The 112,348-nt window shown below is 62.1% G+C and carries 112 protein-coding genes and 2 tRNA genes (2 of these 114 cut by a window edge); 59 read left to right on the forward strand and 55 right to left on the reverse strand.

Annotated features, from left to right (window positions below; all coding sequences use genetic code 11):
• The 3 genes from zapE to HMPREF9695_RS22550 form a co-directional block, all read right to left on the reverse strand.
• Nucleotides 1–438, reverse strand: the 5' end (the start) of a protein-coding gene (zapE, locus tag HMPREF9695_RS22540) for a cell division protein ZapE (RefSeq protein WP_006023227.1). It extends 747 nt beyond the left edge of the window; 438 of the gene's 1,185 nt are visible here — the first part of the coding sequence; the start codon lies at nt 436–438; its stop codon lies beyond the left edge, outside the window.
• A gap of 60 nt (nt 439–498) precedes the next feature.
• A complete protein-coding gene (thpR, locus tag HMPREF9695_RS22545) occupies nt 499–1,035 on the reverse strand; it encodes an RNA 2',3'-cyclic phosphodiesterase (protein ID WP_006023228.1) in 537 nt (178 codons plus the stop codon).
• A 106-nt stretch (nt 1,036–1,141) separates the two neighbouring features.
• On the reverse strand, nt 1,142–1,861 hold the full coding sequence (locus HMPREF9695_RS22550; protein WP_085947414.1) for an arylesterase: 720 nt from the start codon (nt 1,859–1,861) through the stop codon (nt 1,142–1,144).
• On the opposite strand from HMPREF9695_RS22550, the gene HMPREF9695_RS22555 reads away from it, so the two are divergent.
• The 4 genes from HMPREF9695_RS22555 to HMPREF9695_RS22570 all read left to right on the forward strand — a co-directional run bounded on the left by HMPREF9695_RS22555 (nt 1,860) and on the right by HMPREF9695_RS22570 (nt 6,829).
• Nucleotides 1,860–2,606: an ABC transporter ATP-binding protein gene (locus HMPREF9695_RS22555; protein ID WP_006023230.1), complete on the forward strand. Its 747-nt coding sequence runs from the start codon at nt 1,860–1,862 to the stop codon at nt 2,604–2,606. The genes HMPREF9695_RS22550 and HMPREF9695_RS22555 overlap by 2 nt on opposite strands.
• A complete protein-coding gene (locus HMPREF9695_RS22560) occupies nt 2,603–5,173 on the forward strand; it encodes an ABC transporter permease (RefSeq protein WP_006023231.1) in 2,571 nt (856 codons plus the stop codon). The genes HMPREF9695_RS22555 and HMPREF9695_RS22560 overlap by 4 nt, the downstream gene beginning before the upstream one ends.
• Nucleotides 5,174–5,381: 208 nt before the next feature.
• Entirely contained in the window at nt 5,382–6,173 is a 792-nt protein-coding gene (locus HMPREF9695_RS22565) for a Bax inhibitor-1/YccA family protein (protein ID WP_006023232.1), read from the forward strand.
• A 125-nt stretch (nt 6,174–6,298) separates the two neighbouring features.
• The gene (locus HMPREF9695_RS22570) at nt 6,299–6,829 is read left to right on the forward strand and encodes a GNAT family N-acetyltransferase (RefSeq protein ID WP_006023233.1); all 531 of its coding nucleotides are present in this window, start codon (nt 6,299–6,301) and stop codon (nt 6,827–6,829) included.
• On the opposite strand, the gene HMPREF9695_RS22575 is transcribed toward HMPREF9695_RS22570, so the two are convergent.
• The 3 genes from HMPREF9695_RS22575 to acnA form a co-directional block, all read right to left on the reverse strand.
• On the reverse strand, nt 6,830–7,198 hold the full coding sequence (locus HMPREF9695_RS22575; RefSeq protein ID WP_006023234.1) for a DUF2794 domain-containing protein: 369 nt from the start codon (nt 7,196–7,198) through the stop codon (nt 6,830–6,832).
• Between the two features lie 390 nt (nt 7,199–7,588).
• Nucleotides 7,589–8,359: a DUF1223 domain-containing protein gene (locus HMPREF9695_RS22580; RefSeq protein ID WP_006023235.1), complete on the reverse strand. Its 771-nt coding sequence runs from the start codon at nt 8,357–8,359 to the stop codon at nt 7,589–7,591.
• A gap of 126 nt (nt 8,360–8,485) precedes the next feature.
• Nucleotides 8,486–11,206, reverse strand: coding sequence for an aconitate hydratase AcnA (acnA, locus tag HMPREF9695_RS22585; protein WP_006023236.1), 2,721 nt, complete (start codon nt 11,204–11,206; stop codon nt 8,486–8,488).
• A gap of 240 nt (nt 11,207–11,446) precedes the next feature.
• On the opposite strand from acnA, the gene ccmA reads away from it, so the two are divergent.
• The 6 genes from ccmA to HMPREF9695_RS22615 all read left to right on the forward strand — a co-directional run bounded on the left by ccmA (nt 11,447) and on the right by HMPREF9695_RS22615 (nt 15,069).
• A complete protein-coding gene (gene ccmA / locus HMPREF9695_RS22590) occupies nt 11,447–12,049 on the forward strand; it encodes a heme ABC exporter ATP-binding protein CcmA (protein WP_006023237.1) in 603 nt (200 codons plus the stop codon).
• 235 nt (nt 12,050–12,284) lie between these two features.
• Complete coding sequence (ccmB, locus tag HMPREF9695_RS22595) at nt 12,285–12,953, forward strand: heme exporter protein CcmB (protein WP_006023238.1); 669 nt, start codon at nt 12,285–12,287, stop codon at nt 12,951–12,953.
• Between the two features lie 94 nt (nt 12,954–13,047).
• Nucleotides 13,048–13,779 carry a heme ABC transporter permease gene (locus HMPREF9695_RS22600; protein WP_006023239.1) on the forward strand — a complete coding sequence of 244 codons (732 nt, stop codon included), beginning with the start codon at nt 13,048–13,050 and terminating at the stop codon, nt 13,777–13,779.
• Between the two features lie 5 nt (nt 13,780–13,784).
• The gene (gene ccmD, locus HMPREF9695_RS22605) at nt 13,785–13,976 is read left to right on the forward strand and encodes a heme exporter protein CcmD (protein WP_006023240.1); all 192 of its coding nucleotides are present in this window, start codon (nt 13,785–13,787) and stop codon (nt 13,974–13,976) included.
• Nucleotides 13,973–14,563, forward strand: coding sequence for a DsbE family thiol:disulfide interchange protein (locus HMPREF9695_RS22610; RefSeq protein ID WP_006023241.1), 591 nt, complete (start codon nt 13,973–13,975; stop codon nt 14,561–14,563). Before ccmD ends, HMPREF9695_RS22610 begins: the two co-directional genes overlap by 4 nt.
• A 125-nt stretch (nt 14,564–14,688) precedes the next feature.
• Nucleotides 14,689–15,069 carry a ComEA family DNA-binding protein gene (locus HMPREF9695_RS22615; RefSeq protein WP_006023242.1) on the forward strand — a complete coding sequence of 127 codons (381 nt, stop codon included), beginning with the start codon at nt 14,689–14,691 and terminating at the stop codon, nt 15,067–15,069.
• A 153-nt stretch (nt 15,070–15,222) separates the two neighbouring features.
• Here the strand turns inward: HMPREF9695_RS22615 and HMPREF9695_RS22620 are convergent, their stop codons facing one another.
• Nucleotides 15,223–15,834: a septation protein A gene (locus HMPREF9695_RS22620; protein ID WP_006023243.1), complete on the reverse strand. Its 612-nt coding sequence runs from the start codon at nt 15,832–15,834 to the stop codon at nt 15,223–15,225.
• Nucleotides 15,835–15,836: 2 nt separating this feature from the next.
• Entirely contained in the window at nt 15,837–16,784 is a 948-nt protein-coding gene (ftsY, locus tag HMPREF9695_RS22625) for a signal recognition particle-docking protein FtsY (RefSeq protein ID WP_006023244.1), read from the reverse strand.
• Between the two features lie 52 nt (nt 16,785–16,836).
• Here ftsY and HMPREF9695_RS22630 point away from each other — a divergent pair, with 52 nt between their 5' ends.
• Nucleotides 16,837–17,568: an RluA family pseudouridine synthase gene (locus HMPREF9695_RS22630; protein WP_006023245.1), complete on the forward strand. Its 732-nt coding sequence runs from the start codon at nt 16,837–16,839 to the stop codon at nt 17,566–17,568.
• A gap of 72 nt (nt 17,569–17,640) precedes the next feature.
• Here HMPREF9695_RS22630 and rpsA read toward each other — a convergent pair whose 3' ends face one another.
• From rpsA to aroA, 3 genes are all read right to left on the reverse strand, one after another.
• Nucleotides 17,641–19,341: a 30S ribosomal protein S1 gene (rpsA, locus tag HMPREF9695_RS22635; protein ID WP_006023246.1), complete on the reverse strand. Its 1,701-nt coding sequence runs from the start codon at nt 19,339–19,341 to the stop codon at nt 17,641–17,643.
• Between the two features lie 266 nt (nt 19,342–19,607).
• Complete coding sequence (cmk, locus tag HMPREF9695_RS22640; RefSeq protein WP_006023247.1) at nt 19,608–20,246, reverse strand: (d)CMP kinase; 639 nt, start codon at nt 20,244–20,246, stop codon at nt 19,608–19,610.
• The gene (gene aroA, locus HMPREF9695_RS22645; RefSeq protein WP_006023248.1) at nt 20,243–21,580 is read right to left on the reverse strand and encodes a 3-phosphoshikimate 1-carboxyvinyltransferase; all 1,338 of its coding nucleotides are present in this window, start codon (nt 21,578–21,580) and stop codon (nt 20,243–20,245) included. The genes cmk and aroA overlap by 4 nt, the downstream gene beginning before the upstream one ends.
• A gap of 152 nt (nt 21,581–21,732) precedes the next feature.
• Here aroA and HMPREF9695_RS22650 point away from each other — a divergent pair, with 152 nt between their 5' ends.
• From HMPREF9695_RS22650 to HMPREF9695_RS22690, 9 genes are all read left to right on the forward strand, one after another.
• Entirely contained in the window at nt 21,733–22,149 is a 417-nt protein-coding gene (locus HMPREF9695_RS22650) for a TIGR02300 family protein (protein ID WP_006023249.1), read from the forward strand.
• 120 nt (nt 22,150–22,269) lie between these two features.
• Nucleotides 22,270–22,345: transfer RNA gene (locus HMPREF9695_RS22655), tRNA-Ala, on the forward strand.
• A 201-nt stretch (nt 22,346–22,546) separates the two neighbouring features.
• The gene (locus tag HMPREF9695_RS22660) at nt 22,547–23,749 is read left to right on the forward strand and encodes a CaiB/BaiF CoA transferase family protein (RefSeq protein WP_006023250.1); all 1,203 of its coding nucleotides are present in this window, start codon (nt 22,547–22,549) and stop codon (nt 23,747–23,749) included.
• Between the two features lie 202 nt (nt 23,750–23,951).
• Nucleotides 23,952–25,265, forward strand: a complete 1,314-nt coding sequence (gene ugpB, locus HMPREF9695_RS22665; protein WP_006023251.1) for a sn-glycerol-3-phosphate ABC transporter substrate-binding protein UgpB — start codon at nt 23,952–23,954, stop codon at nt 25,263–25,265.
• A gap of 75 nt (nt 25,266–25,340) precedes the next feature.
• Nucleotides 25,341–26,222 (forward strand): sn-glycerol-3-phosphate ABC transporter permease UgpA, encoded by an 882-nt coding sequence (ugpA, locus tag HMPREF9695_RS22670; RefSeq protein WP_006023252.1) that lies wholly within the window; start codon nt 25,341–25,343, stop codon nt 26,220–26,222.
• Entirely contained in the window at nt 26,222–27,070 is an 849-nt protein-coding gene (ugpE, locus tag HMPREF9695_RS22675) for a sn-glycerol-3-phosphate ABC transporter permease UgpE (RefSeq protein ID WP_006023253.1), read from the forward strand. The genes ugpA and ugpE overlap by 1 nt, the downstream gene beginning before the upstream one ends.
• An 8-nt stretch (nt 27,071–27,078) precedes the next feature.
• Nucleotides 27,079–28,176, forward strand: a complete 1,098-nt coding sequence (locus tag HMPREF9695_RS22680) for a sn-glycerol-3-phosphate import ATP-binding protein UgpC (protein ID WP_006023254.1) — start codon at nt 27,079–27,081, stop codon at nt 28,174–28,176.
• 157 nt (nt 28,177–28,333) lie between these two features.
• On the forward strand, nt 28,334–28,759 hold the full coding sequence (locus HMPREF9695_RS22685; RefSeq protein WP_006023255.1) for an Hsp20 family protein: 426 nt from the start codon (nt 28,334–28,336) through the stop codon (nt 28,757–28,759).
• Nucleotides 28,760–28,809: 50 nt separating this feature from the next.
• Nucleotides 28,810–29,073 (forward strand): BQ00720 family protein, encoded by a 264-nt coding sequence (locus HMPREF9695_RS22690; RefSeq protein ID WP_006023256.1) that lies wholly within the window; start codon nt 28,810–28,812, stop codon nt 29,071–29,073.
• 703 nt (nt 29,074–29,776) lie between these two features.
• Here the strand turns inward: HMPREF9695_RS22690 and HMPREF9695_RS22705 are convergent.
• From HMPREF9695_RS22705 to HMPREF9695_RS22755, 12 genes are all read right to left on the reverse strand, one after another.
• Nucleotides 29,777–30,229, reverse strand: coding sequence for an Hsp20 family protein (locus tag HMPREF9695_RS22705; RefSeq protein ID WP_006023257.1), 453 nt, complete (start codon nt 30,227–30,229; stop codon nt 29,777–29,779).
• Between the two features lie 620 nt (nt 30,230–30,849).
• Complete coding sequence (gene ptsN / locus HMPREF9695_RS22710; protein ID WP_006023259.1) at nt 30,850–31,311, reverse strand: PTS IIA-like nitrogen regulatory protein PtsN; 462 nt, start codon at nt 31,309–31,311, stop codon at nt 30,850–30,852.
• Nucleotides 31,312–31,450: 139 nt separating this feature from the next.
• Nucleotides 31,451–32,074, reverse strand: coding sequence for a ribosome hibernation-promoting factor, HPF/YfiA family (gene hpf / locus HMPREF9695_RS22715; RefSeq protein ID WP_006023260.1), 624 nt, complete (start codon nt 32,072–32,074; stop codon nt 31,451–31,453).
• Between the two features lie 64 nt (nt 32,075–32,138).
• Nucleotides 32,139–33,779 carry an RNA polymerase factor sigma-54 gene (gene rpoN / locus HMPREF9695_RS22720; RefSeq protein ID WP_006023261.1) on the reverse strand — a complete coding sequence of 547 codons (1,641 nt, stop codon included), beginning with the start codon at nt 33,777–33,779 and terminating at the stop codon, nt 32,139–32,141.
• Between the two features lie 130 nt (nt 33,780–33,909).
• Nucleotides 33,910–34,986, reverse strand: a complete 1,077-nt coding sequence (lptB, locus tag HMPREF9695_RS22725) for an LPS export ABC transporter ATP-binding protein (protein WP_006023262.1) — start codon at nt 34,984–34,986, stop codon at nt 33,910–33,912.
• Nucleotides 34,987–35,095: 109 nt separating this feature from the next.
• Nucleotides 35,096–35,836 carry an LptA/OstA family protein gene (locus HMPREF9695_RS22730; protein ID WP_006023263.1) on the reverse strand — a complete coding sequence of 247 codons (741 nt, stop codon included), beginning with the start codon at nt 35,834–35,836 and terminating at the stop codon, nt 35,096–35,098.
• Nucleotides 35,833–36,522: an LPS export ABC transporter periplasmic protein LptC gene (gene lptC / locus HMPREF9695_RS22735; RefSeq protein WP_208856414.1), complete on the reverse strand. Its 690-nt coding sequence runs from the start codon at nt 36,520–36,522 to the stop codon at nt 35,833–35,835. Before lptC ends, HMPREF9695_RS22730 begins: the two co-directional genes overlap by 4 nt.
• 164 nt (nt 36,523–36,686) lie before the next feature.
• Complete coding sequence (locus HMPREF9695_RS22740; RefSeq protein ID WP_006023265.1) at nt 36,687–37,301, reverse strand: ribonuclease D; 615 nt, start codon at nt 37,299–37,301, stop codon at nt 36,687–36,689.
• A 365-nt stretch (nt 37,302–37,666) separates the two neighbouring features.
• Nucleotides 37,667–37,843 (reverse strand): hypothetical protein, encoded by a 177-nt coding sequence (locus HMPREF9695_RS26495; RefSeq protein ID WP_157224012.1) that lies wholly within the window; start codon nt 37,841–37,843, stop codon nt 37,667–37,669.
• A 143-nt stretch (nt 37,844–37,986) separates the two neighbouring features.
• Entirely contained in the window at nt 37,987–39,000 is a 1,014-nt protein-coding gene (locus HMPREF9695_RS22745) for a zinc-binding alcohol dehydrogenase family protein (protein WP_006023267.1), read from the reverse strand.
• A 212-nt stretch (nt 39,001–39,212) separates the two neighbouring features.
• Nucleotides 39,213–39,698, reverse strand: a complete 486-nt coding sequence (locus tag HMPREF9695_RS22750) for a DUF1931 family protein (RefSeq protein ID WP_006023268.1) — start codon at nt 39,696–39,698, stop codon at nt 39,213–39,215.
• 315 nt (nt 39,699–40,013) lie between these two features.
• A tRNA-Leu gene (locus HMPREF9695_RS22755) sits at nt 40,014–40,100 on the reverse strand.
• A gap of 204 nt (nt 40,101–40,304) precedes the next feature.
• Here HMPREF9695_RS22755 and HMPREF9695_RS22760 point away from each other — a divergent pair.
• Entirely contained in the window at nt 40,305–41,273 is a 969-nt protein-coding gene (locus HMPREF9695_RS22760) for a complex I NDUFA9 subunit family protein (protein ID WP_006023269.1), read from the forward strand.
• A 14-nt stretch (nt 41,274–41,287) separates the two neighbouring features.
• Here the strand turns inward: HMPREF9695_RS22760 and HMPREF9695_RS22765 are convergent, their stop codons facing one another.
• A complete protein-coding gene (locus HMPREF9695_RS22765) occupies nt 41,288–42,094 on the reverse strand; it encodes an undecaprenyl-diphosphate phosphatase (RefSeq protein ID WP_006023270.1) in 807 nt (268 codons plus the stop codon).
• Nucleotides 42,095–42,333: 239 nt separating this feature from the next.
• Here HMPREF9695_RS22765 and HMPREF9695_RS26500 point away from each other — a divergent pair, with 239 nt between their 5' ends.
• Both HMPREF9695_RS26500 and queG read left to right on the forward strand, forming a co-directional pair.
• Nucleotides 42,334–43,026: a glutathione S-transferase family protein gene (locus HMPREF9695_RS26500; RefSeq protein ID WP_006023271.1), complete on the forward strand. Its 693-nt coding sequence runs from the start codon at nt 42,334–42,336 to the stop codon at nt 43,024–43,026.
• Complete coding sequence (gene queG / locus HMPREF9695_RS22775) at nt 42,975–44,159, forward strand: tRNA epoxyqueuosine(34) reductase QueG (protein WP_041713086.1); 1,185 nt, start codon at nt 42,975–42,977, stop codon at nt 44,157–44,159. Before HMPREF9695_RS26500 ends, queG begins: the two co-directional genes overlap by 52 nt.
• Nucleotides 44,160–44,167: 8 nt before the next feature.
• On the opposite strand, the gene HMPREF9695_RS22780 is transcribed toward queG, so the two are convergent.
• Complete coding sequence (locus HMPREF9695_RS22780) at nt 44,168–44,974, reverse strand: alpha/beta hydrolase (RefSeq protein WP_006023273.1); 807 nt, start codon at nt 44,972–44,974, stop codon at nt 44,168–44,170.
• A gap of 444 nt (nt 44,975–45,418) precedes the next feature.
• Between HMPREF9695_RS22780 and infC the strand changes: the two genes are divergently transcribed.
• From infC to HMPREF9695_RS22795, 3 genes are all read left to right on the forward strand, one after another.
• The gene (infC, locus tag HMPREF9695_RS22785) at nt 45,419–45,958 is read left to right on the forward strand and encodes a translation initiation factor IF-3 (protein ID WP_041713089.1); all 540 of its coding nucleotides are present in this window, start codon (nt 45,419–45,421) and stop codon (nt 45,956–45,958) included.
• A 146-nt stretch (nt 45,959–46,104) separates the two neighbouring features.
• Entirely contained in the window at nt 46,105–46,305 is a 201-nt protein-coding gene (locus HMPREF9695_RS22790; protein WP_006023276.1) for a Trm112 family protein, read from the forward strand.
• Nucleotides 46,306–46,378: 73 nt separating this feature from the next.
• Nucleotides 46,379–46,777, forward strand: a complete 399-nt coding sequence (locus HMPREF9695_RS22795; protein ID WP_006023277.1) for a nuclear transport factor 2 family protein — start codon at nt 46,379–46,381, stop codon at nt 46,775–46,777.
• A 94-nt stretch (nt 46,778–46,871) separates the two neighbouring features.
• Here HMPREF9695_RS22795 and HMPREF9695_RS22800 read toward each other — a convergent pair whose 3' ends face one another.
• On the reverse strand, nt 46,872–48,092 hold the full coding sequence (locus HMPREF9695_RS22800; protein WP_041713091.1) for a ubiquinone biosynthesis hydroxylase: 1,221 nt from the start codon (nt 48,090–48,092) through the stop codon (nt 46,872–46,874).
• A 163-nt stretch (nt 48,093–48,255) separates the two neighbouring features.
• Between HMPREF9695_RS22800 and tesB the strand changes: the two genes are divergently transcribed.
• Complete coding sequence (gene tesB, locus HMPREF9695_RS22805; RefSeq protein ID WP_006023280.1) at nt 48,256–49,143, forward strand: acyl-CoA thioesterase II; 888 nt, start codon at nt 48,256–48,258, stop codon at nt 49,141–49,143.
• Nucleotides 49,144–49,227: 84 nt separating this feature from the next.
• Here the strand turns inward: tesB and HMPREF9695_RS22810 are convergent, their stop codons facing one another.
• Nucleotides 49,228–50,106: a DUF4339 domain-containing protein gene (locus HMPREF9695_RS22810; protein WP_006023281.1), complete on the reverse strand. Its 879-nt coding sequence runs from the start codon at nt 50,104–50,106 to the stop codon at nt 49,228–49,230.
• A gap of 254 nt (nt 50,107–50,360) precedes the next feature.
• On the opposite strand from HMPREF9695_RS22810, the gene HMPREF9695_RS22815 reads away from it, so the two are divergent.
• The 8 genes from HMPREF9695_RS22815 to HMPREF9695_RS22850 all read left to right on the forward strand — a co-directional run bounded on the left by HMPREF9695_RS22815 (nt 50,361) and on the right by HMPREF9695_RS22850 (nt 60,152).
• Nucleotides 50,361–50,699 carry a P-II family nitrogen regulator gene (locus HMPREF9695_RS22815; RefSeq protein WP_006023282.1) on the forward strand — a complete coding sequence of 113 codons (339 nt, stop codon included), beginning with the start codon at nt 50,361–50,363 and terminating at the stop codon, nt 50,697–50,699.
• 158 nt (nt 50,700–50,857) lie between these two features.
• Nucleotides 50,858–52,168: an ammonium transporter gene (locus HMPREF9695_RS22820; RefSeq protein WP_006023283.1), complete on the forward strand. Its 1,311-nt coding sequence runs from the start codon at nt 50,858–50,860 to the stop codon at nt 52,166–52,168.
• A gap of 328 nt (nt 52,169–52,496) precedes the next feature.
• Nucleotides 52,497–52,835 (forward strand): P-II family nitrogen regulator, encoded by a 339-nt coding sequence (locus tag HMPREF9695_RS22825; protein ID WP_002713927.1) that lies wholly within the window; start codon nt 52,497–52,499, stop codon nt 52,833–52,835.
• A 37-nt stretch (nt 52,836–52,872) separates the two neighbouring features.
• Entirely contained in the window at nt 52,873–54,315 is a 1,443-nt protein-coding gene (locus HMPREF9695_RS22830) for an ammonium transporter (protein WP_006023284.1), read from the forward strand.
• A 284-nt stretch (nt 54,316–54,599) separates the two neighbouring features.
• Nucleotides 54,600–55,832 carry an aminotransferase class I/II-fold pyridoxal phosphate-dependent enzyme gene (locus HMPREF9695_RS22835; RefSeq protein ID WP_006023285.1) on the forward strand — a complete coding sequence of 411 codons (1,233 nt, stop codon included), beginning with the start codon at nt 54,600–54,602 and terminating at the stop codon, nt 55,830–55,832.
• A 4-nt stretch (nt 55,833–55,836) separates the two neighbouring features.
• Complete coding sequence (locus HMPREF9695_RS22840; RefSeq protein ID WP_006023286.1) at nt 55,837–58,299, forward strand: DNA translocase FtsK; 2,463 nt, start codon at nt 55,837–55,839, stop codon at nt 58,297–58,299.
• An 85-nt stretch (nt 58,300–58,384) separates the two neighbouring features.
• On the forward strand, nt 58,385–59,233 hold the full coding sequence (locus HMPREF9695_RS22845; RefSeq protein ID WP_006023287.1) for an outer membrane lipoprotein carrier protein LolA: 849 nt from the start codon (nt 58,385–58,387) through the stop codon (nt 59,231–59,233).
• Between the two features lie 103 nt (nt 59,234–59,336).
• Nucleotides 59,337–60,152 carry an exodeoxyribonuclease III gene (locus HMPREF9695_RS22850; protein WP_006023288.1) on the forward strand — a complete coding sequence of 272 codons (816 nt, stop codon included), beginning with the start codon at nt 59,337–59,339 and terminating at the stop codon, nt 60,150–60,152.
• 22 nt (nt 60,153–60,174) lie between these two features.
• Here HMPREF9695_RS22850 and HMPREF9695_RS22855 read toward each other — a convergent pair whose 3' ends face one another.
• Together HMPREF9695_RS22855 and HMPREF9695_RS22860 are read right to left on the reverse strand one after the other, a co-directional pair.
• A complete protein-coding gene (locus tag HMPREF9695_RS22855; RefSeq protein WP_006023289.1) occupies nt 60,175–60,615 on the reverse strand; it encodes a Crp/Fnr family transcriptional regulator in 441 nt (146 codons plus the stop codon).
• A gap of 33 nt (nt 60,616–60,648) precedes the next feature.
• Nucleotides 60,649–61,335, reverse strand: a complete 687-nt coding sequence (locus HMPREF9695_RS22860; protein ID WP_006023290.1) for a response regulator transcription factor — start codon at nt 61,333–61,335, stop codon at nt 60,649–60,651.
• A 130-nt stretch (nt 61,336–61,465) separates the two neighbouring features.
• Here HMPREF9695_RS22860 and HMPREF9695_RS22865 point away from each other — a divergent pair, with 130 nt between their 5' ends.
• Nucleotides 61,466–62,083, forward strand: coding sequence for a L,D-transpeptidase family protein (locus tag HMPREF9695_RS22865; RefSeq protein ID WP_006023291.1), 618 nt, complete (start codon nt 61,466–61,468; stop codon nt 62,081–62,083).
• A 65-nt stretch (nt 62,084–62,148) separates the two neighbouring features.
• Here HMPREF9695_RS22865 and HMPREF9695_RS22870 read toward each other — a convergent pair whose 3' ends face one another.
• Entirely contained in the window at nt 62,149–62,838 is a 690-nt protein-coding gene (locus tag HMPREF9695_RS22870; RefSeq protein WP_006023292.1) for a YggS family pyridoxal phosphate-dependent enzyme, read from the reverse strand.
• 106 nt (nt 62,839–62,944) lie between these two features.
• Between HMPREF9695_RS22870 and HMPREF9695_RS22875 the strand changes: the two genes are divergently transcribed.
• From HMPREF9695_RS22875 to holA, 4 genes are all read left to right on the forward strand, one after another.
• Nucleotides 62,945–64,636 carry a sensor domain-containing diguanylate cyclase gene (locus tag HMPREF9695_RS22875; RefSeq protein WP_006023293.1) on the forward strand — a complete coding sequence of 564 codons (1,692 nt, stop codon included), beginning with the start codon at nt 62,945–62,947 and terminating at the stop codon, nt 64,634–64,636.
• A gap of 102 nt (nt 64,637–64,738) precedes the next feature.
• Nucleotides 64,739–67,369, forward strand: coding sequence for a leucine--tRNA ligase (leuS, locus tag HMPREF9695_RS22880; RefSeq protein WP_006023294.1), 2,631 nt, complete (start codon nt 64,739–64,741; stop codon nt 67,367–67,369).
• Nucleotides 67,356–67,910, forward strand: a complete 555-nt coding sequence (locus HMPREF9695_RS22885; protein WP_006023295.1) for an LPS assembly lipoprotein LptE — start codon at nt 67,356–67,358, stop codon at nt 67,908–67,910. Before leuS ends, HMPREF9695_RS22885 begins: the two co-directional genes overlap by 14 nt.
• A 24-nt stretch (nt 67,911–67,934) precedes the next feature.
• Complete coding sequence (holA, locus tag HMPREF9695_RS22890) at nt 67,935–68,963, forward strand: DNA polymerase III subunit delta (RefSeq protein WP_006023296.1); 1,029 nt, start codon at nt 67,935–67,937, stop codon at nt 68,961–68,963.
• Between the two features lie 147 nt (nt 68,964–69,110).
• Here holA and HMPREF9695_RS22895 read toward each other — a convergent pair whose 3' ends face one another.
• From HMPREF9695_RS22895 to hemJ, 8 genes are all read right to left on the reverse strand, one after another.
• Nucleotides 69,111–69,998 (reverse strand): ParB/RepB/Spo0J family partition protein, encoded by an 888-nt coding sequence (locus tag HMPREF9695_RS22895; RefSeq protein ID WP_006023297.1) that lies wholly within the window; start codon nt 69,996–69,998, stop codon nt 69,111–69,113.
• Between the two features lie 92 nt (nt 69,999–70,090).
• Nucleotides 70,091–70,948 carry a ParA family protein gene (locus HMPREF9695_RS22900; RefSeq protein ID WP_006023298.1) on the reverse strand — a complete coding sequence of 286 codons (858 nt, stop codon included), beginning with the start codon at nt 70,946–70,948 and terminating at the stop codon, nt 70,091–70,093.
• 36 nt (nt 70,949–70,984) lie between these two features.
• Nucleotides 70,985–71,641: a 16S rRNA (guanine(527)-N(7))-methyltransferase RsmG gene (gene rsmG, locus HMPREF9695_RS22905; RefSeq protein WP_006023299.1), complete on the reverse strand. Its 657-nt coding sequence runs from the start codon at nt 71,639–71,641 to the stop codon at nt 70,985–70,987.
• Nucleotides 71,642–71,649: 8 nt separating this feature from the next.
• Entirely contained in the window at nt 71,650–73,518 is a 1,869-nt protein-coding gene (gene mnmG, locus HMPREF9695_RS22910; protein WP_006023300.1) for a tRNA uridine-5-carboxymethylaminomethyl(34) synthesis enzyme MnmG, read from the reverse strand.
• A 143-nt stretch (nt 73,519–73,661) separates the two neighbouring features.
• Complete coding sequence (gene mnmE / locus HMPREF9695_RS22915; RefSeq protein WP_006023301.1) at nt 73,662–74,996, reverse strand: tRNA uridine-5-carboxymethylaminomethyl(34) synthesis GTPase MnmE; 1,335 nt, start codon at nt 74,994–74,996, stop codon at nt 73,662–73,664.
• Nucleotides 74,997–75,127: 131 nt separating this feature from the next.
• Nucleotides 75,128–75,835 (reverse strand): GNAT family N-acetyltransferase, encoded by a 708-nt coding sequence (locus tag HMPREF9695_RS22920; RefSeq protein WP_006023302.1) that lies wholly within the window; start codon nt 75,833–75,835, stop codon nt 75,128–75,130.
• Between the two features lie 168 nt (nt 75,836–76,003).
• Entirely contained in the window at nt 76,004–77,269 is a 1,266-nt protein-coding gene (rho, locus tag HMPREF9695_RS22925) for a transcription termination factor Rho (protein WP_006023303.1), read from the reverse strand.
• A 276-nt stretch (nt 77,270–77,545) separates the two neighbouring features.
• Nucleotides 77,546–77,968 (reverse strand): protoporphyrinogen oxidase HemJ, encoded by a 423-nt coding sequence (hemJ, locus tag HMPREF9695_RS22930; RefSeq protein WP_006023304.1) that lies wholly within the window; start codon nt 77,966–77,968, stop codon nt 77,546–77,548.
• A 522-nt stretch (nt 77,969–78,490) separates the two neighbouring features.
• On the opposite strand from hemJ, the gene HMPREF9695_RS22935 reads away from it, so the two are divergent.
• Genes HMPREF9695_RS22935 through dnaQ form a run of 4 tightly spaced genes read left to right on the forward strand, consistent with a single transcriptional unit; the run spans nt 78,491 to nt 81,278 of the window.
• The gene (locus HMPREF9695_RS22935) at nt 78,491–79,333 is read left to right on the forward strand and encodes a pyruvate, water dikinase regulatory protein (RefSeq protein ID WP_006023305.1); all 843 of its coding nucleotides are present in this window, start codon (nt 78,491–78,493) and stop codon (nt 79,331–79,333) included.
• Complete coding sequence (locus tag HMPREF9695_RS22940; protein WP_006023306.1) at nt 79,330–79,938, forward strand: Maf family protein; 609 nt, start codon at nt 79,330–79,332, stop codon at nt 79,936–79,938. Before HMPREF9695_RS22935 ends, HMPREF9695_RS22940 begins: the two co-directional genes overlap by 4 nt.
• A 14-nt stretch (nt 79,939–79,952) precedes the next feature.
• Complete coding sequence (coaE, locus tag HMPREF9695_RS22945; protein ID WP_041713388.1) at nt 79,953–80,552, forward strand: dephospho-CoA kinase; 600 nt, start codon at nt 79,953–79,955, stop codon at nt 80,550–80,552.
• 30 nt (nt 80,553–80,582) lie between these two features.
• Nucleotides 80,583–81,278: a DNA polymerase III subunit epsilon gene (gene dnaQ / locus HMPREF9695_RS22950; RefSeq protein WP_006023308.1), complete on the forward strand. Its 696-nt coding sequence runs from the start codon at nt 80,583–80,585 to the stop codon at nt 81,276–81,278.
• A gap of 45 nt (nt 81,279–81,323) precedes the next feature.
• Here the strand turns inward: dnaQ and secB are convergent, their stop codons facing one another.
• Entirely contained in the window at nt 81,324–81,809 is a 486-nt protein-coding gene (gene secB / locus HMPREF9695_RS22955; protein WP_006023309.1) for a protein-export chaperone SecB, read from the reverse strand.
• Nucleotides 81,810–82,208: 399 nt separating this feature from the next.
• Between secB and HMPREF9695_RS22960 the strand changes: the two genes are divergently transcribed.
• The 3 genes from HMPREF9695_RS22960 to HMPREF9695_RS22970 are packed head-to-tail and all read left to right on the forward strand — an operon-like array spanning nt 82,209 to nt 85,190.
• On the forward strand, nt 82,209–82,907 hold the full coding sequence (locus tag HMPREF9695_RS22960) for a Tim44/TimA family putative adaptor protein (RefSeq protein ID WP_006023310.1): 699 nt from the start codon (nt 82,209–82,211) through the stop codon (nt 82,905–82,907).
• A complete protein-coding gene (locus tag HMPREF9695_RS22965) occupies nt 82,885–84,609 on the forward strand; it encodes an MltA domain-containing protein (protein ID WP_006023311.1) in 1,725 nt (574 codons plus the stop codon). The genes HMPREF9695_RS22960 and HMPREF9695_RS22965 overlap by 23 nt, the downstream gene beginning before the upstream one ends.
• Nucleotides 84,606–85,190 carry a Smr/MutS family protein gene (locus HMPREF9695_RS22970; RefSeq protein ID WP_006023312.1) on the forward strand — a complete coding sequence of 195 codons (585 nt, stop codon included), beginning with the start codon at nt 84,606–84,608 and terminating at the stop codon, nt 85,188–85,190. The genes HMPREF9695_RS22965 and HMPREF9695_RS22970 overlap by 4 nt, the downstream gene beginning before the upstream one ends.
• Nucleotides 85,191–85,195: 5 nt before the next feature.
• Here HMPREF9695_RS22970 and hslU read toward each other — a convergent pair whose 3' ends face one another.
• Genes hslU through hslV form a run of 3 tightly spaced genes read right to left on the reverse strand, consistent with a single transcriptional unit; the run spans nt 85,196 to nt 87,704 of the window.
• Entirely contained in the window at nt 85,196–86,497 is a 1,302-nt protein-coding gene (gene hslU, locus HMPREF9695_RS22975; protein ID WP_006023313.1) for an ATP-dependent protease ATPase subunit HslU, read from the reverse strand.
• A 47-nt stretch (nt 86,498–86,544) separates the two neighbouring features.
• Entirely contained in the window at nt 86,545–87,156 is a 612-nt protein-coding gene (locus tag HMPREF9695_RS22980; RefSeq protein ID WP_006023314.1) for a DUF2585 domain-containing protein, read from the reverse strand.
• Nucleotides 87,153–87,704: an ATP-dependent protease subunit HslV gene (gene hslV / locus HMPREF9695_RS22985; RefSeq protein ID WP_006023315.1), complete on the reverse strand. Its 552-nt coding sequence runs from the start codon at nt 87,702–87,704 to the stop codon at nt 87,153–87,155. The genes HMPREF9695_RS22980 and hslV overlap by 4 nt, the downstream gene beginning before the upstream one ends.
• A gap of 182 nt (nt 87,705–87,886) precedes the next feature.
• Here hslV and hisB point away from each other — a divergent pair, with 182 nt between their 5' ends.
• The 7 genes from hisB to coaA all read left to right on the forward strand — a co-directional run bounded on the left by hisB (nt 87,887) and on the right by coaA (nt 92,672).
• Entirely contained in the window at nt 87,887–88,480 is a 594-nt protein-coding gene (gene hisB, locus HMPREF9695_RS22990; RefSeq protein ID WP_006023316.1) for an imidazoleglycerol-phosphate dehydratase HisB, read from the forward strand.
• Between the two features lie 106 nt (nt 88,481–88,586).
• Nucleotides 88,587–89,075, forward strand: coding sequence for a DUF2628 domain-containing protein (locus HMPREF9695_RS22995; protein ID WP_006023317.1), 489 nt, complete (start codon nt 88,587–88,589; stop codon nt 89,073–89,075).
• Entirely contained in the window at nt 89,072–89,722 is a 651-nt protein-coding gene (gene hisH, locus HMPREF9695_RS23000) for an imidazole glycerol phosphate synthase subunit HisH (RefSeq protein ID WP_006023318.1), read from the forward strand. The genes HMPREF9695_RS22995 and hisH overlap by 4 nt, the downstream gene beginning before the upstream one ends.
• Nucleotides 89,719–90,459, forward strand: coding sequence for a 1-(5-phosphoribosyl)-5-[(5-phosphoribosylamino)methylideneamino]imidazole-4-carboxamide isomerase (gene hisA / locus HMPREF9695_RS23005; RefSeq protein WP_006023319.1), 741 nt, complete (start codon nt 89,719–89,721; stop codon nt 90,457–90,459). Before hisH ends, hisA begins: the two co-directional genes overlap by 4 nt.
• Nucleotides 90,460–90,472: 13 nt before the next feature.
• Nucleotides 90,473–91,237: an imidazole glycerol phosphate synthase subunit HisF gene (gene hisF, locus HMPREF9695_RS23010; protein ID WP_006023320.1), complete on the forward strand. Its 765-nt coding sequence runs from the start codon at nt 90,473–90,475 to the stop codon at nt 91,235–91,237.
• 99 nt (nt 91,238–91,336) lie between these two features.
• Complete coding sequence (locus HMPREF9695_RS23015; protein ID WP_006023321.1) at nt 91,337–91,660, forward strand: phosphoribosyl-ATP diphosphatase; 324 nt, start codon at nt 91,337–91,339, stop codon at nt 91,658–91,660.
• A gap of 55 nt (nt 91,661–91,715) precedes the next feature.
• Nucleotides 91,716–92,672 (forward strand): type I pantothenate kinase, encoded by a 957-nt coding sequence (coaA, locus tag HMPREF9695_RS23020; RefSeq protein ID WP_006023322.1) that lies wholly within the window; start codon nt 91,716–91,718, stop codon nt 92,670–92,672.
• Nucleotides 92,673–92,773: 101 nt separating this feature from the next.
• Here the strand turns inward: coaA and olsB are convergent, their stop codons facing one another.
• From olsB to rsmI, 9 genes are all read right to left on the reverse strand, one after another.
• Entirely contained in the window at nt 92,774–93,802 is a 1,029-nt protein-coding gene (gene olsB / locus HMPREF9695_RS23025) for a l-ornithine N(alpha)-acyltransferase (protein ID WP_006023323.1), read from the reverse strand.
• Between the two features lie 110 nt (nt 93,803–93,912).
• Nucleotides 93,913–96,168: an ATP-binding protein gene (locus HMPREF9695_RS23030; RefSeq protein ID WP_006023324.1), complete on the reverse strand. Its 2,256-nt coding sequence runs from the start codon at nt 96,166–96,168 to the stop codon at nt 93,913–93,915.
• A 134-nt stretch (nt 96,169–96,302) separates the two neighbouring features.
• Nucleotides 96,303–96,767 (reverse strand): hypothetical protein, encoded by a 465-nt coding sequence (locus HMPREF9695_RS23035; protein ID WP_006023325.1) that lies wholly within the window; start codon nt 96,765–96,767, stop codon nt 96,303–96,305.
• A 114-nt stretch (nt 96,768–96,881) separates the two neighbouring features.
• Entirely contained in the window at nt 96,882–98,420 is a 1,539-nt protein-coding gene (locus HMPREF9695_RS23040; RefSeq protein ID WP_006023326.1) for a YifB family Mg chelatase-like AAA ATPase, read from the reverse strand.
• A 129-nt stretch (nt 98,421–98,549) separates the two neighbouring features.
• Entirely contained in the window at nt 98,550–99,542 is a 993-nt protein-coding gene (locus HMPREF9695_RS23045) for an MBL fold metallo-hydrolase (protein WP_006023327.1), read from the reverse strand.
• A 152-nt stretch (nt 99,543–99,694) separates the two neighbouring features.
• A complete protein-coding gene (locus tag HMPREF9695_RS23050) occupies nt 99,695–100,528 on the reverse strand; it encodes a hypothetical protein (RefSeq protein ID WP_006023328.1) in 834 nt (277 codons plus the stop codon).
• Nucleotides 100,529–100,638: 110 nt separating this feature from the next.
• Nucleotides 100,639–101,580, reverse strand: a complete 942-nt coding sequence (gene gshB / locus HMPREF9695_RS23055) for a glutathione synthase (protein ID WP_006023329.1) — start codon at nt 101,578–101,580, stop codon at nt 100,639–100,641.
• 87 nt (nt 101,581–101,667) lie between these two features.
• A complete protein-coding gene (locus HMPREF9695_RS23060) occupies nt 101,668–102,090 on the reverse strand; it encodes a YraN family protein (RefSeq protein WP_245258814.1) in 423 nt (140 codons plus the stop codon).
• 25 nt (nt 102,091–102,115) lie between these two features.
• A complete protein-coding gene (gene rsmI / locus HMPREF9695_RS23065) occupies nt 102,116–103,054 on the reverse strand; it encodes a 16S rRNA (cytidine(1402)-2'-O)-methyltransferase (RefSeq protein WP_006023331.1) in 939 nt (312 codons plus the stop codon).
• A 172-nt stretch (nt 103,055–103,226) separates the two neighbouring features.
• On the opposite strand from rsmI, the gene HMPREF9695_RS23070 reads away from it, so the two are divergent.
• Complete coding sequence (locus tag HMPREF9695_RS23070) at nt 103,227–104,429, forward strand: penicillin-binding protein activator (RefSeq protein WP_006023332.1); 1,203 nt, start codon at nt 103,227–103,229, stop codon at nt 104,427–104,429.
• A 140-nt stretch (nt 104,430–104,569) separates the two neighbouring features.
• Here HMPREF9695_RS23070 and hemW read toward each other — a convergent pair whose 3' ends face one another.
• Genes hemW through rph form a run of 3 tightly spaced genes read right to left on the reverse strand, consistent with a single transcriptional unit; the run spans nt 104,570 to nt 107,119 of the window.
• A complete protein-coding gene (hemW, locus tag HMPREF9695_RS23075; RefSeq protein WP_006023333.1) occupies nt 104,570–105,727 on the reverse strand; it encodes a radical SAM family heme chaperone HemW in 1,158 nt (385 codons plus the stop codon).
• Complete coding sequence (rdgB, locus tag HMPREF9695_RS23080) at nt 105,724–106,359, reverse strand: RdgB/HAM1 family non-canonical purine NTP pyrophosphatase (protein WP_006023334.1); 636 nt, start codon at nt 106,357–106,359, stop codon at nt 105,724–105,726. The genes hemW and rdgB overlap by 4 nt, the downstream gene beginning before the upstream one ends.
• Before the next feature lie 43 nt (nt 106,360–106,402).
• The gene (gene rph, locus HMPREF9695_RS23085; RefSeq protein ID WP_006023335.1) at nt 106,403–107,119 is read right to left on the reverse strand and encodes a ribonuclease PH; all 717 of its coding nucleotides are present in this window, start codon (nt 107,117–107,119) and stop codon (nt 106,403–106,405) included.
• A gap of 160 nt (nt 107,120–107,279) precedes the next feature.
• On the opposite strand from rph, the gene hrcA reads away from it, so the two are divergent.
• The gene (gene hrcA / locus HMPREF9695_RS23090; protein ID WP_006023336.1) at nt 107,280–108,371 is read left to right on the forward strand and encodes a heat-inducible transcriptional repressor HrcA; all 1,092 of its coding nucleotides are present in this window, start codon (nt 107,280–107,282) and stop codon (nt 108,369–108,371) included.
• A gap of 90 nt (nt 108,372–108,461) precedes the next feature.
• Complete coding sequence (gene grpE / locus HMPREF9695_RS23095; RefSeq protein ID WP_006023337.1) at nt 108,462–109,055, forward strand: nucleotide exchange factor GrpE; 594 nt, start codon at nt 108,462–108,464, stop codon at nt 109,053–109,055.
• A gap of 6 nt (nt 109,056–109,061) precedes the next feature.
• On the opposite strand, the gene HMPREF9695_RS23100 is transcribed toward grpE, so the two are convergent.
• Complete coding sequence (locus HMPREF9695_RS23100; protein ID WP_006023338.1) at nt 109,062–109,994, reverse strand: hypothetical protein; 933 nt, start codon at nt 109,992–109,994, stop codon at nt 109,062–109,064.
• Between the two features lie 343 nt (nt 109,995–110,337).
• Between HMPREF9695_RS23100 and dnaK the strand changes: the two genes are divergently transcribed.
• Together dnaK and dnaJ are read left to right on the forward strand one after the other, a co-directional pair.
• Nucleotides 110,338–112,239: a molecular chaperone DnaK gene (gene dnaK, locus HMPREF9695_RS23105; protein ID WP_006023339.1), complete on the forward strand. Its 1,902-nt coding sequence runs from the start codon at nt 110,338–110,340 to the stop codon at nt 112,237–112,239.
• A gap of 90 nt (nt 112,240–112,329) precedes the next feature.
• Nucleotides 112,330–112,348: the start of a molecular chaperone DnaJ gene (gene dnaJ / locus HMPREF9695_RS23110; RefSeq protein ID WP_006023340.1), read on the forward strand. 1,118 nt of this gene lie beyond the right edge of the window; only the first 19 of its 1,137 coding nucleotides appear in the window; the start codon lies at nt 112,330–112,332; its stop codon lies off the right edge, out of view.

Consider the following 112,348-nt stretch of genomic DNA (forward strand, 5'->3'; position numbering starts at 1 on the left):
GTCGAAGCATAGCAGCCACGCTTCCTCGAAAATCGATTGCGCGGTCAGCCGCACCGGATCGGTGTCGGCAATTTCCTGGCGCGAGATCTTCTGGCGGAAGCCGTGTATCCGCTCATGAACATCGGCCATGAATTCGTGAAAGTGCGCGCGGCGCTTGTGCGCGACCGGACTGTCGTTAAAGAACAGGTCCATCAGCATGGTCTTGCCGCGCCCGACCTCGCCATGGATGTAGAGACCGCGCAACGGGACCGCATCCTTGTCGGCGAACAGGCGCTGCAGCAGCCCTCCGCCACGGCCCGGACGGTAGCCCGCCAGTCTCGCTTCGAGCGCGGAGAAGGCCTCCACAGCCTGTGCCTGCGCCGGATCGGCTTCGATGGTGCCAGCGGCAACCAGAGCCTGATAGTGCCGGCGGAACGTGGCGGGAGTCGGAGCGTTCATGGCCCGCTACCGGCCAGAACGACACGGAAAATGCAAGACTACAAAGGTGCCGAAAGCTCTCTATGCGCTCAGCGCATAGGCATCCTCGACGACATATGGCCCACCGCCCACCGACGCCCGTGACGAGAACAGCACGAACCGGGAGGCCATGAAACTGCGGGTCGGGAAATAGCCGCGCACCGAAAGATAGTCCGCCACGTCCTGATTGGAGGCGTCGCGCAGCCGCGCGAGCGTGACATGGGGGATGAATTTGCGGCCCTCGGGGTCGAAACCGAACCGCTGCATCAGCCGCTCCAGTTCCGCCTGCAACTCCATCAGGGGGCGGCTTGGTACAACCGATGCCACGACCGCCCGCGGTTTCTTGCCGCCGAAGCTGGACAGGCCCTGCAACGCGACCTCGAACGGCTTGCGGTTGATCCGCTCAAGCGTCGAAGCGATCTCGTTGGCCGCGGGGCCATCGATATCGCCGATGAAGCGTAGCGTGACGTGATAATTTTCGGGATCGATCCAGCGGGCGCCTGGCAGACCCCCGCGTAAGCTCGAGAGCGTCTGGCCGATATCCGGGGGGATTTCCAGCCCGGTGAACAAGCGCGGCATCACGAATCTCCTCGATGCAAAAGAGGATCACGAATCACCTGAGGTCTTTTTTACCGCAGCACGATGACAGTGCGAAGCGACCATCGCGTGATCGAACGATAATTCCTCAGGGCTTGCCCAGTTGCGACGCACGGTCCTTCAGAAAAGCCTCCACCGTCGGCAAAATCCGCTCCACCACCACGTCGACACCCGCCGCTGTCGGGTGCAGTCCGTCCGGCTGCGTCAGCTTCGCCTCGGTGGCCACACCATCGAGAAAGAACGGATACAGCGGGACTTTGTGGCTCTCGGCGAGTTCGGGATAAATGCTGTTGAACTTTGCTGTGTACTCCGCGCCGTAGTTTGGCGGCGCATACATTCCGCACAACAAGACGGCAATGTTGCGCGCCTTGAGTTTCGTCAGGATGTCGTCGAGCGCACCGCGCGCCACTTTGGGATCGACGCCGCGCAGCGCGTCGTTGGCGCCGAGCTCCACGATCACAGCTTCCGTGCCGGGCGGGATCGACCAGTCGAGCCGGGCGAGCCCGCCGGTCGTGGTGTCGCCGGACACGCCCGCGTTATGGACGTCGGTGGCGATGCCCTTCTCGCTCAGGGCTTTCTGCAACCGCACCGGAAACGCCGCCGAGGCCGGAAGGCCAAAGCCCGCGGTCAGGGAATCGCCCAGAACGGCAAGCTTGATCGGCTTCACATCTTTGACATCTGGTTGGACAGAAGCCGTTTGAGCCGAGGCCGGCCCCGACATCGCCATCATTGCCCCCGTTGCTGCGACGATGAACACACGCAAGAGCCTCTCGACCGCGCCGCCGAAACCCCCATATGAATGATCCATGGACAGTCTCATTGAACCCTCAAAGCGCGCCGGTCTCGAACCGGACACCATTTCCATTTCCAACGTCAATCTCTCATTAGGCAGCGGGGCCGCACGCGTTCACATCCTCAAGGATGTCGACCTACGGGTCGCGCCCGGTGAAGCCGTCGGGCTGATCGGACCGTCGGGATCGGGCAAGTCCACACTCCTGATGGTGATGGCGGGGCTTGAACGTCCTGACAGCGGAGAGGTGGTGGTCAACGGCGTCTCGTTCAATGCCCTCGACGAAGACGGCCTCGCACGATTCCGTGGCCGCCATGTCGGCATTGTGTTCCAGTCGTTTCATCTGATCCCGACCATGACCGCGCTTGAGAATGTCGCGGTGCCGCTTGAACTCGCAGGCCGCGCCGACGCGAATGCGCGTGCCGCGCAGGAACTTGCCGGCGTCGGTCTCGGCGAGAGACTGCACCACTATCCCTCGCAGCTCTCGGGTGGCGAACAGCAGCGTGTCGCACTGGCGCGCGCGATGGCGCCCGATCCCGCCATCCTGGTGGCCGACGAACCCACCGGCAATCTCGACGAGTCCACCGGCAAACAGATCGTCGATCTTCTGTTCGCCAAGCATCTCGAGCGCGGCATGACCCTCGTTCTGGTGACACACGACGCCGCGCTGGCGCAGCGCTGCGACCGTGTAGTGCGATTGCGCTCGGGCCGCATCGACGGACCAGCCACAGACCGGCACTGGATCGAGACGGCATCGCGATGAGCGAAATTGCGGACACCGCACCGCGCAGCGGCTCCCTGGCACTGGCGATCCGTTACGCGCTGCGCGAATTGCGAAGCGGCCTGCGCGGCTTTTACGTTTTCGTGGCCTGCATTGCGCTCGGCGTGATGGCGATTGCCGGCGTTGGATCGGTGGCCGGAAGCCTCAGCGAAGGACTGGACCATCAGGGCCGCACGCTGCTCGGCGGCGACGTGTCCTTCGCACTCATTCAGCGCGAGGCCTCCAGGGAGGAACGCGCCTTCCTTGATGCGCGCGGCAAGATTTCGGTCGCGGCGATCATGCGCGGGATGGCGCGCTCGGCCAAAGGCGAGTTCACACTGGTCGATCTGAAAACAGTCGATGCGAACTATCCGATGCTCGGCGACGTGACCCTCGCGCCGAACATGCCGATGAGCGAGTTGCTGGCGCAGCGTGACGGCGCATTCGGTGCAGGCGCCGACGCTATCATGCTGGCGCGGCTGGGCCTGAAGGTCGGCGACCGGGTGACTGTCGGCAACGCCACGTTCGACATTCGCAGCGTCGTGGAAGCCGAGCCGGACAAGCTCTCGGGCGGCGTCGGCCTCGGTCCCCGATTCCTGATCAGCGAAGACGCGCTGCGCGCCACCGGTCTGTTGCAACCCGGCACGCTGGTGCGCTGGACCTATCGCGTGAAGCTCCCGGATACCTCGGTCGACGATCGTGCAACGCAATCCCTGATCGACGAAGCGCAGAAAGTCCTCCCGGAAGCCGGCTGGGAGGTCCGCAGCCGCGGCAATGCCTCGCCGCAGCTCGAGCGCAGCATCACCCGTTTCACACAGTTCCTCACCCTGGTCGGACTCGCGGCTCTGCTGGTCGGCGGCGTCGGCGTCGCCAATGCCATCAAGAGCCATCTCGATGAGCGGCGCGATGTGATCGCGACTTTCAAGGCCCTCGGCGCCACCGGCCGCGAGGTGTTCACGATTTACCTGACGCAGGTGATGGTGCTGGCGATCCTTGGATCGCTGATCGGCCTCGCCATCGGTGCGGCGCTTCCCTTCATCATCGTCGGCGTGTTCGGAAAGATCCTGCCGCTTCCGGTGGAAGCGACATTCCATATCGGCGAACTGGCATTGTCGTTTCTCTACGGCCTCCTGACCGCGCTCGCATTCGGATTATGGCCGCTCGGCCGTGTCCATGACGTGCCGGTCGCCGCGCTGTTCCGCGAAGGCGTGACATCGGAATTCCATTGGCCGCGGCGGCGCTATCTCGTGCTGATGGCTGCCGTCATCGCGACACTGGTCTCGGTTGCGATCGGCCTCGCCTACGACAAGCGTGTTGCCACCGTGTTCGTCGTCTCGTCGGTCGCCGTGTTCGCCGTGCTGCGCGTCATCGCGTCGTTGCTGATGACGCTGGCAAAAAATCTGCCGCGTCCGCGCTTGACGATGCTGCGGCTTGCCATCGCCAACATTCATCGCCCCGGCGCTCTGACGCCCTCGGTCGTGATGTCGCTCGGACTCGGCCTCGCTGTGCTGGTCACAATCACCCAGATCGACGGCAACCTGCGGCGGCAGTTCATGGCGGCGCTGCCCGAGCACGCGCCCTCGTTCTATTTCATCGATATTCCCACCGCGGAGGCCACCCGGTTTGGCGACTTCCTGAAACAGAGAGCCCCGCAAGCCAACGTGGAAACCGTGCCGATGCTGCGCGGACGCATCGTCGCCGCCAAGGGGATCAAGGCCGAAGACCTCAAGCCCTCGAACGATGCCGCATGGGTGCTGCAAAGCGACCGCGGCCTGACCTACACCGGCGAAGTGCCACGCGGCTCGAAAGTCGTCGAAGGCACCTGGTGGGACGAAAACTACAGCGGCCCGCCGCTGGTTTCGCTGGAAAAGAAGATCGCCGACGGTCTCGGCATCAAGGTCGGCGACGACATCACCGTAAACGTGCTCGGCCGCGACATCACCGCGAAGATCAGCAATCTCCGGACAGTGGACTGGCAAAGTCTCGGCATCAATTTCGTCTTGGTCTATTCGCCGAAAGCCTTCGCCGGCGCACCCCATACCGATATCGCGACCCTGACGGAGGCCACCTCCACACCCGCAAGCGATGCGAAGCTCATCAAGGAGGTCGCTGCCGCGTTTCCGATGGTGACCAGCGTCCGGGTGCGCGAGGCACTCGATTCAATTGGAAAGGTCGTGACCAATCTCGTGCTGGCAATCCGGGGCGCCAGTTCGGTAACCCTCGTGTCGGCCATCCTCGTGCTGGGCGGCGCGCTCGCCGCGGGGCATCGGCACCGGGTCTACGACGCAGTGATTCTCAAGACGCTCGGCGCCACCCGGGCGCGGCTGCTGGGGGCCTATGCGCTGGAATATCTGCTGATCGGACTGGCCACGGCGGTGTTCGGAGTAGCGGCCGGATCGATCGCAGCCTGGCAGATCGTAACCCGGCTGATGACCCTGAGCTTCGTCTGGCAGGCGGGCAGTGCCGCCCTTGTGGTGCTGGCAGCGCTTGCCGTTACAGTGGGGCTCGGGCTGGCCGGAACATTACTGGCGCTTAACCAAAAGCCCGCTACCGTGCTGCGAAACTTATGACAATTTGTAGCAGCGAAATAGCAGGTTTTGCGACATTCAGCCGCGCGCCCATGCTTGCGTCGAGTGTGTTAGTTTCCCACATACCGAGCGGGTTCAGAATCCGAATTGATACCATCCAGGGATGGGCTCATAATCGGGGTTCTGGGACAAACTTATAGCTGGCGGCGCAGACCCTTCGCTTTCGCCAGACAACCACGGGGTTTCGACCATGTCGGACTTGGACCGCAACTATACGTCACCTTTCGGCCGGGCCGCCGGGCGCGTTGACGCCGCGACCGTCGATGCCGGTCTGCGCTCGTACATGCTTAAGATCTACAACTACATGGCGATCGGCCTGGCCATCACTGGCCTTGCCGCTCTCGGCGTGTACATGGGCGCCGTCACGCCCGACGCTTCCGCAGCCGCCGGCCGGATCGGCAAGCAGTACCTGACGTCATTCGGCGTCGCGATGTTTGTCAGCCCGTTGAAGTGGGTGTTCATCCTCGCGCCGCTCGTGATGGTGTTCGCCATTTCGTTCGGCATCAACCGCCTGAAGCCCGCAACCGCTCAGCTTCTGTTCTGGGTATTCGCGGCGCTGATGGGCATCTCGCTGTCGTCTATTTTCCTGGTCTACACGCACACCTCGATCGTGCGGGTGTTCTTCATCACGGCGGCCTCGTTCGGTGCGCTGAGCCTCTACGGCTACACCACCAAACGTGACCTGACCGGGATGGGATCGTTCCTGATGATGGGCCTGTTCGGCATCATCCTCGCCAGCCTGGTGAACCTGTTCATCGCCAGCACGATGTTGCAGTTCATCGTCTCGGTGATCGGCGTGCTGGTGTTCGCCGGCCTCACCGCCTGGGACACCCAGCGCCTGAAGAACGATTACATCTACGGCTACGCCAGCCAGGGTGGCGACGTGGCGGAGCGCGCGGCAATCACCGGCGCACTGTCGCTCTACCTCAACTTCATCAACCTGTTCACGCTGCTGCTGCAGCTCCTTGGACAGCGCGACTAGATCTGATCGTGGCTGATCAGTGAACTCTTGAAAGCCCCGGCCAAAAGCCGGGGCTTTTGTTTTGCGGTCCTTCGCTGATAGGACTGCGGGGCTTCACCGCTCCGGCACCATTCTCTGCGATCGACATGCCCCAGCTTCATATCCGGCCCGCTGCCGTCACCGACCTCCCCGCGATCACGGCGATCTATCGGCATGCGGTTCTCCACGGCACCGCGACTTTCGAACTCGACCCGCCTGATCTTGCCGAAATGACACGACGCTACGAAGCACTGGCGGCGGCCGGCTTCCCGTATCTGGTGGCGGTCATGGAAGACATCGTCGTCGGCTATGCCTATGCCGGACCCTACCGGCCCCGTCCGGCCTATCGGTTCACAGTCGAAAACTCCGTGTATCTCGATCCTGCGGCGCAGGGACGGCGCATCGGGACGCGGCTGATGCAGGACCTGATTGCCGCTTGCGAAGATCGCGGCTACCGGCAGATGATCGCCGTGATCGGTGATTCCGCCAACGCCGCCTCGATTGGCGTCCATGCCCGCGCCGGATTCGAAATGATCGGCACGCACCCCAGCGTCGGGTTCAAGTTCGGCCGCTGGCTCGACACGGTGATGATGCAGCGCGCCCTGGGCGAGGGCGGCGAGACGACGCCAAAAGATTAATCAAACCAGCGCGAGCTTGCGATCGATCACCAGCAGAACGCGATCAAGCTCATGGCCGCGGCGCAGAATCTGTCCGCTGGCGGCAATCACGCTGTACGCACCCTGCTTGCGGGCGAGCCGCGGGTCCTTTTCGATCCGGTAGATCGGGACCTCCGACGCGCGGCGAAAAATCGAAAACACCGCGCGGTCTTTCAGAAAATCAATCGCATAGTCGCGCCACTCACCGTCGGCGACCATGCGTCCGTAGAGATTGAGAATGCGATTAAGTTCGACGCGATTGAACGTTACGGTCTGGGGCGGGAGCGGCGCAGTGCTGCGCTCCAGCCCCCTGCTCTCGCTCGGATCGATATCGCCCGACATTGAACTCATCGGCGCCTCCTGTCACGCAGGTGACATGATCGCCCCGTCTGGCCACGCCTGCAAGTCTGATTTCAGGCGTATCCGCTGTCCGTTTCAGGAGCAAAGGCATCACGCGGACGTCAGGCAAAATCATAATGCCGCCCGAATTCGGCCCATCCCCCGCCGTGCTGGGCTGCGATCAAAAGGAAACTGCGTTGACCCGGTCCTTTCGGCACCGGATTCCTCAGCCCCCAGCCCCCCGGGGTCGTCAGGATCGGGTCTAACTCTTCGCAGTAAACTGGATCCCCAATCCTTCGGCCGGCGCAAGCTGGCCGTTTTTGTTTTGGCGATCTCGTTGAGAGACGACCGTGCAGCCGCGAGCAATCGCTGCCGGCACCGCATCATCCAAAATTTTTTGAATCAGTTCAGCGACGTAAAGGCCGCACCGAGCATCGGGCCGGGCTTGTCGCGATTGCCGTCCTGAATGTAGACCGCTGCGGCATCGACGCCATCGCGCGTGATGTTTTCGAGCGGTACGGACCAACTGCCCGCCTTGCCGTTCCAGTCACCGACCTTCAGCACGTTACGCACCACGTTGTGATACGTGATCTGCTGTCCGCGATTCTCACCGCGTGAGATGGTGATCGGAACCGCTTTCGACACGGCGCAAATCCAGATCTCACCGCTCCTGCCGCTACCTTCCGCCACCGATACCTTGATCTGCCCGCCAGACTGCGTCATCGTCACAGGGACCGACATCACGCCGTCGTTGTTCTGCGTCCTCTTCGTGGCGTTCTCGATTGCCGCGCGATCGCTGCCAAGAACATTTGTCGTGCCGTTGACGACGGCCTGTGGCGTGTAGACGCCGCGGTCGCCGCGTGCATGCGAGTAGGCTTTCTGACGCGCACTGAACCGCGAATCCGCCAGCGTGTCCTTCCAGCCGAGATAATCCCAATAATCGATCGGCAAACTGAGCGCGATCACAGAGGGATCCTGCGCCAGCTCACCGAGCACCTTGTCCGCGGGCGGACAAGACGAACATCCCTGAGAGGTGAAGAGTTCAACGACTGCGCGCGGATCTGCGCATACCGGTGTGATGACGGTAAAGATCGCGCAAACGCCCAGCGTGCGCGACAGCCGCGAGGCGATTGCACCGGCCCTTGTCGGTATCGAAACTGGCAAATCAGACATCCCGTCTGCCCCCACGATGCATGATGCCTCCTCACCAAGAAGGCGGCCCCTTGATAGGCCGCCCCCTGGTAGCTCGCTACTCACTTCGCGGTGAGGCTGTTCACGGATGCGTTTCCAGACCGCATGTTACGCGGCCAGATTGCGCAGCACGTACTGGAGAATGCCGCCATTCCGGTAGTATTCAAGCTCATCGAGCGTATCGATACGGCAAAGCAGCGACACTTGCTTCTGCGAGCCGTCCGAAGACACGATCTCCGCCGTTAACTTCTGACGCGGCTTGAGATCACCCTGAAGGCCGCGAATCGTGACCTTCTCGTCGCCCTTCAAACCGATCGACTGCCACGACTCGCCCTGCTCGAACGTCAGCGGGAGCACGCCCATACCGACGAGGTTGGAGCGATGGATGCGCTCGAAGCTCTGGGTGATCACGGCGCGCACGCCAAGCAGGCGCGTGCCCTTGGCGGCCCAGTCGCGCGACGAGCCGTTGCCGTATTCGGCGCCGGCGAACACCACGAGCGGCACCTGCTCGGCCTGATACTTCATCGCGGCATCGTAGATCGACATCTGCTCGCCGTCGGGCCAGTGCTTGGTCAGACCGCCTTCGGGAACGTTGCCGTCGGCCCCCTTCAACATGAAGTTCTTGATACGGATGTTGGCGAACGTGCCGCGCATCATCACTTCGTGGTTGCCGCGGCGCGTACCGTACTGGTTGAAGTCGGCGGGCCGCACCTGATGCTCGGACAGATACTTGCCGGCGGGCGAGGTCAGCTTGATCGAACCGGCCGGAGAGATGTGGTCGGTGGTGATCTTGTCGCCGAACATCGCAAGGATGCGCGCATCGAGCACGTCCTTGATAGGCTCGGGCTCCATCTTCATGCCCTCGAAGTACGGCGGGTTCTGCACATAGGTCGAGCTCATGTTCCAGGCATAGGTGTCGCTGGTCACGGTCTTGATCTTGCGCCAGTTGGTGTCGCCCTTGAACACGTCGGCATACTTCTTCTTGAAGATCGTCGAAGTGACGTACTTCTTGATGAAGGCATTGATCTCCTTCGTGGTGGGCCAGATGTCTTTCAGATAAACGGGCTTGCCGTCCTTGCCGGTGCCGATCGGCTCGACATCGAGATTCTTCGTCACCGTACCGGCCAGTGCATGGGCGACAACCAGCGGCGGCGAGGCGAGATAGTTCGCCTGCACGTCGGGCGAGACGCGGCCTTCGAAGTTGCGGTTACCCGAGAGCACGGCGGCGGCAACGATGCCGTTGTCGTTGATAGCCTTCGATATCTCTTCCGGCAGCGGGCCGGAATTGCCGATGCAGGTGGTGCAGCCGAAACCGACAAGGTTGAAGCCGACCTTGTCGAGATCCTTTTGCAGACCGGAATCCGCGAGATACCCGGCAACCACCTGGCTGCCCGGTGCAAGCGAGGTCTTCACCCATGGCTTCGCCTTGAGACCCTTTGCAGCGGCCTTACGGGCCAGAAGACCCGCAGCGATCAGCACGCTGGGGTTGGAGGTGTTGGTGCAGGAGGTGATAGCGGCAATCACCACATCGCCGTGGCCCAGATCTTCCTTGCGGCCCTCGACCGGGAAGCGCGCATTGTGATCCGTCGGCTTCTTGTATTCGTTGGTCAGTGCATCGTCGAAAAGGCTGGCAACCGTCGGCAGCGCGACACGGCCTTCCGGACGCTTCGGACCGGCAAGCGAGGGCACCACATCGGCGAGATTGAGAGTCAGCAGCTCGGTGAACACTGGATCCGGCGACTTCGATGTGCGGAACAGGCCCTGCGCCTTGGCATACTTTTCAACCAGGGCGACGCGCGCCGAAGCACGGCCCGAGGTCTTGAGATAATCGAGCGCGGCCTTGTCGACCGGGAAGAAGCCGCAGGTCGCGCCATATTCCGGCGCCATGTTCGCGATGGTGGCCTTGTCGGCAACCGAGAGATGATCGAGGCCGGCGCCGAAAAACTCGACGAACTTGCCGACCACGCCGAGCTTGCGCAGCATCTGGGTGACGGTGAGAACGAGGTCGGTCGCGGTGACGCCTTCCTTAAGCTGGCCTTCGAGCTTGAAGCCGACCACATCCGGCAGCAGCATGGAGAGCGGCTGGCCGAGCATGCAGGCTTCGGCTTCAATGCCGCCGACGCCCCAGCCGAGAACCGCAAGACCGTTGACCATGGTGGTGTGCGAGTCGGTGCCGACCAGCGAATCCGGATAGGCAACTTCAAAGGTGGCGGTCTTCTTGCCGACGGTCATCTTCTCTTTCTTGGTCCAGACCGTCTGGGCCAGATATTCGAGATTGACCTGATGGCAAATGCCGGTGCCGGGCGGCACCACGGAGAAATTCGAGAACGCCTTCTGGCCCCACTTCAGGAATTCGTAACGTTCCTGGTTCTGCTTGTACTCTTCCGCGACGTTCTTGCCGAAGGCCTTGTTGTCACCGAAGAAGTTCACGATCACCGAGTGATCGATCACCAGATCGACGGGGACCAGCGGGTTGATCTTTTCGGCGTCGCCGCCGAGCGACTTCATTGCGTTGCGCATGGCGGCGAGATCGACCACCGCAGGCACGCCGGTGAAGTCCTGCATCAGCACGCGCGCGGGGCGGAATGCGATTTCGTGTTCGAGGGTCTTCTTGCTCGCCCACTTCGAGAACGCGACGATGTCCGCCTTGGTGACAGTGCGGCCGTCTTCGTTGCGCAGCATGTTCTCGAGCAGCACCTTCATCGAGTACGGCAGCTTCGAAATGCCCTTGAGGCCGTTCTTTTCAGCGGCAGGCAGGCTGTAATACACGTACGTCTTGGCGCCGACCTTGAGGGTTTTCTGGCACTTAAAGCTGTCGAGTGAGGGCATGTGAACGATCCCAGTTCAAAAAGTTAGAGACACCCGGCAAAAGGTATCGGGACACCGTCAAGAGCGAGGGAATCAGGGTTGAACCGTGCTGTTTCCGGCGGCTGATTGTGTGCTGCACCAAGTTCCGGTTTTATAGAATCTTTCCAGTCTGTCCACCACACCCGCTATGGATTGTCCGCTTCTCATGCCTGCAACGACTGGAACCGCAGCGCCCTGTCACAAGCCATCGGTCAATCCATTATGAGGCTTACAGGTCAGGGTCTGGAATGCGTCAGGGGCGGGCGAAGCATCTTTTCCGGTCTCGATTTTGAGGTACCTGCGGGGCAGGCGCTGGCGGTGACCGGAATCAACGGAGCCGGCAAGTCGTCGCTGCTGCGGATCATCGCGGGGCTGCTTCCGGCCGCAGGCGGTGCGATGACGCTGGAGGGGGGCGAGGCAGAGTTGACGCTGCCTGAGCAGGCGCATTACCTCGGCCACCGCGACGCGCTGAAGCCGTCTCTTACGGTGCTGGAAAATCTCGATTTCTGGCGGAATTTCCTCGGCGGCGAGGCCATCGACGGCACCGCCAGCCTCGAGGCCGTCGGCCTCGGCCATGCCGCCCATCTGCCGTCAGCATTTCTGTCGGCCGGACAGCGACGCCGCCTGTCGATTGCCCGGCTGATCGCGGTCAATCGCCCCGTCTGGCTGCTGGACGAGCCAACCTCCGCGCTCGACACCTCCGGTCAGGCCATGGTTGCCGATCTGATGGGCGCTCATTTGCGCAGCGGCGGAATCATTCTCGCCGCAACCCATGGACCGCTCGGCATTCCCACGCGCGAATTGCGGATCGGCGGTGCAGGATGAAGGCGCTTCATCGCAGCTTTCTTGTTTGTATCTACCCCCCTCCCCATCCCTCCCCCGCAAGGGGGGAGGGAGCTGTCCGACATGCGTCGCAATTTTTGGACACGCTTATCCGGGTTGTCAGCATGGCGAAGCTCGCGCCTCCTTCGTACCCTCCCCCCTTGCGGGGGAGGGACAGGGAGGGGGGTAATGCACGCGCGATAACGGGCGAACGCTTCCTGAAAAACCGGAGCGCAGCATGACTGCGCTCGCTGCACTCGTTCGCCGTGACATCGCCGTTGCGCTGCGCGCCGGCGGCGGCGCGCTGATCGGCGTGCTGTTTTTCGTCTCGGTCGTGGTGGTGATGCCGTTCGCCCTCGGCCCCGATCTGGCTTTGCTCAAGCGCATCGGCCCCGCCATTCTCTGGCTCGGCGCAATGCTGGCAAGCCTGCTGACACTGGATCGGCTGTTCACCGCCGATCAGGACGACGGTTCGCTCGATCTGATCGTGATGAGCCGCATACCGCTGGAATTGAGCTGCGCGGCGAAGGCGCTGGCGCATTGGCTGGCGGCCGGCGTGCCGCTGATCGTGGCAACGCCGATCATCGGCATCCTGCTCAATCTCGACGCTGATGCCACGTTCGCGGTCGCGCTGACACTCTTGGTCGGAACACCCGCGCTGACATTTACCGGCATGATCGGGGCTGCCCTGGCCGTGACCCTGCGGCGCGGCGGATTGCTGCTTGCGGTGGTGGTGTTGCCGCTGTCGATACCGGTGCTGATTTTCGGCGTCGCGGCCTCGAATGCGGCGATCGACAAACCCGGTTCATTCGGCACGCCGTTCTCGATCCTGTGCGCGCTGTCGCTGGTCAGCCTTGTGGTTGGCCCGTTCGCCGCCGCGGCCAGCCTGCGGCAGGGCCTCGACTGATGCGATATTGCGCCCGATCAACTCTCGCGGAACTGCGCTGCGGTACCACTCGCGCGCATTGCCTGCCGCGCCTGTCGCGACTATCAGGAACGCCATGAGCCTCATCGACCTCGCCAATCCCACACGGTTCCTCGCATTGACCGAGCGCGTGCTGCCCTGGCTGGCCGCAGCGACCGCGATCCTGCTCGCAATAGGCCTTTATCAATCAGCCATGGCGCCTGACGACTACCAGCAGGGCGCGACGGTGAAGATCATGTTCATCCACGTGCCGAACGCGTGGCTGTCAATGTTCGTCTGGGGCGTCATGAGCGTGGCCGCGCTCGGCACACTGGTGTGGCGGCATCCGCTGGCGGATGTTGCCGCGAAGGCTGCCGCTCCGATCGGCGCAGCTTTTACATTTCTCGCGCTGGTCACCGGCTCGCTGTGGGGCCGTCCGATGTGGGGCACCTACTGGGAATGGGACGCGCGGCTCACTTCGGTATTGATCCTGTTCCTGATGTATCTCGGCATCATGGCGCTGTGGCGCGCGGTGGAAGATCCCTCGCGCGCGGCGCGTGCCGCCGCGATCCTCACGCTGGTCGGCGCGATCAATATTCCGATCATCAAGTTTTCCGTCGACTGGTGGAACACGCTGCACCAGGGGGCGTCGGTGATCCGCGCAGGCGGTCCGAGCATGGACCGCGTCTTTCTGATCCCGTTGCTCATCATGGCCGTCGCCTTCTCATTGCTGTTCCTGACACTGCATCTGGCTGCGATGCGCAATGAAGTGCTGCGGCGGCGGGTGCGCACCTTGCAGATGATGCAAGCCAGCCGGCAGGCGGCGTGACCACGATGTCCCTTCTCACGTCGCTCGGTCCATACGCCTCCTTCATCGTCACATCCTATGCGCTGGTCGCGTTCGTCGTCGTGGCCCTCATCGCCTGGATCGCGCTCGACTTCCGGCGCCAGACGCAGACGTTGCGTAAACTCGAAGCCAGCGGCATCACCCGCCGCTCGGCGCAACCGCCCGGCAAACCATCGTGAGCAATGAGGGCGCAAAGCGGCGGCAATCCCGCTCATGGCTGGTGGCGCTGCCGCTGGTCGCCTTCGTCGTGCTGGCCGGGCTGTTCTGGTTCAGGCTCGGGTCGGGCGATCCCGCACGGATTCCATCGGCCTTGATTGGCCGCCCCGCGCCGCAGACAAGTCTCCCTCCGCTCGAAGGGCTGATCGCCGGCGACGCACAGGTGCCGGGCCTCGATCCCGCGGCGTTCAAGGGACAGGTCAGTGTCGTCAATGTCTGGGCCTCGTGGTGCGTGCCATGCCACGATGAAGCGCCGCTACTGCTGCAGCTCGCGCAGGACAAGCGCATCCGCATGATCGGCATTAACTACAAGGATGCGCAGGACAACGCCCGGCGCTTCCTCGGGCGCTACGGCAACCCGTTCAATGCCGTCGGCGTCGACGCCAATGGCCGGGCGTCGATCGAATGGGGCGTCTACGGCGTGCCGGAGACGTTCGTGATCGGCCGCGACGGGACCATTTCCTACAAGCTGATTGGACCGGTGACGCCGGAGAATTTCGAGCGGTTGCTGAAGGCAGAGATCGAGAAAGCACTGCGCGCCAGACCCTGATTGGGGTCGGCAGCCACAGAAAATAATTTTGCGCTTTTATCTGCCGTTCATTTTGGAGCCATGGCGCAGCCACGAATTCGAACATACGCTATGCGTGTTGCAATCACTGTCCTGGAGGGACACCCATGCGTTATATGAAACTTGCTTCATTGACTGCCGCGACCCTTGCGCTCGGCCTGCTCGCGTCCTCGCCGTCGTTCTCGCAGGCGACCCAGCCGGCCGGGTCCGACAAGATGGCGCCCGCGAAAATGGCTCCCGCACCGAAGGCCGACAAGATGGCTCCGGCTGCAAAGGAAACCAAGGCAGCCCCGAAGGCCGACTTGCTCGACATCAATTCGGCAAGCGCGGATGAACTGAAGGCGCTCAAGGGCATCGGCGACGCTTACTCGGCCGCGATCATCAAGGGCCGCCCGTACAAGGGCAAGGACGAACTCGTGCAGAAGAAGATCGTGCCTGAGAAGACCTACGCCGAAATCAAAGACAAGATCATCGCGAAGCAGAAGTAATCCTGCTCTTCGTGACACGATCCAGCGAAACGCACCGGCGGCAATGCCGGTGCGTTTTTCTTTTTCATCATTGCAAGCGAAGCGAAGCAATCCACTCTTGGAAACAAAGCTGGATTGCTTCGTCGCTGACGCTCTTCGCAATGACGGATTATACTAACCCTTCGTAATATCGCCGCGCTCGATGTCGCTGGCCTCGTCGGTCGCAGGCGCGATGCTGAAGCGCTTGATCAGTGGCGTCTGCGCCATGGCAAAGATCGCGGTGATCGGGATCACGCCGAACGCCTTGAACGACACCCAGAAATCCGTGCTTTGGGTGCGCCAGATAATCTCGTTCAGCACCGCCATGCCCGCAAAGAAAAACATCCATCGGATGGTCAACAGCCGCCAGCCGGGTGGCGTGAGGTTGAACATCTGGTCAAACATGATCGCGATGAAGGAACGGCCCATCAACAATCCGATCCCAAGCGTGGCGGCAAACAGCGCATAGATGATGGTCGGCTTGACCTTGATGAACATTTCGTCGTGGAAGAACAGCGTCAGCCCGCCGAACACCAGCACGATGACGGCTGTGACGATTGCCATCAACGGCACATGCTTTGTGACAATGTAGGACGCGGCAATCGCCGCGACGATCGCAACCATGAATGCACCGGTGGCGACGAACAGCCCGAACTTCGCGTTGGCTCCAAAAAAAATCACCAGCGGGCCGAGTTCGGTCGCGAGCTTGAACAGCGGATGCGGCGCGGGTTTGTCCGAGACGGCCATGGTCAGTTGTCCTGTCCTGCAATCGCGCGAGCGAAATCGCGCGCGGTGAACGGCGCGAGATCGTCGATCCCTTCGCCGACGCCGATGAAATGCACCGGCAGCTTGTACTTCTCCGACAGCGCCACCAGGATGCCGCCGCGCGCAGTGCCATCCAGCTTGGTCATGACCAGACCCGTGACGCCCGCCGCTTTGTGGAATGCGTCGACCTGAGACAGCGCGTTCTGACCGACCGTCGCATCGAGCACCAGCAACACGGCATGCGGCGCAGAGGCATCGACCTTGCCGATCACGCGCCGCACTTTTTCAAGCTCGACCATCAGTTCGGTCTTGTTCTGCAACCGCCCGGCGGTATCGATCAGCAGCACATCGATGTCCTGCGCTTTCGCGGCTTCCACTGCCTCGAACGCAAGGCTTGCCGAATCCGAGCCCTGCGCGCGGGCCACCACCGGAACCTTGTTGCGCTCGCCCCACACCTTCAACTGCTCGATGGCGGCAGCGCGGAAGGTATCGCCCGCAGCCAGCATCACCTTGCGGCCTTCGGAGGTGAGCTTTGCGGCGAGCTTGCCGATGGTGGTGGTCTTGCCGGAACCGTTGACCCCAACCACGAGAATGACGAACGGCTTGTGCGCGGCGTCGATCATCAGTGGCTTGGCAACAGGCGCGAGAACTTTCTCGACCTCGGCACCGACAATATTGGTCACGTCTTCCGCCGACACCGACTTGTCGTAGCGTCCCTTGCCCACGGCCTCCGAGATGCGCGCTGCGACCTCGGTTCCAAGATCGGCGCGCAGCAGCACATCCTCGATGTCATCGAGCATGGCGCGGTCGAGCTTGCGCTTGGTGACGAGATCGGCCACCGCCGTGCCGAGCGAACTCGACGTGCGCTTGAGGCCGGCGGAAAGCCGCTTCCACCAGCTTTGTTTCGGTTGATCCTGCGGACTGTCACTCATGAGGAGGGTGTGTTACCCGGTTCAGGCTACAAACGAAAGTCGCTCGATACCAATGGATACGCCGCAACCGACACCGGAAGAAATACAGGCCCGCGTGCTTCACCGCGACGGCTTGATGCTGGTGATCGACAAGCCGGCCGGGATCGCCGTGCACAAGGGCCCGAAAGGCGGCCCCAATCTCGAAGCCTCGTTCGATGCCCTGCGCTACGGCCTCCCGCGCCCGCCGGTGCTGGCTCACCGGCTCGACCGCGATACGTCGGGCTGTCTCGTGCTGGGACGCCATCGCAAGGCGACCGCATCGCTCGGCCTGCTGTTCAAGCACGGCAAGATCGACAAGACCTATTGGGCCGTGGTCGAAGGCAGCCCCGATGCAAACGAAGGCGAAATCGATATTCCACTGGGACGTTTGGACGCTGAACGCGGCTGGTGGCAAAAGCCGGACCCGAATGGGCTGCCATCGAGGACCACGTGGAAGGTCATGGGTCGTGGCGACGGCCTGACCTGGCTTGCCATGGAACCTATCACCGGGCGCACGCATCAACTGCGCGTGCATTGCGCCGCGAGCGGCTGGCCGATCGTCGGCGACAACATCTACGGCAACGGGCCGCGCTTCGGCGAACCGTCGCTGCATCTTCACGCGCGCGAGATCGTGATTCCACTGTCGAAGAACAAGCCGCCGGTGCGCGTGATCGCGCCGGTGCCAGCGCATCTGCATGAGCGGCTCAAGGCCTGCGGATGGAATGGCGAGGAAGCGGCTGTTCCTGAGCTTCACTCAGCCGAATAAACGAAACAGCATCTGCAAACAAAAAGGGCCCCGGAAAATCCGGAGCCCTGATTGGTTTAAGCGACGAGGCGCTTACTTGTCGCGCTTCTTGAGCGCGTTGCCGAGAATGTCGCCCAGCGTCGCACCCGAATCCGAAGATCCGTACTGCGCGATGGCTTCCTTCTCTTCAGCGACTTCAAGCGCCTTGATCGAGACCTGCACCTTGCGCGCCTTCTTGTCGAACTGGATGACGCGGGCGTCAACCTTTTCGCCAACTGCGAAGCGCTCGGCGCGCTGGTCGCCGCGATCGCGGGCGAGTTCAGAACGCTTGATGAAGGTGGTGAAGTCGGTGCCGGTGATCTGAACTTCGATACCGGCTTCCTTCACCTCGATGATCTCGCAGGTCACGACGGCGCCCTTCTTGACGTCGCCTGGTTCTGCGAACGGGTCGCCCTCAAGCTGCTTCACGCCGAGAGAGATACGCTCCTTCTCGACATCGACGTCGAGCACCACGGCCTTGACCATGTCGCCCTTCTTGAAGTTGTCGATGACCTGCTCGCCCGGCTGTTTCCAGTCGAGGTCGGACAGATGGACCATGCCGTCCACTTCGCCGTCGAGGCCGAGGAACAGACCGAACTCGGTCTTGTTCTTGACTTCGCCTTCCACGGTCGAGCCGACCGGGAACTTCTCGACGAACACTTCCCACGGATTGCGCATGGTCTGCTTGAGACCGAGCGAGATGCGGCGCTTGGCCGAATCCACTTCGAGAACCTGCACTTCGACTTCCTGCGAGGTCGAAACGATCTTGCCGGGGTGCATGTTCTTCTTGGTCCACGACATTTCGGAAACGTGGATCAGGCCTTCGATGCCCGGCTCCAGTTCGACGAATGCGCCGTAGTCGGTGATGTTGGTGACGCGTCCGGTGAAGCGCGAGTTCAGCGGATACTTCGCCTCGATGCCCTGCCATGGATCGTCCAGCAGCTGCTTCATGCCGAGCGAAATGCGGTGGGTCTCGTGGTTGATCTTGATGATCTTCACCTTGACCGTCTGGCCGATGGCGAGCACTTCGGTCGGATGGTTGACGCGGCGCCATGCGATGTCGGTAACATGCAGCAGACCGTCGATGCCGCCGAGATCAACGAACGCACCGTAATCGGTGATGTTCTTGACCACGCCGTCGATGACCTGACCTTCTTCGAGGTTCTGCACCAGTTCCTGACGCTGTTCGGCGCGGGTCTCTTCGAGAACCGTGCGGCGCGACACCACGATGTTGCCGCGGCGGCGATCCATCTTGAGGATCTGGAACGGCTGCGAATTGTTCATCAGCGGTGCGACGTCGCGGATCGGACGAATGTCCACCTGCGAGCGCGGCAGGAAGGCGACAGCGCCGTCGAGATCGACGGTAAAGCCACCCTTGACCTGATTGAAGATAACGCCGTGAACCTTCTCGTTGTTGTTGAAGGCCTTCTCCAGCTTGCCCCAGCTTTCCTCGCGGCGCGCCTTGTCGCGCGACAGCACGGCTTCGCCGAGTGCGTTCTCGATCCGGTCGAGGAACACCTCGACTTCGTCGCCGACCTTGAGGTCGCTCTCGCGGCCCGGGCCGTTGAATTCGCGGAGAGCCACGCGGCCCTCGGTCTTCAGGCCGACGTCGATGACGGCCATGTCTTTCTCAATTGCAACAACCTTGCCCTTGATGACGGAGCTTTCCTGCAGATTGCCGCCTGCAAAGGACTCGTCGAGCATCGCCGCGAAATCGTCGCGGGAAGGATTATATGAAGTAGCAGTCGAAGCCATTTGTTCTCCAAATGCGGAATGCCGGCAGCGGGGTTAAGGGCGTATCGCGCATCCAGTGTCAAAGGTCCGCAACCTTTGACGACCGCTTCCGCAAAGAGGAGTTGCGACAGCGGGCCGGCGTGTGCCTGCACGAACGATACGGTGCAAAATTGGATTGCTGCGCCTGGAAAGCGCATGGTCTGCTGTCCGGAGCTGAGACGAAGATCGACCTCAGAAAACCGGGAGCGGGCATTCCTCCAATGACGGCAGGGACATGATAAAGTTGATTAGTCCCTCGGCCGGCCCGCTCGAACGGCCTCGACAATGTCGATGGCAGCCCGGACGCCGCTCTCTATATCCAACTGAGAGTTATCCAGCAAGTATGCATCCGGAGCCGCTTTTAAAGGCGCTGTAGCCCGGTTCTGGTCGCGTTCGTCGCGCTTGAGGATATCCGCCAGCACCGCCGCCTCGTCCGCCGCCTCGCCCCGGGCAAGGGCCTCCAGGGTCCTCCGGCGGGCCCGGACATGGGGGTCTGCCACGACAAAGATTTTCACATCGGCATCCGGGCAGATCACGGTTCCAATATCGCGGCCATCCAGCACGGCGCCCGGCGGATCGGCCGCAAACTGCCGCTGAAAATTGATAAGTACTTCCCTGACCTTGGGAATTGCCGACACTACCGAGGCCGCGTCACCCACTTTCTGGGTTTTCAGGACCGGATTGCCGAACTTTTCCGGGTCGAGTTCCATGGCCGCCGCAACGGCCAGCTTCTCGTCGCTCAGGTCGGACCCAGCCTCCAGCAAGGCATAGGCGACCGCACGATAAATCACGCCGGTATCGAGATGGCGGTACCCGTAATGATGGGCGAGACGCTTGCCGAGCGTGCCTTTTCCGGAAGCGGCAGGACCGTCGATGGCGATGATCATGAAAAATCCGCTCCCAGGCCGCGCATCATCGGGATGAAATCAGGGAAGCTGGTTGCAATGAATCCGGTGTCGTCGATTTTCACCGGCGCATCCGACGCTGCGCCCATCACCAGCGCCGACATCGCGATGCGATGATCCATATGGGTGGCGACGAGGCCGCCGCCGGGCACGTGCCCCTTGCCCACGACGATCATGTCGTCACCGGAAATCTCCACCTCGACGCCGTTGACGCGCAGCATGTCCGCAGTCGCCTCGAGCCGATCAGATTCCTTGACGCGCAATTCCTGCAAGCCGCGCATGGTGGTGACGCCTTCCGCATAGGCAGCGGCAACTGCAAGCACGAGATATTCGTCGATCATCGACGGCGCGCGCTCCGGGGGCACGGTTACGCCGCGGAGTTGCGACGCACGCACGCGAAATTGCGCCATCGGCTCGCCGGCATCGCCCCGCTGATGGCTCTCCTCGATGGAAGCGCCCATTTCACGCAATGTCGTGAAAAGCCCTGTCCGCAAAGGGTTTGTCATGATGTCGGTCAGCGTGACGTCGGACTCCGGCACGATCAGCGCAGCGACAATCGGAAACGCTGCGGATGACGGATCGGCCGGCACGACCACATCGGCGCCGCGCAATTCAGGCTGCCCCGTGAGTGCGATCCTGCGGCCGTGCGCGCCCTCCTTCGTCGTCACCACCTGCGCGCCGAAATGCGTCAGCATCAGTTCGGTGTGATCGCGGCTGGCTTCCTGCTCAATCACGGTCGTGACACCTGGCGCGGACAATCCCGCCAGCAACACCGCCGACTTGATCTGCGCCGAGGCAACCGGGGTGCGATAGGTGACCGGAATCGGATCACGCGCGCCTTGCAACGTCATCGGCAGCCGCCCGCCCTCCGCGCTGGACGTGACGCGGGTGCCCATCAGTTCCAGCGGGTCGAGAATCCGGCGCATCGGCCGTTTGCGCAGGCTCGCATCGCCATCGAATGTCGCGGCGACCGGACATCCCGCCACCGCGCCCATGGCAAGGCGGCACCCGGTGCCGCTATTGCCAAAATCGAGCGGCGCGTCCGGCGCCTTGAAGCCGCCGACCCCGACGCCGCGGACCGACCAGGTCCCCTCGCCGGTGCGTTCCACCTTTGCGCCGAGCGCGGCCATGGCCTTGGCGGTATTGAGGACGTCTTCGCCTTCCAAAAGTCCGGAAATCCGGGTTTCACCCACAGCCAACGCGCCCAGAATCAGGGCCCGGTGAGAGATCGATTTGTCGCCCGGAACGCGAACGCGGCCGCTGAGAGGGCCCGTAGCCCGCGATTCCAGCGGGGTTGGTTGGTTGGAATGGGACAAGATTGCGTTTCCTCAATGCAGAGCGGCTCCTACCACGGGGTTTACAGGACGTCACGGGCCGGTCATTTATCCCTCAAACCGGGGTTGACAGCAGCGGCGCAACTAGCCAAGTGAAGCACCGCTTTTTCAAGACATTCTCAGGACTATAAACCGTGGCCAAAGCCGATCTCGGAACCAAGCGCATTTGCCCGACCACGGGCAAAAAGTTCTATGACCTCAACAAAAACCCGGTGATTTCGCCATACACCGGTGAGATCGTGCCGATCGCGCCGGTGCCTCCGCCACGCACGCGCGCCGATGCGGCCGCACGCGCCGCTGCGGCAAACGCGGCCAGCATCGTGCCGGAGCCCGCGGAGTCGGAAGAATTGGTCTCGCTGGAAGAGGCGGACGCCGAAGAGAACAGCGGCAAGGTCAAGGCCGTGCTGCCGGAATCCGAGGACGATATCGAGGTCGATGAAACCCTTGCCGACGACGATGATGATGATTCGACCTTCATCGCCGAGGACGAGGAAGACGACGAAGACGTCACCGATATCATCGGCGATGTCTCGGGCGATGAAGAGACTTGAGATAAGTTCTCAAGTGTGATTTTTGGCGCATATTCGCGAAGCGGACATCTGCTTCGCGCTCAAGCCGGACAGGTTTGAAAAGGTAATTCGCCGCACTCCCCAAAGTGCGGTGAGGTGTTCGGGGCCATAGCTCAGCTGGGAGAGCGCTTGCATGGCATGCAAGAGGTCGGCGGTTCGATCCCGCCTGGCTCCACCAACCTCAAGATTTCGATCAGCGAAATTGAACCTTCACGCGCCACGTTCGCTCACTGAACAACGCGGCAGCGCAGCATGCGCGCGTGCATGGATGCCTCATCGGCCGCGATATTGACGGCGCGTTGCGAATTCTTTCAATGTGACGGCACGCTGCATCGCTGCAGCAGCATCTTTCATTCTCTGCTCATCGAAGGCTGACTCAATGACAACCCAAACCGCGCCCGGGGCAATGGCCGGACTCCGCGTGATCGATCTGACGCGCGTGCTCGGTGGTCCCTACTGCACACAGATCCTCGCCGACCACGGCGCGGATGTTGTGAAGGTCGAGCCACCGGCCGGCGACGAGACCCGCGACTGGGGCCCTCCGTTCCACGACGATGATGCGGCTTATTTTATCGGCACCAACCGCAACAAGCGTTCTGTCGGCCTCGATCTCGCCTCCGACGGCGGCCGCGCCGTGCTGATGAAGATGCTCGAGACGGCGGACGTGCTGATCGAGAATTTCAAACCGGGCACGCTCGACAAGTGGGGCATCGGCAACGATTTCCTGCGCGCGAAATTCCCCAGGCTGATTCACTGTCGCATCTCCGGCTTCGGCGCTGACGGGCCGCACGGCGGCCATCCTGGCTATGACGCGATCATCCAGTCGATGGTCGGCCTGATGGCCTCGACTGGATCGCCGGAGAGCGGCCCGACGCGCATCGGCGTTGCACTCGTCGACATGTCGACCGGCCTCTATGCTGCCACCGGCATCCTGATGGCGCTGGCCGAACGCGCGAAATCCGGGAAGGGACAGTTTCTCGAGACCACTCTTTACGAGGTTGGTCTCGCGATCATGCATCCGCACACCGCAAACTTCTTCATGCATGGCAAGCCGCCGGCGCTGACCGGCAACGAGCATCCGAACCTTGTGCCTTATGCGGTTTTCCCGGCACGCGACGGCAACATCTTCATGGGCGTCGGCAACGACGGAACTTTCCGCAAGCTCATGAAGGAGCTGGGGCGTCCCGAACTCGGCACCGATCCGCGCTTCGCCCGCAACCGCGACCGCATCGCACACCGCGACGAACTGCGTGCCGTGCTTGTCGACATCCTCAAGGATTTCGACAGCGAGCCGCTCTGCCGTCGCCTGCTCGCTGCGGGACTGCCGGCCGGTCCCGTGCAGTCGGTCGACAAAGCGCTGTCCAACGAGCATACCAAGGCTCGCGGCGATGTGATCGAAAAGGACTGGTACAAAGGCGTCGCCTCGCCGATCCGGTTCGACCGGACCAAGGCCAGCCTGCGCCATGTGCCGCCGAAATTCGCCCAGCACACCGACGAGATTCTCGGTGAGTTCGGCTACTCGGCAAAGGAGATCGCGGATCTCAAGACCGCCGGCGTGGTGGTCAATCAGCGGAAGCGATAACACCGCGCAAGGCTGCAAATGACCGGGCGACGGTTGTCACCACCGCCGCCCGTTTTCTTTTATTGAACGATATCCGCATCGGGCCCGGATCATTTAGGGCTTCCCTCCGGCGGCCCTCCCCGACTACCATTCCGCGTCACGTGCACGTCATCCGGCGCTGTTACCGCGCAACGATGATGACGGCTTCAGGGAGAAACGATCGATGACAATCCGCCAGATGGGCTTTGGCCTGGCTGCTTCCACCCTCCTTGCTTTTGCAACGCCCGCCCAGGCCGTCACCGAGCTTCAATGGTGGCACGCCATGACCGGCGGCAACAACGACATCGTCAACAAGCTCGCGGCTGATTTCAATGCCTCGCAGAGCGACTACAAGGTCGTCCCTTCCTTTAAGGGAAGTTATCCCGACACCATGAATGCGGGTATCGCCGCATTCCGTGCCGGCAACGCGCCGCACATCATTCAGGTATTCGAGGTTGGCACCGCGACCATGATGAGCGCCACGGGCGCGATCAAGCCGGTCTACCAACTCATGAAAGACGCGGGCGAGCCCTTCGATCCGAAGGCCTATCTCCCAGCGATCACCGGTTACTACTCGACGGCGAAAGGCGACATGCTGTCGTTCCCCTTCAACTCGTCTTCGATGGTGATGTGGGTCAATCTCGACGCGCTGAAGAAAGCCAACATCGCGGAGATTCCGAAAACCTGGCCGCAGGTTTTCGACGCCGCCAAAAAGCTCAAGGCGGCCGGATACACCACCTGCGGATTTTCCAATGCGTGGGCATCCTGGGCGCATATCGAGCAGTTTTCCGCCTGGCATAATGTGGCGATCGGCACCAAGGCGAACGGCCTCGACGGCTTCGACACCGTGCTCAAGTTCAACTCGCCGCTGCACATCAAGCATCTGCAGAACCTGATCGACCTTCAGAAAGACAAGACCTACGACTATTCCGGCCGCGCCAATGCGAGCGAAAGCCGCTTCGGGTCCGGCGAATGCCCTCTTTTCCTGACGTCGTCTGGATACTACGCAACCGCCAAGGGCACTGCGAAGTTCGAGTTCACCTCCGCACCGATGCCGTATTATCCGGATGTTGCCGGCGCGCCGCAGAATTCGATCATCGGCGGCGCATCGCTCTGGGTAATGGGCGGCAAGAAGCCCGACGAATACAAGGGCGTCGCAAAATTCTTCGCCTTCCTGTCCGACACCAACCGTCAGGCCAGGCTGCATCAGGAGTCCGGCTATCTGCCGATCACCAAGGCAGCCTATGAGAAGACCAAGGCGGATGGTTTCTATGAGAAGAATCCGACGCTGCAGACGCCGCTGAAGGAGCTCACCAACAAGGAGCCGACGGAGAATTCGCGCGGGCTTCGTTTCGGCAACATGGTGCAGATGCGCGACATCTGGGCGGAAGAGCTAGAGGCCGCGCTGGCCGGCCAGAAGACCGCCAAGGATGCGCTCGATTCCGCCGTGAGCCGCGGCAACGCCATGCTGCGGACATTCGAGAAAACCGCGAAGTAAGTCTCCGTGCTCGTCCCAGCTTCAATGTCCAACCCCTTCCCGCCGCACGCGCGGGGGAAGGGGAGAGTTTCCTGAATGGAAAAGTCGGCTACCTTCAACAACAGACTGCTGCCCTATCTGCTGCTCGCGCCGCAACTCGCGATCACATTCATCTTCTTTTACTGGCCCGCCACCCAGGCCGTCTGGCAATCGTTCAAGCGTGAGGATGCCTTCGGCCTTGCGTCGGAATTCGTCGGTCTGGAAAATTACGAGGCGCTGTTCGCACAGCCCGAATACTACAAGGCGATGCTGACCACTGCGGTGTTCTCGACCCTGGTCGCCCTGCTCTCACTCAGCATCGCCCTGCTGTTTGCAACCCAGGCCGACAAGAACCTGAAAGCGGCGCCTGCCTTCAAGACTCTTCTGATCTGGCCCTACGCCGTCGCGCCGGCGATCGCGGGCGTGCTGTGGATCTTCATGTTCCATCCTTCGCTCGGCACGCTGGCGAGGCCGCTGCGCGCCTTCGGTTTTGACTGGAATCCGCTGCTGAACGGCAATCACGCCATGGCCCTTGTTGTGATGGCCGCGGTCTGGAAGCAGATTTCCTACAACTTCCTGTTCTTCCTCGCCGGACTTCAGGCGATTCCGAAAAGTGTGCTGGAAGCCGCAGCGATCGACGGCTCAGGTCCACTACGCCGGTTCTGGACCATCGTGTTTCCGTTGCTGTCGCCGACCATGTTCTTCCTGCTGGTGGTGAACGTCGTCTACGTGTTCTTCGACACGTTCGGCATCATCGACGCGGTCACCGGCGGGGGTCCCGCGGGCGCGACCACGACCATGGTCTACAAGGTCTATGCGGATGGACGCCTCGGTGGCGATCTTGGCGGCTCCGCTGCGCAATCCGTCGTGCTGATGGTGATCGTCATCGCGCTGACCGCCGTTCAGTTCCGCTACGTCGAACGCAAGGTGCAGTACTGATGGTGGAGCATCGTCCGCTGCGCGATCTCGTCGCCTACGCCATTCTCATCTTCGGCGTTTTCATTGTCGTATTCCCGGTCTACCTCGCCGTGATCGCCTCGACGCACGATGCGGCCACAGTGGTCAACGGAAACATGCCGCTGTCGCCGGGCAGCTATACCCTCGAGAATTATTACCGGGCGATCTTTATCGGCGGCTCGCGCACCAGCCGCGAGCCGGTCGGCTACATGCTGATGAACTCGTTCATCTCCGCGATCGGCATCGCGGTCGGCAAGATATGCATCTCGATCCTGTCGGCCTTCGCCGTGGTGTATTTCCGCTTCCCGTTCCGCAAGACCGCGTTCTGGATCATCTTCGTCACACTGATGCTGCCGGTCGAAGTCCGCATCTATCCGACCTACAAGGTGGTCGCCGATCTGCAGATGCTCGATACCTATGCGGGGCTGATCCTGCCGTTGATCGCTTCGGCCACCGGCACGCTGCTGTTCCGGCAGTTCTTCATGACCGTTCCGGAAGAGCTTCTGGAGGCATCGAAGATCGACGGCGCCGGCCCATTTCGGTTTTTCAAAGATATGCTGCTGCCGCTGTCCATCACCACCATCGCCGCGCTGTTCGTGATCCAGTTCATCTACGGCTGGAATCAGTATTTGTGGCCGCTGCTGATCACCACGCAGGACTCGATGCAGACCATCGTGACCGGAATCAAGAAAATGCTGACGACCACCGACGAGCTCGCGGAGTGGCAGCTCGCGATGGCAACCGCCGTGCTGGCAATGCTGCCGCCGGTGGCCGTTGTGATCCTGATGCAAAGACTGTTCGTGCGCGGTCTGGTCGAGACCGAGAAGTAGGAATCAAGATGGCCAACGTCGTTCTGCACGATGTCCGCAAGACCTATCCCGGCGGGGTCGATGCCATCAAGGGCATCAACTTCGAGGTCGGCGACGGACAGTTCTGCGTGCTGGTCGGGCCCAGCGGGTGCGGCAAGTCCACACTGCTGCGCATGGTGGCGGGACTTGAGACTGTCACCGGCGGCACCATCGATATCGGCGGCCGCGTGGTCAACGAGATCGAGCCCGCCGACCGCGACATCGCCATGGTGTTTCAGAACTACGCGCTCTACCCGCACATGACCGTCTACAACAACATGGCCTACGGCCTGCGCAACCGCGGCATGCCGAAGCCGGAAATCGATACGCGCGTCCGCGAGGCTGCGCAGATTCTCGAAATCACGCCAATGCTGGAGCGAAAGCCGCGGCAACTGTCGGGCGGCCAGCGCCAGCGCGTCGCCATGGGCCGCGCCATCGTGCGGCAGCCAAAAGTGTTTCTGTTCGACGAGCCGCTGTCGAATCTTGATGCCAAGCTGCGCATCGCGATGCGCGTCGAAATCCGCAAGCTGCAACGCCGCCTCAAGACCACATCGATTTACGTCACACACGATCAGCTCGAGGCGATGACCCTCGCCGATATTCTGGTGGTGATGAACGGCGGCGTGGTCGAACAGATCGGCAAGCCGCTCGACATCTATCGCAAGCCGGCCACCACCTTCGTGGCGTCCTTCATCGGCGCGCCGCCGATGAATCTGCTGTCGGTCAGGACGAACGATCTCGGCGGATTGCTTGATGCGCTGCAGATCAAGGTGCCCGGCGACGCCATCCTGGGCGTGCGCCCGGAAGACTTCGCAATGGCCGGTCCGGCGCAGGGAGGGCTGGCGCTCGAACTCGTGATCGACGCCATTGAGCGGGTCGGCGCGGAAACCTTCGTCTATGGCACGAGGGCGCGCGACGGCGCGGGGCCAACCGTCAGCGCCAAGCCGGGCGAACTGCCTCCTGGTGAGATTATCGTCCGGCTGCCCGGAGAAGCCGCGCCCGCCGTTGGCGAGCGAATCAGGGTCACCGCGGCGCGGGATAAACTGCACCTGTTCAGTGCCGACGGCCGCAGCCGGCTGGCGGGCTAGCCCGATTTTCCCCTGTTTACAGGCAGTTAGAGGTTCTTGAACAACGCAAGGGACATCGCCATATTTGCTTCAACCGGCAGGCCGCAAGGCTGCCGGGAACCCAGGAAGGAGTGCCGCAAGGGCTCCGACCCAAAGTCGCTTCGAGAGGACTTTGTGAATGTCTCGTGTTCCTTCGCTATCGAGTCCGTTCCTTTTGGGATTCGACGAGATTGAGCGTGCGCTCGATCGCGTCGTGAAAGGTGCAGACGGTTATCCCCCTTACAACATCGAGCGGTGCGGCCGTGATGACGGCCAGCCTGAACGCCTGCGGATCACGCTGGCGGTCGCAGGATTTACCCGCGACCAACTTGATGTAACCACTGAGGAAAACCAGCTCGTGATCCGGGGCCGCCAGCAGGACGACAAGACCCGGCAGTACATCCATCGCGGCATCGCCGCGCGTCATTTCCAGCGCACTTTTGTGCTGGCCGACGGGATGTATGTCATCGGCGCAGACCTGAAGAACGGCCTGCTGTCGATCGATCTGGCTCGTCCCGAGCCTGAACGGGTCGTTAAGACGATAGCCATCAATGAGCACGAATAATGGAACGAGTAGCGGACTCGACCGCTTAACAACTGCAAGGAGTCGAGACCATGACTGAAGGTAGTGTCATCTTTGAACCCGCCGTCTCTTTGGAGGCGCTGGCTACTTTGGGCGAAGGCCATATCGCCTACGTCAAACAGATTCGCTCGGAAGACGTGCCGGGACTTTTCCCGCAGGCGCCGCAGATCGCGCCCGGCCTGAAGCTGTTCGCGCTTCACGCCGCTGACGGCACGCCGATCATGCTCACCGACAGCCGCGAAGCGGCAATCGCAAATGCATGGAGCAACGAATTGGAGACCGTCAGCCTTCACTGAACCGGCGCAAGCCGCGCAGTGATGCGACGATCGGAACGAAGCGGCAGCGCGGCGAGCGCTGCCGCTTTTGTTTATTGATACACGCTCCACTGTCGGATCGAGTTGCCACCGTCACGAAACCGGACAATCTCGCAGGTTCTTCAAGCTGCTCGTAAACACCGCCATGGCAACAGCTCCAGTTTTAGCCTGCTTGATTACTGGTTTTCCAGACCGACTCGATCAGTGCACCCAGTTCCTCTTCTTCCTTTGCTAACCGAGATTGTAATAGCTCCCTTTCGGAGGGTGAAAGGCTTGGCGACCTGAGCAGGAATTTGTAGTGGCCGATGACCTTTTGATGGCCTCGCACCAAGTAGTCGTGGACACTGCCGACCATAGACCACCAATTAAAGAGAAGCCGAGATAGTCTTCCCGGATCTCGAAGGCCCGATGGGCAGAGGAAAGGTCTCGTCGGTTAGTTTCGCCAACGCATCCTGCTCTTCGGATAGTCGCTTCAGAACAAAGCAACGCTCTATCTCGGTGAGTTCTGTCTTCAGCAAGCGACGATATCGCTGAATGTTGCTGGTCCGCGATCGTATGCGGGCAAGTTTTTCATCAACCATCATCGTCGACACGACGGTCCTCCATCTTTCCTTTCATTTGAGAGAAGCGGGGCCCCGCCAGTTCAAACCAGCGGGGACCACATCGGACTAAAGGCGGCCCGGAGTTATGCGGCGGCCTTTGAGTCGAGTTGTTGAATATTTGAAATGCCGTTGATGGCGATCCGCCGAGGCTTCATCGCTTCCGGGATCTCCCGGACCAGTTCAACGCGCAGAAGTCCGTTGTCGAAGGACGCGTTTCTTACCTGCACGTAGTCTGCGAGGTTGAACTGCCGGCGGAAATGGCGCTCGGAAATCCCTTGGTAGAGATACTCGCGCTTTTCGTCCGTTTTCCGTCCTTCAATAGTGAGCACATTCTGCTCGGCTGTAACATTGATCTCGTCGGGGCGGAATCCCGCCAACGCCAGGGAGATCTGGTACTGATCGTCGCCCAGTCTCTCAATGTTATAAGGCGGGTAATGGGCCTCAGCCTGCTGCTGCGCAGCATCGACGAGGTCAAACAGACGATCGAAGCCGATAGATGATCGCCAGAACGGGGTGAAATCGTAAGAAGTTCTCATAGCCAAATCCTCCACTGAGCAAGTTGGATATAAGCGAGCACCGAACACCTCCGATGCCCGTCTCCTCCGGGCCCCCGAAGGGCACCCGGGCCGATAAACGGCGAGGAAAAAACTAGAAAATATCCGATGGGTTTCAAGACCCCCCTCGAAAAATTCTTTGAACGTCGCCTTGAAAGGCGTGTCGGTCGCTCTAGATTTTTCGGCGCCGTCTTGAACAGAAAGGAGCAATAGGAGGCGACCATGAACGTTCGTGAAACCGGTTTCGACATTCATGCAAATTCACTTCTGGCCGCAACTTTCAGTCATCCGTCGGAGGTTCTTAAGAACCCCGTTCTCTCCTCCGCAGAGAAGCGCTGCGTGCTCGCGGCATGGGCCTCGGATGCATTCGCCGTCAGGGACAACCCCTGGCTCCGCCAGTTACCCGGCTCGCCTGATACAATCCCGTTGAAGGACATCCTTGGCGCTCTGCGCCGGCTTGACGACGAAGACGACCGACCGCCTCCGATCCATGGAGGGGCGGCTTTGCGCCCACCGCGGATCGAACACATGGCTGAAGCCGTGGGATTTTGACAACAGGTTGCCGTGCGCGCGTTGGGCCGCCTGGACCGAAGCTCTGTTTCTCAGGCGGCCGTTGCCGGCGGCAGCGCCAGCACCGAATAAAGTGCCTGCGCATCCTTCGATGCGCGCAGCTTCTTGGCGATGTCCTGATCGCGCAGCAGCCGCGCAATTCGCGCCAGCGCCTTGAGGTGATCGGCACCGGCGCCTTCCGGAGCCAGCAACAGGAACACCAGGTCGACCGGCTGGCCATCCATCGCTTCAAAGTCGATCGGACGATCCAGACGCGCGAACAGGCCCGACAGCTTGTCGAGCTTCGGCAGCTTGCCGTGAGGAATCGCCACACCGTAACCGACGGCCGTCGTTCCCAGTTTCTCGCGCTGGAGAAGCACCTCGAAAATCGACCGCTCGTTTTGTCCGGTCAGGACGGCGGCGCGTGCCGCGAGTTCCTGAAGCGCCTGCTTCTTGCTGTTGACTTTCAAAGCAGGAAGAATCGCCTCCGGTGCGACCAGATCGGTAATCGTCATGGAGCGTTCCGAGGATAATTTAAGCCGTTGGTGTACTTAATAAATCGGTCTCTGACCGGGTGGCGTCAAGGCCCTTTCGAACCGAACCATGGCCCGCGCCCTGAAAGGCGGCGGACCATAGTTAGGCTGGCCCTGGGCGTCAATGGCGAACCTGCTCGGCAACGGCCGGAGGGTCCACCCAGCCGACGTTGCCGTCCGGGCGCCGATATATCACGTTCACCCGGCCGCTGCCGCCATGCTGAAAAACCATCACCGCGGCCCCGGTCAGATCGAGTTCCATGACCGCTTCGCTCACCGAAAAACGCTTCAGGGACGTCACCGCCTCGGCGATGATGACGGGATTGAATTCGGTGACGTCGTCGTCGGACGGCGCTTCGATCACATAGCTCGGCGCGTCGAGACCCGGCCCGCCATATCCCGCACCATTCAGATCGGACAGCGCTGCGGTGGCTGCATGCGCCTTGCGCGCAGAGCGATCCTTCAGGCGGCTCTTGTAACGGCGCAAACGCTTCTCGATCAGCAGCAGCGCCTGGTCCGCGCTTGCATAAGCGTCGGCGGCCATGGAATCCGCCTCCAGCGTAATTCCCGAATCCAGATGAAGCGAGCAATCGGTACGAAAGCCGAAACCATCCTTGCTGAGCGTGATGTGGCCCGAGTAATTTCCGTCGAAATATTTCCGGAGAACTTCTTCCGTTCGCTCACTGACGCGATCACGCAGGGCTTCACCGACGCTGATACTCTTTCCAGAGACCCGGAGTGTCATGACGTTACCTCACTTTCGGACTGGCAGTTCGGATGTTTGAGCGTTCCGCTTCTTGGTGGCGCAGTCAAGCGGTAGCTGTGTCGCGGGATCTGTCCACGGCCGGGGCGGCCGAAGTCAGCGCGGCACCCAGCATGCTCTGCTTGTCGCGGCGGCGCTGCACGGACGAAGGTATACGCATAGCTTCCCGATACTTCGCTACCGTTCGACGGGCTATATCAATGCCGTCGCCACGCAAACGTTCCACGATGGTGTCGTCCGAGAGAATAGCCGTCGGGCTTTCCGCATCGATGAGCTGTTTGATGCGGTGCCGCACAGCTTCGGCGGAATGCGCATCCCCGCCGTCGGCCGATGCAATCGACGCGGTGAAGAAATACTTCAGTTCAAACGTGCCGCGGTTGGTCGCCATATACTTGTTCGCGGTCACCCGCGAGACGGTCGATTCGTGCATCTGGATGGCGTCGGCGACGGCTTTCAGGTTGAGCGGACGCAAATGCGCCACGCCCTGCGTAAAGAAGCCATCCTGCTGGCGAACGATTTCGGTGGCGACCTTCAGGATCGTCCGCGCCCGCTGGTCGAGCGCGCGCACCAGCCACGTCGCGTTCTGCAGGCAATCCGTGAAATAGGATTTGTCGCCATCCTTGCGGATGGTTTTAGACAATTGCGAATAGTAGACCTGATTGACCAGAACTTTTGGAAGCGTATCGCTGTTGAGTTCGACATGCCAGCCGCCGTCCGGTCCCGGACGCACATAGACATCCGGCACGACGCTTTGCGTCTTGGCCGATCCGAACTTCAGGCCGGGCTTGGGATCGAGATGGCGGATTTCGCCGATCATGTCGGCGATGTCTTCGTCATCGACGCCGCAGATCTTCCGCAACGACGCGATGTCGCGCTTCGCCAGCAGATCGAGATTTTCAACCAGTGCCTGCATCGCGGGATCGTAACGATCACGCTCACGCAACTGGATCGCAAGACATTCGCTCAGGCTGCGCGCGCACACACCTGGCGGATCGAACTTCTGCAGAACCGCAAGCACAGCCTCGACGGCTTCGCGCGAGGTGCCGAGCTTCTCGTCGGCGTCACCAAGATCGGGCGGCACGTAGCCGGCGTCATCGACAAGATCGATCAGGTACTGCCCGATCATGCGGTTCGCAGGATCAGGGAATGCAACCGCGAGCTGCTCGGCGAGATGTCCGCTTAGCGTCGTCTCCGCGGCAACGAACGCTTCGAGATTGTAGTCGTCGTCATTCGAGGCGCCACCGCCCCATTCGGTGTAGGCAGTTGGCGCGGCATCCTGCGCATTGCGCGCGGCGGCGTCCGCGGGCTCCTCCGGGAACACGTTCTCCATGCCGGTGTCGAGGGTCTGCTCGATCTCGGCGCGGGTGCCGAGATCCGGAGCCATCCACTCCTCGGCGCCGGCCTCAAAGCCGTCAGAAGACCGTTCGCCGTCCGGGCCTGAGGAAAACTCAGCATTGTCGGAAAAATCCCCGCCGCCGCCCTCGGCATGCCCGGAAGCGGGCTCACCGTGATCGGGAGCGCCATCCTGATTCGCCCGCTCGAGCAGGGGGTTGCGCTCAAGCTCATCCTCGACGAACGCCACGAGATCGAGATTCGACAGTTGCAGCAGCTTGATCGCCTGCATCAGCTGCGGCGTCATCACCAGCGACTGCGACTGGCGGAATTCTAATCTCTGCGTCAGAGCCATAAAAACCAGATCCGGTCCAAAAGTTGGTCCGTTTCTTGCTTATATCTTTCCTGTGAGCTTGTACACGGCTTGACGTTTCGAAAATTTGGGATACCGGCCCAGCGGAGCACCAATCCCGGATCAGGGTGAATCAGAGCCGGAATTCTTCGCCCAGATAGAGACGGCGCACGTCAGGGTCGTTGACGATGTCGTCCGGGCTCCCCTCGGTCAGCACCTCCCCCGCGTAAACAATGTAAGCCCGATCGGTCAGACCCAATGTCTCGCGCACATTGTGGTCGGTAATCAGAACGCCGATGCCGCGTGCCGTGAGATGTCGCACCAGTTGCTGAATGTCGCCGACTGCAATCGGATCGATGCCCGCAAAGGGCTCGTCGAGCAGCATGTAGCTCGGGCGCGACGCCAGCGCGCGGGCAATTTCAACACGCCGGCGTTCACCGCCGGACAACGCGATCGACGGCGATTTCCGCAAACGCGTGATGTTGAATTCCTCAAGCAGCGAATCGAGTTCGCGTTCGCGCTTGCGCTTGTCCGGCTCGACCACTTCGAGCACGGCACGAATGTTGTTCTCGACCGACAGCCCGCGAAAGATCGACGCCTCCTGCGGCAGATAGCCGATGCCGAGCCGCGCACGCTGGTACATGGGCAGTTGCGTCACGTCGTGGCCGTCGAGTTCGACGCGACCGCGATCCGGCTTGATGAGGCCGGTGATCATGTAGAAGCAGGTGGTCTTGCCGGCGCCGTTCGGGCCGAGAATGCCGACGGCTTCGCCGCGCCGGACATAGAGGCTGACGCCGTGCACGATCTTGCGCGTGCCGAAGCTTTTTTCGACACCGTGAATCGCAAGATACCCGGAATGCTGCGCGCGCGGTGCCGCGCCGTTGGACGCTGCACGGCTGCGCGGCTGCTCCTTGGCAGGATCGCGCGGCAGGTTGCGCGGAATGGGCGGCGCGTCATGTGTGAATGCGGAGGATCCCTGAGGCGCAGGCGTCTGGGGATCGCGCGGAATTGCCGCCACCGCTTCGCGCCGGACCGGCGCGCTCTCGCGTGCCGCCAGAGGTTTCTCGCCCGCAGCCGGCTTGAAGATGTCGCCCATGCGCGCCGCCAACGCCGTGATGTCCTGGCGCAAGCCGTCCTGTTGCGAACGGGCAAAGCCCTGCCGTCCACGCGCCGGGCCTCGACGACGAAAGATGCGCAGGAGATCGACCATGCCCGCTTAAATCAGCCTTTGGGTTGTTGCCTGAGCATGATGGACCGGAGCCGTGTTGCCCATCCCCAAATGTTCAGGGGCCGGGTGATACAGGCTTGCTGTCTCCGGTTCAACTGTTGCGCTTTCGTGGATTCGCCAAGTCATTGAGTTTAAGCGGCTTTCCAGGCGCGCTGGGTGTCGTTGACGGCTGCGCGCCGCCTGAATTGTTACCTCCCGGCGATCCGCTCGGAGCGGCCTGAAAGACGCCCTGCACGCGCCCGCTGTTCGACTCGACCCGCGAGACACCGGTTGTGAGATCGACGACAAGACGATCTCCACGCAGCACGTTCTTGTCCTTGGTCAGCAGCACATTGCCGTGCATCGTGACGGTGTTGGCGCGCATATCGAAGACGCCTTTGTCGCCCGTGACCGTCGAATCCTTCTGCGTCACGACGACGCCGCCCTGCGCCTCCAGCCTCTTGATCGACGAACTTCCGGTCGGCCCGGGTGTTGCGGATTTCATGGCGGTCTTCTTGGCGCCGGATGGCTCGTTGCTATCGTAGAATACGACCAGCGATTTGCAGAGCATGGTGGTGTCGCCCTGCACGACCTTCACATTGCCGCTGAATGTCGCCGCCTTGTCCTTGTCGCGCATTTCGAGCGACGCGGCATCGATCTGGATCGGCTTGTCGCGGTTCTGTGAAAAACCCTGCATCGCGTTGGGCACACCCGTCGCCGAACTTTGCGCATGCGCGGCGGCCGGCGTGCACAGGGCAGCCGCAAGTACGCCGACCGACAGCGCGCGGGTCACCGCGCGCATGACGTCCTTAGCCTCGGGACCGGTGTAGATCTTCATCATCCCAAAAATCATTTTGCAGCAGCATCACGTGCGGGAGCCGCCGGCGCATCCTTCGGCTCTTCCGGTATCAGGATCATCGAGACGCCGCCCTCAAAGCGCACCAACGCGCCGTTTTCGGTTATTCTGAGACGCTGGGCGTCGAGCGTTCCGTTCAGCAATTTCACCGCCACGGGCTCATCCGACGACACCGTGCCCCCGCCGATATCGACGGTGGCCTGCGTCAGCCGCGCTTCGTAACCGGTGGAAGATTGCAACAAGATATTGTCCTTCAGATCCAGCAACTGGGTTTTCGTATCGAACAGCCCGGTGCGCGCATCCATGGTGATGCCTGTTTTGTCTTCCATCTGAACTTTCGCGCGCAGTTCGTTCAGCTCGACATGGTTCGGTTTGGTCACGTCCTGGATCGCCGACTTGGCCCAGAGTTCATAGGGACGATTGTCCGGCGTGAAGCCGGCAAGATGCGGCGAGTCCATCGTGATTTTGGTGCCCGAGACTCCGAGCTTGCCAATGTCGATCGGCAGCTTTGAAAGAATCCTGAACGGGTTGAAAAGCGAAATGCCGATGATCGTCAGCATGGCCGCGGCGACCATCACCGGCACGGCCAGACGCATCTGGCGCACGCGGCGGCTGTGACGCCGCGCCTTCGCATAGCGCGCATCCGCTCCAGCCTGATAGCTCTGGCTCTGAACCGACAAAATATGCTCCGAAGCGCCGGGATAGCGCCGTCATTCTACGCAATGACGCGCCTTTTTGCAGCCCGGCATTTGTCCCGCCTTACCAAGCACTTGGCAAAGAGCAAAAAAGTGACGGAAACCGGGCAAACTTCGCTGCAAATGGCGAGATTAAGCTGCAAAAGGCCAGATTATGAATGCGCGAAGATATCGTCGTTTTCCCAGCCCTGGAGGTCGAGCCGCGCGCGCGTGGGCAGAAACTGGAAGCAGGCGGCGGCAAGCGCCTCGCGGTTCTCACGCGCCAGCATCGCGTCGAGCTTCTCGCGCAACGCATGAAGATGCAGCACGTCGGACGCCGCATAGGCAAGCTGCGCATCGGTCAGTGACGCCGCACCCCAGTCGCTCGACTGCTGCTGCTTCGACAGATCGACACCGAGCACCTCGCGCACCAGATCCTTCAGCCCATGGCGGTCGGTGTAGGTGCGGACCAGACGCGAGACGATCTTGGTGCAGTAGACCGGCTCCGGCATCACGCCGAACGCATGAAACAGCACGGCGAGATCGAACCGCGCGAAATGGAAAATCTTGGTGACCTTCGGATCGCCGAGCAGCTTTTTCAGATTTGGCGCATCGGTATGACCGGCGGGTATCTGCACCACGTCCGCGGTGCCGTCGCCGTTCGACAACTGGATCACGCACAGCCGGTCGCGATGCGGATTAAGCCCCAGCGTCTCGGTGTCGATCGCCACCGACTGCGTGTAGCGCGAAAGATCCGGCAAGTCGCCGCGATGCAGGCGGATGGTCATGGTCTGTAAAAACCTTTGCAGATGGGTCGAATCGACGGGCCTAAACTACCGCCCAAATCCCTTGCCGACGAGGGGGAGGACGGGCCCAATTTGCTCCGCTTAACCGCGCCCGCCGATCCTCGGCGGTCGCCGACCTGTCCCAGTTGGTCAAAGACGTGCATGCGCCGCTCCGGCCAGGGAACACGTTTTGCCGGCCTTGCTGCGGAACGCGCCGATCTTGCTGCATCGCCTGGCGTGAGCTTTACCGCAGTCTCCCGATCACCAGATATTCACGGCACTGAGGACGCCACCGGACGGTGCGCCCCAAAATACCGTGTGTGGGCTGGGTCAACGATTGGAGAAATACAATGCGTTCAGGTTTAGCCTTATTCGTTTTGATCGTTCTGTGCACCTCTGGCAACGCCGCCACACGAGCGCATCATCACGCCAAATCGCAGCACGTCTTTCGGTCCAGCCAGGCTGCCGTGCCGGCCTTCGTTACCCCAGGCGGCGTGCACCTCTATCGTGACGATTCCGTGCCGGGTGGTTACCGGATCGGCCACGGCGAAGCTCCCGTTTCCTATAATGATTCATCCAAGTATGGCGGGACGCCATAACAGGCGCGCTGCGACTGCATCGACCTGAGCCCTCAGGACAATCTCGTCAGCGCCACAGAGCAAGGACGAGTCATAACCGGCTTTGCGTCTCAGAAGCCCGCGAGCACGGCCTTTCCGATCGCCTCGCCGCTTTCGAGGAGGGCGTGCAGCTTCTTGAGGTTGGCCGCGTTGATCGGCCCCGCGCTCCGGGTCATCGTCGTGCGCAGCAAGCCCGAGTCGACCAGCGCGCTCACCTCTTCGAGGATGCGGTGCTGCGCAACCATGTCGGGGGTCTCGAACATCGAGCGGGTGTACATGAGCTCCCAGCACACGGTCACGCTCTTGCGCTTCAAGGGCATGATGTCGAACGTCGTGGGATCGTCGATCAGGCCCATGACGCCCTCTGGCGCGATCAGTTCGGCGATTGCCAGCAGATGCCGGTCGCTGGCGGTGAGGCTCGCGACATAGTCGGCCTTTCCGACGCCGATCGCCGCGAGTTCGTCATTCAGCGGCTTGCGGTGGTTGATGACGTGGTGCGCGCCCATGGTGCGGACCCACGCGATCGTTTCGGGCCGCGAGGCGGTGGCGACGACGGTCAGGCCGGTCAGGAGCCGGGCGAGCTGGATCAGGATGGAGCCCACGCCGCCGGCGCCGCCGATGACCAGCAGCACGCCGCCGGTCGTCTTCTCACCATAGGGCGCGCGCATGCGGTCAAACAGCAGCTCCCAGGCGGTCAGCGCGGTGAGCGGCACCGCCGCGGCCGCATCCCAGTCGAGCGATCGCGGCTTGGGCCCGACGATCCGCTCGTCGACGGCGTGGAGCTCTGCGTTAGTCCCCGGCCGCTGGAGCGCGCCGGCATAGAACACCTCGTCGCCGGGCCGGAACAGGGTCACCTGATCGCCGACCGCCTCCACCACGCCGGAGGCGTCCCAGCCGAGCACCCTGGCTTCGCCCTGCGCCGGGGCGGCGCTTGAGCGGACTTTCGTGTCGATCGGGTTGACCGACACCGCCTTGACGCGGACCAGCAGATCGCGCGGGCGGGGCGTCGGCGTCGGCAGCTCCATGTCGACGAGCGAGTCCGGCCGGTCGATGGGCCCCGGCGCGTAGTATCCGACGGCTTTCATGACTCTCTCCTTCGATAGAGAACGCCGGGCTCGCTCACGCGCGCCTCGCCGGGATGCAGGTGCGCCAGTTCGGACCGGGCGCGCGAAAGCGACCCTCCGTCAGGTCCTCAAAATTCAAACTGAGACACCACCCTGCCGAGATCGATAAATCCGATCACCCGTCAGATGAACCCGATACCGATGCGCGAACGCCAGCAGAATTCGGTGCGCCGCTAAAGCAGCAGCTCGAAGATCCGCGAGCCAAGTTCCCACTGCCTGGTCTGCGGATTTTTCAGATCCGGCTCGATGATCTTCAATGCTCTTGCGAGCGCGATGCCAAGTCCTCCGGCAATGTCCGGCAGCATTGCTTCTGTCTCGTCGCTATAGCTGTATTGCAGCGGCGGCCGATGAGCGAGGCGGTCGAGAATCGGCGCCAGCTCTATCGTTTCATCCATTTTTCGAAATTGCTCGATGCATTCCTGGAGCCCCGCAGTGATCGGGAGATCCCAGGGCTCGATCAGGACGTCGCTGCCAGCTTTGGCGTTGGCCTCGGCGCGCAGTAACAGCCGATAAATCCTGTGATCGATGAACTCCTCGTAGCGCTTGAGGTCAGCCTTGTCCAAGTTGAGACCAGCTGCCTCGCGAAACAGTCGCTGGAACTGCCGCACGCCTTCGGGGCGCGGCGGCGGCATCTTGTCAGAGGGAAGTTGTGCGATCATCCGGCACATTTCCCCTTTTTCGCCGCCAGTCACATTGACAGGCATCATATGCGCGGGGTTTTTTCGTCTCCGATCCGGACGTTTGCTTGAAACCCCGGACTGCCCATCCACCGCTCGAACACAAGCAACACCCGGTCAGTGTCCAGCCTGCCCAAAACGTCTGAGGGGGTCCGCGTTCTGAAATTCCACAAGGAGGAGTCGGAGTCCTTGCAGATGCGCGATGCGACAGGTCCCGGTTACCGTGTCCCGGTTTTGTGTACCGGTTAGCGGACCAATGACCCTATGCAATCGAGATTTCGATCGCTTGAGAGCGAGTGGTGCCCAGGAAAGGACTCGAACCTTCACGGCCGTTAAGCCACTGGCACCTGAAGCCAGCGCGTCTACCAATTCCGCCACCTGGGCATTGGGTGCGGTTACTAAGGACAGGGCGCGCGCTTGTCAAATTGCCGTCGTCCTGGTGCGTTTCGTTGACGCGAACCGGCCGCCGCGTCGCTCGAAAACGCCATGAAGCCACCGGAATGGCCTGTACAGCGCGAGGATGATGGCGTATCGCGGAAATCGGCGGGGCCGCCGTCCCGCTTCGTTTATTTGCGCAGGAACCAGCCCATGTCAGCCCCCATCGATACGCTTGTCACGGTCTTCGGAGGATCGGGTTTTCTCGGCCGGCATGTGATCCGGGCGCTTGCCAAACGGGATTATCGCATCCGGGTCGGGGTCCGGCGGCCGGAATTGGCCGGCCACCTGCAGCCGCTGGGCAGAGTCGGCCAGATTCACGCCGTCCAGGCCAACCTGCGTTATCCGGCCTCGGTGCAGGCCGCCGCGCGCGGCGCAAGCGTGATCGTTAACCTGGTCGGCATTCTGTCCGAGAGCGGCGCGCAGACCTTCGAAGCGGTCCAGGCCAAGGGCGCAGAGGCCGTGGCGCGCGCGGCGAGCGAGATCGGTGCACGCGTGGTGCATATCTCGGCAATCGGCGCGGATGCGAATTCAACCTCGCGCTATGCGCGCGCCAAGGCCGCAGGCGAAGCCGCGGTGCTTGCGGCTGCGCCGTCAGCAACGATTCTGCGGCCCTCGGTCGTGTTCGGCCCCGAAGATCAGTTCACCAATCGCTTTGCCGGCCTCGCCCGCATCTCGCCGGTGCTGCCGCTGATCGGGGGCGGGCTGACCAAATTGCAGCCGGTCTATGTCGGCGACGTTGCCAATGCCGTCGCCGATGCGGTCGACGGCAAGACCAGGCCGGGCGCGACCTATGAACTCGGCGGGCCCGAAGTGATGACGATGCGCGAAGTCATCGAGGACATCGTGAAGATCACCTATCGCGATACCATGCTGGTGTCGCTGCCGTTCGCGCTCGCCAAGTTCCAGGCGTTCTTCCTGCAATTTGCGCCGGGCGACATGAAGCTGACGCCGGATCAGGTCGAACTGCTGCGCAGCGACAATGTCGTGTCGGAAGCTGCGAAGGCCGCGGGGCTGACGCTCGAGGGCCTGGGCGTGACACCCGACTCGCTCGAAGCCGTCGCGCCGTCCTATCTCTGGCGCTACCGTAAAACGGGACAGTTCGCGCACAAGGACGCGTGAAGGGCTCGGGCGAATTACTTCCCGAGCGCCAGCGCGATCAGGCCGAGCGAGCCGACGATCACGCGCCACCATGCAAACAGCGCGAAGCCGTGGCGGGTGACATAGTCCAGGAATGTCTTCACCACGATGATCGCCGTGATGAACGACACCACGAAACCGACTGCGATGATCAACCCGTGATCCATCGTCATGTCAGCGCGGTTCTTGTAAAAATCATAGACAAACGCGCCGACCATGGTCGGGATCGCGAGAAAGAACGAGAACTCCGCGGCCGAACGCTTGTCCGCGCCGAACAGCATCGCCGCGACGATCGACGCGCCCGAGCGCGACACACCGGGAATCATCGCCGCGCACTGGGCGACGCCGATGCCGAGATACATCGGCAGCGAGAACGCCATTGCGTCGTGATAGCGCGGTTTGAAATCCTGCTGATCGACCCACAGCAGCACAGCGCCACCGGCGATCAGCGTGAAGCAGACAACCCAGGGGTTGAACAGCACGCTCTTGATGAAACTTCCGAAAATCAGCCCGAGAACCACCGCGGGAAAAAACGCCAGCAACACGCCGATGACGAACCGCCGCGCCGCCGGATCGGAAAACATGCCGAGCGCCACGCGCCACAGCCTGCCGAAATAGATCACCAGGATCGCGAGGATCGCGCCGAGCTGGATCATCACCGCGAAGGTCTTCCAGAAATTATCCCGATCCAGATCCATGAATCGTTCCACAAGCAGCAAATGTCCTGTGGACGAGACGGGAAGGAATTCGGTCACGCCCTCGACGATACCGAGAACGAGGGCCTTCAAAAGATCAGCTAACATCTGGGGACAATCCGAACTGATGGAGGGTTCCTCAACCCGCGTTCTTGTCGCCCATTCGTCGTGTTGCCGCAACGGCAAATCCGTGAAATTGAGGATTGGCAAATGGCCTTTTGCCTGCTTATCAGGCTTCGGCACCGAGTACTCACTGTCCGAAGTTCGTAATCCGTTTCCGCGGCCACTGACGCGTTAACCTCCCTTCGAGACCCTTTGTTAAACCTAACCGGACTATCAAAAGCTTCATGTTCACGCTGTTCCATCATCCGTTTTGTCCGCGGTCCCGTTTCGTGCGCCTTGCTCTCGGCGAACACGGGCTCGACACGCGGCTTGTGGAGGAACTGGTCTGGGATCGCCGCGAAGCCTTTCTCGCGCTCAATCCGGCAGGCGACACACCGGTTCTGATTGCCGAAGGCACGCCCGCGATGCCGGGGCCGGGCCTGGTTGCCGAATTTCTCGACGAGATCCATGGCGCCCCGCTGGGCGATCACCGTTTGCTGCCGCGGGCCATGAACGACCGCATCGAGGTGCGGCGTCTGATGTCGTGGTTCAACGACAAGTTTTTCGAAGAGGCCAGCGGGCCGCTGGTGACGGAGCGCGTCTACAAGCGGTTCATGAAGCCTGAGCACGGCGGCGGCGCGCCATCCACCGATGTTCTGCGCGCGGCAAAGGCAAATGTGCGCTATCATCTGGCCTATATCGGCTGGCTGGCACGGACGCGGAATTTTCTCGCCGGCGATCAACTGACATTTGCCGACCTTGCCGCCGCCGCGCATCTGTCGGCGATCGACTATCTGGGCGATGTGCCATGGAACGAGGACGACGCAGCCAAGGCGTGGTACGTGCGGATCAAATCCCGCCCGTCGTTCCGTCCACTGCTGAACGAGTGGATGGCGGGCGTCCCGGCGTCGGCGCACTACATCGATCTCGACTTCTGACAACGGCGCACGCCGTGGACGCGGTCGCGATCAAGGCCGCGCTGACTGAAGAAGCCCGCACCATCGGTTTCGGCACCATCGGCATCACCGATCCCGACGCGATCGCAGGCGCGCGCGAGCGGTTGCAGACCTTTCTCGATGCCGGGTCGCACGGCGACATGGAGTGGCTCGCGAATGAGCCGGCACGCCGCGCCAGTCCGCGCGTGCTGTGGAGCGACGTGCGCTCGGTCATCATGCTCGGGATGAATTACGGGCCGGATGAAAATCCGCTGGCGCTGCTCGGCCAGAAGACCCGCGGCGCGATTTCAGTCTATGCGCGCGGCGACGACTATCACGACCTGATCAAGAAGCGCCTCAAGACGCTGGCGCGCTGGCTGATCGCCCACGCCGGCGGTGACGTGAAGGTGTTCGTCGACACCGCCGCGGTGATGGAAAAGCCGCTGGCGCAGGCCGCCGGCCTCGGCTGGCAGGGCAAGCACACCAATCTCGTGTCGCGCGAGTACGGCTCGTGGCTGTTTCTCGGCGCCATCTTCACCACGCTCGATCTGCCGCGCGACGCTACTGATATCGATCACTGCGGATCGTGCCGGGCCTGTCTCGATATCTGCCCGACCAACGCATTTCCCGCACCGTATCGCCTCGATGCGCGCAAATGCATTTCGTATCTCACCATCGAGCATAAAGGCGCGATCCCGCACGAATACCGTGAAGCGATCGGCAACCGCATCTACGGCTGCGACGATTGCCTGAGCGTGTGCCCATGGAACAAGTTCGCGCAGGAAGGCCACGAGGCAAAACTCGCCGCGCGCGATGAACTGCGCGGGCCGGCGCTGGCCGAGCTGGCGAAACTCGACGATGCATCGTTCCGCGCGATGTTCACGAAATCGCCGGTGAAGAGAATCGGCCGCGACAGATTTTTGCGCAATGTGCTGACCGCAATCGGCAACAGCAACGATACGTCGCTGGGGACCGAAGCCCGCCGTCTGCTTGACGACGAGAGTCCGCTGGTGCGCGGCGCCGCGGTGTGGGCGCTGTCACGCCTGCTGCCGCGCGAGGAATTTTCCCAACTCGCCGCGCGGTCGCATGATGCCGATGAACATGTGCGAAGCGAGTGGGCCGCCGCTCTGGCCTGATGGCACGCCTATCCGTTCGACAATTCGCTCACAGCACTCAGCATGCGCGCGATGTCCTGCGGCCGGGACAGGCGATGGTCGCCATCCTGAACCAGCGTCAGCACCACATCGTCGCTGGGCAGGCAATGGGTCAGCGCGAAGGCGTGACGCCACGGCACGTCCGGGTCCTGCGCGCCCTGCAGAATACGAACCGGGCATCCGACATCGATGGTACCGCCGAGCAGCAGGTGGTTGCGGCCCTCTTCGATCAGGTTGCGGGTGATCGGATATGGCTCGCCGTAGTCGGAGGGCCGGTGCCACACGCCCTTGGTCATGATCTGGTCGCGGATTTCCTGGGAGAAACCTTTCCACATCAGATCTTCCGTGAAGTCCGGCGCCGGCGCGATCAACACCAGCCCCGCGAGCGTCGCCCGTGAGGCCGTTCCGCGGCGCTTGGCCAGCGCGCGCGCCAGCAGCAGCGCCATCCAGCCGCCCATGGACGAGCCGACCACGATCTGCGGGCCTTCGCAAAAGGCATCGAACACTTCGAGGCTCTCTTCGTGCCATCGTCCGATGGTGCCTTCAGCGAACGAGCCTGAAGATTCGCCATGACCGGAATAATCGAACCGCACACAGGCGCGGCCGTATTCGGCAGCCCATTCATCGAGCGCCTGCGCCTTGGTTCCCTTCATGTCGGAATTGAAGCCGCCGAGCCAGAACACGCCCGGCAGGGCGCCGGGGCGCCGGCGAACCGCGATGCGCCGCGTCGCGCCGGCATCGCCCACGTCGATGAAACCAAGCTCCGGCACAGCGGAACCGTTGGATGTCTGCGTCATGAAATTTTGCCCCGTCCCAGTGGTCCGATTCCAACATTCGCATCCCATTTCACCGGGCAGGCTTGCGAATGTTAGAATCAAGGGACCGCTGGGGGATTACTAAGTCTCTAGTGGAGCTTTAGATTTAACACTCGCGATGCGAACTGCGGGCTGGGTTGCCGCGAATGTCAAATCCGCTCCACTGCCTGTTATGGAGGCCGACGACGCGTTCCGTCAACGCACAGGTGTCTGAGCGCGCTTGCGAACCGGACGCCATACCTCTATGTGAAGCGGGCTGCGGAGAGCGCCGGGCCGGTTATTTGTCAGGCATTTTACGGTTTTATGGCCGATCCCGATGTCCTGCGGCAACGCTTCGGAAAATGCGCCCCGCGGCGTTGTCGTGCTTGCCCGGCAGGCCTTAATCCTTCAAAATGATTGCTTCTTTAACAACATCGGAGACTACCCATTCGCCGTCCCAACAGAGCCCCGCCCGCCGCAGCAAAAGACGGGCCGCGCACCAACGATGAAATCCGCAATCTCACCATTCAGCTGATCGACCAGACCGGCGTCAACCATGGCACCGTCGAAACGGCGGTCGCGGTGAAGATGGCGATGGAAGCCGGCATGGATCTCGTGGAGATTTCGCCGAATACCAATCCTCCCGTTTGCAAGATCATGGACTACGGGAAATACAAGTATTCCGCGCAGAAGAAAGCCGCCGAAGCCCGCAAGAAGCAGAAGGTCGTCGAGATCAAGGAGATCAAGCTCCGCCCGATGATCGACGATCACGATTACGACGTGAAGATGCGCGCGATGCTGCGGTTCTTCGAGGAAGGCGACAAGGTCAAGATCACGCTGCGCTATCGCGGCCGTGAAATGGCGCATCAGGAAATCGGCACCAAGCTGCTCGACAAGGTGAAGGCCGCCGTTGCCGATGTCGCCAAGGTCGAACAGGACGCCCGCTTTGAGGGCCGTCAGGTCGTCATGGTTCTGGCGCCGCGCTAACGAACGTTGCACTTTCGCATCGATGTTATGGATGCTGACGGCCCGCCGGGATGACCGACGGGCCGTTTTCGTTTCCGCAGAAGTTGATCCGGCCCGCCGCGGGTGTGATACACTGCGCAAAGTCACGTACAGTTCTGGAGCCACCCATGACGACCTCGCCGGCTGAACGACCCGAAAGCGGTGTCGATCCCAAATTGCTGGAAATTCTGGTGTGCCCGCAGACCAAGGGCCCGCTGGAGTTCGACAGTGCGCGGCAGGAACTGATCTCGCGCTCCGCGAAGCTCGCCTATCCGATCCGCGACGGCATTCCGATCATGCTGCCGGAAGAAGCGCGGCGGATTGACTAAGCGCAGCCTTCGCTACTTAGGAGCATCGCCGGCTGAAGCGATGCCTTGTCCATAACGACACCGGAGACGCCCGATGCGACCCTTCGCTCTCGACCGCTGGCACGACTTCATCAAATCTCATGACGAGAAGGCGTTGTGGGATCTGCTTCACCCCGATGCCGTATTCGAAAGTCCGGTCGTCCACACGCCGCAGCGCGGACGGGACATCACCTTCAAGTATCTGGCCAGCGCAGGATCCGTGCTCGGCGGCCCCGGCTTCAAGTATCTCGGCGAATGGCGCAACGAGAACGGCGCGGTGCTGGAGTTCGAGAACGAAGTCGAAGGCATCAAGATCAATGGCGTCGACATCATCACGTTCAGCGATGACGGGCGTCAGATCACGCATTTCAAGGTGATGGTCCGCCCGCTGAAGGCGATCAATCTGCTGCACCGCCTGATGGGCGAACAACTGGCGAAAGCGGCAGCCGGATGATTCTTCGTCATTGCGAGCGAAGCGAAGCAATCCACGTTTGAACCAGAAAGAAAACTGGATTGCTTCGTCGCAAGTGCTCCTCGCAATGACGCAACTACAGAGCTTCGCCCTTGAGCAGCCGCGGCACCTCGCCGGATAATCCCGCCGCCTGCCGGATGAACGCGCTTTTCAGCGGCGGCACGCGATCCACAAGACCAAGCCCGATATCCCGCACCGTCCGCAGCAGCGCAGACTTGTTCGAGAACAGCATGTTGAGCGAATTGGTGGCGACGCCCATCGCCACCGTGTCGAACCGCCGCCAGCGCTGATAGCGCTCCAGCACATCGGCCTGTCCGTGATCGATGCCGAGTCGCGCCGCATCGACGATCACTTCCGCCAGCGCCGCCGCATCCTTCAGGCCCATGTTGAGCCCCTGCCCTGCGATCGGATGAATCACATGGGCGGCGTCACCGACCAGCGCGAGCCGCTCGCCGATGAACGATCGCGCCACGAAATAGCCGAGCGGAAATGCGCGCGGTTTGTCGAGCGCCTTCACCTCGCCGAGATGCAGACCGAACCGCCGCTCGAGTTCGGCCTGAAATTCATTGTCGGGCAGTTCGATGATGCGCGCGGCTTCGCGGCGGCTTTCGGTCCAGACCAGCGATGAGCGATTGTTCTTCAGCGGAAGAATCGCGAAGGGACCCGCGGGCAGAAAATGTTCCTCGGCGCGGCCGCCATGATCGCGCTCGTGTCCGACCGTGACGACAATGCCGGACTGATCGTAATCCCAGCCGTGGGTCGCGATGCCGGCGCGTTCGCGCAGTTTCGATTTCGCGCCGTCGGCGGCGACCAGAAGACTTGCATCAATGATGCGGCCATCGCTCAGGGTGACGCGGGTGCCCTCGGCATTCGAGTCGTAGCTCGAGACCGCGACTGCGCTCAGTTCGACACCCTGGGCTTCCGCACGTGTTGCCAGCGCGTTGGTCAGGTGACGGTTCTCGACCATATGCGCGAACGGCTCGCCGGGCTCGACCTCGCCGCCGAATGTCAGAAACACAGGCCGCGTGGCGTCTTCAAGATTCGAGTCGGTCACCACCATGTCGAGAATCGGCTGGGCGCTTTCGGCGACCTGATCCCAGACGCCGACCACCTCGAACAGCCGCCGGCAGGCGGCAACGATCGCGGATGCGCGCGGATCGCGGCTCGGCCGCATGGCAAAAGCAGGATCCGCAACGATGATCGGAATATCGGGGCCAAGGCCCTGCCGCAGCGCCAGCGCCAGCCCCAGACCGGCGAATGCGCCGCCTCCGATCACGATACTTCGTTGTGACGACATGCTACCCCGGTATCTCTCAACCGCCCTTGCCTCAAACCCGGCCATAAGGGAAATATGCCCTGTGAATGGGACCGGAACATGGACCCGCTGCTGTTTATCAGGGTTTGCGGGCGACCGGAAACCACCCTGTCGTGTCTGCATGCCGAAGATCGGAACATCGTGAATGTCGAAAAGCCTGATTGATCTGTTGTCGATCCTCGATATCGAACAGCTCGAAGTGAACATGTTTCGCGGCACGAGCCCCAAGACGCGCTGGCAGCGCGTGTTCGGCGGGCAGGTGATCGGTCAGGCGATGGTGGCGGCCTGCCGCACCGTCGAGAATGTCGAGAAGCGGCTGCCGCATTCGCTGCATTGCTATTTCATCCTGCCCGGCGATCCGCAGATTCCGATCATCTACGAGGTCGAGCGGCTGCGCGACGGCAAGAGCTATTCGACGCGGCGCGTCACCGCGATCCAGCATGGGCGAGCGATCTTCTCGATCATGGTGTCGTTCCACGCCGAGGAAGAAGGCTCGTTCAATCATCAGGACAAGATGCCGGACGTTCCGCCGCCGGAAAAACTCACAGCGGAGGAAGTCTCCAAGCAGCCGATTTTCAAGGAGATGCCCGAGTTCATCCGCCGCTACTATGAATCAGACCGGCCGATTGAATTGCGCCCGGTCGAACTCGGCCGCTACTTCGGCCAGAAGATCGACGACGGCCGCATCCATATCTGGATTCGCACCGTCGCCAAGCTGCCCGACGATCCGGCGCTGCACATGTGCGCGCTGGCCTATGCGTCGGACTTCTCGCTGCTCGACGCGGTGATGGCGCGTTACGGCCGCACGCTGTTCGATCAGCGCATGATGCCCGCGAGCCTCGATCACGCGATGTGGTTTCACCGTCCGTTCCGCGCCGACGAATGGCTGCTCTACAGCCAGGACTCTCCGAGCGCGCAGGGCGGCCGCGGCCTGACGCGCGGGCTGATCTTCAAGCAGGACGGAACACTGGTCGCCTCCGTCGCGCAGGAAGGCTCGGTGCGCGAGCGCAAGGAAAAGCCGGTTCAGGCATGATCCCGAAAAGCGGAAACCGGTTCTCGGATCAGATCATGCCTGACTGAAAGAAACCGACGCTGGCTAACGCATCATCGCGTTGTGTTACGCCAGCCGCTCCGAAGCGGAGAACTGCGACACGTACCAGCGAGTGTACCAGCTCATCACCCACGGAATCGGGATGATCAGCACCGAGCCGATGGAAAACACCAGGGTTCGCCAGAGCACCTCAAGTCCCGTCGCGTTGAACGAAATGGCGCGGTGCGTGCCGCTGATGTTGGCGCAAATCCACCGCATCCAGTAGACGACCACCCAGGCCCAGCCGATGATGGAGATGAAAGACACCGCCATCAGAAGGTACCAGCCGATATAGATCCACGGGCTGCCGTCGAAACTGAGCTGAAGCGGACGGCCTTCGGATGTGATGTTCGCCGTCAGCCAGCGTACCGTCATCCACGACAGATACGCCTGAACCGGAAACAAGAGGTAGCTCAGGTAGGGAATGCCGCTGGCGCCGCCGACATATGTCATCAGCGCCAGCCCGACAAACACGTACCAGATGTCGAGAGGCTTTCCGCTGAAGCCGAGATAACCCCGCTGCGGCACGTGAATGCGCGAGACAATCCAGCCATAGAAACTTGCCGCCACCCATGGCGCCGGAATGACCAGCAGGAATCCGATCACGAAAACCAGCGCGCGGCCCAGCATCTCCCAGATGCCGATATTGATTGAAAACGTTCCGCCGGACGGATCGCCATTGGCCGAAGGGAGCGATGCGCCCGGGCGGGGAATTGCCGGGGGCGCGACACCGGTCGAAAGCAGCCCGGGAATATCGCCGGCGTATTTCCAGTCCTGCATGCCGTCGGCCCAGACATAGGTGTCGGCCCTGACACTCCCCCGCGCGATCAGATCGCGAAACTCGTCTTCGGAATACGGGCCTTCCTGCTTATCTCCGGCGGCAACAAACCAAGATCGGCCCGGCATGGCGTTTCCTTTGTTCTTGGGAAAATGAGGCGCCGGACCAGCCGCGAGAAAATCCTGCGGCATCAGATGAATGGCAGTCGGTCTCAGCCCCCGAGATTGCGAATGCTACAAACGGACCGCGCTTTGCCGCAACGGTTTTCAATCGGCCCTGCATATTTTTCTGCCCCGTTGCCCAAAAAGGTGGCGGATTGATACGGGCCCGAGTAAAGACTCGTGGCGCTGCCGCGCTGAACTTTAAGGGATGAAGAGCTGCCATGAAGCTTATCACCGCCATCATCAAACCCTTCAAGCTTGAAGAGGTCCGTCTGGCCCTGACCGCCATCGGCGTGCACGGCATGACCGTGACCGAGGTGAAAGGCTTCGGCCGTCAGAAGGGGCACACCGAAATCTACCGGGGCGCCGAATACATCGTGAATTTCCTGCCCAAGCTGCGCATCGAGATCGCGGTCGGGGCCGACCTTGCCGACAAGGCGGTGCAGGCGATCACCGCCGGTGCACGCACCGGACAGATCGGCGACGGCAAGGTTTTTGTCACGCCGATCGAAAACGCCGTCCGCATCCGCACCGGCGAGACCGACAACGACGCCCTTTAATTTTCTGGAATACGCATCACGACTGCAGCGGCGCGTGCAAGACGCCGCAAGGTCTTCCTAGTGTCCTGATCCGAAGTTCGCTTCATTTTTCGGCGCGCACCATGTGCTGCAGAAATGATGCGGACTTGCGAACCACCACACGAGCCGGGGGGATTACCATGTTGAGATTGCCGCGTGCGGTCGCACAGTTTGCGACCGCGGTTTCTGCTGTGAGCATCGCTGTCACGTCTGCGACGCCAGCCCTTGCTGAAACGGCCAGGATCGATGCCGCCGATACCGCGTGGATGATCACGGCGACCGCGCTCGTCCTGATGATGACGATCCCGGGTCTCGCGCTGTTCTATGCCGGCATGGTGCGCAAGAAGAACGTGTTGGCGACGATGGCGCAAAGCCTGATCGCCGTGGCGCTGATTTCCATTCTCTGGGTGATCTACGGTTACAGTCTGGTGTTTGTCGGCGACGGCGCATGGCTCGGCACGCTGGAGCGCTTTCTGCTGGCCGGCATGACGATGGACGGCGTGAGCAGTGCAGCGAAGACCATTCCCGAAGCGCTGTTCGTCATCTACCAGATGACCTTTGCGGTCATCACCGTCGCGCTGGTGGCGGGATCGGTCGCGGACCGCCTGCGCTTCTCATCCTATGTCCTGTTTTGCATCGGCTGGTTTACGGTCGTGTACATTCCGCTCGCACACTGGGTGTGGGGCGGCGGCTTTCTCGCGCAGGCCGGCGTTCTCGATTTCGCCGGCGGCCTTGTGGTTCATCTCAGTGCCGGCACCGCGGGTCTGGTCGCAGCCGTTGTGATGGGACGACGCCGCGGCTACGGCACCGAGAACCTTGCGCCCTACGATCTTTCGCTGGCGGTGATCGGCACCGGCCTGTTGTGGGTCGGCTGGTTCGGATTCAACGGCGGCTCCGCCTTGCAGGCCAACTCGCGCGCCGTGATGGCGATCCTCGCGACGCATCTGGCCGCCTGCGCCGGCGCACTGACATGGACCGCGATCGAATGGCTGACGCGGCGCAAGCCCTCGGTGCTCGGCATGATCTCCGGCGCCGTGGCCGGACTCGGCACCATTACGCCCGCCTCGGGCTTCGTGGAGCCCTGGCATGGCATCGTGATCGGCGTGGTGGCCGGCGCGGTTTGCTTCTGGGCCTGCACCAGCCTCAAGCACCGCTTCAACTATGACGACACGCTCGACGTGTTCGGCATTCACGGCATCGGCGGATTGCTGGGAACGCTGATGACCGGCGTGTTCGCCACCGCCGCCATCGGCGGGAGCGCCGGGCTGATCGAGGGCAATCCCAAGCTGCTGCTGATCCAGGCCTATGGCGTGGCGGCGGTGTTCGTCTGGACCGGCGCGATGACATTTGTGCTGCTGAAGGTCGTCGACATGCTGGCCGGTCTGCGGGTTCCGCACGAGCACGAGGTGGAAGGCCTCGACATCACCCAGCACGGCGAAGCGCTCCAATAAATCGCCCCATTTGGATTTGGCCTCGGCTGTCGGGGCTTAGATACCTTTTGCTTGTCTGATGGGCACGAATGTGTCGGCGGTCTGGTGTGCCTATGTTTTTGGCACCCCTGTCGCTCTTTTAGGCGCGACAAAATAGCCCAATTTCTCCGCACCCCCTCTAAAGCCAAAAACCCTTGGATTCATAAATCGTTAGGGAATTTGGCGGTGTTGGCACGGCATTTGATTCTATGGGACCCGGCTGGTGCCCGTGGAGTGATCTTTCTTCGCGCGGTGACCCTCAGTCGAGAACGCCCGGTCCGTACGACCGGGCCCAAGCGGGGAAGTATCCATGAAAATTGTTATGGCCATCATCAAGCCATTCAAGCTGGAAGAGGTCCGCGATGCCCTGACCGCCATCGGCGTTCACGGTCTCACGGTGACGGAAGTCAAGGGGTATGGCCGTCAGAAAGGCCACACGGAAATCTACCGCGGCGCTGAATACGCCGTCAGTTTCCTGCCCAAGATCAAGATCGAGGTCGCTGTCGCCTCATCCCAAGTCGACAAGACCATCGAAGCGATCACCGGCGCTGCAAAGACCGGCCAGATCGGCGACGGCAAAATCTTCGTCATCAATCTCGACCATGCGGTTCGCATCCGCACGGGCGAGGCCGATGACGCGGCGCTCTGATTTCGCGCAAACCTCATCTTATCAGGAGTACAAACAAATGACGTTCAAGCGTCCCACCAGCGCGGGATTGGCAGCTCTCGCCGTCGGCCTCTTCGCTACGACAGCCGCCTACGCCGCGCCAACCATCAACAAGGGCGATAATGCCTGGATGATGACCGCAACAGTTCTCGTGCTGTTGATGACCATCCCGGGCCTCGCGCTGTTCTACGGCGGCCTCGTCCGCTCCAAGAACATGCTGTCCGTGCTGATGCAGGTTTTCTACACCGTCTGCATCGTCTGCGTGATCTGGGCCCTCTACGGCTACAGCCTCGCATTCACCGGCGGTTCGGATTTCATCGGCGGCTTCTCCAAAGCCTTCATGGCCGGCATCACCACTGACTCGATGGCGGCGACGTTCTCGGTCGATGCCAACATCTCGGAAATGATCTATTTCTGCTTCCAGATGACCTTCGCCGCGATCACGCCGGCCCTCATCGTCGGCGCCTTTGCCGAGCGCATGAAGTTCGCAGCGATCGCGCTGTTCATCCCGCTCTGGGTGACGCTGATCTACTTCCCGATGGCCCACATGGTTTGGTACTGGGCCGGACCGGACGCGATCAGCGATGCAGCCAAGGCACTGGCCGCCGCGGCTGACGGCGCTGCAAAGACTGCAGCACAGGCGAAACTCGACGAGGTGATGGCTGACGGCGGCTTCCTGTTCAAGAAGGGCGCCCTCGACTTCGCAGGCGGCACGGTGGTGCACATCAACGCCGGCATCGCAGGTCTCGTCGGCGCTCTCCTGATCGGCAAGCGCACCGGCTACGGCAAGGAGCTGATGGCTCCTCACTCGCTGACCATGACCATGATCGGCGCTTCGCTGCTCTGGGTGGGCTGGTTCGGCTTCAACGCCGGATCGAACCTCGAAGCCTCGGGCGGCGCTGCTCTCGCGATGACCAACTCCTTCCTGGCAACCGCTGCTGCGGCGCTGTCCTGGATGTTCGCGGAGTGGATGATCAAGGGCCATCCGTCAGTGCTCGGCGCGTTGTCGGGTGCGGTCGCGGGTCTCGTTGCCGTCACTCCGGCTTGCGGCTTCGCAGGTCCGATGGGCGCGATCGTGCTCGGTCTCGTCGTCGGCGTCGTCTGCCTGTTCTTCTGTACAGTTGTGAAGAACGCGCTCGGCTATGACGACTCGCTCGACGTGTTCGGCGTCCACTGCATCGGCGGCATCGTCGGCGCTCTCGGCACCGGCATTCTGGTCAACCCGGCCCTCGGCGGCACCGGCGTCATGGACTACGTCACCGGCAAGGTGGGCGACTACGACATGGCCGCTCAGATGATCTCGCAGAGCTGGGGCGTGGGCACCACGCTGCTGTTCTCGGGCATCGGTTCAGCGATCATCTACAAGGTCGTCGACGTGATCGTCGGTCTGCGCGTTCCGGTCGAGCAGGAGCGCGAAGGTCTGGATCTCACCGACCACACCGAGCGCGCCTACAACATGTAAGCGAGCTCAGGAACAACGGTTGGGGCACAAACCCGGCAATGCCCCGTCCGTCGGAGGGCCCCAGCGCAAGCTGGGGCCCTTACTTTTTGTGCCGCTGCGTCCTGAAAAGGAGGCCGGTTTCCGGGGTAAGATCAGTGCCCGGAAAGGGCGGCAAACTAAGCCCGCGCCGCGATGGTTAATCGCGTCTTAACCTCGCCGCACCTATGGTGACGTGATCAAGTCCTGCGTGGCCCCCTGACCGACCCGCGGGATCGACGGACCTTACTAGTGCTGGCGTTTTTCGAATGGCCATGACCGCTTCTTCCCGCTCGGCTTCCGCCGCCGGCGCCCAAGACGGCGAGCGCTCGCCGTTTGCCCGGCTGACCGAGCTGCTGAGCCCTTACACGCCGGGCAAGCCATTGATAAATATGTCAATTGGGGAGCCGCAGCATCCGGTGCCCGGCTTTGTCGGACCGGTGCTGGCCAGCCATATCAACGACTTCGGCCGCTACCCGATTGCCAAGGGCATCGAGCCGTTCCGCAAGACCGCCGCCGCCTGGGTTTCCCGGCGATTCGCCCTGGCCAAGGCCATCGATCCCGAAACCGAAATTCTGGTGCTCAACGGCAGCCGCGAGGGGCTGTTTTTCGCAGCGATCGCCGCCGCGCGCTATGTCAGCCCCCGCAAGGGCACGCCCGCGATCCTGATGCCCAATCCGTTCTATCCCGCCTATGCGGCCGGTGCGCGGGCCGCCGGATGCGAAGCGGTGTTTCTGGCGACCACGCGCGAGAACGGCTTTCTGCCCAATCTCGATTCCCTGAGCGCCGAAACCCTCGACCGCACCGTCGCCTTCTACCTGGCATCGCCTGCGAACCCGCAGGGCTCGGTGCCATCGCGCGCCTACTTCGACCGCGTAAAGCAGCTCGCCGACCGTCACGGCTTCATCGTGCTCAGCGACGAATGCTATTCCGAAATCTACACCGGCGAAGCGCCGGGCAGCATGCTCGCCTCCGCCGGAAACGACTTCGCCAACGTGGTTGCGTTCCAGTCGCTGTCCAAGCGATCGAACCTGCCGGGCCTGCGCGTCGGCTTCGTTGCCGGCGACAGGAATTTTCTCGCGCGCTTTCATGAACTGCGCAATGTCGCGGCGCCTCAGGTGCCGGTCCCGCTGCAGCATGTCGCCGTCGCCGCCTATGGCGACGAGACTCATGTCGATGCGAACCGCAGGCTCTACCGGATCAAGTTCGATCTCGCGGACCAGATTCTCGGCAACCGCTTCGGTTACCGGCGGCCCGCGGGCGGCTTCTGCATCTGGCTCGATGTCTCGGCCCACGGCGGCGACGAAGCGGCGACGGTGAAGCTTTTCAAGGAAGGCGGCGTGCGCGTCATTCCGGGAAGCTATCTGGCGAGGCCGCAGGCCGATGGCAGCAATCCAGGCAACGGATATATCCGCGTCGCCCTGGTGCAGCAGGACAGTGAAACAACGGCTGAGGCGTTGCACCGTATGGTCGACGTCCTGAACGAAGCTCGGGGCTCGTAAAACCATGCCAGCGATCGAACGCGTCATTCCCATCGTCGGCCAGATCTCCGATCCATTGCGCGAGATGCTGGCGCGGCGCCTGCGCGAACTCGCCGGTCTCGGCGTCATCGCGCTCTCGTGTGTTGTTGCCGCGGCTCTGATGACGTGGTCGGTGCAGGACCCCAGCCTCAGCCACGCGACCTCAGGTCCGATCCGCAATCTGATGGGCCGTCCGGGCGCGATCGGCGCCGACCTGCTGATGCAGATTCTCGGCCTTGGCGCGATCATGCTGATCCTGCCGGTGGCGATCTGGGGCTGGCGGCTGGTGACCCACCGTCATTTCGACCGCGAAGCCTTGCGGATCGCATGCTGGATTCTGTGCGCGGTGATCGCCGCGGGATTCGCAAGCTGCCTGCCGCGCAGCGGCGCATGGCCGTTGCCGACCGGACTTGGCGGCGTTGTCGGCGACGCGCTGGTCCGTTTCCCGGCGGTGGTGTTCGGTCCGCCCGGCCTGATCTACCGCATCGTGCTCGGCGTCCTTCTGTTTGCCGCGATGATCGGAAGTTTCGTCTTCGCATGCGGCGCGGGCGCGCAGGAGAAGATCGTCGAACGCACCCGGCCGCCGATGATCGAGGATGAAGAGGATTTCGAAGAGGACGATCGCCGTTCGATCTCGCTCGGCTGGATCGTTCATACCGCCATGAGCGCAAAAACACGCGTGGTTCGGGCGCTTTCTGCTTTCTTCGCGATGCTGGTCGGACGCACGGAATCGCGCCGCTCAGCATCGTTCGAGCGTATGGAGCCGAGCCTCGGCGGCGGACGGCGCGCTCCATCGCTGGTGCCGCAAGACGAATACGAAGAGAACGAGGAAGAAGAAGAGGAAGAAGAGGAAGAAGAGGAAGACGAGGAGCCCGCGCCGCGTGCCCGCAAGCGCGCAGAGCCGAAGTCGTCCGGCCGCAAGGGTGTCTTCGTTCTGCCGCCGGTTTCCGTTCTCGCCGCTCCGAAAGCATCGGACCGCCTCACGTTGAGCAAGGACGAACTGGAAGAAAACTCGCGCTCGCTCGAAGGCGTGCTGCAGGATTTCGGCGTGCGCGGCGAAATCGTAAAAGCCAGCCCGGGACCGGTCGTGACGCTTTACGAACTCGAGCCCGCACCCGGTATCAAGTCCTCGCGTGTGATCGGCCTTGCCGACGATATCGCGCGCTCCATGAGCGCGATCTCTGCGCGTGTCGCGGTCGTCTCCGGGCGCAACGCCATCGGCATCGAGCTGCCCAACGTCAAGCGGGAGACCGTTTATCTGCGGGAGCTACTCACGGCGAAGGAAGCAACCGGGAGCACCGCGAAGCTGCCGCTGTGCCTCGGCAAGACCATCGGCGGCGAGCCTGTGATCGTGGATCTGGCGCGCATGCCGCATCTCCTGATCGCCGGCACCACCGGTTCGGGCAAGTCCGTCGGCATCAACACCATGATCCTGTCGCTGCTCTATCGCCTGCGCCCGGACCAGTGCCGCCTGATCATGGTCGATCCGAAGATGCTCGAACTGTCGGTCTATGACGGCATTCCGCATCTGCTGACGCCGGTGGTGACCGATCCGAAGAAGGCTGTGGTCGCGCTGAAATGGGCGGTGCGCGAGATGGAGCAGCGCTACAAGAACATGGCGAAGCTCGGCGTGCGCAACATCGATGGCTACAACACGCGCGTCGCCGAGGCGAAGGCCAAGGGCGAGGAACTGACTCGCACCGTGCAGACCGGCTTTGACAAGGAAACCGGCAAGGCGATCTACGAGGAAGAGAAGCTCGAGCTCGAACCGCTGCCCTATATCGTCATCATTGTCGACGAAATGGCCGACCTGATGATGGTCGCGGGCAAGGACATCGAAGGCGCAGTGCAACGCCTTGCGCAGATGGCGCGCGCTGCGGGTCTCCATGTCATTCTCGCGACGCAACGCCCGTCCGTGGACGTCATCACCGGCACCATCAAGGCGAACTTTCCGACGCGTATTTCCTTCCAGGTCACCTCGAAGATCGACAGCCGCGTGCTGCTCGGCGAAATGGGCGCGGAACAACTGCTCGGCCAGGGCGACATGCTCTACATGGCAGGCGGCGGTCGCATCAGCCGCGTGCACGGCCCGTTCGTGTCGGACGAGGAAGTCGAGAAGATCGTCCGTCATCTCAAGTCGCAGGGTCAGCCTGAATACCTCGAGGCGGTCACCGCGGAAGAGGAAACCGACGAGGACGGCAACGCCGTATTCGACGGCACGAGCATGGGCGCCAACGGCGGCGAAGGCGACCTGTTCTCGCAGGCGGTTGCGATCGTCAAACGCGATCGCAAGGCCTCCACCAGCTACATCCAGCGCCGCCTGCAGATCGGCTACAACCGCGCCGCCACCCTGATGGAGCGGATGGAGCTGGAAGGCATCGTCGGGCAGGCCAATCACGCCGGAAAACGCGAGATTCTGGTGGCCGAGGAAGACGAACGATTTGGCTAAATCCCCGCTATTCGCAGCCGCGAAATCGCCATAGCTTCGGGATAGCCCCGGCGGACAGATCACAAGGCATCCACAGGACGGACCGTTGAGAAAATTCCATCGCAATCAGCCGTTCTGCGGGCCCCGGCGCTCCACACATCCTGTTTCGGTCGCGAAAGTGCCCATGAAAGTGCCCATGGCAGCGTTGGCGGCAACGATCGCGGCATGCCTCATGATGCCATCGGCACTGGCCCAGGCTGTTCCTGTTCCAAAGCCCGCACCGAAAGCCCGCATCGGCGATACCCCCCCACCGCAGGTGCAGGCACCCGCCACGTCGGCACCACCGACGCCGATCATTCCGGATCTGCGCAGCCTGTTCGGCGGCGGGACGCCGAGCCAGAATTTCGACGCCAATCAAAAGGCGCTGGCCGGCAAGGTCAGCACTTACCTCTCGTCGTTGCAGAACGTCTCAGGCAATTTCGTGCAGGTCGGTCCCGACGGCAAACGCACGACCGGCGATTTCTATATCCAGAAGCCCGGCAAGATCCGTTTCGAGTATGACGATCCCTCGCCGATCGCGCTGGTGGCCGACGGCACATCGGTGGTCGTGCTGGATCGCAGGCTCGCGACCCAAGACGTCTATCCGTTGTCGCAGACGCCATTGCGCTACCTGTTGTCCGACCGCATCGATCTGCTGCGCGACACCAATGTCGTGGGCATCTCCTCGGACAACATGTTCATCAGCGTCACCATCGAGGAAAAGCAGGCGCTGGTCGGGACCAGCCGGCTGATGCTGATGATCGGGGCCAAGGACAATCAGCTCAAGCAATGGACCGTCACCGATCCGCAGGGATACGACACCACCGTCGCGGTCTACAATCTCGACACCACCAAGAAGCTCGATCCCTCGATGTTCAAGATCGACTTCACCAACTATCAGAACTCGAACAACTAGGTCGTTGCCGTCACCCTGAGGTGCGAGCCTCGAAGGGCGACGGAAAGAGCGCGCACCTCAGGATGACGTTTCCTCGTCGCGCGTCCTGTGCTTTACGTTTCCCATGCGCTTCACCCTGACAACCTGGAACATCAATTCGGTGCGGCTGCGCATCGATCTGGTCGCGAAATTCATCAAGGCGGTGCGGCCCGATGTGCTGTGTCTCCAGGAAACCAAATGCATCGATGACGCATTCCCGCTGAAGCGTTTCAAGCGGCTCGGCTATGAGCACGTCGCGCTCAACGGCCAGAAGGGTTATCACGGCGTCGCCATCGTCTCGAAAATTCCGTTCGAATCGAGCGACGTGCGCACGTTCTGCGGCAAGGTCGATTCGCGGCACATCTCGGTGGCGTTCGGCTCGAAGGCGCAGATCGCCGACCCGCTGATCGTGCATAATTTTTATGTTCCTGCCGGCGGCGATATTCCCGATCCCGCGCTCAATCCGAAGTTCGAGCACAAGCTCTCGTTCCTCGACGAGATGCGCGACTGCGAGCCGCTGCATCCGAAGCCCGCCGACCGGCATATTCTCGTCGGCGATCTCAACGTCGCGCCGCACGAGCATGACGTCTGGTCCCACAAACAGCTTTTGAAGATCGTGTCGCATACGCCGATCGAATGCGAGAAGCTGCTCGGCATACAGGCGCAGGGCAACTGGATTGACGTCGCGCGGCAGCGAATTCCGCTATCCGAGAAAGTCTATTCCTGGTGGAGCTACCGCTCCGCGGACTGGAGCGCGGCGAACAAGGGCCGCCGCCTCGACCACATCTGGGTTTCACAGGCGCTCGGCGACAGCGTTCGTGATTTCAAAATCACCAGGGACGCGCGCGGCTGGGAGCGCCCGTCAGACCATGTGCCGGTCACGGCGGTGCTTGATGTGTGATTTGGGATAGGACGCGATAAAACTATCGCAGCGTCTCGGTCACCCGGACCATTGCCCCCGCCGCCGCGTTGGTGCGCGCGGCGAAATCATCGCGCAGACGTCGTGCCGCTTCGGGATGACTTTCGAGCACACGCTGGAACAGGCTGCGCGAAATGCGCAGCACCGACGACGGTTCGAGAGCCGTCGCCGTCGCCGGCCGCGCCATCGGAACCACCAGCGCGAGCTCGCCGATCAGAACGTTCTGGCCCGCAATGGCTTCATGACCATCGTCCGAAGCCACGCGAAACGCGCCGTGCCGAACAATGAAACCGGAATCCGCAGGATCGCCCTGTTCGAACAGCCGCTCGCCGAATCCGTAATCGCGCTGCTCGGCGCCGATCGCAAGCACCTGCAACGCCGCCGCGCCCAACAAATTCAGTGTCGGGACGCGCGAAAACAGGGCGATGTCGTCTTCAATAGCCATAGGGCGCCGAGATGGATCGGCGATTGATTCGCCTCATGGCACCAGCTTATAGCCGCCAGACTCAGTCACAAGAATTTCGGGATTCGCGGCGTCCTTCTCCACCTTCTGGCGCAGGCGATAGATATGCGTTTCCAGCGTGTGGGTGGTCACCCCGGAATTATAACCCCAGACTTCCTGGAGCAGGGTCTCGCGCGACACCGGCATCTGCCCGGCGCGGTAAAGGAAACGGAGGATCGCGGTTTCCTTCTCGGTGAGCCGGACCTTCTTGGCATTGGCGCCGGTCAGCATCTTCGAGCCCGGGCGGAAGCTGTACGGACCCACCGAAAACACCGCGTCTTCACTGGCTTCATGCTGGCGCAGCTGCGCACGGATGCGGGCCAGCAGCACGGCGAATCGAAAAGGCTTCGCGACATAGTCGTTCGCGCCCGATTCGAGCCCGAGAACCGTGTCCGAATCGGTGTCGTGGCCGGTCAGCATGATGATCGGCGACTTGAAGCCGCCCTTGCGCAGGCTGCGGACCACCTCGCGGCCATCGGTGTCGGGCAGGCCGACATCCATCAGCACAAGGTCGGGAGAGTTGCTTTTCGCCGCCAGCGCGCCCTTTGCGCCGGTATCGACGGCGGATGCCTCGAACTCCTCGTGAAGCGACAACTGCTCCACCAGGGCATCGCGCAGATCGGTGTCGTCGTCCACGATCAGGATCTTGCGGGCGTTGGCCATTGCATCCAGTCCTTTAAAATTCGGCTTGTATATAGAGGGTCCGGAGAGCGATCTCGAAGAACCTCGGCGAAATAGAGCATTTGCAGGCGAAAGCGCAAGCCGGAGTTGTACGCAGTCACGGGAACCAATTATGGGAAATCTAGGCTTTCCAAGGGCTTATCGAACACCGTTGCGTGATCGGCCGCTTTCCGCTGTCCGGGTTCATGCTGCCGCCGGCCGGCCCAACCAGGGTTGGCTGGTGGCGGGCACCCATATCCTACCGGTCGCGCTTGGACGCGGCGGAATCAAGGCCAACAAGTTCGAAGGCGATGGCGGAACACCCCGCGGCATATTCCGGCCGGTGCGGCTGTGGTGGCGCGCCGACAGGCACCCCCGGCCGCGAACCTATCTTCCGGTCCGGGCGATCGGCCCTGCGGACGCCTGGTCGGAAAATCCCGCCGACCGGCATTACAATCGCGCGGTCAAACGCGCGCCCGGCGAGGACGGCGACCGGCTGGCGCGGGAGGATCATCTCTATGATTTCATCATCGAGATCGACCACAACACCCGGCCGCGCATCGCGAGGCGGGGCAGCGCGGTTTTCCTGCATCTCGCCCGCGAAAAATTCTCGCCAACCGCCGGCTGCGTCGGGCTGACGCGCAGTGGGATGCTGCGCTTGCTGGAACGGATCGGACCGCAGACGAAGATCGTGATCGGTGACATTGCAAGCTACTCGTCATTGCGAGCGAAGCGAAGCAATCCACTGTAGCAAAAAGCTGGATTGCTTCGTCGCTGGCGCTCCTCGCAATGACGATGGAGTTCTTCGTGCAGAAACTACCGCTTTCCGAAGATCGCGGAGCCGACACGCACATGGGTTGCGCCGAGCTGAATCGCGGTGGCGAAATCCGCGCTCATCCCCATCGATAACAATTTCAGTCCGTTGCGCGCTGCGATCTTGGCGTTCAGCGCGAAATGCGCCGCAGGCGGATCCTCGACCGGAGGGATGCACATCAGTCCGGAAATTTGCAGACCGTAGACGTCGCGGCATCTCGCAATGAATGCATCGGCATCCGCCGGGGCGATCCCCGCTTTCTGCGGCTCCTCGCCGGTGTTGAGCTGAACGAACAGTTGCGGATGACGGCCTTGCTTAACGATTTCCTTCGACAGTGCCTCACAGAGACTGGCGCGGTCCACCGAATGAATGGCGTCAAACAGCGCGACGGCCTCCTTGGCCTTGTTCGATTGCAGCGGCCCGATCAGGTGAAGCGCAAGACCGGAATGTTCGGCCATTAGCGGCGGCCACTTGGCTTTCGCTTCCTGCACGCGGTTCTCACCGAACACACGCTGACCGGCGCGGATCACCGGCGCGATGGCGTCGCCATCGAATGTCTTCGACACTGCAACCAGCGTCACCGAGGAGCGATCACGGCGCGCGTCCTTGCATGCGCGCGAAATCTCGCGCTCCACCCCGGCGAGACCGCTTGGTGAATCAGATGTTACCGGCGGCATATTATCCACAGCCATCGATGTAAACTTGCCTTCAAATTAAGGATCATTCGAATTTTAGCGAATTCAAAAAAGGGTCCTTGAACCCTTTTTTGTAGTGTTGGCGTGGGGCAAGGGAATACTGATGTCAATCGCCAGCTTCGGCCGCAACACGTCAAAACTCAAGGCGCTATTCGGGATTCGTGCCCGTCTTGTGCTTTTGGCGTTGATTCTGGTCGTGCCTTTGATGCTCGACCGCGTCCGCCTGCTGGAAGACTCGCGCTCCAGGCAGATGATGCAGGCCGCAAACGAACTCTCCGAGCTCGCAAAACATACCGCCGATGCGCAGCGCGAAATCATATCGACGGTGCAGGCCGTTGTGAAATCCTCCGCCTACATCTATGCCGCCGGTTCCCAGCAGGGCCGCGGTTGCGCGGTGATGCGCGCCAGCATGCGGGTCGATCTGCCGTGGATCAGAAACCTTTCGATCATCGGCCCGGAAGGCAAGATCGACTGCTCGACAAAGCAAAGCATCGTCGGCTTTGATCTCAGTGACCGCGATTATGTCCTCAAGGCGCGTGAGCTTCACGATTTCGTTCTCAGCGACTTCATCCCGAGCCGCATTACCAGCCTGCCGACGATGATTGCGGCGTATCCGGTTTCGGCGGTGGACGGCCGGCAGGAATCGGTGGTCATCGCTGCGATCGATCTGAAATGGATGTCGCAGCTGCTGGTGAATCGCGGCGGACGTTCGGGCGTATCGGTCGTCCTTGTCGACGGCGCGGGAACGATCCTGGCGTCCCCACCCGAAAGCATGAATCTGATCGGGCAGAAGCTTAAGGACACCTCGCTGCTGGAAGCGGTCACGCTGCGTGAAATCAATCTCGATCGCGAATATGGATCGATCTCCTTCGAATCGGCCGATGGCGAGAAGAAGGCCGTATCGTTCGCGCGGGTTACCGGCACAAAGGCCCGCATGATTGTCAGCGTCAATCAGTCCCTGATGCTGAGCGACATCAACCGTGACATCCGGACTGCATACATCCAGCTTGCAATCGTGGTTCTCGCGACGCTGCTCGGTGCCTGGTTCGCCGGCGAGCGCCTCATCATCCGGCCGCTCCGCGCGATGACAGAAACCGCCAATCGTTTTGGCCGCGGCGAATTTTCGGCGAGGGCATCGAATGCCTCGCTGCCAAGAGAGTTCATTCCGCTCGCCAGGGCGTTCGATACCATGGCGTCACAACTCTCCGAGCGTGAGCGCGAAATGGCCGCCGCCAACGACCGGCTCACCGTCATCGCATCGCTCGATCTGGTGTCCGGGCTGGCCAACCGCCGGGGCTTCCAGAGCCGGCTCGAATTCGAGTGGATGAAGGCACTGCAATCCGACACCCGGCTTTCGCTGCTGATGATCGACGTCGATCATTTCAAGCTTTTCAACGACACCTACGGCCATCCCGAAGGCGACGCCTGCCTCAGCCGCGTCGGCGAGGCGCTGTCGACAATCGCGGATGCCTATGCCGGCTTCGCAGCCCGTTATGGCGGCGAGGAATTCTGTTTGTTGCTGCCGAACAGCAGTGCGGCCCGCTCGCTGCAGGTGGCCGAAAAAGTTCGCACAACAATCGAAGAACTGACGATTCCGCACGTCACCAGCGATTTCAAGCACGTCACCGTCAGCGTGGGCATCGCGACGGTCACGCCGGGCAGCGCCCAGCCGCAAGACGATCTGATCGAGGCCGCGGACGCGGCGCTGTATGCGGCCAAACGCCGGGGGCGGAACACGGTGGTCGAACACGGCCTGATCCTGCCTGCCGATCGGCCGGTTTCCCTAGCCGGCTAAGGGCCGCGCAGGCCATATTTGCGCCTAAAGCGTTGACCCCTCGCGGTCTTTTGTGGCTAGTCTGCCGCCTCCTGAATCCCCCTTTGGCAGACGACCCATCCGATGAGCACCGAACGCTATAACGCCCGCGAATCCGAGCCACGCTGGCAAAAGCTCTGGGACGAGCGGGCGATTTTCGCCACGCGCAACGACGATCCCCGGCCGAAATATTACGTGCTCGAGATGTTCCCCTATCCGTCGGGGCGCATCCACATGGGTCACGTCCGCAATTACACCATGGGCGACGTGGTCGCGCGCTACATGCGCGCCAAGGGCCACAATGTGCTGCATCCGATGGGCTGGGACGCCTTCGGCCTGCCGGCCGAAAATGCCGCGATCGAGCGCAAGGTGGCGCCGAAGGCATGGACCTACGAGAACATCGCCGCGATGAAGAAGCAGCTTCAGACCATGGGGCTGTCTCTCGACTGGTCGCGCGAATTCGCGACCTGCGATCCGAGCTACTACAAACATCAGCAGAAGATGTTTCTGGATTTCATGAAGGCTGGGCTCGCCGAGCGCGAAAAGCGCAAGATCAACTGGGACCCGGTCGACATGACCGTGCTCGCCAACGAGCAGGTGATCGACGGCCGCGGCTGGCGCTCCGGCGCCGTCGTCGAACAGCGCGAAATGAATCAGTGGGTCTTCAAGATTACGAAGTACTCGCAGGATCTGCTTGACGCGCTCGACACGCTCGATCGCTGGCCCGACAAGGTGCGGCTGATGCAGCGCAACTGGATCGGCCGCTCCGAAGGCCTGCTGATCCGTTTCGCCCTCGACCCGGCGACTGCCCCCGGCGGCGAGAACGAACTCAAGGTTTTCACGACGCGTCCCGATACGCTGTTCGGCGCCAAGTTCATGGCGATTGCGCCGGATCATCCGCTCGCGCAGGCAGCGGCGGCGAAAAACCCGAAGCTCGCCGAATTCATTGCCGAGACCAAACGTCAGGGTACCGCGCAGGAAATCATCGACACCGCCGAGAAACAGGGCTTCGACACCGGCATCAAGGCCGTGCATCCGTTCGATCCGGACTGGAAGCTGCCGGTCTATGTCGCCAACTTCGTGCTGATGGAATACGGCACCGGGGCGATCTTCGGCTGCCCCGCGCACGATCAGCGCGATCTCGATTTCGTCAACAAATACGGTCTCGGAAATACGCCGGTGGTTTGTCCGCCGGACGTCGATCCGAAATCGTTCGTCATTACCGACACCGCCTATGACGGCGAAGGCCGCATGATCAACTCGCGTTTCCTTGATGGCATGACCATCGCGGAGGCGAAGGAAGATGTTGCCAGGCGCCTCGAGAGCGCAACGCGCGGCAATACGCCGGTCGCCGAGCGGCAGGTGAACTTCCGCCTGCGCGACTGGGGTATCTCGCGCCAGCGCTACTGGGGCTGTCCGATCCCGGTTATTCATTGTCCGACGTGCGATGTGGTGCCGGTGCCGGACAAGGATTTGCCGGTCGTGCTGCCGGAGGATGTGACCTTCGACAAGCCGGGCAATGCCCTCGATCATCATCCGACCTGGAAGCACGTCACCTGCCCGCAATGCGGCGGCAAGGCGACACGCGAAACCGACACGATGGACACGTTCGTCGATTCGTCGTGGTACTTCGCGCGCTTCACCGACCCGTGGAACGAGAACGCGCCGACGACACGCAATGTCGTCGATCGCATGATGCCGGTCGACCAGTATATCGGCGGCGTCGAGCATGCGATCCTGCATCTGCTGTACAGCCGCTTCTTCGTCCGCGCGATGAAGGCAACAGGGCACATCGGCATGGACGAGCCGTTCGCCGGCATGTTCACGCAAGGCATGGTGGTGCACGAAACCTACAAGAAGCAGGACGGCACCTTTGCCTCGCCGGCCGAGATCAGCATCGAGACCGTCGGCGACAAGCGCAGTGCGACACTGCTGACGACGAAAGAGCCGATCGAGATCGGCCCGATCGAAAAGATGTCGAAGTCGAAGCGCAACACTGTCGACCCCGACGACATCATCGGCACCTACGGCGCCGACACCGCCCGCTGGTTCATGCTGTCCGACTCGCCGCCCGACCGCGACGTGATCTGGAGCGAGGAAGGCGTGCAGGGCGCCGGCCGTTTCGTCCAGCGCATCTGGCGGCTGGTAAATACCGCCGCTCCGCTTCTGCCGAAGCCGGGGACGGCCATCCCGGAAAACAACGACGGCGCGATGGCGCTCCGGCGCATCGCGCACCGCACCCTTGCGGATGTCTCCACCGCGATCGAACGGCTGCGGTTCAACACCGCGATCGCAAAGCTCTATACCTTCGTCGGCGCGCTGGGCGACGTCGTCGACGGGCCGGCGAAATCCCTGCAGACCGACCCCGCCGTCGCAGCGGCGGCGCGGGAGGCATTCGACATCCTGGTCCGGCTGATCTCCCCGATGATGCCGCATCTGGCCGAGCAATGCTGGCAGGCGCTGGGGCATCAGGAACTGGTTTCGGAGGCAAATTGGCCTGAAACCGAAGCCAAATTGCTGGTCGATGACACAATTACGCTCCCGGTGCAGGTTAATGGCAAGAAACGCGCGGATGTCACGGTCGCCCGAAATGCTTCAAATGGGGAAATTGAGGCTGCCGTTTTGGTACTCGATGCAGTAAAATCGGCACTGGACGGGAAATCTCCCCGAAAAGTCATTATCGTTCCGCAGAGGATCGTGAATGTCGTGGTTTGATAAGCGCATCGCTGTCCGGCTCATCGCCGTGGCTGCCCTTGCGGCCCTGACGGCCGGGTGCTTCCAGCCGATGTACGGCGAGCGGAGCGCGACCGGCGGATCGGCCCTGCGCGAGAAGCTGCAAGGCGTCGAGGTTCCCCCGCTCAACCTGCCGAACGGTTCACGCGAGGCGCGGCTTGGTGTCGAGATCCGCAACAATCTGATGTTCAACATGTACGGCAGTGCCGTCGGCGGACCGCCAACCCACCGTCTGGTGATGCGGCTCACCACATCCCGCCTGTCGATCATCGTCGATCCCACCACCGCCCGGCCCGACATCGAAAACTACGGCATCGATGCGACCTATGAGCTGAAGGACAACGCCACCGACAAGACGGTCTTGACCGGTACGACCTTCTCGCGCGTGTCCTATGACATTCCGGGACAGGCACAACGCTTCGCCCGCTCGCGCGGACTGCGTGACGCCGAAGACCGCGCTGCCAAGGTCATCGCCGACAATATCAGCCAGCGTCTCGCATCGTTCTTCATCGCCGGCACCTGATCGACACTCAGCCCTGAGATAATTGTGGTCGCGCTTCGCGGGAAAGAAATCGACGCGTTTCTGGCCCGGCCCGATCCATCGCGGCCGATCATCCTGCTCTATGGTCCCGACGCTGGCCTCGTGCGCGAGCGCGCCGACGCCTTGATGGCATCGGCCGTGGACGATCCGAACGATCCTTTTTCCCTGGTCAGGATGGACGGCGACGAACTCGCCGCCGAGCCGTCACGGCTGGTTGACGAAGCCATGACTGTGCCGCTGTTCGGCGGCCGCCGCGCGATCCGGATTCGCGCCGGCTCGCGCAGCTTCGCAAGCGGCATCGATACGCTGGCCGAGATGCAGCCGAAGGATTGCCGCATCGTCATCGAGGCCGGCGAACTGCGCCCGGATGCGCCGCTGAGGAAAGCCTGCGAGAAAGCCAAGACCGCCGTGGCCATCGCCTGCTACGCCGACACCGAGCGCGATCTTGCGAAGCTGATCGACGACGAACTGCGGCTGTCGAATCTGAAGATTGCGCCGGACGCGCGCGCAGCGCTGACGTCGCTGCTCGGCGGCGACCGGCAGGCGTCACGCAACGAGATTCGGAAAGTCGCGCTTTACGCCCATGGTCAGCGCGAGGTCACACTCGATGACGTGGTCGCCATCGTGACCGACGCATCTGGCCTGGCGCTCGATCCGATCGTCGACAATGCCTTTGCGGGACGTGCCGCCGATGTCGAAACGGCCTTCGCCAAAGCGATGGCCGCAGGCACCTATCCGGGCTTGATTATCATGTCGGCGCAGCGCCACGCAGCGCTGCTGCACAAGGCGCGTCTGTCGATCGAAGAGGGCCGCAGCGAACTTGAAGCACTCGACAGCGGATTTCCGCGGCTGCACTTTTCGCGCAAGACGCTGGTCGAAACGGCGCTGCGCAACACCAGCTCCGAGCGTATGGCCCGGGTCATGGCGCAACTGGCCGACGCGGCGTTCGACATGCGCAAGCAGTCGTCGCTGGCGGAAGTCATTGCACAGCGTGCGCTGCTTGCAATTGCCGTGAATACGCGGCGGCGAGGGTAGCGTTACTCGGTTGTCATCACCGGGCCTGTCGGGTGATCCCGATTACCAAGGCACTCTGCTCAATTGGTCGAGATGGCCGGGACAAAGGGGCGTTCGCGCCCGTCTTCGACGGGCTATGCCCGGCCATGACATCTTTTGCCGAAGCAGTTACTTGCCTGCTTCCAGCCGCCGCAAAATCTCGTCGAGCTGATCGAGATCGGTGTACTTGATCTGCACCGTGCCGCCCGGATTGCGGTGATCGACGCTGACCTTCAGGCCGAGCACATCGCTGACCCGCTTTTCGAGCGCGATGGTGTCGGGATCTTTGACCTTGGCAGAACCGCCACCGCGCGCCTTCTGGGCGCCGCGCTCCGGCACGCCTTCTTCATGCGCCAGCGCTTCGGTCTGACGCACGTTCAGACCTTCCTCGACAATTCGCTTTGCCGCGGCTGCGGCATCCGGCACGCCGATCAGCGCGCGCGCGTGACCGGCCGACAGTTTGCCTTCGGCGATGTAGGCCTGAACCTGATCGGGCAGCTTGGTCAGGCGCATCATGTTCGCGACATGGCTGCGGCTCTTGCCGACGATCTTGGCGATGTCTTCCTGGCTGCGTTTGAACTCCGCGGCGAGCGCGTGATAGCCCTGCGCTTCTTCCATCGCGTTCAGGTCGGAGCGCTGCACATTCTCGATGATCGCGATTTCGAGCGCGTCGCTGTCGTTCACTTCGACAGTGACGATCGGCACATCGTGCAAACCGGCGCGCTGCGACGCGCGCCAGCGCCGCTCGCCGGCGATGATCTCGAAACGATCCTGCGCGCCCTTCACCGGCCGCACCACGATCGGTTGAATTACGCCATGCTGCTTGATCGACGCCGACAGTTCATTGAGTTCTTCGTCGGAAAAAGTCCGGCGCGGATTGCGCGGGTTGGCTTTCAGAAATTCGATCGGAACGCGTCGCGGCGTGCGGGCGGGACGGTCGACATGCGCCGCCTCGCCGCCAACATCTCCGATCAGACTTGCAAGACCGCGACCCAGTCGCGAACGCTCCTCGGCCATTGCCGCTTCCCTCGCACTCAACTCACGCACTCCTGCTTCACAAACTTTTCGGTGCGGCGATCTTCATCGCCGCCAGCATTCACGTCGCAGGATCAATGCGTGCGCAACTCGCGCTCGCGCTGAATGACTTCAGTTGCGAGTTTCAGATACGCTTCGCTGCCGACGCACTTGAGATCGTAGACCAGAACCGGCTTGCCGTAGGACGGCGCTTCGGAAATGCGCACGTTGCGCGGGATCATGGTGTCGTAAACTTTCTTGCCCATGAACTGGCGCACATCGGCGACGACCTGGTTCGACAGGTTGTTGCGCGAGTCGAACATCGTCAGCACGATGCCGTGAATCGACAGCGTCGGGTTGAGCGTCGAGCGCACCTGCTCCACCGTCTGCAGCAACTGCGACAGACCTTCGAGCGCGAAGAACTCACACTGCAGCGGAACGAGAATGGCATGCGACGCCGCCATGGCGTTGACGGTGATGAGGTTGAGCGACGGCGGGCAATCGACCAGCACGTAGGTGTAGTCGGTGTCCGGCGCGACATTGACGTTGAGATCGGCGATGGCGTCGCGCAGACGAAACGCGCGGTCGCGCGTGGTGCCGAGTTCGAGTTCAAGACCCGAGAGATCCATGGTCGAAGCCGCGATGTGCAGGCGAGGCACCGCGGTCGGGATGATCGCCTCGCGCAGCTTGGCCTCGCCGACCAACACGTCATAGGTCGAGCAGCTGCGGTTGCGGCGATCGATGCCCAGACCGGTCGACGCGTTGCCCTGCGGATCGAGATCGACGATCAGCACCCGCTCGCCGATGGCAGCCAGCGCAGTCCCGAGATTGATCGCGGTCGTGGTCTTGCCGACGCCGCCCTTCTGATTGGCCAGCGCCAGGATCCGGGGATGACCCCGCTCGCCCGTCGCCGCGCCGTTTTCGTCCTCAAAAATTCCGCCGATGCCAACCATGTGCCTGGCCGCCTTGTACCTGTTACTGCCGGACGATTATCGCCGCTCGATCCTGTTGAGCTCGACGATCCAGCCGTGTCCGCCTGTGCGGCTGGGATGCAAAATGGGCTCGATATTCCAGTATTTAGTAGCTTCCGTCAATTCAGACTCTATATCTTGTCCCTTTAGAAAGAGTGCTTTCGCGCCCCGGCTCACCAAAGGTTCTGCATAGCCCAGCAATATATGTAGTGGAGCGACCGCGCGCGCTGTGACGCAATCTATCGGCGCCTTTGAGCTATCCACATAATCCCCGATGTCGGCGAGGATAACCGAGCCAGCGCCGCCGGTGACCCGCAGCGCTTCGCGCAGGAACGCCGCCTTCTTGGCGATTCGTTCGACAAGCTGGACGGACGCACCTTCATGCTCCGCCATCGCGCAGGCCAGAACCACCCCGGGAAAACCACCGCCACTGCCGAAGTCCAGCCAACGTCTTGCCGACGGCGCGAGATCCAGAAGCTGGAGCGAGTCGGCAATGTGCCTGGTCCAAAGCTGCGGAAGCGTGGAGGGCGCGACGAGATTGGTCTTGGCCTGCCACGCCACCAGCAAATCGACATAGCGATCGAGCCGTGCCTCTGTTTCACGTGAAACAGGCGTGAGCGCCAATGCCGCCGCCTTGTCCGAAGCCGGGATGGAAATGGGGGCCGGTTTGGCCATGGGATGCCTCAGGCCGACGCGACGGCCGACCGGCGTCCCTCACGGCGGAGATAGGCCGCGAGAATTGCCAGCGCTGCCGGAGTCATGGCCTCGATCCGGCCCGCCTGCCCGATGGTCCGGGGCCGAACCTTCTCCAACTTCTGCCGGGCCTCATTTGAAAGGCCCGGAACGGCGCCGTAATCGACATCGGTCAGCACCAGACCTTCGTCGCGGCGGAAGGCCTGCACGTCGGCGGCCTGGCGCGCCAGATAAACGTCGTACTTGGCATCGATCTCCAGATGGACGGCGATCTTCGGGTCGATCCCGTTAAGCTGCGGCCAGATCGATACCACGCTGGCCCACTCGACCTCCGGATAGGCCAGCAGCTCGAATGCTGTCCGGCGCTGGCCATCGTGGTTCAGCATCAGACCGTGCTTTGCGGCCTCGTTCGGTGTTACGGAGAGGGATTTCGCCAGTGATTTCGCGGTGTTAAGTTCGGCCATCTTGGCAGCGTGACGCCCTGCCCGTTCGCTGCCGACGCATCCCAGGGCAATGCCCCGTTCGGTCAGGCGCTGATCGGCATTGTCGGCCCGGAGGGTCAGACGGTATTCGGCCCGGGAGGTAAACATCCGGTACGGTTCGGTGATCCCGCGCGAGGTCAGGTCGTCGATCATCACGCCGAGATAACCGTCGGCGCGGTCGAACACGACCGGTTCAGCGCCACTGGCCAGCAACGCGGCATTCAATCCGGCCACGAGACCCTGCGCACCGGCTTCTTCATAGCCGGTGGTGCCGTTGATCTGTCCGGCCAGGAAAAGGCCCGGCACGCGCTTGGTCTGGAGGGTCGGATCCAGTTCGCGCGGATCGACATGGTCGTATTCGATGGCATAGCCCGGCCGGACCATTTTCACCTGCTCGAGGCCCGGAATGGTCGCCAGAATTGCCTGCTGGACCTCTTCCGGCAGCGAGGTCGAGATGCCGTTGGGATAAACCGTGGTGTCGTCCAGCCCTTCCGGCTCCAGGAAGATCTGATGTCCGTCGCGGTCGCCAAACCGGACGATCTTGTCCTCGATGGAGGGGCAGTAGCGGGGCCCGGAGCTCTTGATCTGGCCGGAATACATCGGCGAGCGATGGACATTGGCCCGGATGATCTCATGGGTCGCGTTGGTGGTCCGGGTGATTCCGCATTCGATCTGCGGGGTCATGATCCGGTCGGTCAGCACCGAAAACGGCTCGATCGGATCGTCTCCGGGCTGCATTTCCACCGCCGACCAGTTGATCGTCGATCCGTCGAGCCGCGGCGGCGTCCCGGTCTTGAGACGGCCCAGGATAAATCCGGCTCGCTCAAAGGATTTGGATAGACCCATCGCCGGCGCTTCCCCAACCCGGCCTGCGGGCCAGTTCTTCTCACCGAGATGAATCAGCCCTCGCAGGAAGGTCCCGGTGGTCACGACCACAGCGCCAACGGCAAATTCCCGCCCATCGCCAAGACGAATCCCGCAGATTCGGCCATCGGACAGCAAAAGCTCGTCGGCTTCGCCCTCAATCACGGTCAGGTTGGGCGTGCCCCGGATTTCCGCCTGCATCGCCGCCGCATAAAGCTTACGGTCGATCTGGGCACGGGGACCACGCACAGCCGGTCCCTTCCGGCGATTCAGGACCCGGAACTGGATGCCACCCTGATCGGCCATCCGGCCCATCAGGCCATCCAAAGCATCGATTTCCCGGACCAGATGGCCCTTTCCCAGGCCTCCGATGGCAGGATTGCAGGACATCGCGCCGATGGTTGCAAACTGATGGGTCACAAGCGCCGTTTTGGCACCCGCGCGCGCGGACGCCGCCGCGGCTTCACAGCCGGCGTGGCCTCCTCCGATCACAATGACGTCGAATGTCTGCATGGTCAGACTTCTATCGCGTTGGTGCGAAAGCTGAAAGACGGAAATCGATCTGACGTGTTTCACGTGAAACAATGAAAGGTTCCGCCGCCTGTTTCACGTGAAACAGGTCCAGTGGCCGACCAGAACCTCAGTCGGCCAGTGGCCTACTTGCCAATACAGAACTCGCGGAAGATCACATCGAGGATGTCCTCGACATCCACCCGTCCGGTCAAACGGCCCAATGAATGAATCGCGATTCGTAGCTCCTCCGCGAGAAGCTCCTCTCCCTTTCCGGCCGAGCGCCCTGCCCGGTCCAGTGCCGCCACGGTCTCGCGCAGCAATGTCCGGTGCCGGGCGCGGCTGACCAGCGCCATTTCGCCCGCCCCGAAGTAATCCTGGGCATAGGCCACCAGCGCCGCGATCAACTCCGGGACGCCGTCGCCCTGCGCGGCGGAAATGTCGAACTGCGCCCCAGCCCCGCCCTCGCCCTTCGCCGCAACCAGATCGACCTTGTTGCGGACGATCCAGACCGGCGCGTGGTCGCCTTCGTTCTGCGGCGACGGCGCGGCCTTGTCGTTGGCATCGACAAGCCACAGCACCAGGTCGGATGTGCGGGCGCGATCGCGCGCGCGGCGCACGCCCTCCTGCTCAACCGGATCATGGGTGTCGCGCACACCTGCGGTGTCGATCAGCGTCACCGGATAGCCGTCGAGATCGAGATGGACTTCGATCACATCGCGCGTGGTGCCGGCATGCGGCGAAACAATCGCAGCTTCGCGCCGCGCAAGACGATTGAGCAGCGTCGACTTACCGGCGTTGGGCGGACCGGCGATCGCAACCGTGAGACCTTCGCGCAGGCGTTCACTTTGTGCCGATGAACAAAGGGTTTCTTCGATTTCAGATTTGAGCGCTGCGATCCTGCGCAGCGCCGGCGCGACAAGCTCTGCCGACACATCGCCCTCGTCCGAGAAATCGATCCCCGCTTCGATCAGCGCCGACGCTTCAATGATCTGCTGCCGCCAGGTCTCGGCGCGCACGCCAAGCAAACCCTTCAGATGCCGCAACGCCTGACGGCGCTGACGATCGGTGTCGGCGTGGATCAGATCGTCGAGACCTTCGGCTTCGGTCAGATCAAGCTTGCCGTTCTCGAACGCGCGGCGCGTGAACTCGCCCGGCTCCGCGGGACGCAAGCCGTCGATAGATCCAAGCGCATCGAACATCGCAGCAATGACGGCGCGTCCACCATGGACATGAAATTCTGCGACGTCTTCCCCGGTCGCGCTGCCCGGACCTGGAAACCAGAGCACCACCGATTCGTCGATGGCGCTGCCGTCGAGGTCTCGCAAAGTCGCAAGATGCGCCACGCGGGGTGTCGGCAGTTTCCGGCACAGCCGCTCAACCGCTGCCCTCGCCTGCGGGCCAGACACGCGGATGATGGCTATCGCCGACGGGGCACGGCCGGACGACAGGGCGAAGATGGTCTGGTCAGCGGAATGCATGCCTATTTGTCGGACACCCGTCCGGCAGGCAACGAAAAATCCCCGAAGGCCGTGACTCTATGATTGCTGCGACGCAATATGTTGCAGCGTCTACCGCAATAATTTTCCATATTGCGATGCACAATCAAAGTTCATCCGCGCGCTGCGATCATCATCTCCGAGAGCGACACGCGCTGCCTCCCGTCCCGGTCGAAATTCTCCGGCACCAGCCACCTCTCGTAAGCGCCTTTCAGTGCCGGCCACTCGCTGTCGAGAATCGAAAACCAGGCCGTGTCCCGGTTGCGGCCTTTGACCACCAGATGATTGCGGAAAATTCCCTCGAAGCGAAATCCGAGCCGCAGCGCGGCGCGGCGCGATGGCGCGTTGAGCGAATTGCACTTCCATTCGTAACGCCGGTAGCCGAGCTCATCGAACACATAGCGCATCAAAAGATACATCGCCTCGGTAGTGGCCGGCGTCCGTTTGAGTGTGTCGGCATAATGGATGCTGCCGATCTCAATGACGCCATTGGCGGGATCTGGCCGCATGAACGCGCAAACGCCACCGGCGCGTCCCGACGCGCGGTCGATGATGGCGCTGTAAATGTAATCCTTGCTGTTCGCAGCTTCGGTTAGCCAGGTCAGAATGCCGGCGTCATCCGCAAAGGGACCGATGAACAGATACACCCACGATGCTTCATCGGTGTCTCTGAATGCAGCGAGCAGATCGTCACCGTGACGCGCAACATCGAGCGGTTCGATACGGCAGGTGCGGCCATCGATCGTGACCGGTTGCGGCGACGCACGGCGCGTCCAGCCGGGCAGAGCAGCGCCGAGCGGAAGACTGGGATTTAACGACAAGACACAACCTCCCTTGCTGCCGCAGCTTGTGCCGATGCGAGCAGCGCAATCATCCTGACGTGGTAGGCCGAAAATGCAAATGCCCGGCACATCGATACGAAGACGTGCTTCGCACTGACGGGCCGGGCATCGCAAAACAAGCTGACCGCTGCTGGCGGTCAGAAGTTCTTAGGTGTTCATCGAGTCGAAGAACTCTGAGTTGTTCTTGGTGTTGCGGAGCTTGTCGAGCAGGAAGTCGATCGCGTCCATGGTGCCCATCGGATTAAGGATGCGGCGCAGGACGTACATCTTCTTGAGCAACTGCGGATCGGTGATGAGCTCTTCCTTGCGCGTACCGGAGCGCGAGATGTCGATCGCCGGGAAGGTGCGCTTATCCGAAACCTTGCGGTCGAGAATGAGTTCGGAGTTGCCGGTGCCCTTGAACTCTTCGAAAATCACTTCGTCCATGCGGCTGCCGGTATCGACCAGTGCCGTCGCGATGATGGTGAGCGATCCGCCTTCCTCGATGTTACGTGCGGCACCGAAGAAACGCTTCGGGCGCTGCAACGCATTGGCATCGACGCCGCCGGTCAGCACCTTGCCGGAGCTTGGCACAACGGTGTTGTAAGCGCGGCCGAGGCGCGTGATCGAGTCGAGCAGAATGACCACGTCGCGGCCGTGTTCGACCAGACGCTTGGCCTTTTCGATCACCATCTCGGCGACCTGAACGTGACGCACCGCCGGCTCGTCGAAGGTCGAGGACACAACTTCACCCTTCACCGAACGCTGCATGTCGGTGACTTCTTCCGGACGTTCGTCGATCAGAAGAACGATCAGATAGCATTCCGGATGATTGGCGGTGATCGAATGCGCGATGTTCTGCATCAGCACCGTCTTGCCGGTGCGGGGAGGCGCGACGATCAGCGCGCGCTGGCCCTTGCCGATCGGAGCGACGATGTCGATGACGCGGGCCGAAAGATCCTTGCGTGTCGGATCATCGAGTTCGAGACGGAAACGCTCGTCCGGAAACAGCGGCGTCAGGTTATCGAAGTTGACCTTGTGCTTGGACTTCTCGGGGTCCTCGAAGTTCAGCGTGTTGACCTTGAGCAGCGCGAAGTAGCGTTCGCCTTCCTTCGGGCTACGAATATGGCCTTCAATGGTGTCGCCGGTGCGCAATCCGAAGCGGCGGATCTGCGATGGCGAGACATAAATGTCATCGGGGCCGGGCAGGTAATTGGCGTCCCATGAGCGCAAGAATCCAAAACCGTCGGAGAGAACTTCGACGACGCCTTCACCGATGATGTCGGTTTCCTGGATCGCAAGCTGCTTGAGAATGGCGAACATCAGCTCCTGCTTGCGCATGGTGCTGGCATTTTCGACCCCAAGCTCTTCGGCGAACGAGACAAGCTCCGCCGGAGTTTTGGTTTTGAGGTCCTGTAGTTTGATTTCCCGCATTGGGGTTGTCCTGTGGAGCATGTGGAGAAAAAGAGAGGGGAGGGGAGCGGAAGGTTCAGCCTGCTGACGACATACGGACTAAAAACGCGATCAGAAGTCCGCAGGTCTTGAGCGAGGAAGGTGCCGGGAGGCTTCGAACCTGATGTGGCGGCCGGTCCAACAATGAGACCGGGACTCAACCACATCCGCCTGCGTTCGGTGGGATGACAAGAATATAGAAAATCGTCCGGGTCTTCGCAAGCAGGTCGTTGCCGCTTCATTTGGCAACGCGTTGTCCTAAAACGGTTTGACGATCACCAGAATGACAATTCCGATCATCAGGACAGTCGGTACTTCATTGATAATACGGTAGAATTTCTGACTTCGGGTATTCCGGTCACTGGCGAAATCCCGCACCCGGGCTGCGAAAAATCCATGAACGCCCGACAGAATCAGCACCAGCAGGAATTTTGCGTGAAACCAGCCTGAAACATACCAGCCACCCTGCCAGACCAGCCATAAACCGGCCAGCCAGGTCACGATCATCGCCGGATCGATGATCGCCCGCAGCAATCGCCGCTCCATCACCTTGAATGTCTCGGACTGCTTCGATCCAATTTCAGCTTCACAGTGATAAACAAACAGACGCGGCAGATAGAGCATACCTGCCATCCAGGAAATCACGGCGATCACATGCAGCGCCTTGATCCATTCGTACATCGCGTCTTCTTCTCTGCTGAGCTTATTGTTGCCACGAAACCGGTCTTTCCAGTTTCGACGGGCAGGAACCAATTTCTGCTCGGTGGGTTGAGCAGCATCGGTAGATGACGCGAGAAGGGGTCTGTCCGCAAGCACCACTTCCTTAAAGAATCCTTTTAGATTCTTAAGTTTGATTAAGTGTAGCCGTGATTAGCGCTCGCGCATTTCTCTCCAGTGTTTATCCAGTGTTCGTCCACAAGCCGCCGGCTTGTACCCGCTGCTGGTCTCTATGAGAGCCGTGGAAAATACGCCGATGGTTTCAAGCATTTGCCTGCTGTTGGCCCGCCATTATCCCAAGACAAATCCACACAACCCCGCTACCATCGAAGTGAAGGTTAGATTTCATCCCGAAATCAGCGCTGTGAATGAATAGGCGAGTTATCCCGGCTGGTGCCGACGGGTGCCTGAGCGAGGCCAATATGCCCACAGGGATTCACAGCGATTCACAGCCGCCGGATTGAGCGGAAACGGGTTCGACACGCCATGGCGCCTACCACCGGCAGTTATTTTCACCTCCACATGATTTCCGATTCGACCGGTGAAACGCTGATCACCGTCGCGCGTGCAGTGGCTGCCCAATACTCCAACGTCTCGCCGGTGGAGCATGTCTATCCCCTGGTTCGCAGTCAGAAGCAGCTCGATCGTGTTCTCGCGGAAATCGAGGAAGCGCCGGGAATCGTGCTGTTCACGTTGCTGGAAAAGGATCTGGTCGAGCGGCTTGAAGCCAAATGCCAGGAAATCAATATTCCGAGCCTGTCGATCATCGGTCCGGTGATGCAGTTGTTTCAGGCCTATCTCGGCACCGAAACCTCGCGCCGCGTCGGCGCGCAGCACACCCTCAACGCCGAGTATTTCAAGCGGATCGACGCGCTGAACTACACGATGATGCATGACGACGGGCAGCACGTCGAAGGGCTGGAGGAGGCCGATGTGGTTCTTGTCGGCGTCTCCCGCACATCGAAGACCCCGACCTCGATCTATCTTGCCAACCGCGGCGTTCGCACCGCCAACGTTCCGCTGGTGCCCGGAATTCCAATCCCGCATCAGCTTGAAACGCTGAAGAATCCCCTTGTGGTCAGCCTTCATGCGACACCAGAGCGATTGATACAGGTGCGGCAAAATCGCCTGCTCGGCATCGGCAAGACCGGCGACGATACCTATATCGATCGTCAGGCCGTGACCGAGGAAGTTGCGTTTGCCCGGAAACTCAGCGCGAAGTTCGACTGGGCGCTTCTCGATGTGACACGGCGCTCCATCGAGGAAACCGCCGCGGCCATCATGAAGCTCTTTGCCGATCGCCAGCGTCAGAAGGCATCGCAAACGTGACTGTCTGGCGTGAACGGCAACCTTTGATTCTGGCGTCGCAGAGTGCTGTGCGAAAAAGCCTGCTTGCGAATGCAGGTATCGCCGTTGAGACCATCCCGGCTGACATTGACGAACGTGCCATCCAGGACGAATCAGGTCTGAAAAATCCGGGTGAGATCGCGGCGCTCCTTGCCGGCGAGAAGGCAAAGTTTATTTCTCTCAGGCATCCGGGCCGGTATGTGGTCGGGGCGGATCAGACGCTGGCGCTGGGCGAACGGCTTTTCAGCAAGCCCGCAAATCGCGCCGCGGCTTCGGCGCAGATCGCAACGCTGTCCGGGCAGACCCACGAATTGCACAGTGCGGTCAGCGTGACAAAGGACGGTGCGCCGCTGTTTTCCCATGTCAGTGTGGCGCGCATGACGATGCGGGCCCTGACTGAGCGCGAGATCGCCGCTTATATCGATGAGGCCGGCGACGCGATCACCGCAAGTGTCGGCGCCTATCAGCTGGAACGCACCGGCGTGCACCTGTTCGAGCGCATCGAAGGCGATCATTTTACGATTCTGGGATTGCCGCTGCTGCCGCTGCTTGGTTTTCTGCGCAGCCGCAACCTGCTGGCTGTTTGATGAAAGAAGTGACGATGCTGCTGCTGGGTTTGACCGGTTCGATCGGGATGGGGAAATCGACCACCGCGAAGCTGTTCGAGGAGGCTGGAGTGCCGGTCTATGACGCCGACGCCACGGTTCATAAGGTCTATGAGGGTGAGGCTGCGCCGGCGGTGGAAGCGGCGTTTCCGGGCAGTACGGTGAACGGCAAGGTGGATCGGCAAAAGCTGTCGGCCATGGTCGTGAACAACGCCGATGCCATGAAAAAGCTTGAGACCATTGTGCATCCGATGCTGCGCAGTCATCAGCTCAGGTTCCTCAGCGATGCGGAAAAGTCCGGTGCGCCGGTGGCGGTGCTCGATGTGCCGTTATTGTATGAGACCGGCGGTGAGAACCGCGTCGATGCGGTGGTGGTTGTCACCACCGCGCCGGAGATCCAGCGCGAACGTATCCTGGCGCGGGACAACATGACTCCCGAGAAGCTGGATGCCATTCTGGCGCGCCAGCTTCCCGATGCCGAAAAGCGCAAACGGGCGGATTTTGTGGTGGACACATCCCACGGCCTGGACCCGGTGCGGCAGCAGATCGGTGAAATTCTCCGCGAAGTCGTTAAAATGCCAAGACGCCGAAGCTGATTCGCTAAACCAACCTGCATTCTCACATTCATGCGCGAAATCGTTCTCGATACCGAAACCACAGGCCTCGATCCGCTGCGCGGTGATCGGCTGGTCGAGATCGGCTGTGTCGAGATGATCAACCGCATGCCGACGGGGCAGACGTTCCACGTCTACCTCAATCCCGAGCGCGACATGCCGCAGGAAGCCTTCGCGGTGCACGGGCTGTCGAGTGAGTTTCTCGCCGACAAGCCGTTGTTCGCGGCGGTGGCTGATGATTTCCTGACATTCATCGGGGACGCGCCGCTGGTCATTCACAATGCGTCGTTCGATATCGGCTTTATCAACGCGGAACTGACCAAGGTTTCGCGGGCGGCGATCCCGCGAGACCGTCTGGTCGACACCCTGACGCTGGCGCGCCGCAAACATCCCGGTGTGTCGAACCGGCTCGACGATCTGTGTTCGCGCTACGCCATCGACAATTCCCGCCGCACCAAGCACGGCGCGCTGCTCGACGCGGAACTGCTGGCGGAAGTCTATATCGATCTGATCGGCGCGCGGCAGTCGCAGCTTATTCTGTCGGAAACGCGCCAGTCGTTCAGCACGGGACAGACCGATGCACCGCGCCGGCAGCGCGAAGTTCCGCTTGCGCCGCGCATCACCGAAGCGGATGTCGCCGCACACACAGCCTTCGTCGCGACGCTGGGCGGCACGCCGGTCTGGAACGAATTTTCCAAGGAAACCTGAAGCGGCGCGAAGGTGCGCCGCTGAGCCCTAAGCCCGGTTCAAGCCTTAGCTCGGCTTGACCTGCTGCTGCTGTTCGGCCTGACGCGCCATGTTCTGGCGGTAGAGGCCGACGAAATCCACCGGGTCGAGCATCAGCGGCGGGAAGCCACCCGAGCGCACCGACGTCGCGATGATTTCGCGGGCGAACGGGAATAGCAGCCGCGGGCACTCGATCATGATGAACGGGTGCATGCTGTCCTGCGGGACGTTCTGAATGCGGAACACGCCGGCATAGATCAGTTCAAAGGCGAACAGCACAAGATTGTCGGTCTCGGCCTTGCCCTCGATGGAGAGCGCGACTTCAAAGTCATGCTCGGCAACCGCGTTCGCGGTGACATTGATCTGAATGTTGATGGTGGGCTGCTTCTCCTGGGCCGCCAGCGAAGCCGGAGAGTTCGGATTCTCGAACGAGAAGTCCTTGATGTACTGCGCCAGGACGTTGAACTGGGGCGGGGCCGCGTTCTCGAGAGGTGCACCGTTGCCGTTGGTCATGAGTAGATCTCTCCGAGAAGGTGGAAGCGGAATCGCCCAGGGAGCTATCCGGTCCGGGAACTGCCTGCGAAAAAGGCTCTGGCGGCGGAAACGTCCGCTTCGGGAATGGGACAGGCCTTTGTTGGGGCGAGTGGCTATCATAGCCTTGCCTCATTCGACAAGGACGATAGGCCTCATTCTGTTGCGTTTCGGCTGGCTCTGACCGCTGGATCGGGTAGAATTAAGCGAAACAGGCGCCGTGAATGCCCCAAACCCTGTCTTTTGGGCGCTTCAAAGCGCGGCATATGGCGGTGTTGGCTGGACCGGGTTTCGTGCCTACATGTGACAGGTAAATTCGTTGGTGCGCCATCCGGGTTGTTTTTCGGGTTGCGTGAAGCACCGATCAGAAAGTGAAGCGACGTGGATATTTACACTATCATTTTTCTGGCTCTGGCCGTCTTCATCTTCCTGCGGCTGCGCAACGTATTGGGACAGCGCACCGGTGACGAACGTCCGCCGTTCGACCTGCCGGCGCGGGGCAATGCGCGCATGTCCGACAATGTCGTGCCGCTGCCCGGCAAAACCATCGATCAGGCGCCGCTGGCGCCATCGGCCGAACCTGCGGTCGCGGTTGACCGGTGGAAGGGAATTGCCGAATCCGGATCAGCGCTTGCACGCGGTCTCGATCAGATCGCGGTTTCAGACCCGTCATTCGATGCGCAGCATTTCATCAGCGGCGCCAAGAGCGCGTATGAGATGATCGTGCTCGCGTTCGCCAATGGCGATCGGCGCACGCTGAAGGATCTGCTGTCGTCCGAGGTCTATGAAGGATTCGAGGCGGCGATCAAGGAACGCGAGCAGCGCGGCGAAAAGGTCGAGACCCGGTTCGCGTCGATCGACAAGGCCGAGATCGTCAACGCGGAAACGCGCGATCGGTCCGCCCAGATCACCGTCCGGTTTGTGTCCCAGATGATTTCGGTCACGCGCGACAAGGCCGGCACCGTCGTCGATGGCAATGCGGAAAAGCTCACCGATGTCACAGATGTCTGGACATTCGCCCGTGACATCGCGTCGCGCGATCCGAACTGGAAGCTGGTTGGGACGGAAAGCGGACAGTAACGACGTTGCTGCGCCCGGTGCACGAGCCGGGCGTTTTGGCGCGTGGCTGAAAGCGGGAGCGGCCGGACTTTGTGCCGCCGCCTTTGTTATCGCGGACGCCCAGGCGAGAGCGAGCCGCCATACCTCCCACGAACATCATGAACATCAAAGACGCGGACCGGTTGTCTGGCCGCTTGAATTTCCCGGCGCTCAGTACGCGCCGCTGAAATGGAGCGAGGTCGCCGGTTGGGCCGACGACGATCCGCTCCCCGCCTTCAAGACGTTTCGTGCAAGCTGCAAGCCGATTGCAGCGCAGAAGGCTCCGCTCGCAGAGAGCAAGGCGCTCGGCACGTCGCTGCGCGATTCCTGCATCGCCGCCAGAGCCGAGGATATTTCGGACAGCGCCAAGGCGCGCGAATTCTTCGAGAAGAATTTCACGCCGTTGCTGATTTCGCGGATCGGTGAGGACGCCGGCTTTGTCACCGGCTATTACGAGCCGATCGTGGACGGCTCGCGGGTCCAGACCGATGTGTACAACGTGCCGGTCTATCGGCGGCCGTCGAACCTGTTCGTGCGCGGATACTCGCAGGCCAATTCCAGCATGCCGAACAAGGGTCAGGTGTTCCGCAAGATCGGGCGGCGCAAGCTGGTGCCTTATTACGACCGCGCCGAGATTGAAGACGGTGCGATCGCAGGACGCGGGCTCGAAGTTGTGTGGCTGAAGAGCCAGACCGATTTGCTGTTCATCCAGATTCAAGGCTCGGCACGAGTCAAGCTCGAGGATGGCTCGGTCGTGCGCATCAACTATGATGCACATAACGGCTTTCCCTATATGCCCGTCGGCCGCATCCTGATCGAACGCAACATCATTCCCAAAGATCAGATGTCGATGCAGAAGATCAGGGAATACATGGAGCAGAGCCCGGACGCCGCGAAGGAACTGCGTCGGCAGAATCGCTCCTATGTGTTCTTTCGTGAGGTGAAGCTCGGGGCGGATGACGAGGCGGTCGGCGCGCAGGGCGTGCCGCTGACGGCGGGGCGTTCGATCGCGGTCGACAAGTCGCTGCACGTTTATGGCACGCCATTCTTTATCGAAGGCAACCTGCCGATTGAGTCAGACACATCGAACACGCCGTTCCGCCGGTTGATGATCGCGCAGGACACCGGCTCGGCGATCATCGGTCCGGCGCGCGCGGACATATATTTTGGTGCCGGCGCCGATGCAGGCCGCGTCGCCGGCCGCCTGAAGAATCCCGCCCGCTTCGTCATGCTGCTGCCGAACAGTCTCGATCCGGTTGCGCGCGGCAAGACCATGCCGCTGCCGGAAGACCGGCCGTCGGCGACCATTGCCAAACTTTTTCCCCAGACCGAGCCCGAGAAGCAGCCGGTGAAGGAGACACCGAAGGAAGCCGCTAAAGACGCGCCTAAGGAAACAGTCAAGGAAGCTGCGAAAGAGCAGCCCAAAACTGAATCAAAGACCGAAGCAAAGACTGAGCCGAAGGCTGTGCCCAAGGATCCGCCAGTCGATACGAACAAGACTGCTGCACCCAAAGAGCAGCCAGCCGCTCCAACTCCCCCTGCCGCAACAGCCGCGCCCGTCGCTCAGGCGGTGCCGTTGCCCGAAGCGCGTCCCAAGGCTGCGCCTGAAGCAACACCGGCAACCGTGAAATCCGATACGCCGCGCCGCTCAAAGCATCACCGGCGCACTCGTCATCGCCAATGAAACGTCCGCGTAATCTCGATCCACCGCCTGTGTCCCGACGAAAGCGCGCGCTCAGCCGCGAAGAGGTCGAACTGTGGGAAAGCGTGGCGAAACAGGCGAAGCCGCTGCGCAAGAGGCCGCGTTCGCTGAAGGCTTCCGCAGAAGCGCTGGACGAATCCCCGGTCGCTCCGAAGCTGGCACCGGCACCGAAATCGCCAGCGATGCATCGAAAGATTCCGGCCGCTCCGCCAGCGCCGCCGCCGCTTGCGCCGCTCGGGCGGCGTGAGCGCTCGCAGCTTTCACGCGGCCGGAAGGAGATCGACGCGCGGCTTGATCTGCACGGCATGACGCAGACCAAAGCGCACCGCGTGCTGTTGAGCTTCCTGCATCACGCGCAGGAGAATGGCATGGCCTTCGTTCTCATCATCACCGGCAAGGGCCGCACGGTGGGACCGGAGTCGGAGCGCGGCGTGCTCCGCCGTCAGGTCCCGCACTGGCTTGGGCTGCCGGAATTCCGCAGCTTAGTGATCGGCTTTGAGGAAGCGCATATCGGCCATGGCGGTGAGGGCGCGCTTTATGTGCGCGTCCGCCGGGCGCGGTAGGCCGATTACAGGATGAACCGGCTGAGATCGGTGTTCTTGGCCAGATCGCCGATATGCTTTTTCACATAATCGGCGTTGATCGTGATGGTCTGACCGGTCATGTCCGGAGCGTGGAACGATGTTTCGTCTAGCACGCGCTCCATCACCGTCTGCAAACGCCGCGCACCGATGTTCTCGATGGTTGAGTTCACCGCGACGGCGATATCGGCAAGCGCGTCGATCGCATCGTCGGTGATGTCGAGGGTCACGCCTTCGGTCTGCATCAGCGCGACATACTGTTTGAGCAGCGACGCTTCGGGCTCGGTGAGAATACGGCGCATGTCGTCCCGGGTCAGTGCCTGCAGCTCGACGCGGATCGGCAGACGGCCCTGCAACTCCGGCAGCAGATCCGACGGCTTGGCGATGTGGAAGGCGCCCGACGCAATGAACAGGATATGATCGGTCTTTACCGCGCCGTGCTTTGTGGACACGGTGGTGCCTTCGATCAGCGGCAGCAGGTCGCGCTGCACGCCTTCGCGGGAGACGTCGCCGGCGCGTACGCCATCGCGGACGCAGATCTTGTCTATCTCGTCGAGGAACACGATGCCGTTGTTCTCGACGGCCTGAATGGATTCCTGCACCACCTGTTCGTTGTCGAGCAGCTTGTCGCTTTCCTCGTTGACAAGAATTTCGTGTGAATCCGCGACGCTGAGCCGGCGCGTTTTGGTACGGCCGCCCATCTTGCCGAAGATATCGCCGATCGAGATCGCGCCGACTTGCGCGCCCGGCATGCCCGGAATCTCGAACATTGGCGAGCCGCCGGACGACTGGGTTTCGATTTCGATTTCCTTGTCGTTCAGTTCGCCTGCGCGCAATTTCCTGCGGAAGGAATCGCGCGTAGCGGCACTGGCGTTGGCGCCGACCAGTGCATCGAGCACACGTTCCTCAGCGGCCTGCTGCGCACGCGCCTGCACATCTTTACGCTTGCGTTCGCGGGTCTGCATGATTGCGACCTCGACGAGGTCGCGCACGATCTGCTCGACATCGCGGCCGACGTAACCGACTTCGGTGAACTTCGTGGCCTCAACCTTGATGAACGGCGCATTGGCCAGCCGGGCGAGCCGCCGCGCGATCTCGGTCTTGCCGACACCGGTCGGCCCGATCATCAGGATGTTCTTGGGCAATACTTCCTCGCGCAGCGTTCCGGTGAGCTGCTGCCGCCGCCAACGGTTACGCAGCGCGATGGAAACCGCGCGCTTGGCGTCGCCCTGTCCGACAATGAAGCGGTCGAGTTCGGAAACGATTTCGCGGGGGGAGAAGTCTGTCATGGCTCTTAGCTATTGTTGAAGAAGAGGTATCGCAAGCAGCCGCAGGTCTAGATAATCGGCGGCCCGCTCTGCCATTGCCGTATCGCATCGAACGGATGGATCAGCATGATAATGTTCAGCGTCAGGTTGTCGCGGATGTGCAGGCCGACCGCGATCTCGAACACAATGGCGATCAGCACCGTTGCGATCACCGGCAGTTTCCGCGCGGCAATGAAGCCCGCGATCATGGCCAGTGTGTCGGACACCGAATTGACGATGCTGTCGCCGTAATAATCCAGCGAGATGGTGCCGGCGCGATAGCGCTCGATGATGATCGGCGAATTTTCCAGAAGCTCCCAGCCACCCTCGATCAGCATCGCGACCAGAAGGCGCGCGATCCAGGACACGCGCGGCAGCAGCAGCCATGTCAGACCATAGAACAGGAAGCCGTGAATGATGTGCGAGAACGTGTACCAGTCGGTGATGTGTTGCGAATTCTCCGAGCTCAGCACCGCGCCGTGCCACAACTTGACATAACCACAGGTGCAGATCGGCACGCGGCCCATGCCGTAGAGGATTGCCGCCTGCAGCAGAAGCAGCCCTGCCGCGATAATGAATCCTTGGCGCGGCGACAGTCCCGACCTTGCGGGCGAAGCCGCCTGGTCTGCCGCGGTGCTCATGCGCTCAGCGTTTCGAGGGTGACGTTGCGGTTGGTATAGACGCAGATGTCGGCCGCGATATCCAGCGAGCGGCGCACGATGGTCTCGGCGTCCTGGTCGGAATCGGCCAGCGCGCGTGCCGCAGCCAGCGCGTAGTTGCCGCCCGATCCGATCGCCATCACGCCGTGTTCCGGCTCCAGCACGTCGCCGGTGCCGGTCAGCACCAGCGAGACGTCCTTGTCGGCGACGATCATCATGGCCTCGAGGCGGCGCAGATAGCGGTCGGTGCGCCAGTCCTTCGCCAGTTCGACCGCCGCACGGGTAAGCTGGCCGGGATACTGCTCCAGCTTGGCCTCGAGTCGCTCGAACAGCGTGAAGGCGTCGGCGGTGGCCCCGGCGAAGCCGCCGATGACATCGCCCTTGCCGAGCTTTCGGACCTTCTTGGCGTTGGATTTGATGACGGTCTGGCCGATGGAGACCTGCCCATCGCCGCCAATGACCACCTTGCCGCCCTTGCGGACTGTGAGAATCGTCGTGCCGTGCCAGATTTCGGGCTGGGATGCTTGCATAGAAACCTCGTTGACGGCCTGATCTAGGCACTGGCGCCGCCGGTTGCAATCGACCTGCCGGGGCGGCGAATTCCGGTCACCATATATGAAAACTCAGACAAAAATCGCGTCATCCCGCAGTAGCGAAGGCGTCATGTGCCTGTTAAAAGGGCGCGACTTCCGGCTTCTGGAGAGCACTTTTCATGCGCACGGCCACCATCAAGCGCAAGACCAAAGAAACCGACATCATGGTGTCGGTCAATCTGGACGGGACCGGCATTTCCAATGTCGCGACCGGCATTGGATTCTTCGACCACATGCTGGATCTGCTGGCGCGGCATTCGCGCATCGACATCACCGTTCAGGCCGACGGCGATCTCCATATCGATTACCATCACACCACGGAAGATGTTGGCATTGCGCTCGGGCAGGCTGTGAAGCAGGCGCTCGGCGACATGAAGGGCATCACCCGTTACGCCAGTATCCACATGCCGATGGACGAAACGCTGTCGCGCGTCGTGATCGACATTTCGGGGCGGCCGGTGCTGGTGTTCAAGGCCGAGTTCCCGCGCGACAAGATTGGCGAGTTCGACACCGAGCTGGTGCGCGAGTGGTTCAATGCCTTTGCGATCAACGCCGGCATAACGCTGCATGTCGAGACGCTGTACGGCGAGAACAACCATCATATCGCCGAGTCGTGCTTCAAGGGCCTGGCGCGTGCGTTGCGCGCCGCGGTCGCGATCGATCCGCGCGCCGCGGGCGAAATTCCCTCGACCAAGGGTACGCTCGGCGGCTGATTTGACCTGAAGCGCATGCCGGTCATGCGCTGGACTTCACTTTTGGACCTGCAAGTGACGCACGATCTTTGCCGGATCGTGCCGAACGAGGTTCCGGAGAACGATCATGGCGGTTTATACGGTTCACGCTCCGGCGAGCTACGGCGTCGATGTCCGCACGGCGCCGGAAAAGCTCGTGTTCGTGCGCGACGGGTTTTATGTCTGGGCTTTCGTCGCTGCGATCTTCTGGCTGATCTGGCACCGGCTGTGGCTGGCGCTGCTCGGCTACATCGCGCTGATGATCGTGGCTGAAATCGCAATGTCGGCTGCCGGCGTCGGATCGGGCGCGCGTTTGCTGGTGATGGCTGTCATCGCATTGCTGGTCGGGCTTGAGGCCGGATCGCTGCGCCGCTGGAAGCTGTCACGCGGCAAATGGCGTCAGCTCGATGTGGTCACCGCGGATTCGGAAGAAGCCGCCGAGCGGCGGTTCTTTGAACGCTGGAATGCAAGAACTGCGCGCAGCAGCCCGTCGTCACCGCCCCCACTGCCGCGCGCGTCGATTTCGCAGCCGCAAGGCATCATTGGTCTGTTTCCTGAATCCGGAGCGCCGCGTTGAGCGTTGCTATCATCGATTACGGCTCTGGCAATCTGCACTCGGCGGCGAAGGCTTTCGAGCGCGCGTCGCGCGCCATGGAACAGCCGCAGAAGATCGTCGTGACGCGTGATCCCGAAACCGTGTTTCGCGCGGATCGGATTGTCTTGCCGGGGGTCGGCGCGTTCGCGGATTGCCGCAAGGGCCTCGATGCGCTCGATGGCATGGTCGATGCGATGACGGAAGCGGTGCGCGACAAGGCGCGGCCGTTCTTCGGCATCTGCGTCGGCATGCAGTTGATGGCGACCCAGGGCAAGGAATACGTCACCACGCCGGGGTTCGACTGGATTTCGGGTGATGTCGTGAAGATCACGCCGCGTGAGGAAGACCTGAAGATTCCGCACATGGGCTGGAACACGCTCGATCTGGTGCGCGAACATCCGGTGCTGGAGCGGCTTCCGCTCGGCGACAAGGGCCGCCACGCCTACTTCGTGCATTCCTATCACCTGAACGCGGCGAATGAAGCCGATGTCGTCGCGCGCGCTGACTACGGCGGGCCGGTGACGGCGATCGTCGCCAGGGACACTGCGATCGGCACGCAATTTCACCCCGAGAAGAGCCAGCGCTTCGGTCTCGCCCTGATCTCCAATTTTCTGAAGTGGAAGCCGTGATTCTTTTTCCCGCGATCGATCTCAAGAACGGTGAGTGCGTGCGCCTCGAGCAGGGCGACATGGCGCGCGCGACCGTGTTCAACCTCGATCCCGCTGCGCAGGCGAAAACCTTCGAGACGCAGGGTTTCGAATATCTTCACGTTGTCGATCTCGACGGCGCGTTCGCCGGCAAGCCGATGAATGCGCAGGCCGTTGAGGCGATGCTGAAGGTTGTGAAATTCCCGGTGCAGCTCGGCGGCGGCATCCGCGATCTTGCGACTGTCGAGGCGTGGCTCGCCAAGGGTATTCGCCGGGTCATTATCGGCACCGCCGCGGTGCGCGATCCTGCGCTGGTGAAAGAAGCCGCGAAGAAATTCCCGGGCCAGGTGGCTGTGGGTCTCGATGCGCGCGACGGCAAGGTCGCGGTTGAGGGCTGGGCGGAAACGTCCACCGTCACTGCGCTCGACATCGCGCAGCGGTTCGAGGATGCCGGTGTCGCGGCGATCATCTTCACTGATATTGCGCGCGACGGCCTGCTCAAGGGGCTTAATCTCGACGCGACGGTTGCGCTGGCCGAGGCGATTTCAATTCCGGTGATTGCGTCGGGCGGCTTTGCGTCCATTGCGGACGTGAAGGCGCTGCTCGAGCCTCGCGCCAGAAAGCTGGAAGGCGCGATCTCGGGCCGTGCGCTGTACGACGGCCGTCTCGATCCGGCTGAAGCATTGACGCTGATCCGCAACGCGCGGGCGGCGGCTTAAGGGCAGGGCAACGATGTTCAAGGTTCGCGTGATCCCCTGCCTCGATGTGAAGGACGGCCGCGTCGTCAAAGGCGTCAATTTCGTCGATCTGCGTGACGCGGGCGATCCGGTCGAGGCCGCGATTGCCTATGACGCGGCAGGCGCTGATGAGCTTTGCTTCCTCGACATCACAGCGACTCACGAGAACCGCGGCACCATTCTCGATGTGGTGCGGCGGACGGCGGAAGCCTGCTTCATGCCGCTGACCGTCGGCGGCGGCGTGCGCACCGTGGACGACATCCGCACGCTTCTGACCTATGGCGCCGACAAGGTGTCGATCAATTCGGCCGCGGTCGCCCGGCGCGAATTCGTCAAGGAAGCCGCGGAGAAATTTGGCGACCAGTGCATTGTTGTCGCCATCGACGCCAAACGCACCGGTTCGGACCGCTGGGAGATTTTCACCCATGGCGGCCGCAAGTCGACCGGGATCGACGCCATCGAATACGCGCAGGAAGTGGTCTCGCTGGGCGCGGGAGAAATCCTGCTGACCTCGATGGACCGCGACGGTACCCGCCAGGGTTTCGATATCAATCTGACCCGCGCCATCGCCGACAGCGTCAAGGTTCCGGTGATCGCCTCCGGCGGCGTTGGCAATCTCGATCATCTGGTCGCGGGCATCCGCGAGGGACACGCGACCGCGGTGCTGGCCGCTTCGATTTTCCATTTCGGCGAGTTCACCATTCGTCAGGCCAAGGACCATATGGTTCGCGCGGGATTGCCGATGCGGCTTGATCCATGAGCTTCGTTTCGGGAAGGCAACCGGCCGTATGCCAAATACCTGAATCCGATCAACTCTTTGCGCTCCCTACCGGGGTACGGAAGTGATAGAAGGCGCTTTATGAGCCGTTTTACGATCCATGATCTGGCAGCCACCATCGATGCCCGCGCGGCGTCGGGGGGAGATACGTCCTATACCCGCAAGCTGCTGGACAAGGGCCCCGATCATTGCGCCAAGAAGCTGGGCGAGGAGGCGGTGGAAACCGTGATCGCCGCCATTGAAAACAATCGCGATCATCTGATCGCCGAGAGCGCCGATCTCGTCTTCCATCTTCTGGTGCTGCTGAAATCGCGCGGCATCAGTTTTTCGGATGTCGAAGATGCGCTGGCGCAACGGACGCAGATGTCGGGCCTCGAAGAGAAAGCTGCGCGCAAGCGCGATTAGTTCAATTCCGGCCCCCCGCGGGGACACGCGGATTCCGGACAGGAGGGAATGGCTCATGGATGTGAGAGCCGACCAGGTTCAGTACAATCCCTACCGCGTTTTCTCGCGCGCGCAGTGGGCCGCCCTGCGCGACGACATGCCCATGACGCTGACCGCCGAGGAAATCGCGCGGATGCATTCGATGCATGATCGCCTCGACATCAAGGAAGTCGAGGAAATCTATCTGCCGTTGTCGCGGCTGCTGTCGTTCTATGTCGCGGCTGCGCAGCGCCTGTTCGTTGCGCAGCGTCACTTCCTCGGCATCGAGGACCGCAAGATGCCCTACATCATCGGCGTCGCCGGGTCGGTGGCGGTGGGCAAATCCACCACGGCACGCGTGCTGCAGGCGTTGCTCGCGCGCTGGTCACCGCGGCCCAAGGTAGATCTCGTCACCACCGACGGGTTTCTGTTTCCGAACGAGATTCTGGAACGCGAAGGCTTGATGCAGAAGAAGGGCTTTCCCGAAAGCTACGATCTCCCCGCGCTGCTCAGTTTCCTGTCCGACATCAAGGCCGGTCGCCGACCTGTCCGCGCGCCGGTCTACTCGCATCTCACCTACGACATCATTCCCAACGAGGGAGTCGAAATCGACCGGCCCGACATTCTCATCGTGGAAGGCGTCAACGTGCTGCAAACCGGACGCCTGCCGCGCGACGGCAAGGCCGTGCCCTATGTGTCGGATTTCTTCGACTTCTCGGTCTATATCGATGCTGAGGAGCCGATCCTGCGCGAATGGTATGTCGAGCGCTTTCTCACATTGCGCGACACGGCGTTCCGCGATCCACGGTCCTATTTCAATCGCTATGCGAAGCTGTCGGACAAGGAAGCGACCGACCGGGCGCTTGAGCTCTGGACCACCATCAACCTTGTCAATCTGGAAGAGAACATCCTGCCGACCCGGCCGCGTGCGACGCTGATCCTGAAGAAGGGCAGTGACCACATCATCGAGGACGTTCAGTTGCGGCGGCTGTAGGCAGAGTTTTCTTCGTCATTGCGAGGAGCGGAGCGACGAAGCAATCCAGCTTCTCCCAAGAGTGGATTGCTTCGCTGCGCTCGCAATGACAGTCAGGTGGATCATGCCGCGTGACGCGTCGCGTCGGCGCCGAAGTGATCGAGATAACGGCCGGAGATGGCCGACACCGGCATGACAACCAGTACATCCGTGGTGCCAAACTGGTGGTCGATCACCGCGCCGTCGCCAACGAAGGCGCCGACCCGAAGATAGCCTTTGATCAGCGGCGGCAACATGCGCAACGCCGCCTTGGTATCGATGTTCTCTTTCGCGATGCGATTCATTTCCACCCGGCGCGAGGGATGCGCGCTGGCGCGCCAGCCTTCCGGCGCCGCCGCGAAGTGGTGCAGGAACGACAGCGGCAACGCGAGCCGGTCCGGATCGGTGCCCTCGAAGCTGGCGCAGCCAATCATCACATCGAGATTGTGCCGGCGCACGTAACTCCACACGCCGTGCCACAAAAGCTCAACGGTTCGCTTGGTGCGATAGGGCGGCAGCACGCAGGAGCGGCCGAGCTCGAGAAACTTCAAGCCTGCCTGGCGCTGCATCAGGCCGGAAATGTCGAACTCATCGTTGGTGTAAAAGCCGCCATGCTTTTCGGCGACGTCCTGGCGCAGCAGGCGATAGGTGCCGACCACGGGTTGCTTGCCGCTCATGGTCGGCTTGGCGGCGTGATCCACCACCAGCAGGTGATCGCAGATCTTGTCGAACGCATCCTTGTCACGCTGCGCCAGCATGGTGGCGGCATCGGCGATAGCGGAGCCGTTCTTGTAGAAAACCTTGTAGCGCAGCTTCTGCGCGCGCTTCACGTCGCTCTTGGTCTGCGCAAGACGGACTTCCAGCGCGCCGATCTTGCCGAGACGCGCAGGTTGCATCATCTCCGGCACGGCCTCGCCGCGCAGGCTTGAATGCATAAGGTTTGGCATCAGCCAGGTGGCAGCCGTCGTCGCGGCCGACTTCGCATGAGCAGGCCGGAGCATTTGAACCAGCGGATTTTGGCGAAACGCTTCAAGCGGGCTTCGAACGGCCTGCCGCTCAAATGTTCTGGAATTCGCATCCGGCTTCGTCAGCGCCGGTTTATTGCCGCTCATGGCTTCCTCGCGGCTGCGCGCATTGATTCGCCAAGCGCAGCCCTGAGGCACCAATAATCATGGTCGTGATACGGATTTATGACATCGCGCCGCGCACGGCGCGATGCAAATCAGGCAACAATCGCGCGCGATGCAGGAATGGCCGCTAACGCATCCATCAGCTTGTCGCGATCGAGCGGCTTGACCAGAAAACCATCCATGCCCGCCTCGAAGCAGGCATAGCGATCATCAACCAGGGTGTTCGCCGTCAGCGCGAGAATCTTCGTGCGCCGCGGGCTGCGTTCCGCCTCAAGCGCGCGAATCCGTTTTGTCGCCGCGATGCCGTCCAGCTTCGGCATCTGGATATCCATCAGCACCACGTCATAGGGCGTGCCCGCACCGTCGGCGGCGATCCACGATTCGAGAGCCTGCTCGCCATCGGTGGTGATGACCGCGCGGTGGCCCATGCGCGTCAGCAAGGACCGGATCAGGAGTGCGTTGATCTCGTTGTCTTCCGCGACGAGGATCGAGAGTGCACGCGGCGCGACTGTCTGCGGAGAGACGATGCTCGATGGCTCAATCGCAGGCTCGTTGTCACCGGGCAGTTCCGGCACCAGCGCTGCACCGGACGCCGAGAGCCGCGCGGCCAATGACGTCGCGCGCAGCGGTTTCACCAGATAGCCGGTGAACAACGCCATGATGCCGGTCGGGATGTCGCGCCGCGCCGAGGGCGTAAACATAGCGATCCGATGCGTTGCGTGATGTGAGGCCGCTGCTGCGAAATCCTGCAACCGGGTGTCGCTGCCGGTGCAATCGGCCAGGACCGCGTACCACGACCGCTCCGGCAGCAATGCACGCGCGATGTCGGCGTCCGCGACCGTGCAGGTCTGCGCACCCCAGCGTCCCAGCCGCCGCGCGATCAGAGAGGCTTCGATGGTCTGCGGCGCGACCAGCATGACGGACTTGCCGGTCAGATCGGGCGCAAGGAAGGGCGAGGCGGAACTGTGCCCGGGTTCCGCCACAGCAAGCGGGATCGAGAACGCGAATGTTGCACCGGCGCCTTCGGCGCTTTCCAGCGTAATCCGCCCGCCCATGCGCCGGACAATGCGCTCGCTGATGCTGAGTCCCAGACCTGTGCCGCCGTAATTTCGCGCGATGCCTTCGGAGGCCTGCTCGAACTCGCGGAAGATTCTTTGCTGCGCTTCCGGCGCGATGCCGATGCCGGTGTCGCGCACGAGAAAGGAGACTTCACCCGGCCAGATGCCGGGCTCGACGATCAGGGCGACACCGCCAACCGAAGTGAACTTGATGGCGTTGCCGGCGAGATTGAGCAGCACCTGCCGCAACCGCGCGGCGTCGCCGATGACTTCCGCGGGCAGCCGTTCATCTACATAGGATGCGATCTCGAGCTTGCGGGCCTGCGCGCGTGGCGCGAGCAGCTCGGTGATTTCCTCGATCATCGCTGCCAACGTAAACGGCCGATACTCGAGGTCGATTTTGCCCGCTTCGATCTTGGAGAAGTCGAGCAGTTCGTCGATCAGCGCCATTAAGGCATCGCCGGATGTTTTCACGGCCTTTGCGTAGGTCGCCTGTTCCGGGGTCAATTCTGTGTCGAGCAGCAGGTTGCTCATGCCGATGATGCCGTTCAGCGGCGTGCGGATCTCGTGCGACGCCATGGCGAGGAATTTTGATTTCGCCCGGTTGGCGGAGTTGGCGAGATCGCGCGCTTCGGCCAGCGCGCGTTCGGTCTCGGCGCGGTCCGTCACGTCGCGGCCGACGCATTGCAGGTCGGCGGGCTGATAGGCATCGCTGCGCACAAGGCCCTCGCGCCATGCGATCCAGCGCGGACCCATCGCGCTGTCGATCTTCTGGTCGTGAACGCGTGTGCCACTCGGCTCGATTGCGATAGCGCCCTGTTCCAGCACGGGCAATGCAAAGCGAGTCCCGATCAGGGCTTCGCGCGATTTGCGCGCGAGCGCGCAGTAGGCGTCATTGACCGACGTGATCAGGCCGTCGCTGTCGCGCAGAACGATCAGGTCGCTCTGGGATTCGAACAGGCTGCGGGCATGTTCCTCGGCGCCCTTCAATTCCCAGTTGCGGTCAGCCAGTGCTTCGTTATGCAGCTCGATCTTGCGCATCTTCTTGCGCAGCCAGCGCATCCGCATGCTGAGTGTCGCAAGCGCCAGACAGGCCAGCGCGAACAGGAAGCTCGCGCCGAGGGCGAAGCTATGCGGATCGTAGGTCTCGCTGCGGCTTCCCGTGATGAACCCGTAAGCGCCGCCGAAGGCCGCGGAGAAAATCATCACGGAGCGGATCGTGAGGGTGATCCAGGGATGCCGTCGGCTAAAACGGCGAAGCCGGGATCGGATGCGCAAGGCTCGCAGCATTGGTGTCCGCTCCGCGGTTAAGATCGTGCGTGAGGAAAGTCCGCGCAAGAATGTGTTGGGGATGTTTCGAAGAGTTTGAAGCGCGCGCGGATCGCCGGCGGCGATCCAAACGTGGCTAACGAGACGTTAACGCCTCACATCGACCGCTCGGCCATGCGCACGCGCCCTCCGGCGCCGACAACAAGTGCCGCGGCCTCCCGCGTGCTGAAGGCGCGCGACTGTACGAAGACGCGATAATCCGCGCCGGGCTCCCGCGACAGATAGATCACCGGGTCCGCATGGGTGGCGTGGTCGGCGATGCTGACGAATGTCGTCTCGCGCGTCACCATGCAACTGTCGGCTTCGGCGGTCCGCGCCCCGTCGATCACGGTGAAATCGGCGAGATCCGGGTTGTCGACGATCTGAACCCGCACGGTGGCGACTTCCGGATCATCGGTGAAGCTGACGTGAAGCGGATTTTGCCATGGCGCGGTTGCGATCTGCATCGATGCGCGGCCAAGCGCGATGCAGGGACTTGCGCTCGGGATCAGTTCACCGCCGGCGACCACGCCGGCCAGCAAGAGCGGAATGGTCGAGGCCAGGATCTTGACACGCAACATGGGACGCCACTCACAACACTGTTTACCGCCATAAGCCGCCACGACAGGGCGGCTTATGGTTTTTGAAGTGTAAAGAGAGATCGTTACTGAAGGGTTTGCGGGCGCCGATATGAGCTACGCCGCGCGGCGTAAATCTTCAGCCAGCGCGCGGTAGGACAGGGCCTCGGCGAGATGAAGCCGCCCGATGGTGTCCGCGCCATCGAGGTCGGCCAGCGTACGCGCCACCCGCAGCACGCGATGATAGCCGCGCGCCGACAGGCGCATGGTTTCGGCGGCGTCACGCAGCAGCTTCTGCCCCTGCGCGTCGGGCTGCGCGATCTCTTCCAGCACGGCAGCCGGCGCTTCCGCGTTGGTGCGGATGTGCGGCAGGCCCAGGGCCGCATAGCGTGCGATCTGAATGGCGCGGGCCGCCGCGACGCGCGCGGCAACCTCAGCGGAGCCTTCCGCCGGTGCGGGCAGGATCAGGTCGGAGGCGGTGACGGCCGGCACTTCGATTCGCAGATCAATGCGGTCCATCAGCGGACCGGAAATGCGGCCCTGATAATCCGCCGTGCAGCGGTCGATGCGGCCGCGCTTGCAGGAATAGCCGGGTTCATAGGCGTGTCCGCAGCGGCACGGGTTCATCGCCGCCACCAGCATGAACCGCGCCGGATAGGTCACGCGATGATTTGCACGGGAGACCGCGACCTCGCCGTTCTCCAGCGGCTGGCGCAGCGAATCCAGCACGCGTGCATCGAACTCGGGGAGTTCGTCGAGGAATAGCACGCCGTGATGCGCCAGCGAAATTTCGCCCGGCCGGGCGCGCATGCCGCCACCGGTCAGCGCAGCCATGCTTGCGGAGTGATGCGGCGCGCGGAACGGCCGCCGCGCCGTCAATGCGCCGCCTTCGATTTCGCCCGCGACAGATGCGATCATCGAAATCTCGAGCAGTTCGGACGGCGACAGCGGCGGCAGGATCGAGGGCAGCCGCGCCGCCAGCATGGACTTGCCTGCACCAGGCGAGCCGATCATCAACAGGTGATGTCCGCCGGCGGCGGCGATCTCCAGCGCACGCTTGGCGCTTTCCTGGCCCTTGATGTCGCGCAGGTCGAGCAGCGTGGTCTGGCGCTCGGTGATCTTCGGCTGCGGACGCGACAGGACCTGTGTACCCTTGAAGTGATTGGCGATCTGAATCAGCGATGCCGCCGCGACGATCTGAATCTCGGGACTGGCCCATGCTGCTTCCGCGCCGCAGGCCGCGGGGCAGATTAGTCCCTCGTCGCGCGCGTTGGCTCCGATCGCTGCGGGAAGCACGCCCGCGACAGGCGCGATCGAGCCGTCGAGCCCGAGTTCGCCGAGCACCGTAAATCCATTGAGCGCATCGGGCGGGATCGCGCCGATCGCGGCCATCAGCCCGAGTGCAATGGGGAGGTCGTAATGACTGCCTTCCTTGGGCAGGTCGGCGGGCGCGAGATTGACGGTGATTCGCCGGGCGGGGAGGGCGAGGCCCGAGGCGATCAGGGCGGAGCGCACCCGTTCGCGGGCTTCCGACACCGCCTTGTCCGGCAGGCCGACGATGGCGAAGGCGGGCAGTCCGGGCGCGACCTGGACCTGCACGTCCACCGCGCGGGCTTCGATGCCTTCAAACGCCACCGTGGAAACGCGCTGAACCATTGCTCCCTCGCCCCCGCCACAACCCTAGCAGGAACTTTCTGAAGCGCAAGAACATTTAGGGAACATGCTGCCGGTCGTGGCCGGAATGGCTAGCGGCAGCGAGCCGGAGACCCGCTGCCGCCAAAACCCTCAGAGATTCATGATCATCGGTTCGGGGATGTAGCGGAAGCCATCGCCTGCCTTCACCACATGGCCGTAGCCCGGCCAGGGGAAGTGATAGGACATCACGGCCGTCTTGTTGGCCGCGATCGTGTCCAGCAGCCTCACCCGCGTTGCCGCCGCCATCTTCGGATCGGAGTCATAGGCGAATTCCATCTTCGGCCGCTCCAGCAGCAGCACCTGATGGTGGGTGAGATCACCGAGGAATGCGAACGACTTTCCACCCGACTGGATCATGAACATATGGTGGCCGAAGGTGTGGCCGGGCGCGGCGATTGCCGTGACGCCGGGCAGGAATTCCTGCTCGTCCTTGAAGAACACGATGCGGTCGCGCACCGGCATCAGGTTCTTGCGCGCGTGAGCGATGAAGTCCTTGAGCGGTCCGTCCAGTTTTTTCTCGTCGGTCCAGAACTCGAGATCCGCCTGGCTGATGTAGACCTGCGCGTTCGGAAACAGCGGCTTGCCGCCTTCATCGACGATGCCGCCGATATGGTCGACATGCGCATGGGAGCAAACGATCGCGTCGATATCTTCCGGCTTGAGGCCGGCTTCGGTGATGCTCTTCTGCAAACGCCCGGTGGTCGGTCCAAAAAGTTTCGACGTGCCCATGCCGGTGTCGAACAGGACAATGCGTTCGCCGAAATTCACGATCGGCGCGTTCTGTTCGAGAATGACGTTGCTGGGGCTGAGGAAATTATCGCTCAGCATCTTCTGCACGTCTTCCTTCGGGACGCCGAGGAATGTGCCGGATGGATCGCCGAGCGGCAGCGGCCCGTCGGACACCACCGTAACTTCGGCCTCGCCGAGTTTGAAGCGATGAAAGTAGGGAGCCTGCGTGCCGAGCTTTGGCGCGCGCGCCATGGCAGCGCCGCTCATCATTGTCGCGCCAAGGCTTGCGCCAAGACTTGCGCCGAGTCCGGCACCGAGAGCGAGGAGAGATCGTCGCGAAACATCGAGCGTCATGCATTCCTCCGTTGAATTTTGTTGTTGGCCACGTGTCGTCGCAACTGCGATTATGAGCCCCGTTTCCGGGCGCTGGCAAGGACGGCCATGCACAAGCGCGCACGCGCGGCGTCACGCGGAAGTCATGCCGGCTTCAAATCGGATGTTGAAAATCAGGCGTGCTGACTGGCGCCGTGGGCGCTGCTGTTCGGAACCAGCGTCGCGTCCCTGTCGTCGATCTTCGGCGTAATCCGAAGACCGAACACATGCGGAAAACGCATGATGTCGACATTGAAGTCCGCAGTGGTCACCGGTGTTGCGGCGGCCGCGGATTTCGGAGCGTAAAGCCGGCCCCAGATGTCGACCCCGGCGAATTGCGGCAACTGGGTGAGGCGCAGGTTGCCGATGGTGCCGTCGAATCTCAAGAGATGGCGCGCGCGGTCGTTCATCATCAGGACCCAGCCGTCGATGGCGTGACCGGCGTCATTGGTGATGGGGCAGGCGATGATCATCGCGTCCGGCGCGGTGCGGAACAGGTGATCGTAGATCTCGGTCTGATGGTTGATCAGCTCGGAATAGACCACAAGAATCACCGCGCCGTCGGTGACCTTGATCGGCAGGATCAGGCGCTGCCAGAGCTGGCCGGTTTGCGACCAGGTCGCGGTAAAGCGAACGAAGGCCGGTGTGAGGCGCTTGGCCACCTGACGATAGACGTCGGCGAATTCCCGCTTGAGGGGGTTGATCTGCTGCGACAGCAGGCTGCCTGCCAGGCTTTCGCTGGCGTTAGCCTGAACCGACTCGCCCACGTACATGTAGACAAAGTCGTCGTTGATGGTGAGCAGGTGAATGGAATTGGAGCGCAACTGATAGGAACATTCCTCGGTCAGTCGCTGCAAGCTTAAATCATTGGTATCGTTGAGAGTTTTCCACTTGACCCACAGGAATTCCATCGCGGCGGTGGTCAGCTCGCGCGGAATCGAGGTGCCGTTGAAGACTTCAATTGCCATTGGTCAGCCCGTTTCGGTGCACGCATACCGCGTATCCGGCATTGGCACACTCCCCCCACCGCCAGATTGGCAGAAGGTGGTCAGCAATTGATTAAGCTGTCATCGGGTTGTTACGCGCGTTTGGCGGCGATGACGTCCCAGATCCTGGCCGCGACGTCGGGGCCGCCGAGCCGGGCGATGGCCCGGATGCCGGTCGGCGAGGTTACGTTGATTTCCGTCAGGTGGCCGTCGATCACATCGATGCCGACGAACAGGAGGCCGCGCTCGCGCAGCGCGGGCTTCAGCCGTTCGCAGATTTCGCGCTCGCGCGGCGACAGATCGGTCGCGGCCGCTGCGCCGCCGCGCACCATGTTGGAGCGCAGATCGTCTGCGGCCGGCACGCGGTTCACGGCGCCGGCGAATTCGCCGTCGACAAGGATGATGCGCTTGTCGCCATGCTTCACTTCGGGAAGGAAGCGCTGGATCACCCACGGCTCGCGGAATGTCACCGAAAACATGTCGTAGAGCGAACCGAAGTTCATGTCGTTCGGCGTGATGCGAAACACCGCAGCGCCGCCATGGCCGTACAGCGGCTTCATCACCACGTCGCCCTGCTCGGCCCGGAAGGCGTTGATCTCGTCCTTGTCGCGCGAAATCAGCGTCGGCGGCATCAGGTCCGCGAATTCCATCACGAAGATTTTTTCCGGCGCGTTGCGCACGCTGGCCGGGTTGTTCACCACCAGCGTTTTGGGATGAATGCGCTCGAGGAAATGCGTGGTGGTGATGTAGGCGAGATCAAACGGCGGGTCCTGCCGCAGCAGGATCACGTCAAAGGATTCCAGATCGACGCGCTTCGCATCGCCCAGCGTGAAGTGGTCACCCTCCTGATCGCGCACGGTCAGCGGCTGAACGCTAGCGACCAGTTGCTCGCCCTTCAGGGACAGCTTTTCGGGTGTGTAATAGGATAGCGCATGGCCGCGCTTCTGTGCTTCGAGCAGCAGCGCGAATGTGGAGTCGCCGCGAATGTTGATCCGCGCGATGGGGTCCATCTGGACGGCGACTTTCAGCTTCATGATTTAAACCCGGCCATTGTTCGTTGCGGCGGCAATCTGTGCGATTTCAGCTTCCGTTGCCAGAGGTTTTGCACGCAACCCTGCTGTTCAGATGCCGGCATCGAAGGCCGCCATCAGATGCTTTGGCAGGTGTTTCGGGGCGATTAAAACGACGTCGAACCGCATGTCGAAATTGGTGTGCTCGGGATGCGTCATCAGCCAGGCTTGCGCGGCTGCGACAATGCGCTGCTGCTGCTGCGGAGTAACGGAATAGGCCGCATCGTCCAGCGAAGCGCGGGCCTTGACCTCGACAAAGGCCAGCAGGCTGCCTCGTCGTGCGACGATATCGATCTCGCCATACGGCGTCCGGAAGCGCCGGGCCAGAATGCGATAGCCCTTGGCGATCAGGTAAACGCAGGCTTTGCTTTCGGCGGAAATTCCGGTCTGAAAGGCCGCGACCCGCGCGGGCGAGGGAGGCTTTGCTGTGCGGTCCTCGGGCGCTGAATTCGTTGGCGCAATGGTGCCACGCATCTTGAGCGTTCGCGGCGGCGGATCGCTATCCCGCGTCATCGCCATCCCTTGAGAGCTCGAGGGCACGGGCATAGATTTCCCGGCGCGGCCGCCCGGACACTTCAACCGCATGAGCCACGGCGTCCTTGACGCTGCCGCGCGCCAGCGATGTCCGCAGCAGGTCGTCGAGCGCGTCGTCGCTCATCGCTCCTGCATCGGCGGCGGGCGGACCCACCACCAGCACGAATTCTCCCCGCGTCTCGAGCGTGTCGGCAATCGCCGCGAGTTCGGAAAGGCGCGCGCGGCGCACTTCCTCATGCAGCTTGGTCATTTCGCGGCAGATCGCGGCTTCGCGCTCGCCCATGACGCCAGCAAGATCTTGCAGAGAATCCTGCACCCGTGCGCCGCTCTCGAACATCACCAATGTTGCGTCGATGCGCGCAAGCTCGGCGAGGCGGGTGCGGCGTGCATTTTGTTTCGACGGCAGGAAGCCCTCGAAGAAAAACCGGTCGGTCGGCAGCGCTGCAATCGAGAGCGCCGTCAGCACCGATGACGGACCCGGCAACGCGATCACCGCAAAGCCCGCTGCGCTGACCTCGCGCACAAGCTTGAATCCCGGATCGGAAATCAGCGGCGTTCCGGCATCGGACACCAGTGCGATGGACGATCCGCGCGCCAGCGCGTCCAGGATCTTCGGCCTTGCCTGTTCTGCATTGTGCTCGTGATATTGCTTGAGCGTCGCATTAATGGAGAAACGCTCCATCAGCCGCCGCGTGATTCGTGTGTCCTCGCACGCGATGATGTCCACGCCGGCGAGTGTCTCCAGCGCGCGCAGGGTGATGTCGCCGAGATTGCCGATGGGCGTCGCGACCAGATACAGGCCGGGTGCGGCCTTGGGCGCATGCACAAGTTGCCCTGCCACCGCGAAACTGCGGGCCGAGCTGTCGGAATCAGGGGATGAAGCGGAGGATGGTTTGGTGCGCATTGGGACAATCTAGCGCCGAAGCGCCGTCTCGTCTTGTTCGCACCTGCAATAGCTGTTCATGTCCGGTTGTGCGGGAGTATGCAAAAAGCCTTTGATCCGGCTGGCCTATAGCCGACAATATGCCTGAATCCTCTTCCAGACGTGTCTGAGGATCGATACCCGGAAGTTAATGATGGTTGCGCCGTTCACTCCAAAGCCTCCCCGCACCGGCGCGACCCGCCGCAGTGCTGTCGGCCTGATTCTGGGGGCGCCGCTCATCGCCGGATGCGCCGGAAGCGGCATGCAGTCTCCTTTCTCCGGCGGCGAGCAGCCGGCCGGTCCACCCCAGCAACCGGCGGCGGTGGGCAGCGGCCAGGTCAAGGTCGGGCTGTTGCTTCCGTTGTCGGCGTCCGGCAATGCCGCCGTCGCCGCGCAATCGATGCGCAATGCCGCGGAACTGGCGCTCGCAGAATTTCAGAACCCGAACATCCAGCTTCTGATCAAGGACGACAACGGCACTCCGCAGGGCGCACAGCAAGGTGCCCAGCAGGCCGTCGACGAGGGCGCCGAAATTATTCTGGGGCCTTTGTTCGCCCAGTCGGTTCCGGCCGCTGCACAGGCGGCGCGCAATCGCGGCATCTCGATGATCGCGTTCTCGACCGACTCGAGTGTTGCCGGACGCGGCGTCTATCTTCTGAGCTTTCTGCCTGAGTCGGACGTCAATCGCATCGTTGAGTATGCGGCGGGTGCCGGCAAGAGATCGTTCGCCGCCTTCCTGCCGGAGAATGCTTACGGCAATGTGGTCGAAGCCGCTTTCAAGCAGGCGGTCCCGCGCCGGGGGGGCCGCATTGCCGCGTTTGAAAAATACGGCGCGGACCGTTCGCAAATCGGCGCGACCGCGACAACGATTTCCGAGGCGCTCAAGAATGCGGACACCTTGCTGCTTGCCGACGATGGTGACGCCTTGCCCATGGCCGCCGATGCACTTGTCGCGGCCGGTGTGAATCTCCAGCGCCTGCAATTGCTCGGCACCGGTCTGTGGGACAATCCCCGGGTGTTCGCAAATGCCAATCTGCGCGGCGGGCTTTACGCGGCGCCTGACCCGGCCGGCTTCCGCGGCTTTTCCCAGCGCTACCGTGCGAAATACAACGGCGATCCGGTCCGCACCGCAACCCTCGCCTATGACGGCGTAGCGCTGGTTGCTGCGCTCGCCCGCACACAGGGCGGCCAGCGGTTTTCGCCGGAGGTCCTGACCAATCCTTCGGGCTTTGCGGGCATCGACGGGTTGTTTCGGTTTCGCAGCGACGGCACCAATGAGCGCGGCCTTGCCGTGATGCGTGTCGGCCCGAGCGGTGGACAGATCGTTGCCGGATCGCCGAAGAGTTTTGGGGCGTAGGTTCTTTCAACGCAAATCACGCCGTCATCCTGAGGTGCTCGCTCTTGCGAGCCTCAAAGGATGACCCGTGAAATGCCGTCGCCCTTCGAGGCTCGCCGCGATGCGGCTCGCACCTCAGAGTGACAGCGATCGGGTTGTGATTACGCGGCGAGATCCGCGACCACGGCGTCCAGCACCGGAAATCCCTGCATCGTCACCCGCACGCGTCCGTCGGGATCGACGGTGATCGCGCCTTCGTCGCGCAGGATTTCGATTCGCCTCGGATCGAGCGCGCGGCCTGACAGGGCGCGATAGCGCACCGGATCGATGCCTTCCGCCAGGCGCAGCCCCATCAGGAGATATTCGTCGGCGCGCTCCTCGCTGTTGAGAAGTTCGTCGCTGGTCACGCCGTGGCCCTGCGCTTCGACACGCATCAGCCACGTTTCCGGACGCTTCTCTGTCGCGATGGCGTGACGGATTCCGTCGATATCGAGGCGGCCATGCGCGCCGGGGCCGATGCCGGCATATTCCTGGCCGCGCCAGTAGACGAGGTTGTGCTTGCACTCTGCGCCCGGCCGCGCGTGATTTGAAATCTCGTAGGACGGCAGACCAAGTTTGGCGCAAACATCCTGCGTCACGTCATAGAGCGCGCGCGCCACGGCCTCGTCGGGAATCTTGAGCTTGCCGGCGGCATGCAGACCGAAGAACGGCGTCTCCGGCTCGATGGTGAGCTGATACAGCGACAGATGCTCGGCGGCTTCCGCCACCGCGAGCTTCAGTTCGTCTTCCCACATCTGCGGCGTCTGGTCGGGCCGCGCGTAAATCAGATCGAACGAGTAGCGGTCGAATACCGAGCGCGCGATGGCCACCGCGTCGAGCGCCTCGCGTGCGGTGTGCAGGCGTCCCAGCGCTTTCAGTGAGGCATCGTCGAGCGCCTGCACGCCGAGGGAGACGCGATTGACGCCGGCGTCGCGGTAGCCACGAAAGCGCGTGGCCTCGACGCTGGTCGGATTGGCTTCCAGCGTCACCTCGACATCGCCGGCGACGCGCCAGTGCCGCGCGATGGCGTTGAGAATCGCGCCGACCGTCTGCGGCTGCATCAGCGACGGCGTGCCGCCGCCGAGGAAGATCGAGGTGACCTCGCGGCCTGGCGCGCGCGCGGCGGTGGTCTCGATCTCGCGCTCGAAGGCGCGCGCAAAACGAAACTCGTCGATCGGCGCGTGGCGCACATGGCTGTTGAAGTCGCAGTAGGGACACTTCGACAGGCAGAACGGCCAGTGGACGTAGACACCGAAGGCCTGTTTCGCGTCAGCGCTCATTTGAGGCACATCTCCGCGAGTTTCACAAAGGCCTTGGCGCGGTGGGAAAGTCCCATTCCGTGCGGCGGCAGACCGTGCTTCTCGATGCTGGTCATCTCGCCGAAGGTGCGGCTGTGGCCGTCCGGCAGAAACGCCGGATCGTAACCGAAGCCGGCGGTGCCGCGCGGCGGCCAGACCAGCGTACCGTCGACGCGCGCTTCCACATCTTCGAGGTGTCCGTCGGGCCACGCCACACACAGCGCGGAGACGAAATGCGCCTTGCGCTGTGCGGGCTCCTTCGCGCCGCGCTCCTGCAACAGGCGTTCGATCTGCGACATCGCTGCGAGAAAATTCTTGTCCTCTCCCGCCCAGCGCGCCGAATAGATTCCGGGCTGGCCATCGAGCGCATCGACTGCGAGGCCCGAGTCGTCGGCGAAGGCCGGAAGTTTCGTTGCCTGTGCCGCGGCCACGGCCTTGATGCGGGCATTGGCCTGAAACGTCGTGCCGGTCTCAATCGGTTCGGCGAGACCGAGTTCTGCCGCCGACACCGCCTCCACGCCGTAGGGCGCAAGCAGTTCGCGCATCTCGGCAAGCTTGCCGGGATTGTGGGTCGCGATCACAAGGCGGCCGGTGATTCGGCGATGATCACTCATGCGCAATGGTTATCCGTGACGGGTGCGAGCGGAAGCGGGAAAATTACGCCACCGCCATTTTTTGCAGGTCGACCAGCCGGGCGATGCCCTTCTTGGCCAATGCCATCAGGTTGAGGAACTCCTCCTGCGAGAACGGCGTCTTTTCGGCGGTGCCCTGGACTTCGATGATGCGGCCGTCGCCGGTCATGACGAAGTTCGCGTCGGTCTCGGCCTCGGAGTCTTCGGCGTAATCAAGGTCGAGCACCGGCGTGCCGTTGTAGATGCCGCAGGAAATCGCGGCGACGTTGTCGCGCAGCACGTTGTCGTTCTTGAGCATGTTGCGCGCCTTCATCCATTGCAGGCAATCTGCCAGCGCGACCCATGCGCCGGTGATCGACGCGGTGCGTGTGCCGCCGTCAGCCTGAATGACATCGCAGTCCACGGTGATCTGGCGTTCGCCCAGCGCAACAAGGTCGACGGTGGTGCGCAGCGAGCGGCCGATCAGGCGCTGGATCTCGACGGTGCGGCCGCTTTGCTTTCCGGCAGCGGATTCACGGCGCATGCGCTCATGGGTGGCACGCGGCAGCATGCCGTATTCGGCGGTGACCCATCCGCGGCCCTGTCCCTTGAGCCAGGGCGGCAGGCGATCTTCCAGCGTGGCGGTGACGAGCACATGGGTGTCGCCGAATTTTACCATGCAGGAACCTTCGGCGTATTTGACCACGCCGCGTTCCAGCGTGACGGGGCGCAGTTCGTCGGGCGCGCGACGGCTCGGCCGCATGAAAAACCTCCTGATATTCCGGAAAATCCTGATTTGGCGCTGCTTTTAGGGGGTTGGGACCGCAGCGGCAAGGGAAGATAAGGATGTTCGCAGAATGCGGCTTGTCATCGTCCCGCGGCATGGACAATTGTAGCAGGAACAACCCGTTTGGAGCCCGATTTTGGCCCACCATGACCCGATAGGCCATCTGATCACGCCGAACGCCGGACTGGCGCAGCTCAACGAGCGGTCGCGGGATATCTTCCGCCAGATCGTCGAGAGCTATCTGGCCACTGGCGAGCCGGTAGGTTCGCGCAACATTTCGCGCCTTATCACGATGCCGCTGTCTCCGGCCTCGGTGCGCAACGTGATGTCGGATCTCGAGCAGTTGGGACTGATCTACGCGCCGCACACCTCCGCGGGCCGGCTGCCGACCGAACTCGGCCTGCGCTTTTTCGTCGATGCGCTGATGCAGGTCGGGGATCTGACCGAGCCGGAGCGGCAATCGATCGAAAGCCAGCTTAAATCCGTCGGCGGAGCAACGTCAGTCGAAGCCGCGCTGAGCGAAGCGCTGACACGGCTGTCGGGTCTGACCCGCGCAGCCGCCGTGGTCCTTACGCAGAAGTCGAATGTGCGGCTCAAGCATATCGAATTCGTGCGGCTGGAACCGACGCAGGCGCTGGTCGTGCTGGTGGCCGAAGACGGCCAGGTCGAAAATCGCGTGCTGACGCTGCAGCCGGGCGTGCCGTCGTCGGCGCTGACCGAAGCCTCGAATTTTCTCAACGCCAGGATTCGCGGGCGCACATTGGCGGAGGCGCGCAGCGAACTCGAAGCCGCGCTGACGGCGGGACGCAGCGAGCTCGATCAACTCACGCAAAAGGTGATCGCGGCGGGTATTGCGAGCTGGTCCGGCGGCGCCAGCGACGAGCGGCAACTGATCGTTCGCGGTCACGCCAATCTGCTGGAAGATCTTCATGCGATGGAGGATCTCGAGCGGGTGCGGCTGCTGTTCGACGATCTTGAAGCCAAGAAAGGCGTGATCGATCTGCTTGGCCGCGCGGAACGCGCCGACGGAGTGCGCATTTTCATCGGCTCCGAGAACAAGCTGTTCTCACTGTCCGGCTCCTCGACCATCATCGCGCCCTATCGCGATGGCGCGGGTCATATCGTCGGCGTGCTCGGCGTCATCGGCCCGACCCGGCTGAACTATGCGCGGGTCATCCCGACAGTCGATTACGCCGCCCGGATCGTCAGCCAGCTGATCGGCAAGTAGTGCGTTTGCGCTTGATTTTCCGCCTCTAAAGCACGATATGCGGGCTAACAATCCCACATGACGACGACGATTTGCTGAAAAGGGTAAGCAATGGCCAATTCCAATGGGCAAAAGGAACCGCAGGACGCGTCGGCGCCGGAACCGGCGAACGACAAGGAGCCCGTGGTCTCAAAGCCGTACGTGATGCCCGACGATCCCGAGGAGGGTTCGGTCGAAGCGCTCACCAAGGAGGTGGCCGAGGCCAAGGACCGGATGCTGCGCACGCTCGCGGAGATGGAAAATCTGCGCAAGCGGACCCAGCGTGAAGTCGCCGACGCGCGGACCTATGGCATTACGGCTTTCGCGCGCGACGTGCTCGACATCGCCGACAATCTGCAGCGCGCGCTGGATGCCGTGCCGATGGAAGCCCGCGAAGCCGCCGATCCCGGCCTCAAGGCGCTGATCGAGGGCGTCGAGCTGACCGAGAAGTCGCTGCACAAGGCGCTTGAGAAAAACGGCGTGCAGAAGCTTGAACCGCTCGGTGAGAAGTTCAATCCGAACTTCCATCAGGCGATGTATGAGGTGCCGGATTCCTCGGTGCCGGCGGGCACTGTCGTGCAGGTCGTGCAGGGCGGGTACACTATCGGCGAACGCGTGCTGCGTCCGGCGCTGGTCGCTGTCTCCAAGGGCGGCGCGAAGAACTAGCGTCTGCTAACGCGGGTCGATGCCGTCCCGGACTGCGCGGAATCGCGGGAACGCTTTCGGCCATTCCTCGCGGGTCGCGCTTGCGATAATCCGCAGCGATGATCCGCCGCCGAATCTCAGCCACTGCACCACGGTCACCGGCGTGTCGTTCTTGCCGGCCACGGCTTCGATCCGTGTTTCGAATCCGGGTGTGCCTTCGATCCGCATCGGCTCGTTCGAGATGATGCGCGCATTGCGAATGCCGGGAATGGCGGCGGCGGCCTGTTGGGCAAAGCGCCCGCGATCTTCCGGCGAGGACGGACCAGACGCCGTCAGGCCGATCACCATGTAGGGCGCACCATCGAGCGTGGTGTCCTCGGTGCCGTCGGTCAGCAGGATCGACGAGCGCGGCGCCAGGGTTCGAACGGTTTTGAAATCGCTGAGCTCGCCGATCTTGAACGGCATCAGGCTGAGCTGTTCCTCGGTCGGCACTTCGTTGCGCAGTGTCGCAGAGGCGAACATCTTGCGCATGGCGTCATCTGAGAGAGGCTTGGCGGCATCCTCGCGGGCCTGCGCGATGATGTAGCCGGTGAATTTCTCGCCGGAGATGATGACCGAGTACATCTTGATCGTGGTCGCGCCATCCTTGCCGGTATCGGACGTGATGAACGCCTTGCCGGCCGCGGTTTCGAAAGCTTCCGGCTTCGATCCTGTGGTTGTGGGCTTGCCCTCCTTCACAGCGGCTTCGACTGCGGCGAACGCTGCCGGAGGTATCTCGGCCACGCCGACCTTGACCTTCTGATCCGCGGATTCGAACCCCAGAAAATCCTTGGCCACGGTGAGCCCTTCGGCGGGCACCAGCCCGACGCGTGCCCCCGATGGGAACACCGGATCGGCGGCCAGGGCCGGAGATGCGACAGCGATAAAGACAACGGCGAGAAGGCGGACGATTGTTTTCATGAAGCCTGACTGATGTCGTATTGAGGCCGTTCGATGGTTGGGCACGGCGGGATGGTCTCGTTTTCGAGGCCCTGACTGTTTCCGCGCCGGGCCAACAGATCAAGGCCCGAATCGTTGCAAATTGACGCATTCGCCGTTGCTTCCCGTGCCCGGAGGGCGGGTCTGTGGCGGGCGTAAAAATTCATTTTCCCGGCTGTTTACAAGGGCCGGTCCTTGCGGCCCCATGCCCCCCTCCTATATGAGGCGGAGCGTCGCGACGTCGCGAACATTTGATATTGGGGGTTTGGATTGGTGCGCCGTCAGGGCCCAGCCAACCTGCCGCAAAAAGAAGGACTAGAGGACCATGGGAAAGGTCATTGGGATCGATCTCGGCACCACGAATTCGTGCGTTGCCGTGATGGACGGCAAATCGCCGAAAGTTATCGAGAATGCCGAGGGCATGCGGACGACACCGTCCATCGTTGCCTTCACTGACGACGGCGAACGCCTCGTCGGCCAGCCCGCCAAGCGCCAGGCTGTTACCAATCCGGAAAACACCATCTTCGCAGTCAAGCGCCTCATCGGCCGCCGCTACGACGATCCGACGGTCGAAAAGGACAAGAAGCTTGTCCCCTACAAGATCGTTAAGGCTTCCAACGGCGACGCCTGGGTCGAGGCCGACGGCCAGACCTACTCGCCCTCGCAGGTCTCCGCTTTCATTCTTCAGAAGATGAAAGAGACCGCGGAAGCTCATCTCGGCCAGAAGGTCGATCAGGCGGTCATCACCGTTCCGGCCTATTTCAACGACGCCCAGCGTCAGGCCACCAAGGACGCCGGCAAGATCGCCGGCCTTGAAGTGCTGCGCATCATCAACGAGCCGACGGCGGCAGCGCTCGCCTACGGTCTCGACAAGACGAAGAACGGCACCATTGCGGTATACGACCTCGGCGGCGGCACCTTCGACGTGTCGATCCTCGAGATCGGCGATGGCGTGTTCGAAGTGAAGTCCACCAACGGCGACACGTTCCTCGGCGGTGAAGACTTCGACATGCGCCTCGTCGGCTATCTGGCGGACGAATTCCAGAAGGAGCAGGGCATCAACCTGCGCAACGACAAGCTCGCGTTGCAGCGCCTGAAGGAAGCCGCTGAAAAGGCCAAGATCGAACTGTCGTCGACGACACAGACCGAAATCAATCTGCCGTTCATCACGGCGGACGCTTCCGGTCCGAAGCATCTGACCATGAAGCTCACCCGCGCGAAGTTCGAAGCGCTGGTGGACGATCTGATCCAGAAGACCATTGAGCCGTGCCGCAAGGCGCTGAAGGATGCCGGTCTTTCGGCAGCCGAGATCAACGAAGTCGTTCTGGTCGGCGGCATGACCCGCATGCCGAAGGTGCAGGAAGTCGTGAAGCAGTTGTTCGGCAAGGAGCCGCACAAGGGCGTCAACCCTGATGAAGTCGTTGCCATCGGCGCCGCGATTCAGGCGGGCGTGCTTCAGGGCGACGTCAAGGACGTGCTGCTGCTCGACGTCACGCCGCTCTCGCTCGGCATCGAAACGCTGGGTGGTGTGTTCACCCGCATCATCGAGCGCAACACCACGATCCCGACCAAGAAGAGCCAGGTGTTCTCGACCGCCGAGGACAACCAGGGCGCGGTCACCATTCGCGTGTTCCAGGGTGAACGCGAGATGGCGGCCGACAACAAGATGCTCGGTCAGTTCGACCTGATGGGCATTCCTCCGGCGCCGCGCGGCATGCCGCAGATCGAGGTCACGTTCGACATCGACGCCAACGGCATCGTCAATGTGTCGGCGAAGGACAAGGCGACCAACAAGGAACAGCAGATTCGCATTCAGGCGTCCGGTGGACTGTCGGAAAGCGACATCGAAAAGATGGTCAAGGACGCCGAGGCCAATGCGGCCGAGGACAAGAAGCGCCGCGAGGCGGTCGACGCCAAGAACCATGCCGACGCACTGGTGCATTCCACCGAGAAGGCGCTGGCCGAGCATGGCGCGAAGGTCGGCGAGCCCGAGCGCAAGGCCATCGAAGACGCGCTGGCGGATCTGAAGGAAGCCCTGAAGGGCGACGATGCAGAAGCCATCAAGACGAAGACAAATACCCTCGCTCAGGCTTCGATGAAGCTCGGCGAGGCAATGTACACGCAGCAGGCCGAGGCGGACGCCGCCAAGGATGCTGCGAAGGACGATGTCGTTGACGCCGAGTTTACCGAAGTCGATGACGATAAGACCAACAAGAAGTCCGCGTAACTGTACACGACCGGCCTCCCCTTCAAGGGGAGGCCTTTCGTGGTGAACCGAACCACTCACACATCCAGACTCGCATGACACAGATCAGCCATGTCTAAGGCCTGCTATT

It is taken from the genome of Afipia broomeae ATCC 49717, from assembly GCF_000314675.2.
Lineage (GTDB): Bacteria > Pseudomonadota > Alphaproteobacteria > Rhizobiales > Xanthobacteraceae > Afipia > Afipia broomeae.

Excerpts from the sequence above, each read along its gene's own strand:
- thpR (WP_006023228.1), bottom strand. The coding sequence starts at position 1,035 with ATGCCGCGCTTGTTCACCGGGCTGGAAATCCCCCCGGATATCGGCCAG.
- HMPREF9695_RS22555 (WP_006023230.1), top strand. The coding sequence starts at position 1,860 with ATGGACAGTCTCATTGAACCCTCAAAGCGCGCCGGTCTCGAACCGGAC.
- HMPREF9695_RS22550 (WP_085947414.1), bottom strand. The coding sequence starts at position 1,861 with ATGGATCATTCATATGGGGGTTTCGGCGGCGCGGTCGAGAGGCTCTTG.
- HMPREF9695_RS22560 (WP_006023231.1), top strand. The coding sequence starts at position 2,603 with ATGAGCGAAATTGCGGACACCGCACCGCGCAGCGGCTCCCTGGCACTG.
- HMPREF9695_RS22565 (WP_006023232.1), top strand. The coding sequence starts at position 5,382 with ATGTCGGACTTGGACCGCAACTATACGTCACCTTTCGGCCGGGCCGCC.
- HMPREF9695_RS22570 (WP_006023233.1), top strand. The coding sequence starts at position 6,299 with ATGCCCCAGCTTCATATCCGGCCCGCTGCCGTCACCGACCTCCCCGCG.
- HMPREF9695_RS22575 (WP_006023234.1), bottom strand. The coding sequence starts at position 7,198 with ATGAGTTCAATGTCGGGCGATATCGATCCGAGCGAGAGCAGGGGGCTG.
- HMPREF9695_RS22580 (WP_006023235.1), bottom strand. The coding sequence starts at position 8,359 with ATGTCTGATTTGCCAGTTTCGATACCGACAAGGGCCGGTGCAATCGCC.
- acnA (WP_006023236.1), bottom strand. The coding sequence starts at position 11,206 with ATGCCCTCACTCGACAGCTTTAAGTGCCAGAAAACCCTCAAGGTCGGC.
- ccmA (WP_006023237.1), top strand. The coding sequence starts at position 11,447 with ATGAGGCTTACAGGTCAGGGTCTGGAATGCGTCAGGGGCGGGCGAAGC.
- ccmB (WP_006023238.1), top strand. The coding sequence starts at position 12,285 with ATGACTGCGCTCGCTGCACTCGTTCGCCGTGACATCGCCGTTGCGCTG.
- HMPREF9695_RS22600 (WP_006023239.1), top strand. The coding sequence starts at position 13,048 with ATGAGCCTCATCGACCTCGCCAATCCCACACGGTTCCTCGCATTGACC.
- ccmD (WP_006023240.1), top strand. The coding sequence starts at position 13,785 with ATGTCCCTTCTCACGTCGCTCGGTCCATACGCCTCCTTCATCGTCACA.
- HMPREF9695_RS22615 (WP_006023242.1), top strand. The coding sequence starts at position 14,689 with ATGCGTTATATGAAACTTGCTTCATTGACTGCCGCGACCCTTGCGCTC.
- HMPREF9695_RS22620 (WP_006023243.1), bottom strand. The coding sequence starts at position 15,834 with ATGGCCGTCTCGGACAAACCCGCGCCGCATCCGCTGTTCAAGCTCGCG.
- ftsY (WP_006023244.1), bottom strand. The coding sequence starts at position 16,784 with ATGAGTGACAGTCCGCAGGATCAACCGAAACAAAGCTGGTGGAAGCGG.
- HMPREF9695_RS22630 (WP_006023245.1), top strand. The coding sequence starts at position 16,837 with ATGGATACGCCGCAACCGACACCGGAAGAAATACAGGCCCGCGTGCTT.
- rpsA (WP_006023246.1), bottom strand. The coding sequence starts at position 19,341 with ATGGCTTCGACTGCTACTTCATATAATCCTTCCCGCGACGATTTCGCG.
- cmk (WP_006023247.1), bottom strand. The coding sequence starts at position 20,246 with ATGATCATCGCCATCGACGGTCCTGCCGCTTCCGGAAAAGGCACGCTC.
- HMPREF9695_RS22660 (WP_006023250.1), top strand. The coding sequence starts at position 22,547 with ATGACAACCCAAACCGCGCCCGGGGCAATGGCCGGACTCCGCGTGATC.
- ugpB (WP_006023251.1), top strand. The coding sequence starts at position 23,952 with ATGACAATCCGCCAGATGGGCTTTGGCCTGGCTGCTTCCACCCTCCTT.
- ugpA (WP_006023252.1), top strand. The coding sequence starts at position 25,341 with ATGGAAAAGTCGGCTACCTTCAACAACAGACTGCTGCCCTATCTGCTG.
- ugpE (WP_006023253.1), top strand. The coding sequence starts at position 26,222 with ATGGTGGAGCATCGTCCGCTGCGCGATCTCGTCGCCTACGCCATTCTC.
- HMPREF9695_RS22680 (WP_006023254.1), top strand. The coding sequence starts at position 27,079 with ATGGCCAACGTCGTTCTGCACGATGTCCGCAAGACCTATCCCGGCGGG.
- HMPREF9695_RS22685 (WP_006023255.1), top strand. The coding sequence starts at position 28,334 with ATGTCTCGTGTTCCTTCGCTATCGAGTCCGTTCCTTTTGGGATTCGAC.
- HMPREF9695_RS22690 (WP_006023256.1), top strand. The coding sequence starts at position 28,810 with ATGACTGAAGGTAGTGTCATCTTTGAACCCGCCGTCTCTTTGGAGGCG.
- HMPREF9695_RS22705 (WP_006023257.1), bottom strand. The coding sequence starts at position 30,229 with ATGAGAACTTCTTACGATTTCACCCCGTTCTGGCGATCATCTATCGGC.
- ptsN (WP_006023259.1), bottom strand. The coding sequence starts at position 31,311 with ATGACGATTACCGATCTGGTCGCACCGGAGGCGATTCTTCCTGCTTTG.
- hpf (WP_006023260.1), bottom strand. The coding sequence starts at position 32,074 with ATGACACTCCGGGTCTCTGGAAAGAGTATCAGCGTCGGTGAAGCCCTG.
- rpoN (WP_006023261.1), bottom strand. The coding sequence starts at position 33,779 with ATGGCTCTGACGCAGAGATTAGAATTCCGCCAGTCGCAGTCGCTGGTG.
- lptB (WP_006023262.1), bottom strand. The coding sequence starts at position 34,986 with ATGGTCGATCTCCTGCGCATCTTTCGTCGTCGAGGCCCGGCGCGTGGA.
- HMPREF9695_RS22730 (WP_006023263.1), bottom strand. The coding sequence starts at position 35,836 with ATGATTTTTGGGATGATGAAGATCTACACCGGTCCCGAGGCTAAGGAC.
- HMPREF9695_RS22740 (WP_006023265.1), bottom strand. The coding sequence starts at position 37,301 with ATGACCATCCGCCTGCATCGCGGCGACTTGCCGGATCTTTCGCGCTAC.
- HMPREF9695_RS22745 (WP_006023267.1), bottom strand. The coding sequence starts at position 39,000 with ATGAAAGCCGTCGGATACTACGCGCCGGGGCCCATCGACCGGCCGGAC.
- HMPREF9695_RS22750 (WP_006023268.1), bottom strand. The coding sequence starts at position 39,698 with ATGATCGCACAACTTCCCTCTGACAAGATGCCGCCGCCGCGCCCCGAA.
- HMPREF9695_RS22760 (WP_006023269.1), top strand. The coding sequence starts at position 40,305 with ATGTCAGCCCCCATCGATACGCTTGTCACGGTCTTCGGAGGATCGGGT.
- HMPREF9695_RS22765 (WP_006023270.1), bottom strand. The coding sequence starts at position 42,094 with ATGTTAGCTGATCTTTTGAAGGCCCTCGTTCTCGGTATCGTCGAGGGC.
- HMPREF9695_RS26500 (WP_006023271.1), top strand. The coding sequence starts at position 42,334 with ATGTTCACGCTGTTCCATCATCCGTTTTGTCCGCGGTCCCGTTTCGTG.
- HMPREF9695_RS22780 (WP_006023273.1), bottom strand. The coding sequence starts at position 44,974 with ATGACGCAGACATCCAACGGTTCCGCTGTGCCGGAGCTTGGTTTCATC.
- HMPREF9695_RS22790 (WP_006023276.1), top strand. The coding sequence starts at position 46,105 with ATGACGACCTCGCCGGCTGAACGACCCGAAAGCGGTGTCGATCCCAAA.
- HMPREF9695_RS22795 (WP_006023277.1), top strand. The coding sequence starts at position 46,379 with ATGCGACCCTTCGCTCTCGACCGCTGGCACGACTTCATCAAATCTCAT.
- HMPREF9695_RS22800 (WP_041713091.1), bottom strand. The coding sequence starts at position 48,092 with ATGTCGTCACAACGAAGTATCGTGATCGGAGGCGGCGCATTCGCCGGT.
- tesB (WP_006023280.1), top strand. The coding sequence starts at position 48,256 with ATGTCGAAAAGCCTGATTGATCTGTTGTCGATCCTCGATATCGAACAG.
- HMPREF9695_RS22810 (WP_006023281.1), bottom strand. The coding sequence starts at position 50,106 with ATGCCGGGCCGATCTTGGTTTGTTGCCGCCGGAGATAAGCAGGAAGGC.
- HMPREF9695_RS22815 (WP_006023282.1), top strand. The coding sequence starts at position 50,361 with ATGAAGCTTATCACCGCCATCATCAAACCCTTCAAGCTTGAAGAGGTC.
- HMPREF9695_RS22820 (WP_006023283.1), top strand. The coding sequence starts at position 50,858 with ATGTTGAGATTGCCGCGTGCGGTCGCACAGTTTGCGACCGCGGTTTCT.
- HMPREF9695_RS22825 (WP_002713927.1), top strand. The coding sequence starts at position 52,497 with ATGAAAATTGTTATGGCCATCATCAAGCCATTCAAGCTGGAAGAGGTC.
- HMPREF9695_RS22830 (WP_006023284.1), top strand. The coding sequence starts at position 52,873 with ATGACGTTCAAGCGTCCCACCAGCGCGGGATTGGCAGCTCTCGCCGTC.
- HMPREF9695_RS22835 (WP_006023285.1), top strand. The coding sequence starts at position 54,600 with ATGGCCATGACCGCTTCTTCCCGCTCGGCTTCCGCCGCCGGCGCCCAA.
- HMPREF9695_RS22840 (WP_006023286.1), top strand. The coding sequence starts at position 55,837 with ATGCCAGCGATCGAACGCGTCATTCCCATCGTCGGCCAGATCTCCGAT.
- HMPREF9695_RS22850 (WP_006023288.1), top strand. The coding sequence starts at position 59,337 with ATGCGCTTCACCCTGACAACCTGGAACATCAATTCGGTGCGGCTGCGC.
- HMPREF9695_RS22855 (WP_006023289.1), bottom strand. The coding sequence starts at position 60,615 with ATGGCTATTGAAGACGACATCGCCCTGTTTTCGCGCGTCCCGACACTG.
- HMPREF9695_RS22860 (WP_006023290.1), bottom strand. The coding sequence starts at position 61,335 with ATGGCCAACGCCCGCAAGATCCTGATCGTGGACGACGACACCGATCTG.
- HMPREF9695_RS22865 (WP_006023291.1), top strand. The coding sequence starts at position 61,466 with ATGGGAAATCTAGGCTTTCCAAGGGCTTATCGAACACCGTTGCGTGAT.
- HMPREF9695_RS22870 (WP_006023292.1), bottom strand. The coding sequence starts at position 62,838 with ATGGCTGTGGATAATATGCCGCCGGTAACATCTGATTCACCAAGCGGT.
- HMPREF9695_RS22875 (WP_006023293.1), top strand. The coding sequence starts at position 62,945 with ATGTCAATCGCCAGCTTCGGCCGCAACACGTCAAAACTCAAGGCGCTA.
- leuS (WP_006023294.1), top strand. The coding sequence starts at position 64,739 with ATGAGCACCGAACGCTATAACGCCCGCGAATCCGAGCCACGCTGGCAA.
- HMPREF9695_RS22885 (WP_006023295.1), top strand. The coding sequence starts at position 67,356 with ATGTCGTGGTTTGATAAGCGCATCGCTGTCCGGCTCATCGCCGTGGCT.
- HMPREF9695_RS22895 (WP_006023297.1), bottom strand. The coding sequence starts at position 69,998 with ATGGCCGAGGAGCGTTCGCGACTGGGTCGCGGTCTTGCAAGTCTGATC.
- HMPREF9695_RS22900 (WP_006023298.1), bottom strand. The coding sequence starts at position 70,948 with ATGGTTGGCATCGGCGGAATTTTTGAGGACGAAAACGGCGCGGCGACG.
- rsmG (WP_006023299.1), bottom strand. The coding sequence starts at position 71,641 with ATGGCCAAACCGGCCCCCATTTCCATCCCGGCTTCGGACAAGGCGGCG.
- mnmG (WP_006023300.1), bottom strand. The coding sequence starts at position 73,518 with ATGCAGACATTCGACGTCATTGTGATCGGAGGAGGCCACGCCGGCTGT.
- mnmE (WP_006023301.1), bottom strand. The coding sequence starts at position 74,996 with ATGCATTCCGCTGACCAGACCATCTTCGCCCTGTCGTCCGGCCGTGCC.
- rho (WP_006023303.1), bottom strand. The coding sequence starts at position 77,269 with ATGCGGGAAATCAAACTACAGGACCTCAAAACCAAAACTCCGGCGGAG.
- hemJ (WP_006023304.1), bottom strand. The coding sequence starts at position 77,968 with ATGTACGAATGGATCAAGGCGCTGCATGTGATCGCCGTGATTTCCTGG.
- HMPREF9695_RS22935 (WP_006023305.1), top strand. The coding sequence starts at position 78,491 with ATGGCGCCTACCACCGGCAGTTATTTTCACCTCCACATGATTTCCGAT.
- coaE (WP_041713388.1), top strand. The coding sequence starts at position 79,953 with ATGCTGCTGCTGGGTTTGACCGGTTCGATCGGGATGGGGAAATCGACC.
- dnaQ (WP_006023308.1), top strand. The coding sequence starts at position 80,583 with ATGCGCGAAATCGTTCTCGATACCGAAACCACAGGCCTCGATCCGCTG.
- secB (WP_006023309.1), bottom strand. The coding sequence starts at position 81,809 with ATGACCAACGGCAACGGTGCACCTCTCGAGAACGCGGCCCCGCCCCAG.
- HMPREF9695_RS22970 (WP_006023312.1), top strand. The coding sequence starts at position 84,606 with ATGAAACGTCCGCGTAATCTCGATCCACCGCCTGTGTCCCGACGAAAG.
- hslU (WP_006023313.1), bottom strand. The coding sequence starts at position 86,497 with ATGACAGACTTCTCCCCCCGCGAAATCGTTTCCGAACTCGACCGCTTC.
- HMPREF9695_RS22980 (WP_006023314.1), bottom strand. The coding sequence starts at position 87,156 with ATGAGCACCGCGGCAGACCAGGCGGCTTCGCCCGCAAGGTCGGGACTG.
- hslV (WP_006023315.1), bottom strand. The coding sequence starts at position 87,704 with ATGCAAGCATCCCAGCCCGAAATCTGGCACGGCACGACGATTCTCACA.
- hisB (WP_006023316.1), top strand. The coding sequence starts at position 87,887 with ATGCGCACGGCCACCATCAAGCGCAAGACCAAAGAAACCGACATCATG.
- HMPREF9695_RS22995 (WP_006023317.1), top strand. The coding sequence starts at position 88,587 with ATGGCGGTTTATACGGTTCACGCTCCGGCGAGCTACGGCGTCGATGTC.
- hisF (WP_006023320.1), top strand. The coding sequence starts at position 90,473 with ATGTTCAAGGTTCGCGTGATCCCCTGCCTCGATGTGAAGGACGGCCGC.
- HMPREF9695_RS23015 (WP_006023321.1), top strand. The coding sequence starts at position 91,337 with ATGAGCCGTTTTACGATCCATGATCTGGCAGCCACCATCGATGCCCGC.
- coaA (WP_006023322.1), top strand. The coding sequence starts at position 91,716 with ATGGATGTGAGAGCCGACCAGGTTCAGTACAATCCCTACCGCGTTTTC.
- olsB (WP_006023323.1), bottom strand. The coding sequence starts at position 93,802 with ATGAGCGGCAATAAACCGGCGCTGACGAAGCCGGATGCGAATTCCAGA.
- HMPREF9695_RS23030 (WP_006023324.1), bottom strand. The coding sequence starts at position 96,168 with ATGCTGCGAGCCTTGCGCATCCGATCCCGGCTTCGCCGTTTTAGCCGA.
- HMPREF9695_RS23035 (WP_006023325.1), bottom strand. The coding sequence starts at position 96,767 with ATGTTGCGTGTCAAGATCCTGGCCTCGACCATTCCGCTCTTGCTGGCC.
- HMPREF9695_RS23040 (WP_006023326.1), bottom strand. The coding sequence starts at position 98,420 with ATGGTTCAGCGCGTTTCCACGGTGGCGTTTGAAGGCATCGAAGCCCGC.
- HMPREF9695_RS23045 (WP_006023327.1), bottom strand. The coding sequence starts at position 99,542 with ATGACGCTCGATGTTTCGCGACGATCTCTCCTCGCTCTCGGTGCCGGA.
- HMPREF9695_RS23050 (WP_006023328.1), bottom strand. The coding sequence starts at position 100,528 with ATGGCAATTGAAGTCTTCAACGGCACCTCGATTCCGCGCGAGCTGACC.
- gshB (WP_006023329.1), bottom strand. The coding sequence starts at position 101,580 with ATGAAGCTGAAAGTCGCCGTCCAGATGGACCCCATCGCGCGGATCAAC.
- HMPREF9695_RS23060 (WP_245258814.1), bottom strand. The coding sequence starts at position 102,090 with ATGCGTGGCACCATTGCGCCAACGAATTCAGCGCCCGAGGACCGCACA.
- rsmI (WP_006023331.1), bottom strand. The coding sequence starts at position 103,054 with ATGCGCACCAAACCATCCTCCGCTTCATCCCCTGATTCCGACAGCTCG.
- HMPREF9695_RS23070 (WP_006023332.1), top strand. The coding sequence starts at position 103,227 with ATGGTTGCGCCGTTCACTCCAAAGCCTCCCCGCACCGGCGCGACCCGC.
- hemW (WP_006023333.1), bottom strand. The coding sequence starts at position 105,727 with ATGAGCGCTGACGCGAAACAGGCCTTCGGTGTCTACGTCCACTGGCCG.
- rdgB (WP_006023334.1), bottom strand. The coding sequence starts at position 106,359 with ATGAGTGATCATCGCCGAATCACCGGCCGCCTTGTGATCGCGACCCAC.
- rph (WP_006023335.1), bottom strand. The coding sequence starts at position 107,119 with ATGCGGCCGAGCCGTCGCGCGCCCGACGAACTGCGCCCCGTCACGCTG.
- grpE (WP_006023337.1), top strand. The coding sequence starts at position 108,462 with ATGGCCAATTCCAATGGGCAAAAGGAACCGCAGGACGCGTCGGCGCCG.
- HMPREF9695_RS23100 (WP_006023338.1), bottom strand. The coding sequence starts at position 109,994 with ATGAAAACAATCGTCCGCCTTCTCGCCGTTGTCTTTATCGCTGTCGCA.
- dnaK (WP_006023339.1), top strand. The coding sequence starts at position 110,338 with ATGGGAAAGGTCATTGGGATCGATCTCGGCACCACGAATTCGTGCGTT.